Raw genomic sequence first — 115,343 nt, forward strand, 5'->3', positions numbered from 1 at the left:
CTCTTCTTTCAAAGAGTTACCGCTGATTACACGATAGCCGGACGAACCGGCTCAAGTTTCAATTGCGTTGAAAATCTTCTTCCTTGCTACTTGTAAATATCCGGCAATATTGCAGCCTAAATGCGCAAATAGGCATGGCGAAACCAATAAGGTGGTACTATGAGTGTGCCACATGACCCCCAAGAGCCTTGGTTACACATTCACACTTCTAGCCGTTGCCATTTTTGCGGCACAAGATGGCATCTCGAAGTATCTCGGATCACATTACTCGCCCATCTTCATAACGATGGTGCGTTATTGGGCGTTTGCCGTTTTCGTGATTCTACTTGCGATGCGCGCCGGGGGAATTGTACGCGCTGCTTCGACTAAGCGTCCATTTTTGCAGATCTTCCGCGGCGTCTTGCTGGCAACGGAAATCGTTATCTTCGTATTCGGCCTTAGCCGGGTCGGCATGGCCATGGCGCAGTCAATCTTTCAGGTAGGCCCATTACTCGTCACGATGCTCTCAGTGCCCTTCCTTGGCGAAAAAGTAGGCTGGCGTCGCTGGACCGCGATTGTGGTTGGTTTGTTCGGTGTTCTTCTCATCATCAATCCAACTCATGTGAAATTCGACCTGAACTTGCTGTTCCCCATGGCTGCAACAACCATGTTTGCAATTTATGCGATTGCGACACGCGCAGTCAGCAAATCTGATAACTCCATGACCAGCTTCTTCTATACGGGCATTGGCGGCGCTGTTGTACTAACCGCAGTCGGTCTTTTTCATATGGAACCAATTGCGCAGCATGACTGGCCCTGGATGGCGGCGCTTTGCGCCTGTGGCATTGCAAGCCATTATTGCCTCATCCGCGCCTACGACATTCTTGAAGCCGGTGAGGTGCAACCATTATCCTATCTCCAGCTCGTGATTGGAGCGTTCATTGCAGTTCTTGTTTTCAACGAACATCTGACCTGGAATGTAGTGACCGGTGCAAGCATTGTCGTCGCGGCTGGCCTCTTCTCGATGTTTCGGGAGCGAAAGCTCGCAAGCAAGGCACCATAACATTACGAATTATTAATTGGCCTGTTCATATCAGGTTCACCTAAAATGGCTGACATTGCTCACACGCCAATAAATGGCGCCGTGTATAGAGTAATGGAGTCAAATAACCATGAAATCGAAGACCTTGTATATTGCAGTTATCGCTTCTGCATTGCTTTCCACCGCCGCATTCGCACAGGAAAAGGCCAGCGAAAATACAGACAAGTCAGCGACGGATACTTCCATTACACAGAATGATGGATCTAAAGGCAAGCGCGGACCAATCGATCTCGAGAAATTCTCCCGCATGGACGAATTGAAAGCCGCCGACACAAATGGCGACGGCGTCCTCTCTCGCGATGAAATTGAAGCACTTGCACTCAAGCGCATGGTCAGCCGCGCAGCAGACCGCATGGAACGTCGCCTTGATGTAAAGGGCGATGGCAAAATCACTCTGGAAGCGATTGAAAAGCAGCGACAGAAGGAATTTGCAGCGCTTGATCGCAACGAAGATGGCAAGCTAGACCGCCACGAGCTACGTGCAGGCAAGAAGTTCCACCACCATGGCCCAAAGGGTCCGCATCACGGTGGCAGAGGCAAAATGGAACACCACCAGCCAAAGCCACAACAGTAAAATAAACATTACGAAAAAGCCCGGGCTTTTTTGTTTCCATTATGAGCGAATAACGCCCTTCTTGAAAATGATATTGCCATAGAGACGCTTTTCGCCAGAGCGGATGACTGCATAGGCAGAACTCGCCCGATCGTAGAACGCAAAGCGATCAATCGGATCAACAGCTATCTTGCGGCCTTCTGCCTTCTCAATGATAGCTTCAAACTCACCAAAAATCGCAGGCGTCTCGCTAGGGCACTCCATCACAGCCGCTGGCTTATCAACAAAGTCGTCGAGCGGCAGCAGAGAAAGCACAGCGTCTGCAATATCTGTCGCACTGATCCCCGGAAAGTCCAGAACCTGCACACCGGAAGCATGTGCTGGATAATTGGCATCAACGATAACAAGATCGTCGCCATGGCCCATATCCGCAAGCACTTCAAGAAGCGAACCGGTCAGCAGTGGGTTTAGATTTTTAAGCATTGGGTAAATCCGAATGGTGGAGTTTGAATGCACGCACCCTATAGCATCACCGTAATAACCGATATCGGTTTCTGGAGACACCGGGCAAAGATAAAAGAAGCGAAAGTGTCGTGTCCACACTCATTATGGTGATCACAAGCAACAAAAACGCCGGCTGATTAAAGCCGGCGTTTCCAGTTGATCACTTAAAAAGGGAAAGTACCGTTATTCGGCTTTCGCTTCAATATTGACCTTATCGAGCAGCGCTAGCGGGTTCTGCGATGCCGCAACCATTTCCAGCGCACCAATACCCTTGTCAGACTTGGACTTGACCGTCACCTCAAAGATATTTGGCTTAACAAGGAATGTCGAAAAAGCAGTGATCGCATCTTGAAGCTGCGGTTGGTCGGCAGCAAGTTCCTGCAGAACTGCATTAGCAATCATGGTCAAAGCGCTGCGGGCATCTTCGACAGTCATGTTGTTTTCGTCTGCGTAGAACTTGAGACCCTTTTCAATCAGACCCTGTTCTTCAATCTTGAGCTTTACCTCACGAGCCTTGAGGCCGAGAAGTGCAACCTGTGCCAAAACTTTATCACCGGAGAAGAACTCTTTGGTGAAGCCGCCCAGTAGACCAGACATGGAAATTTTTCCCATGTCCTGACCGCTGACCGACAGATCCTTGATGACGAGGCTCTGGCTGGCTTCATCCCAATTTGCTTCCAGATTGGATGAAACGTTTACACGGTCATAACCGAGCTTGCGCAGCTGCTGATACATTTCTTCACGGCTGTTCGCAGGAACAGGCAAAGACATATCCTCATAGGCAACACGAATATCAGTCGGAATACCGTTGAACGGCTTGTTCAATGCCAGCTCGTAGCTCTTCATGCTGAACTTGATGCGCTCAGGCAAACCGGTTGCTGGCGGCGTTGCAGTGGTGTCCTGATCTTCCTCAACATCAACATCAACATCGTCATTGGCGTTGCTGTCGCCCGGCAGGTCAGCATCAACACCTTTGACGACCATCGTGCCGAATTCAGGCAGCATGGTCGTGAACGGGAAATTCTCCATTTCCTGGTCGCTCAGACCTGCAAACTTTGTCACGGCCTCTGCCGACGGCGCCCAGTTGAAGCCTTTAAGCGAGAATTCGTCCAGCTTCACGAAGTCGGTGCCATTACCAGCCGAGAAGCCATTAAGCGACATGTCGAGCTTCTTATTGTCGAAGGACATCGCCATCTTGTCGATTTTGCCTTCGCCCTTTTCTGGATCACCCGGCTGGATTTTCATCCCGAGTAACTCGACGTCGCCCTTACCAATCGTGTCGAAGAGACCGATCAGGCGCATGAAGAACTCTTTACGTTCTTCCTGCGAAAGAGATTCGATGTCCTTGGCTGCTTCCAGTTTCTGTAGTGTTTCGGTAAATGGCTCTGCAGGCAGGCGCATGGTAAAGCCGTTGCTGCGAACTTCATCATAGCTGAAGCTCGACTTCGTGCCCTTTACGGCGATATTCTTCGCAGAAAACGGTCCATAAACTGGCTTCGCTTCGGTATCGTTCGGGCCAGCCTTCTCAGTATAAAGACGTGCTATGAAAACGCCGTCGATATCCTTGCCTTCCGATGCGCCAATCGTACCAGCCATACGTTCTTCATTAATCGTGCCGTTCTCATCGGGCAGCGAAAGATCAAGATCGAATGTCGCGCCACTTGAAGTGTAGCGTGCGACATGGCCATGAACTATGTCTTCCAGCGCGACATCTTTATAAGAAGTCTTCTGTTCCTTATCGTTCAACATCTGAACGATGTTGATTTCAGGCACCGACATGCGCTTGGCAGAAACACGCCCAACGCGTTCAGCAAGGCTCAACTCGCCATTACCGAATGTATCGCGCAGCATCTGGATATCGAAATTCGCATCGTCGATAAGAACACTCGGCATCTCAATCTTAAACTGAGCGATTTCCGTCTTGATACCCTTGGCATCAAGCATGCCATTCAGAAACAGTACTTTTGGACGACCTTCGATCGAAGCGATGGTGACGTTCGTGCCGTTTTTCAAAGGCAGGACCACATCGGTCAGCTTTATTTGGCCGAGAAAATCTGCCGAAACAGAGGCAGCCTTGCCGCCACGCCGCTCAAGCTGGGCGTTAATCGTCTTTTCGAGTGTGATCTTGTATCCGACTGCACCTGCAGCCGCGATAGCTATGACTGCGACAGCTGCCCAAAGCGCTTTGCGTCCGCCCTTGCGTTTTCCGCTCGTTGCCTGCTCCACGATTTCTCATCCTTTCAGCGCAATTTCAACGGGATCTGATAGATGATTGGTTAATCACAAGAAATTGTAAGAGCAAGCAGGATCGGTAAAGATTAAGATTTTTCGGCCGACAGATGTAAAAAATCCTGCACATTCTGGAAGGATTTTGCACAAGTTGGTGCAGAAGAGCCTCAGAGCGGGTTTGCTGGATGCGGCGACGAATCGTATGCACCCCAGATCGACTGGTCGAAATTAACGATTGCACCAGTCATCATTCCGGATTCATCCGACGCTAAAAACGCAATCGCGCGCGCAACTTCCTTGGGAACGATCAGACGTCCAAATGGCTGGGCCTTGACCGCTTCATCCAACCAATTGGCGGGTGCGCCGTGGAATTCGCGCTGGATACGATCTTCGCCATCCGATGCCATCCAGCCGATATTGAGGCTGTTGACGCGGATGCGATTACGCAGCACCGAATAGGCAATATTGCGCGTGAGCGTATCAAGCGCACCCTTGGACGCACAATAAGCAGCGATGAATGGTTGGCCGCCCATGGAGGACATGGACGAAATATTGACAATCGCTCCTTCAACCTTTTCACGCCGGAAAAGCTTGATCGCTTCCTGAATAAGAAAGAAAGGTGCACGCGTATTGACTGCAAAAAGCCGGTCGAACAGTTCAGGCGACGTATCAAGTATATCACCACGGTCCGTCAATCCGGCTGCATTGACGAGAATATCAAGCCGTCCAAAAGCCCTATCCGCTTCCGAAATCACCTGACGGCAATCTTCGACCTTTTCCAGATCGGCCTGAACAAAGACGGCCTTTGCACCAAGCTGCTCCAGCGCGTTGGCCTGCGCCTTGCCTTTTTCAGCTGAGCGACCGCAAATCACTATGCCCTTCGCGCCACGTTCGGCAAAAAGTCGTGCTGTAGCCGCACCAAGACCTTGGGTGCCGCCAGTGATGACCGCAACCTTGCCATTCAATTGTCCGCTCATTTCTGGCTCCAAATATAAGTTAAACCCGTCCACCCAACGCAGATGAGAGATCAGCCAGTTCCTGGCCGCCTGCCATGAGGCTCTGCAGCTCATCCATGTCCACATCGCTTCTGGTGCGAGTTCCAAGGGTGGCACCGCGATTAAGCACGGTAAACTTGTCGCCTACGGCATGAGCGTGGCGCACATTATGCGTGATGAAGATCACACCGAGCCCTCGCTCACGCACAAGGTTGATATACTTCAGCACCATAGCTGTCTGACGAACGCCAAGCGCCGAGGTTGGCTCATCAAGGATCAACACCTTCGCACCAAAATAGACTGCCCGTGCAATCGCTACACATTGTCGTTCGCCACCCGACAACGTGCCAACGGCCTGCTGCGGATCACGGACATCAATTCCGATCTTCTTCATCTCTTCACGGGTCACATCTTCCGCAAACTGCGTATCGAACCAGCGAACTGGCCCAATCCCCTTGGTCGGTTCCCGACCGAGAAAGAAATTTCGCATGACCGACATAAGAGGGATCATCGCAAGATCCTGATAGACCGTCGCAATGCCGTGATCGAGCGCATCGCGCGGACTGTTGAAGACAACCTGTTTGCCTTCAACAAAAAACTCTCCGCTTGTTGGTTTGTGCACGCCGGACAGTGTTTTAATCAGTGTCGACTTACCGGCACCGTTGTCACCAAGCAGACAGTGTACCTGCCCCGGTTCCACACTGAGTGAAACGCCGTTCAGTGCAATAACCGGGCCGAAGTGTTTGACAAGATTGCGAACCTCAATGATCGGGGTTGTCATAGTGCATACTCCCTATCAACGCAGTTTCGGGAAAGTTAGGAAGCGGTTTCCCTGAAACTGCGTAAATGCTGAAACCTATCGCTCGCCGGTGGCGCGCTTACGGATAAAGTTGTTGAAGAGAACTGCGATCAGCAGCATTCCACCAAGGAATACCAAGTACCAGTCCTGATCAATCGTCGTGTAAGTCAGGCCAATCAGCACCATACCGAAGATGATCGAGCCGAAGAATGCCCCAATGGCCGAACCATAGCCGCCGGTAAGCAGACAGCCCCCGATAACAGCTGCAATGATCGCTTCGAATTCCTTCTGGAAGCCGCGCCGCGCATCCGTCGACCCCGCATCAAGAACAGTAAGAATGGCAACAAGTGCTGCTGCCATTGCCGTACACATGAAAAGAATTGTCTTAACACGACGCACAGGCACACCCGAATTGCGCGCAGCCAGCGCATCACCACCGGACGCGAAAATCCAGTTACCGAAGCGGGTTCGCACCAGAACGTAGGTCGCCACGAGAGCGATGCCGATGAACCAGAGAACTTCGACCGGCACACCCTTCACCGTCGGTTGGCCATTTGGGAACTTCGCGATGAGGTCTTTTTCCGCAAGCCATTCAAATAACCCTTGAAAAGCATCACCAGAAAACAATCCCGCAAGATAGCTCGTGCCGACCGCTTCCTTCACGCCACGCAATTGCGTTGCACCGCCCGTCGCCCATTTGAGGCCGACCAGCGAAAGCCCACGCAGGATGAACAGAAACGCCAGCGTAACAATGAAAGAGGGCAAGCCGGTTTTAAGCACAATCTGCGCGTTCACAGCCCCCACAAGCGCCGCGAAAACCAGTGTCAGAATGATGGCAACGATGAGCGGTACCTGCCAAACGACGAGGGCAGCAGCGAATATTAGGCCAGCGAACGCTATCATTGAGCCGATAGAAAGATCAAACTCGCCACCGATCATGAGCAATGCTGCAGCCACAGCAAGAATGCCAAGCTGCGATGCAGGCGCCATAAAATTCATAATACCGGCGGCGGTGAACATTGCCGGATTGGCTGTCGACAGGAAGAAGATCGTGATGAGCACGAGACCTGAAACCGCACCCAGTTCAGGCCGACTAAGCATCCGCTGAAGTGCACTGGCGTTCTTCAGCCGCTCATCCCGTTGCGCAGCTGCGATCGCCGGATCATTTGCTGCGGTCTGAGCGGGCTGCTCTGATGAAGTTGGCTCACTCATGCTTTCCTCCTTCAAGCGTATCCGCGAAAATACGCATTAAAACAATTCCCTAGAGCACCATTTTGATTCAATTTGAGAGAAACGCGCTCTAGACAACGCGACATGAAGGTCGCGAACTTATGGGTATGGATACTCGATCCCGCCCATTTTCATGGGCGGGGTGAGATATTCAAAAGTTATGCGTTGCTGCTTAGCGGATGCCCTTGGCAGACAGTTCAACCACCTGCTTGGCTTTGTCCTTGGTAATCAGGTTCGGGCCTGACGGCACATTGCCGCCCGGCATCAGGCCGTACTTCGCATTGAGCGCCAGAAACGCAACTGGCAGATAGCCCTGCAGAAACTGTTGCTGATCAATCGCGAAATCCGCTTTTCCGTTTTCAACCGCCTCAAGGAAGCCAGCCGACATATCGAAAGTGGCAATATGAATGCCTTCGCGACCACTTTCTGAAGCTGCCTTTACCGCGGGCTCACCGGCCAGCGTTGCGTTAAGCGTCAGAATTGTATCGACCGCCGTATCAGATGCGAGTGCTGCACGCACCTTGGATTCATTTTCAGTCGGATCTGCCGAAGTAGGCAGAACCGTTACATCGCCAAAACCTTCCTTGAAGCCCGCGCAACGCTGATCAAGTGAGACGTTACCGACTTCCTGATTGACGCAGATGCCTTTCTTGCCACCAGCCTTTTTAAGTGCTTCACCGGCAACCTTGCCAGCATCGAACTCATCCTGACCGACATGCAGCAACGCACCAAGCTTTTTGGAAGCATCCGAACCAGCATTCATCGAAATAACAGGAATACCGGCTGCAACAGCACGTTCAATCGACGGCCCGAGCGCGTCGGCATCTGGAATCGAAACAACGATGCCCTGCGGGTTCTGGTTGATTGCAGCATCAATCAGCTGCGCCATCTGCACCATGTCGAATGTTTCAGGTGCGCGATAATCAACCTTTGCACCTGTATCCTTGGCTGCTTCCGCAACACCATTCTTCACAACCGACCAGAAAGGATCGGATGCCTGGCCGTGGCTGACAACAACAATGCTGACATCCTGTGCCTGCGCCGCAAATGACGCAGCCATCAGCGCAACGCCAGCAACTGCCGATTTCAATAGAGATTTCATGTTCACTCCTCCCTGCCCGGCACTCCCCGCCGGTTTGTTAATTTATCTGCACCTCGTTCAGAGCTAATTCCGGGGCTGCCTCCACGCATTTGATCCCAGCAATTTCGCTGCAATCTTTGTCATTTAATAGAATGAAACATTCATTAGAAAATTCTCGTGGAATTATAATTCCATTTCTGTTAGCTCATGTCAATCACATAAGCAGCAGTCAAAATGCACATGCAATTTAGCTCTGGGAGGAGAGAATGGCAGTTGTAGCAGGCCTGATCGGCTCGGGTTTCATGGGCAAAACTCATGCTCTCGCCCTTGCGAATGTAAAACGGATTTTCGACCTGCCGATGACGGTCGAGCTTCACACATTGGCCGATGTGGACGAGAAAACCGCCTCACGCGCAGCGTGTCAGCTTGGCTTTGCTCATTCCACAGGCAGTTGGCGTGACCTGATCGCCAATCCGGCTATCAATCTGATCGATATCACCACCCCAAATCGCTTTCATAAAGAAATGGCGCTTGCTGCCATTGATGCAGGCAAGCACGTCTACTGTGAAAAGCCATTAGCTCCAACTGCCGCCGAATGCCTTGAAATGACACTCGCTGCCGAACGGAAGGGCATTCAAACCGCCGTCGGATTCAATTACCTCAAGAACCCGATGATCAAGCTCGCTAGAGACATTATCGAGAGCGGCGAAATTGGCAAAGTCAGAAATTTTCGCGGCATCCATGCCGAGGACTTCATGGCCGATCATCGAATTCCTTGGTCATGGCGACTTGATCCGGCAGGCGGTGGTGGCGCACTTGCCGATATAGGCAGCCATATCATTGCCGCGGCACGCTATCTGGTTGGTCCGGTTGCCGAGGTGATGGGCAAAAGCGTGACAGCAATTGCAGAGCGTCCCGACCACAACAACCCATCGCAGATGAAAGCAGTCGAAGTGGATGATATCTGCCATGCTTTTCTATCGTTCGAGAATGGCGCAACCGGCACTATCGAAGCGAACTGGCTCGCCAGTGGTCGCAAAATGCAACATGATTTTGAGATATCAGGCTCAAAGGGCTCGATCTTTTTCTCGCAAGAGCGCTTCAACGAACTCGACCTATTCCTTTTCTCTGACAAGAAAGGGCAACAGGGTTTCCGCAAGATTTTCGCAGGCCCAGACCACGAGCCTTATGGCGCGTTTTGCGTGGCGGGCGGGCATCAGATTGGCTTCAATGATCTGAAAACGATTGAGGTGCGCGACTTCCTGTTAAGTATTGCAGGACAGAATACAGGTCACGCCGATTTCCGCGAAGGCTATGAGGTGCAAAAAACTATCGAAGCCATCTACGCATCCAGCCGCGAGCGGCAGTGGAAACCAATTTAATCTACCGAAAGCGCTTACGCGTGTGCAGGATGAATTCGTCCTCGATCTTCATCAGCTGCGCGTCGATGCCATAGACCTCTTTCAGGAGCGCTGGATTGAGCACCTCTTCCTGCGCACCATCGGCGACGAGCCGACCCTGATTAAGCACAATCAGCCGGGTGCAATATTTCGCGGCCAGACCAAGATCGTGCAGCGAGGCGATCACCGTCTTCTTCTCGGTTGCCAAACCGGCAAAAAGCTCCATCAATTCCAGCTGATGGGCCGGATCAAGCCCAGCTACAGGCTCGTCAGCCATGATGATCGGCGTATTCTGTGCCAATACCCGCGCGATCAAGGCGCGCGCTCTTTCACCGCCCGATAGCTCGTTAGCAGGACGTGACGCAAGTTCAGCCACACCCATGCGCTGCATGGCAGTCTCGATCACAGTTTCATCGTCACGGTCCAGTCCTGCAAACACAGGCTTCAGTGCTGACCGCCCAAGCGATACCAGCATCCTAACTGTTACCGGCCATGCAACATCGCGTTCCTGCGGCAGATAAGCGATGATCTTGGCGCGATCCGCAACATGCATTCTTCGGAGGTCCGAGCCATCCAGCAGAATTTCACCCGTCGAAGACGTAAGGCCCAAAAGCGCACGCAGCAGCGTGGTCTTGCCTGCACCATTTGGACCGATCAGGCCGATAAACTCACCTTCACCTGCCTCGAAACCGACAGCTTCAAGCACCGCCTTGCGCCCCAGCGACACATCAAGATTGTGGACTGAAAGAGTGCTCATACCAGCCGTCTCCGATATTTAAAGACAAGCCACAGGAAGAACGGGGCGCCAATGATTGCCGTTAACACTCCGAGCTTTAATTCGCGCCCCGGCATAATCACTCTCACCAGCACATCGGCAGCCAACAGAAGCGAAGCGCCGCCAAACGCACTGGCAACAAGCAGACGTGACGGGCGCGAACCGACCAGCGGGCGCAACAGATGTGGCACTACAAGCCCTACAAAACCGATTGCTCCCGCAACTGCAGTCGATGCGCCAACGGAAGCAGCAGTGCCAAGGACAGCGAGAATCTGAACGCGAGAGAGATTGACGCCCATGCTGGCCGCGGCATCAGATCCCAAGGTTAGGCTATCAAGCGCACGCCCCAGTGAAAACAACATCGCCCAACCGATCAGAATGAAGGGTGCGGCAAGCCACACATGCGTCATCGACCGATCGGCAAGAGAACCCAGCATCCAGAACACGATTTCCATGGCAGCGAATGGATTAGGCGACAGATTAAGCGCCAGTGCTGTCATCGCCCCGGCGAGACTGGTGACGGCAACACCCGCCAGAATGACAGTCAGTGTTCCGGCGTGACGCCCCGCCAGCGTCCTGACGAGAAAGACCGACACAAACGCGCCGACCAGCGCCAGCAACGGCAAGGCCAACGGGAAAACCTGCGACAGCCCCGTATAAATCGCAATCACCGCACCAAGTGAGGCCGACGAGCTCACGCCAAGCAGCCCTGGCTCGGCCAGCGGATTGCGCAGATAGCCCTGAAGAGCAGCGCCTGAAAGGCCTAGCGAAGCACCAATCAGCAAGGCAAGCAAAGCGCGCGGCAGGCGGATTTCGCGCATAACCAACACGATTACATCCCCTTGCCCGATAAACAGCGCCCGAATGCTCTCACCCACACTGATGGATGCCGGACCAACCAGCAGCGAAAGCGCAAATAGCACCAGAACCATCAAGCCAAGAACAACAAGCAGGAGATAAAAACGGCCAGTTTCAGTCACGCGCAGCCTCCGCGAGCTTCGCAACAGCTTCAACGCTGAACGGCCCGCCACATACTGTCAGATTATCGTTGAGCGCCACGCTTCGTGTATGCCCATCGAGCGCGCGCAATGCCGGATGCTCGAAATTCTCAAAGGCCAGGGCAGGCGGTCGGCCCCGCGATCCGCGCACCAGAATATCAGGCTTTTCCATGACCAGCATTTCCAGCGGCAGCATAGCTGAACCACGAACACCCGCCTTATCGGCGATATTATCAAGCCCGGCCAGACGGATTGCTTCATCAATCAGTGTACCGCGTCCCGACGTATAACTATTTGCATAATAGAGAGCGACGGTCTGTTTATGGTCAGGCTTTTGGATTGCTGAAAGAGCCATATCCATGTCTGCAATCTGCCGAGTTGCTTCGCTTTCACGGCCGAGCAATCCGCCCATGCGCTTCATATGCGCCTTGATATCCTCAAAAGAGCGTGCAGGCGCGAATTCCTCTACCTGCACACCCAAATCCCGCAACAACCCAACCGTGGCACGCGAAGAAAACGTGCCCGCCAGCACCAGATCAGGCTTCATGAGGAACACTTCTTCAGCCTGCCCATGGTTGATGGGCAGCTGTTTTGCTCTCTCGGTCATCACAGACAGAAGCGGGTCACGCGAGAGATACGACACCGACCGCAGCTGAGTGGCATCTGCCAGCAGCATTGCCAGCTGATCTGTACAGACATTGATCGACACGACGTGCTTGGGCAATCCATCCGCATGAGCGGGATGAAACGCAGTCAGAAACAGGCCGGCAAAAAGGCCAAACCTGATTTTCCATAACCCGGACTGCGTTTTCATGTTGCGCATCTCGTCAGAAATTCCGCGTCAGCCCGATATTAAAGCTGCGCCCCGATGCATTATAGCCGGACGTTGTCTGGTAATCCTTGTCGAAAATATTCTCTACCGAAAGCTTCAACTGCGATTGTATGTCGATGTTATACAGCGCGATGAAATCAGCCGTCACATAAGGATCAAGCTTCTTGGTATTCGCGGCAGTTGTGTAGCGCGAACCGCCATAAAGCAACCGAGCCGTTAGATCGAGCTTGTCGATAGGCTTGAAATTCACTTCAGCTGTCGCCTTCACCCGCTCGCGATATGGCAGATCGTTGTCAGTATCCTCATCAATCGGCTTCTTGAGATCTAGCGATCCTTTCACCGCCCAAGTTTCGTTGAAGCGATGAGACAGCGCCGCTTCGAAACCCGTCACTTCTGCACGCGCAATATTGTAAGGCAGATAGGAAGGTGCCGTACTCATGATCGCATCACGTAGCCATGTATTATAGAAAGCCAAATCGAGACTTGTATCGGCTGTTGCTTGCCAGTTCAGACCAATCTCATACGAGCGGGATTTTTCCGGCTGCAGATCGGCATTCGCAAAGCCGGGATAGTAAAGCTCATTAAAGGTCGGCGCACGAAAGCCAGTGCCAAACGAAGAACGCAGCACGAGATCAGGCAGAATTTCGTAGCTCGCGCCGAGATTATAGGTGACCACGTCACCAAACTGCTCATTATAATCGTAGCGCACACCGCCATCAAAGCGCAGCGCATCATATTCGAGCGAGTATTGCCCGAATACCGCAGCCAAATCACGACTGGTTTTGGCATATTCGGTCGTAGCGCTGACTTCCTCGCGGTAAGCTTCAACGCCACCGGTCACCACATGCGAAACATTGCCCGTTTCAAACTGCTTTTCCGTCGAGGCAAAGATGCCATAGCGCTTGGTTTCAAACAGATCAGATCCGCTAACCCCCTTACGGAAATTTCGGCTGTGATCTAGACCAGAGCTGAACTCGATCGACGAAGACCAATCAGCGGTGTGATCGATACGCGCACCCAACTTGCCGCTAAATGCTGTTGTGTACGCTTCATTAGCAGACGGTGCTTTGGCATCATATTGATTGCGGCCGCGGCTCAGGAGGCCATCAGTATAAATCTTCCCCCAGTCAAAATCCTTCGACAGCGAGAAGTTAAACGAACCCTGCAGAAAACCATCACGATCAGGCTCATAACCAAAAGAATCCGGTGTCGTAAAATTATATCCCTGTGTGCCTGTGACAGCGGCACCAAAGGCATAATCAATGCCGTCCTTGCTGCGTCCCTGAAGCGAACCGGACGCATAACCGCCCCATGGATGCGTAACCCCCGTTGTCAGACTTCCGCAGTAGGAGCGCTCCCCGCAGGCTCCACCCTGCTTTGTGATGATATTAATCACACCCCCCATCGCATCCGCACCATATTGCGAGGAATGCGCGCCTTTCGCGATTTCAGTACGATCAATTGAACTCAGCGGAATATTGGCAAGCGAAGTCGCGCCGGTCGTTGCCGATGCGGTTCGCACGCCATTAACGAGCACAACCGTCTGTTTTGACGACATGCCGCGAATGTAGAGATTGGAAGACGATCCCTGCCCGCCATTGGTGGTAATCGAAATTCCCGGATAGTATTGAAGAAGCGATTGTAGATCTGGCGCTGCTGATCGGTCGATTTCCTCCCGATCAATGACCGTGACGGACGATGTGGAGCGCTGCAAAGACGTTGCACGCCTCAACGGTGTGACGACAATCGTATCAAGCACAACGCCATCCTGCACGCTTGCCTTCGTCTGAGCGAATACGTCGAGCGGCGTAACCACCAGAACGGTGGATGCGAGATATGCCGATAGTTTGAGAAAATGCATTATTTCTACTTCCTGCGTGCAAGCCTTGCTTCACCGCAGGTGTCAGAAATCAGGGCGGAAGCGCCTTGTCTTTGTCCCACGGCAACATTTCACAATGTCACCGCTACGGACGGCCGCGACTGGACACCCCTCGTGTCAGCCATGGGTGACTGGATACGGCAGGTCTCCTGACTTCCGGGTCTTCATCGGTCCTCCGCCTTCCCGAACGTGAATATTCAGTGGCTATGATCGCAACTTACGATCATGGGAGGATGACTCGCCGGTCACAGTTGCGGGGGCAGTCTCGGTCTCAGCTCTTCAAATGAGCCTCACCGTGTTCCCTTTTCATCCATCCTTGCGGATAGAACCGTTTCCTGTGGCGAGCGATAGCAAGGGGATGGCAGATTATCAACTGCAACAATGTGCCCCATCTGAATCACATTCAGAGCCAAGTGATTCAGATGGTTGAATTGTATGGATTTTTCATCTCAGGAAGTCGCGGAAACGACGCAGTGCAAAGAAGAAAAGAACACTTCCGATTACAATCATGGCCAGCAATTGTGGCCACACGACACTCAATCCCGCACCGCGGAACAGCACCGATTGCGCGAGCATCACGAAATGCGTGTTGGGTGCAGCCAGCATGATATTCTGAATAATTTCCGGCATACTTTCGCGCGGCGTTGTACCGCCCGAGAGAACCTGTAACGGAAGCAGAACCAGCATCAGGAGAAGTCCGAACTGAGGCATAGAACCAGCAATCGTTGCTAGGAAGATGCCAAGGCTCGTTGTCGCGAAAAGCTGTAATGCAGCACCCGCCAAAAACAGCGTCAGCGAACCATTGATCGGCACCGCGAGAATGCCCTGCACAACAACAACCAGTGAAAAGGCAGTCGCCACCAGCACCACCATCCCCATGGACCAGACCTTGGAGACCATGATCTCAAGTGGCGTCACCGGCATGACCAGCAGATGTTCGATTGTGCCATGTTCGCGCTCGCGGATGAGAGCTGCACCCGTCAGAATGATCGAAAGCATAGTTACCGATGAAATGACATTGGTGATCGCACCGAACCAGCCTTTGTTCAGATCCTGATTGAAGCGCGCACGTAGGTTAAGTCCAACCGGTGTTTGCGTATCCCCGCGATAGCGATTGAGAAACTCATTCACTTCGCTGGAAACTATCGACTGAACATAACCGCCGCCGGTAAAGGCCTGACTCATGCGCGTTGCATCGACATTCAGCTGGATCGTTGGCGAACGCCCGGCAAGCAGATCGCGCTGAAAATTCGGCGGGATATTGAGCGCAAAGGTATCGAGGCCAGAATCCATCCGCTTATCCATCTCATGAGATGAAATGAGCTTTGGCGGCACAAAATACGGCGGATAAAACGCAGTCGTGATGCGACCCGAAACCGGTGACTGATCCTCATCAACGATTGCGATTGCCGCATTGTTGAGATTTTCCGGCATAGCCTTTGCAGCGGTATAGATCGCAAGTGTGAAGGCATAGACGATAAGCAGCAGAAGCATCGGATCACGCGCCAGTCCGCGCAGTTCCTTGACGCCAAGCTGGAATATATTGGAAATCCGCATCTCAGCCCGCCTGCTTCTTGAGAAGTACAATGCCGAGAACGGTCAGAACCGGTATGGCAATCAGCAGCGGCAGGAATGATCCGGCGAGATCGGAGAAATCGAGCGCCTTTGAGAAAGTCCCGCGCGAGATCGTCACGAAATAGGTCGTCGGATAAATCTTGCCGATAAACGCACCTGCCCCCTGCAAAGACGAGACCGGATCGATAATGCCAGAATATTGCACTGCGGGAATGAGTGTCAGCAATGCAGTGCCGAAGATCGCCGCAATCTGGCTATTGATGAAAGTCGAGATCACCAGCCCCATGCCGGTCGTAATGATGACATAGAGAAGCGCTGCCGTGGCATAGGTCAAGAAACTGCCTGTGAATGGCACACGGAATATGAAAACAGCAAAGGCCGTCAGCATCAGGAAGTTGAGAAAGGCGAGCGCGATATAAGGCAGCTGTTTGCCTAACAAAAACTCGAACTTGGTCACCGGCGTCACATAGAAATTAATGATGGAGCCAAGTTCTTTTTCACGTACAACACTCAGAACCGCCAACATTGCAGGGATCATCAGCAGAAGCAACGGGATAACTGCTGGCACCATGGCCACAAGGCTCTGGACGTCCGGATTATAGCGATAACGAATTTCCAGATTGAAGTTACCAACAGTGGCGTTGCTTCCATAAAGCTCGCGCGCTTTTTGTGTCAGCCAATTGGCATGCATTCCCTGCACATAACCGCGCACGGTTTCCGCTCGCGTTGGCATGGCGCCGTCGATCCAGGCACCAACTTCGACGGGACGACCACGCGCGACATTGCTGCCGAAATTCGGCGGGATTTCAATTGCCAGGCTGATTTCACCTTCGCGCATACGCCGATCAAGGTCGTCATAATCGGTTATGGGTGCTTTTTCAGTGAAATACCGAGAACCAGCAAGTTGCTGCGTGTAATCACGGCTGATCGTCGTATCGTCGCGATCCAAAACCGCAAACGTCAAGTCCTCGACATCGAGATTGATACCGTATCCGATCACGAACATCAGGATCACAGTGCCCAGAATGGCCAATGTCGCCCGGATCGGATCGCGTTTCAACTCCAGCGCTTCGCGGCGTGAGAAAGCCAACATTCGCCGAGGATTTGGCAACCAACCCGCGCGGGCCGTCGTGCTTTTCTCAACCTTTTCAGGCTGAATCTTCACCGCCTCTTGAACGTCTTTCTCAGGCGCTGTTTCGCCAATTGCTTCTTCGAGATATGCGATGAAAGCATCTTCAAGTGTTGCTGCATTGCGGCTTGCGGTAATGGCTTTTGGCGTGTCGCTGATCAACACCTTACCAGCATGCATCAAGGAAATGCGATCACACAGTTCCGCTTCATTCATGAAATGGGTTGAGACGAAAATCGTGACATTGTCGTTGCGTGAAAGATCGGCAAGGATTTGCCAGAAAGCATCGCGCGCAACCGGATCAACGCCTGAAGTTGGCTCGTCGAGAATAAGAATATCCGGCGAATGGATCAGCGCGACAGCCAGTGACAGGCGCTGGCGGATGCCGAGCGGCATCGAGTCGGGAAGATCATCCATAACGCCCGCCAAATCAAACCTTTGGGCCAGTTCCTTGATTCTGCGCTTGGTATCTTCTTCCGCCATGCCAAACAGCTTAGCGTGAAGCTCCAGATTTTGATGAACTGTCAGTTCGGAATAGAGCGAAAACGCCTGCGACATGTAACCAACATGACGGCGTATATCGATATCTTTTGGATCGACTTCGCGCCCAAACAGCCTTGCCGTGCCTTCGCTTGCAGGCAACAAGCCGGTCAAAACCTTCATCGTCGTGGATTTGCCGCAACCGTTAGAGCCGAGGAAGCCGAAAATCTCGCCGCGCGGAATACGGAAACTTACATTGTCAACGGCAGTGAAATTGCCAAATCGCACCGTTACATGCTCGGCTTCGATAGCGATGTCGCTATCAGCCTGCTCATTGCGCGGTGGCATTACTACTTCGCTGTGCCCTTGCCGAAGCTCTTCTGGCAAAAGCGCGATGAAGGCTGCATCAAGATTAGGCGTCTGGGTTTTCTCAAGCAGTTTCTGAGGGCTGCCGGTTGCAAGAATCTGGCCGTCATTCATCGCAACCAGCCAGTCGAAGCGTTCGGCTTCCTCCATATAGGCCGTGGCAACAATAACGCTCATCCCCGGGCGATCTTTGCGGATATCGTCGATCAGTTCCCAAAACTGACGCCGCGATAAAGGATCAACGCCCGTTGTCGGCTCATCAAGGATAAGCAAATCGGGATCATGGATCAGTGAGCAACAAAGACTTGTCTTCTGCTTCATGCCACCCGAAAGCTTACCAGCCTGGCGATCCGCAAAAGGCGACATCCCTGTCCGCGCCAGAAGGTCTGCAATGCGGCGTTCGCGCTCATGCTTGTCATGGCCAAATAGCCGTCCGAAAAATTCGATATTCTCGAAAACGGAGAGCGTCGGATACAGGTTTTTCCCCAACCCTTGCGGCATATAGGCAATGCGTGGGAATGCCGACTGGCGATGACGCTTGTCGGCAATATCGCCGCCGAGCACTTCAATCCTGCCCTTCTGCATAACGCGAGCGCCAGCAATCAGCGACAGAAGGCTCGACTTTCCAACGCCGTCAGGCCCAATCAGCCCGACCATGCAGCCGGCAGGTACCTCGAGCGAAACATCACGCAACGCTTCAGTCGATCCATAGGACAGCTTCACGCCGTCGGCCCGAACGACAAAGCTGTCGCCGTCCACGCCAGCCTTTATCGAAGCCGCACTCATTTTACTGTTTCCGCGAGATTCTTCGGCCATTCAGCATTTTGATCAAGTTTCACGTAAGCCATACCCGGAAGCCCGGTTTTGACCTGCTGAATATATTTCTGAAGCAATTCCTGCGGGATTTTTGCCTTAACGCGGAACATGAGCTTTTGACGCTCTTCCTCCGTCTCAACCGACTTTGGCGTGAACTGCGCAACATCGGCTACGAAACTAATCGTAGCAGGGATCACATATTGAGGTGCGGCATCGAGCACAATACGAGCATCCGCGCCAATGGCCACGCGACCAGCCTGCGAAGTCGGCAGGAAGAAAGTCATATAGACGTCGCTGACATCCACCAGATTCAGCACGCGACCGCCAGCAGACAATACTTCACCCGGTTGCGCAACACGATATTGCACGCGGCCCGGCTTTGGCGAACGCAATGTGGCATCACTGATATCTGTATCGATAGTGGCAATCGCGGCCTTTGCAGCTTCAACCGCAGCTTCTGCATCAACAACTTGTGCCTTTGCAGCACTGATCGCGGCCGCTGTCGCGGCGAACTGCGCCTTTGCAGCACCCACGGCTGCCTCAGCTCCCTGCGCGGTTGCGCGGTCATCATCCAGCACCTGTTGAGAAACTGTGCGCGATTCTGAAAGCTGTTGCGAACGAGCCAGACGACGATTTGCAGCGTCCAGTTGCGCTTCGCGCTGTGCGACCGTAGCCTGAGCAGCAGTTTGCTCGGCTTCACGCTGGGCAACCAAACTTTTCGCTGTCTCAATGCTTATTTCAGCGCGACGAAGCTGCGCTTCTGCCTGTTTGCGCTGGCTCTCGAGCTGGGCAGTATCCATGCGCGCCAGAACCGCGTTTGCCTCAACAAACTGTCCTTCGTCGGCAAGAATTTCGCGGATACGTCCGGGGCTTTTGGTGGATACATCGATCTCTACGGCTTCGATTCGCCCATTTCCGCCAGCAATGCCTTCCGGCAGTCCGGGGTCGCTCAGTGCTTTCCAGGCATAGTAGCCTCCGGCTACCAAAGCCACGACTACACCAGTTGCGATCCACTGCTTGCGATTAAACCCCATGCCGAAACATCCTCTGCGTCATCATCTTGCGGGCCCGCAAAGCAAAGCTATGCGGCAAACGATACTACTCAGTCAGATTGAATTCTGTATTTTCACTTGGGAGTGCGTGCCTTGATTAAAATCAACTATACTCAAATGCACCGCAATTTCATGCGTTAAATAATAAATATAAGAAAATTCGCGGGTGCCGATTTAGTGAGATGGAGGGCAATGCTGACAGCACCCGCTGGCTGTCGACAGTACAACATTGCAAAAAGATCGCGCTGGTGCGCTCGACAGATCCTTGAATTGTTTAAAATTAGCCGGGGCGTCGCTTTGGTTGGGCCTCGACGCCCCGGAGATTGCCGACTCTGGTGGAACTCGGCAACAAGCGATCATTAGCATCCGCTGGCGGAGGCTTTCTTTGATTTAAATCAACCAGATAATAAATAACCTGAATGTGCCGCTATTTTTTAGGTCGACACTTGCCCCAGGTCTTTTTCAAGTATGCCGATACGCTCTTGAGCTTCGGATCAGACAAGAAACCTTGTCGAAAAAGAATACTGCCTTTGACCTCCGGTATAGCGTTGTTGAGGTCAAGCTGGCGCTTGATTTCATCGACGCCATTTCCCGCAAGCCATTCAGGCTCAGCTTTACTCGAGGTGCCAGCGCGATAAAGTGCCATCCCGATATAAAGGTCAGTGTTTGTACCTTTAACTGTATCCGCCCACCATTTGACGATAGGGCCATAAGGCACATCCTTGCGGCCTGACGACCAATAGACCTGCGGCGCGATATAATCGATCAGCCCATCTTTCACCCAAGCACGCGTATTAGCAAAGTCTCCATCATAATTGGTCTTACCCGCCCGCGTTGGCGAACCAAGCGGATCGTCAATCTGATTGCGCCAGACGCCGCCAGGGCTGATACCAAAGCGAACATGCGGCTTGATGGCTTTGATCTTGTGCGAGATTTCCTGCACCAGCGTATAGGTATTGTGACGCCGCCAGTCATGCTTGCTTGAGAAACTTGTCCCGAAACGTTTGAATGTCTTGTCGTCCTTGAGCGGCGAGCCCTGCGTTTCGTAATAAAAATAGTCATCGAACTGGATTCCATCGACATCATATTTCTGGACAACTTCAGCCGTGATGTTAGTGACCCACTGGCGCACTGCCGGAATACCGGGGTCAAGCACATAGCGATCCGCAGATATGCCTACCCAACCCGGATTGGTTTTATAAACACTGGGTGGAGAATCGCTGGAAGAATTATTCAGTTCTTTTCGCGTTGCCGGCCGCACATCCATAGAAACACGGTAAGGATTGAGCCATGCATGTAGCTCGATCCCACGCTTATGCGCTTGCGCGATCGCAAAGCGCAGTGGATCGAAGCCCGGATCTTTTCCGAGTGTACCCGTCAGATAAGATGACCACGGCAGATAGTCGGATTTGTAGAAAGCATCCGCAGCAGGTGAAACCTGAAAGATCACGGCGTTAATGCCATGTTCGGATGCTTCTTCAAACATTCGCACCAGTTCCTGCTTCTGGCGCTTCACGCGTTCGGAATCGTCCTCAATCTGTGTGGAAGCTCTGGACGGCCAATCCAGATTAAGAACAGTCGCAACCCAGCTCGCATGAAAAGTATCGCAATCAAGAGGCATGGATTATCGCAGTCCCGTTCTATTCTAATATTAACGCCATATCTGGTTTGATATGATCAACTGGGTAACTACTTTAAAGATGCATAAAGTCAAAGCGAGGGCACGATGTATAAGAATATCCTAGTCACCACAGATGGTTCAGAATTTGCAGAGCGCGGTCTCACTCATGGATTTGACACCGCGAAAGCCATGGGTAGCAAGGTGACTGTCCTCACCGTGACCGCCCCCTATTCGCTTTCCGGCCTGCCTGGTGGCTTTACTGACAGTCCGGCCTTTATCGAGCGTTATGAAGAAGAATGGAACGATTACGCCGATGCTGCACTTGCCCGCGCCCGTGAACTGGCAAGTCAGGCTGGCGTTGAAATCCATACATTGCATGTCGTGGCGCAGCATCCAGCCACCTCAATCATTGAAACCGCAAAAGAATTGCGCAACGACCTGATTGTGATGGCGTCGCATGGTCGCCGTGGACTGAAAGGCATGTTGCTCGGTAGTCAGACCTATGAAGTCGTTACGCGAAGCACTGTTCCGGTGCTGGTGGTTCGCTAGATTCAACCGGCCTGATGACCAGTGGCGCTTTCAATATCAACGCGAAAGAAAACAGGTTCCAGTTTGCGTTGCTCGCCGCCACTGGTGATGGTCTTGGTATAAGCAGGCTCCCACCATGTCGGCTCGTTTGAGAGCATATTGACGATCGCAGCCTTTTCTTCCTCGCGCGTGATCTCGCGATAATGACCGTTCACCACAACGCTACGCCATTCCGTTTTTGAAATGATGTGATCGAACAAAATGCAGACCGCATCATTTTTCCGCATAGCCTCAGTCTTCTGACCATCGGTAGTGAAGGAATAAAGCGCCCCACCGCTGAATCGAAAACCGAGCGGCACCACAAATGGTCGATCACCAAGAATATAACCCAACCGCCCGATCTGGGTATGCTGGATCATATCACGGACATCAATTTCAGACATTTCCTTGATTATCATGGCAAGCGTCCCTCGTTCAGCTAATCTGTTGTTAGATTACTATAGGGCGGCGATTGCGCTTTGACCGCAATCAAAACATGAAAATCAGACGAACAGGCGCCCTTCAGCAATCTTGACTGCCGTACCGCCAATACGAGCACCGGTGAGTGTCTGGTTTGACACATCAAGTTCAAGGCGAATACGCGAGGGGCGCCCCATCTCCATGCCCTGCTCGATCCACCATTGTGAACTTCCATCCACCGGCTGGTCTTTGGCCAGAATCATGCCTGCAAAAGCCGCCGCTGCAGACCCCGTCGCGGGATCTTCATACACATTCGAGCCTGTCACAAACATGCGTGCGTGATAATTACTGTCGAACAGAATTGTTTCGCGGCAATAGACATAAATCGGCAATGGTCGATCGCCCACATGCGGCAGACTTTCGCTCACATAGACAGGATCGATGGAGACTTTGGCTGCAGCGATTAGGTTATGAACCGGCACAAGAAGATAAGGTGTGCCTGCGCTCCAGACAGCAGGAATATGGTTTTCAAAGCCGATCTCATGCGTGCCTAGCCCAATTGCGGCGGCGGCCTCTTCCTTCTCGATCTTGATATCGAGCTTTTCCGGCAAACGCGGCAGATCAAATTCGGCAAAGGCGCTGTTTTCACCTAAGATGACACCACAGCGAACGATACCTACCTTCTCTTCAAGCGTCACCAGCCGATCCGACTCGTCGCCTGTTCTGCGATGACGTGCCAGCGATACCGCAGCGCCAACAGTCGGATGACCGGCAAATGGCAACTCGTAGTCCGGGGTAAAAATGCGGACGGCTGCCTCATGCATCGGATTTTCAGGCGGAAAGATAAAGACCGTTTCGGACAGATTGAATTCGCGCGCGATGGCCTGCATACGCGCGTCAGTCAGCCCTTCACTCTCGTGCACAACAGCCAGCGGATTCCCAGCCAGAGCCTTATCGGCGAAAACGTCGAAAATCTCGTAATACCGGCCAGCACTGGCAGCTTCGGTCATCGTTCACCTCTCCCTCACTTCAGTAAGGCCATAAGCCTTGCTTTGCGAGCATAGTCAATTTCGTGGCGCTGTCATCTGCAAGAACTGATCGTTACTGTTGATTTTCGAAATGCCAATCGGCAAATGCGCGCACATAGGATGGCGTCGCCTGCCCCATGGCTCCTGCCTGCTTAACCGGAATGATTTCCGACAATTCCGGCTCTGCTTGAGCCGCGAGATTTGCCTCTATTCGTTTCAACAATTCCGTCGTCGAAAGATCAAAGTAATGTCGGCGGAAAAGGGCAATGCTTCCATCGGCAGTTACCAGATGGGTCTTTGCTTCCGCCTTGGCATCACCAAGATTGATTCCGGTTTCTTCAAAAACTTCTCGGGCCATATTGGTTTCATAATCGGCGCGACCATCAACGACATCATTGTCATCAATGGAACCTGCCGGAAAATAGACACGTCCTGCGACCGCATTATGCGCGCTCATACGGGCTGCTATCAAATGCCCTTCAGCGGACACCATGATGCCGACGCCAAAAATATGCCACGGCCGTAAAGGCTGTGCATCTTTGCGCCAATACATAAGCGTTGCAAAGCTCGTGCGATGGAAACCGGCGGAAAAAGACTGGCCTTCCAGTTTCGCGTCTGGTGCAAGATAAATTTCACCATCAAACAAAGTCGGATTAGCCTGACACTCGCGCTGCCAGTTTTCAGCGATTGCGGTTTTATTGGCTTGCGCATAATCGAGCGGTCCCGGCAAAATCCGGACATCGACACGATCAATTTCATAAACCGTGTTTTCTTTCACATGCTGCATTAGCCGTCCCATTCTCAAACAATGTTCAGCGTGACAGCCACGGGGCAATGGTCACTGGCCTTAGGACGATCCCATCCAGTCCGTGGATAACGATCAACTTCTTGTCCTGGCGGGAAAACCGTGCGCCAGGGCTGGCCCCGACGGATAATCTTCGGAATCGCACCACCGTTTTTGTCAGCCAGAGTTGGCGACGCAAGAATGTAATCAAGCTGGCAAAGATGGCGTTCCTGCGGTCCGCGGGTGTGATAGAGCGTCCAGCGGTCCATTTCAGGGCGGCGCTCCACAAGATTGATGGCGAAGCCATCGCTCAGCAGCGTATCCAGAGCACTGGCAGCTTCCTTCACAGGCGAGAATTGATAACCGTTCCACTCATCGCCTTCGATGATGACGCGTTCACGGTAGTCGTTGAAATCACCGCAAATGAGCCAGCGCTTACCCGAAGTGTGCCCTGCGCCAAACTTCTCTTCGATAATGTGACGGATCGCCCGCGTTTCTGCCTGTCTGACCGGCAAGGATGCAGTGCGACCATCAAGCCCGTTACGGGCACCGCCCATTGATTTCAGGTGAACAACAAAAAGCGTCAATGGCTTGCCGTCGATACGCATATCGAGACAAAGACAATCGCGCTTAAAAATGCGATCATGCGGTTCAAGTCCCAGCTCAGCAAGCACCGGCTGATAAAGATCAAGATCCTTATAGGTCAGATGCGCGTGGCTGGTGACTTCCAGCACTTCAATCCGCTGGCCATCACGCGTCGTATCGCGTGCCATCACGGCAACGTCGATGCCTCGGCTATCATTGCCGTCAATCAGATACTTATTGCGATAGCCCTGCCCGACCATCTTGAAAAGATAGCCATATTCAAACGCATTGAGGGCAGCGAGATTATCGACTTCTTGCAGGCAAAGCACATCGGTCCGTGTTTCGGCTATTGCCAGCGCCGTCATCTGCCGTGTGTCATCGGTATGGGCAATCGCCCGCGCCTGCTCCAGCAGACGGTATTGCGTTTCATCGCCGATCTCGAAGAGCTTGAGCGAGCGATCCTGATGCAATTCATTGCGAAAGCCGGAAAAATCAAACCGGCGCATCAGATTTTCGACATTGAAGGTTGCTATCGTAAACATGCCCGCGCAATCTCACCACTTGCGCTATGATTGGCAAGTGGTTCTTTTCAAAATTGCACAGCCGCGCTGGTTTTGATCAGAAAAGCCACCATATAAAGTCTGGAAATCAGGACACCGAAAATGCTTGATAAGATACGGTACATCGCACTTTGCTCAGGTCTCTTTGCAGCAAACCTTGTTGGCAGAGCTGCAGCGGTTGACCTAAATACGCCCTACGTGCCGTCTTTGCGTCCAAGCACGCCCCCTATCGCTGGCGGGCTGCCGCGGACTTATCAGCCACAAGCAGGATCAAGTAAGTGTTACGGCGTGGGGTGCCGCGACAGTGGCAATTACATCTCGCGCGAAGGCATCCCGATCTACAAGAATGGCGACCCGCTTCAAGTTCGCCCATCCAATCGCAAGCCTGTCACCACCTTCGGTCCAAGCAGCAACCATATTTCATGGTGCTCAAATCGTTACCGCAGTTATCGTACGTCGGACAACACATACCAGCCCTTGGCAGGGCCGCGTACCGGCTGTAATTCGCCTTTTCAATAAAAAAGCCGGGCAATGCCCGGCTCGTTTATTTCTTATGCTGCTTCCGATTTGGAATACGCGCGGATCAAGCGTCCCAGACGCATGATACCTTCATCAATCATTTCATCATTAGCGCATGAATAGCTCAGACGCAGCGTATTGGCACCCGTGCCATCCGCAAAGAAGGCCTTGCCCGGCACAAATGCCACTTTCTCGCTTTCAATCGATGCGGCAAGCAATGCAGCACCGTCCATGCCCTTTGGAAGCGTGACCCAGATGAACATGCCGCCTTCCGGCTTGGTCCAGTCAGTGCCTTCCGGCATATATTTAGCAAGTGCTTCCAGCATCTTATCGCGGCGATGCTTGTAAACGCTATGCAGCTTAGCGACTTGGCTGTCAAAACCAGTCGAAGCAACACGATGGATGGCAATCTGGTTGATCGTCGAAGAATGAAGATCAGCCGCCTGCTTCATCAGAACCAGCTTGCGGATAACCGACTGCGAAGCAACCACGTAACCGACGCGCAGGCCAGGTGCGAGGGTCTTCGAGAATGAGCCGCAATAGATCGTGCGGGTCTTTTCGATATCACCGCCGTGACGCGCAATATCCATCGACAGGATCGGCGCAATCGCTTCGCCGTTGTAACGCAGATACTGATAAGCAGCGTCTTCGATAATCGGCACATTCAGCTCATCAGCATCGGCCAGCAACTTCTCACGACCTGCACGATCAACTGTTTCGCCGGTCGGGTTGCTGAAATCTGCCGAAAGATAGGCAAACTTAACCTGACCGCCGGCATTTTCCGCTGCCTGCTTATAGGAATCCGGTGTGCGATTGCCATTCAGCGAGAGAATGTCATAGGTCGGCTCGTAGGCGTTAAACGCCTGCAACGCGCCAAGATAGGTCGGTGCCGTCACCAGTGCCGTGTCATTTGGCGAGATGAAAAGCTTGCCTAGATAGTCAAGTGCTTGCTGCGAACCGGACGTGATAAAGACGTTGTCTTCGGTACAAGGAATACCGATCTTGGCGAGTTCACTCACCAACCAGGTGCGGAGCGGCTTGTAACCTTCAGATACCGAATATTGCAGAGCTGCATTGGCTTCAGGGCCACCAAAGATGTCCTGATAAGCGCTCTGGAATTCAGCATGTGGAAACAGCGCCGGATCGGGAATACCGCCAGCAAAGGAAATAATATCCGGACGTTCCAGCAGTTTTAGAAGTTCACGGATTTCCGAAGCGCGCATACGTTTCGAGCGCGTTGCAAATACAGTTTCCCAGTCCAACACGGGAAATCTCCTCAATACGGTGGAGGCAAAGCCTCCTCAAACCTTGCCAGATAAAGTTCTAGCGATAGCGCAATTTATTGCTAACGAGAACACTTTCTTCCATGCTGAGACGGAATAAAGATATTCTGAATTGTTTTGGCCAAATGACGCACAAAACACAAATTCCAAAAGCATCCGACGATCTTTTCGTGCGCTACATTTCACACGACCAAATCCCTATGCATGAAAGGGGCGTAAGAAACGCCCCCTTTTTGTCTGATCATCGAGCACCTAAAATCTGATGAGATTCTGACTTATGGCCGACGCATCGTCCCAAAAATCGTTTTCGACTTTTGGACAGATCGATGCGTCTATCTTAAAATTAGAGCGACCTTTGTGCGCCCATTCGGGCGCACGGCGCTCTACTCGAAAATGGCGTTTTGTGAGAACCGGAGCGGAGCGTACATAAAGTACGTGAGCCTAGGTAAGCGAAACAAAGCGCCATTTGCAGACGGCCAGAGTCTGAATATCGCAGATTTTTAGTTGCGTGCCTTGTCGACGAGCTTGTTCGCTGCGATCCATGGCATCATGCCGCGGAGCTTTTCGCCAACTTCTTCGATCTGGTGGCTGTCGTTGTTACGACGGATACCCTTGAAGCGAGCTGCACCTGCACGGTATTCCTGCATCCAATCGGAGGTGAACTTGCCGGTCTGAATGTCCTTCAGAACGCGCTTCATTTCTTCCTTGGTTTCTGCAGTGATGATGCGTGGACCAGTGACGTATTCGCCCCATTCAGCGGTGTTGGAGATCGAGTAGTTCATGTTCGCAATGCCGCCTTCGTAGATCAGGTCTACGATGAGCTTCATTTCGTGCAGGCACTCGAAGTAAGCCATTTCTGGTGCATAGCCAGCTTCTACGAGAACTTCAAAGCCGGTGCGGATGAGTTCAACAACGCCGCCGCAAAGAACAGCCTGCTCACCGAACAGATCGGTTTCGCACTCTTCCTTGAAGGTGGTTTCGATAACGCCCGAACGGCCGCCGCCAACGCCCGAAGCGTAAGACAGAGCGAGATCATGTGCGTTGCCCGAAGCATCCTGATGGATAGCGATGAGGCAAGGAACGCCGCCGCCTTTCTGGTATTCGCCGCGAACCGTGTGGCCTGGGCCCTTTGGTGCGATCATGACAACGTCAACCGACTTCTTTGGCTCAATCAGGCCGAAGTGAACATTAAGGCCATGAGCGAAAGCAATTGCTGCGCCGTCACGGATGTTATCCTGAATGTGGTCTTTGTAGATGTCAGCCTGAAGTTCATCAGGGGTTGCCATCATGAGGACATCGCCCCACTTGGCAGCATCAGCAACGTTCATCACTTCGAAGCCATCAGCTTCGGCCTTCTTGACCGTTGCCGAACCTTCACGAAGAGCGATGCGCACGTTGGCAGCGCCGGAGTCCTTGAGGTTCAGTGCATGGGCACGGCCCTGGCTACCGTAACCGACGATAACAACCTTCTTCGACTTGATCAGATTAACGTCTGCATCACGATCGTAATAAACGCGCATTTTCGTATTCCCTTCATTCAGATTATTTTTCAGATTGCTCTGCGGCTTCCTCGCGTTGGCCGTTGGTTATGCCCCGTAAAGAGCGAAAAACTGCTTTGTGGCACGCCGGGCGTCCCGGATGACCACTTCGTCAGTCAGTTCCAGCCGGTCGCCAAGCAGCAACCGGATCTGCATGTCCCGAACGACAAGTCCGAAAAATGCACGAAAAGCTTCGTCGATATCGTCAAAAGCCAAAAGCTTTGCTTCCTGACCCATTTCAAGGATCGGCTTGAGACGCTTTGCCATCGCCACCGGACCATTGGCGAGAACGATGTCACCAAGTGCCGATTTGCCCGATGCCGTGTGGCTGACAGCCAGACGGTTCAATGCAATCGATGTTGGACCAGACAGCACCAGCAGCCAGTCACGCGCAAAATGTTCAAGGCTTGAGAAAAGCGATTCCGCGTCAAGCTTCTCGCGAGCTACCGGCACGACACGAACCTTCGATGCCTGCCAGCGAACCATTGCGGTTAGCAGACCATCGCGATCGCCAAACCATTTATAAAGGCTTTCCTTGGAGCAATTGGCAGCACGCGCAATGCTCGCCGTCGTCAAAGCGCGGTCCCCGCCTTCGACAAGAAGGCGCAACGCCTGCTCCAGAACATCGTTCTGACGCGGCGAAAAAGACGGCTGCTTCTGAGCCTGCAATTCGTCGCTTTTATCAGTCACGGATCAATCCCTCCACCTTGTACCGTACGGTACGGTTCCGTTTATTAATCTGTGCTTGTGAGACCGTCAAGCAGGATTTTTCAACAAGATGGAAGATTTTAGAATTGCGATCCGAGCACCGCTTGGAGCTTCGTTTCGACAACTGGAAAGAAGCAAACAAATTCAAAAAGAAGGGGCGCCTTCCGGAATCAACTTCTCAGAAGGCGCCCTTTAAAAACATGGATATCTGGCTTCATGCCTTAGAGATTAACTTGCGTGCCTATTTCCACAACACGACCTGTTGGGATCTGGAAATATTCCGTCGCATCAGAGGCCGTACGAGCAAGCAGGATGAAAAGCTTATCCTGCCAGAGCGGCAAACCGGAATGTGCGGAAGCCTTGAGCCAGCGACGTGACAGGAAGAAAGACGTCGTCATGATGTCGAACTTCCAGCCGAGTTTTCGGCAAAGTCCCAGCGCTCGCGGAATATTCGGTTGCTGCATATAGCCAAATGTCAGCGTGACCTGCATGAAGCGTTCATTGAACTGCGAAACACGCGCACGGTCAGCACTCGACACCCAAGGCTTGGAAGCCGTTACAACAGTCAGAATAACATTGTTCTGGTGCAGAACCTTATAGTGCTTGAGACTATGCATGAGTGCCGTCGGCGCGCTCTTGGGATCACCTGTCAGAAACACAGCCGTTCCCGGAACAATTGTCGGCGGACGCTTGTTCATCTGCTCGACGATGAGATCGAGCGGCACCTCCGCCTTGCGTGTCTTTTGGAACAGGTGGCGCGTGCCGCGCACCCATGTCCACATGATGACCACAAGAATAAGCGCAAAGGTTATCGACGCCCAGCCGCCATCATGCACCTTGATGATATTGGCGCTGAAGAACATCACATCAATGACCAGAAAGCCTGCGATCAAGGGAGCAGCGCGGCTGACACGCCAGTTCCAGATGCGAGTCATGACAAAATAAAGAAGACCGGTCGTGACCAGCATATTGCCCGTCACGGCGATACCGTAAGCAGATGCCAGATTGTTCGACTTCTCAAACCCGAGAACGAGAATGATGACCGTAAGACCAAGCAGCAGATTGACGCGCGGAATGTAGATTTGTCCGTGCAGTTTTTCCGACGTGTGCTGGATTTCAAGACGCGGCAGAATGTTAAGCTGAACCGCCTGACGCGCCACAGAAAACGCGCCGCTGATGACGGCCTGACTGGCAATCACAGTGGCAGCTGTCGCCAGAAGCACCATCGGCCAGAGCGCAAAATCCGGCATCATCTGGAAGAAAGGCAACGCCGCCGCTTCACCATGGGACAACACGAATGCCGCCTGTCCGAAATAGTTAAGTAGAAGGCACGGAAACACAATCCAAAGCCAAGCTCGAACGATTGGCTTACGGCCAAAATGACCGAGATCAGCGTAAAGCGCTTCAGCGCCTGTCATGGCAAGAAAGACTGCGCCTACAGTAATGAAGGCGACACCGGGGCTCACGACAAGAAAACGCAGGGCATAATAAGGATTAAGCGCTGCCATTACTGTCGGATCGTCAAAAATATGCCAAAGACCGGACGCACCGAGGGCCAGAAACCACACCGCCATGATCGGCCCGAAAACAATCGCAACCTTGCCCGTTCCGTACTTCTGGATTGAGAAAAGAACCACGAGAATAACCACGGTAATGGGCACCACAAAGGGCGTCATATGGGGCGCAACAATCTGCACCCCTTCCACCGCAGACAACACCGAAATCGCAGGCGTAATGACCGCATCGCCAAAGAACAGCGCCGCTCCGCAAATACCAGCTGCCAGAACGATGTCGGGCCGCCCTTTAAGGGCAGCCCTTACCAAAGCCATCAAAGAGAGAATGCCGCCTTCGCCATTATTGTCGGCACGCAGCACGAAGATCACATATTTCACCGTCACAACGAGCAGAAGCGCCCAGAAGATCAGAGAAACGACACCCAGAATATCACTTCTGGAAAGAAACCCATCCGAAGTTGCCGCGTGCAATGCTTCGCGGAAGGCGTAGATCGGGCTCGTACCAATATCACCATAAACGACGCCGAGAGCACCGAGCACCAGCATCTTCATACTGTCATGGGAATGGTCGTTTTCTTCCGAAGCAATCGAGTTCTCTGGAGAAACGCCAGCAGGCAGCGTATTTTGAGAACCCGCCTGCGCATCTCCTGCGACTGGCGTGTTCTTATCTGGTTGCTCGCTGCTCATATGCAGACACCTCGTGAGGTCGTAAGTATCGGGATTGGATATCAGAGCGCCTGGGAGTTAAACAAACCGTCAACAGCTAGGGAATACATGATCGCTGCAAAGGTTCCCATGCAAGTTCGGTATCAGTCAAATGCCTGAAGTGTCAAAGTTAAACTCTTTAAAGAAAAGTAGGCTAACTCACCGCTGAAGCGTGAAGCTCGGACTGCGGAAAACTTCATGTATGCTTCCCTCAAATGACCCAGCGCACCTCGGAGCGTGGTTATTCTGTGGCGGGCGGTCTATATCTTGTCACGCCCGCGCACAAATGCAGATTTCGCAAAGCTCCATTGTCAGCCATGCATTTTCGTAAAGCCTATCCAGCCAAGGCTGCAATGTATCGGCTAACGGTCACCGGCATACCATACATTAAAGCATCTGCGGTCAGACCGTGCCCAATCGACACTTCGCTTAACTGCGGTACACGTTTCACCAAAGCTGGGAGATTTTCAACTGTCAGATCGTGCCCTGCATTGATTGCGAGCCCGAGCGCCGTTGCTGCATCTGCAGCTTTGCCGAGACGGCTCAGTTCCTGTGTAGCGGCAGCCGGATCATCATAAGTCGCTCCATATGGGCCCGTATAGAGCTCAATGCGGTCTGCGCCAATTGCCTTGGCCTTTTCGTAACCAAGCGGATCAGGGTCAGCAAATAACGATACACGCATTCCCTTTGATTTCAGCCGCTGAACGATCGGTTCCAGGAAATCGGATTTGGTTTCAAAGTCCCAACCGTGATCGGAAGTTGCCTGCATCGGATCATCAGGAACCAACGTCACCTGCTCAGGTTGATGCTTTTCAACCAGTTCCAGAAAGGCTTCTGTTGGAAAGCCTTCAATGTTGAACTCAGCCTGCGGGTATTCATCATCGATCAATGCGCGGATATCGCCAAGATCGGTAAAACGAATATGACGCTGATCAGGACGCGGATGCACCGTCAAGCCAGCCGCTCCTGCTGCAAGCGCCGCTCGTCCTAGACCGGTCACACTCGGCCAAGGAAGATCTCGCCGATTACGCAACATGGCTATAGCGTTGAGATTGACGGACAATTTTGCAGGCATAGAGCTTCGCTCCTTCAATTCGATATGAGGCTTTATATCGTCAGCCATTGAAAAGTGTGAGTGTTTTCCTGTCACACCTCGAACCAATATAGGGATTGCTAATTTTGAAGGCCTGCCGCAACCTTTATCCCCTGAGAGGCGTTTTAGTGAAATAACACGACGTTCTAAGAACCGGAGGTCAACGATGCGCAACGAGGACATTCCTGTCATCCGTCGCATTCCAACCAATCGTGAAGATGTCTTTGCTTTTGCTATCGAGGGCCATCTCGATGATGCTTCTCTCGAAAATCTTTATGGACTGCTCGATGCAGCCTATGAAGGCCATGATGAAATCGACCTGCTCATCCGCCTGACCGGCTATGACGGCGTGGATTGGGGTTCAGCATTTTCGGAGAGCATGTTGTCGATGCGTGCAAAATCTCTGCGTCACCTTCGACGTTATGCCATTGTTGGCGGCCCGCTATGGATACAGGCAAGCGTCACGCTCATGCAGCCGTTTCTGTCCATCGAAATGAAGACATTCGAATCCGAAGATGAGCCCAAAGCTTGGGAGTGGCTAAGCGCCGAACCAGCGGAACAATGATTATTTTACAATTGTCAGCTGTTCGGCTGCACGCGTGATTGCGGTGTAAAGCCAGCGCTCGCGCGTGTCGCGGAAAGCATAGCTTTCATCGAACAGCACGACATTGTCCCACTGTGAACCCTGCGCCTTGTGAACCGTCAGTGCATAACCGTAATCAAAATCATCGAAACGCTTCTTGGTCTGCCAAGGAATTTCAGCATCCGGGTCCTCAAACTGCGCTTTGAGCAGTTTGATCTTGGCGACGCCTCGGTCTTCGTCTTCGGGCGAGACCAGCAAATTAATTCCCGGTTTCACTGTTTCCTTGGACGAGGTCATTACCTTCCAGAGAGAGCCGTTCAGAAGCCCCTTGGCCGGATCGTTGCGCAGGCAAACCAGCTTATCGCCGGCCTGGGGGTATTCCGCAGTAAAACCCTTCAACTCGCGCAGCCGCTGATTATAGCGCTTGCGTGTACGGTTGGTGCCAACGAGAACCTGATCGGCAGAAAGAACCAGATCCTGATTGACCTCAGATTTGGAAATAACTTTCGCTCTTCCCTCATCGCCATAAGCAAGCTCACGACCCTCACGCACGTCAAGCGCCATACGGATGATCGGGTTATCGCGTGCCTGACGATGAATTTCCGTCAGCAGATAATCCGGTTCGTGCTCAGTAAAAAAACCGCCGCCCGAAATCGGCGGCAACTGTCCCGGATCACCCAGCACCAGAATAGGTGTGCCAAATGTCATCAGATCGCGACCGAGCTGCTCATCAACCATGGAACATTCGTCCACAACAATCAGAGCCGCCTTGGCCACCGGGCTTTGACGGTTAAGCGAAAATGTCGGGGCGATAGACGTCTTACCGGTTGTTTCGTCTTCAATCGCTTCTTCACCGCGCGGCCGATAGATCAGTGAATGCAGCGTGCGCGCATTGTTTGCGCCCTTGGAGCGTAGCACCTGCGCGGCCTTGCCGGTGAAGGCTGCAAACTGCACATCACCATCCACATGCTCGGCAAAATAACGCGCAAGCGTGGTTTTGCCTGTGCCAGCATAACCAAACAGCCTGAAGATAGGGGAACGCCCTTCCTTCAGCCACTTGCCAACGGCTTTTAAAGCCTGATCCTGTTCCGGTGAAAACTGCATACCCTGTTCAGACAGGATTCGGCACTTAAAGACAAGTGAATAGGAGAACAAAACAGCATCAAAGCTATGAGGCCACACAAAACAAACCATCAATGTTAGCTAATAAACGAGGCGATTATATTGAAGAATTAATTAGTAATGCAAATAATTATAAGTACCTTTAATCGTATTCATCATAACTTAATAAATCATATTCAGTATAAACTTATAGAAGGAGTTCAATCATGATGCTTCTTGTTTTTACAGTTTTGGCACTTTCATTAGTTTTCGCATGGTTCGGGCGTCAGTCCGTTGCAATATTTCTTGCCGTTCTCTGCCTTGCATTGGGCGTAAAACAGTTTCTTTGGGAAATATATAGTTCTGAATACGGCTATCGGATGCCTTGGATTCAAACAGAAGTGGTCGATCAGCCTAAGCCGCAACAGTTCGCTTCTGCTTTCACGCCGAGTTTAAAATCTGATGGAGCAGCAGCATGATTGATTTAGCCTCAGATCATGACACCAACAAGCAGCAGACATTAGCCACTCTTCTCTCGATTTATCTTCTGGGAATGATGGCCGTCATCGCAGCAATTTTGACCGCAGCAATGGTGCTGCAATATGCCAATGGCGAAATACCTTGCCCGCTTTGTCTTTTACAACGCGTTGCGATGTTTGGTGTTTGCTTCGGAATCATTTTGCAGTTTCGACATGGTTTTTCATACCGCAACACTGGCATGAGTATGATTTTCTCGCTTTTTCTGCTGATCGTATCCGTGCGGCAGACATTGCTGGATATCTACCCTCGCCCTGGGCATGAATATATCGGCACCTCAGTCTTTGGCCTTCATATGCCCGTCTGGTCGATTCTCATTGCTGTGGCGTTGTTGATTGCCTTCGCTTTTCAACTCATCGTATGGGGCGGCAGCACGCAATTGCAGCACAAATCTCTGACGCATCAATCGCTGCTTCGCGTGTTGGCAACTGCTCTCAGTCTGTATGTGATTGCGATTGGTGTGATTAATTTCGTCTCGGTCGGCGTTCAGTGCGGCATCGATGAGTGCCACACCTTTGGCTACGCCCTTCTCAAATGAAAAATAGCGGCTGGAGTAACTCTCCGGCCGCTTTCCCAACTTAGCTGCCAACCAGCGCTGCAAATCTTTCCAGATCGACATTGCCACCACTGACGATCACGCCAATACGCTTGCCTTTGAGTCCTGGCGCCATCTGCAAAGCGCCAGCGAACGCCAGGCAGCCGGTTGGTTCGACCACCATCTTCATTCGGCTGGCAAAAAACTTCATGCCTTGCACCAGATCATTGTCACTGACTGCCAAAATATCGTGAACGCTGTTCTGAATGACAGCAAATGTCATATCGCCAAGTGCCTGTGTCTGCGCGCCATCGGCTAAGGTTTTTGGAACGTCAATATGAACGATCTTGCCAGAACGGAATGATTGTTGGCCGTCATTGCCTGCTTCCGGCTCAACCCCATAGACATCGCATGAAGGTGAAAGCGCTTTGGCCGCAAGAGCAGAACCCGCCAGCAAACCGCCTCCACCAAGGCATACAAACAGCGCGTCAAGCTGGCCAACCTCTTCAATCAGCTCTTTGGTTGCCGTGCCCTGCCCCGCAATGATATGCGGATGATTAAACGGCGGAATAAGTGTTAAACCGCCCTCCTCCGCAAGCTGCTTTGAAAGCGCATCTCGGTCTTCAGTATAACGGTTATAGGTCACAACCTTTGCACCATAGCCTCGCGTTGCGTCCAGTTTTGCAGCGGGCGCGTCTTCAGGCATAATAATCGTGGCAGCTATGCCGAGCAATTTCGCCGAAAGAGCTATCGCTTGCGCATGGTTTCCAGACGAAAAGGCAAGGACACCGCGCTTCTTCTGCTCATCGTTAAAGCGCGACAAGGCATTGTATGCCCCACGAAACTTGAACGCTCCGATACGCTGAAAGTTCTCGCATTTGAAAAAGATTTGCGCGCCTGTATCGCGATCAATGGTCGATGAGGTCAAGATGGGCGTGCGATGCGCGTGCCCTTCAATCAGTTCAGCTGCAGATACCACATCGTCATAGGTAGGAAGTGCAGACATCATTCACCTGTTCAACTCGTTATTTTAACATCGGCCACAAGCTCAAAACGAGCAGCAAGGCCATGGTCAGATTGAACCACTTCAACCGGGTGGGATCGGCAAGCCAGTTGCGCAACAATGTGCCAAAACCCGCCCAGACCGACACGCTCGGCAGGTTCACAATCGCAAAGGCGGAACTCACCAACAGCACTGCCACGTAGTAGTTGTCGTGGTTGGCATAGGTCGCAATGCCGGTGATCGCCATCACCCAAGCTTTGGGATTAACCCATTGAAAGGCAGCAGCCTGAAAAAATGTCATCGGCACGCCGCTATCACTGGCCTTGGATTCCCCGATGGAGCGCGAGGTAGCAATTTTCCATGCTAGATAAAGCATATAGGCCCCGCCCGCGAATTTGAGCGATGTATAGAATGACGGCACCGTTTCGATCAGCGCGCCAAGGCCAAAGCCAACCGCTAGCAGCAGCACGAAAAAGCCCACGCCAATGCCCAACATATGCGGGACTGTGCGCCGAAAACCGAAGTTCACCCCCGATGCAAGCAGCATCAGATTATTGGGGCCAGGGGTAACGGAAGAAACAAAGGCGAATACGAGAAGCGCTAAGAAAATTTCAAAAGACATTGGATTGATCCAGCTAACAAGGACAAATTAGCCCAATAAAAAACCGGCACAATCGAAACATTGTGCCGGTTTCAACCGATATTGTCTCGATTTACGTAACTTAGAGTCCCTGAGGACCGCGGTTCATTGCAGCCACGCCGGTCCGGCAAATCTCCACGAGACCAAGCGGCTTCATCAGCGAAATGAACTGGTCGATCTTGGCCGTCTTACCGGTAATCTCAACAATGAAATGTTCGGTCGTGGCGTCAACAATCTTAGCATTAAAAGCATCGGTCAGACGCAGAGTTTCAGCGCGTGCTTCGCCTTTGCCTGCTACTTTAATCAGTGCTAGTTCGCGCTCGATCGGGCGCTCGTGGCCAAGCTCGACAGCGCGATGCGTCATGTCGACCACGCGATGCACCGGAACAATACGCTCAAGCTGATGGCGGATCTGATCAAGCACATTCGGCGTGCCGCGCGTTACAATAGTAATGCGCGACAGATGCTGTTCATGCTCGGTTTCAGAAACCGTCAGGCTTTCAATATTGTAGCCACGACCCGAAAACAGACCAATGACGCGGGCTAGAACACCCGGTTCATTGTCTACAAGAACCGATAACGTATGGGTTTCTGGTGTCTGGGTATCCGCTGCAATGAAATATGCCGAGCCGGATGCTAGATTTTGTGCGTTCATGTTCTTTACTCCGGATCAGACTAGGGCGCGGCCCTTGGCATCGATAGCATTAGCAACAGCTTCGTCAGTCGCTTCATCTGGCAACAGCATTTCATTATGCGCTTTGCCAGACGGGATCATCGGGAAGCAATTGGCGAGATTAGCAACGCGGCAATCGAAGATAACCGGCTTCTTGATCTCAATCATTTCCATGATCGCATCGTCGAGTTTCTCTGGCTTGTCACAACGAATGCCATGCGCGCCATAAGCTTCTGCAAGCTTCACAAAATCAGGCATTGCTTCGGTGTAGGAATGCGACAGGCGATTGCCATGCAACAGCTGCTGCCATTGACGAACCATGCCCATATACTGATTGTTCAAGATGAAAATCTTGATCGGCGCTTCATATTGGATCGCAGCCGACATTTCCTGAATGCACATCTGGATAGACGCATCACCGGCGATATCAATAACCAGCGCATCAGGATGAGCAATTTGCACGCCCAGAGCAGCAGGCAGACCATAACCCATCGTGCCGAGGCCGCCCGATGTCATCCAGCGATTTGGCGCGTCGAAATCCATGAACTGCGCAGCCCACATCTGATGCTGGCCGACTTCAGTGGTGATGTATGTATTACGGTCCTTGGTCAGCTCGTTCAGACGCTGCAACGCATATTGCGGCATGATGACGTCTTTGTTTGGCGCATATGCCAGCGAATTGCGAGCACGCCAGCGGTCGATCTGCTCCCACCAGGCAGCAATCGCATTCTTCTCAGGCTTCTTTGCTGAAGCGCGGAACTGGCGAACGATATCTTCCAGAACATGTGCAACATCACCGATGATCGGAACATCAACGCGAACGTTTTTGTTGATCGACGATGGATCAATATCGATGTGAATCTTGCGCGAATGCGGAGCGAATGCATTCAGACGGCCCGTGATACGGTCGTCAAAGCGCGCTCCAACGCACAGCATGACATCACAATCATGCATGGTCATGTTGGCTTCGTATGTGCCATGCATACCGAGCATGCCGAGCCAGTTCTTGCCCGATGCAGGATAAGCACCCAACCCCATCAAAGTCGAGGTGATTGGGAAATTGCTGATCTCAACCAGTTCGCGCAGCAGCTTCGTTGCAGCAGGACCAGAATTGATAACACCGCCACCCGAATAGATGACAGGTTTCTTCGCAGTCAGCAGCATTTCAACAGCCTGCGCGATAGCTGACTTGTCACCTTCAATGGTTGGACGATAGCTGGTGCGCGGCGATGTCTGCGGTGGCGTGTAGATGCCGGTCGCAAACTGGATATCCTTTGGAATATCAACCAGAACCGGACCCGGACGACCTGTCGAAGCAATGTGGAACGCTTCGTGCAGAATGCGCGAGAGGTCATTAACGTCACGAACCAGCCAGTTGTGCTTCGTGCAAGGACGGGTGATACCAACCGTATCCGCTTCCTGAAAGCCGTCGGAACCGATGAGTGATGTTGGAACCTGACCGGAAATGCAGACCAGCGGGATCGAATCCATCAGCGCGTCCTGCAAAGGCGTAACCGCATTGGTCGCACCTGGGCCGGATGTCACCAACATAACGCCAACCTTGCCGGTCGAACGTGCATAGCCTTCAGCCGCATGGCCAGCGCCCTGCTCGTGACGAACCAGAATATGTTGAACTTTGTCCTGCTGGAAAAGTTCGTCATAGATCGGCAGCACTGCACCACCCGGATAACCAAAAAGATGCTCCACGCCATGATCGATCATAGCCTGAACCACCATTTCCGCGCCGGTCATTTCGCGTTGCCCCGCGGAGATCGTCGCCGCCTCGCTTGTTGCTGCCGTCATCGTCGTCACTTCCCGTCTGCTTTACATATTCAATTTCGTTGATGTTTAGATAACAAAAAAGGCCCCCGAGGGAGCCTGTCTTTCGCGCATGGGAGCTTTCGCCGGATGGTTACACCATCCTGCCCATGCGCGTACGTACCACAAGAATAAGAGCTGTTCTGTTCATGGCGGCGAGACTAATCAGCGAAAATCGTGTCGTCAACGCATAAATGTATGAAGCGCGATATTTTCTTCTGTCAAACTGCGCCTCTCGATAAGATTATTGCCCTGACAGGGCATCTTCACCAGAGGAGAACACCTTCCAGCTCTCGTCAAGCTGGTTGCGAAACCATGTTGATTGCCGCTTGGCATATTGGCGGGTGGCGATAATCGATCGTTCGATAGCGTCTTCACGCGTCATCTCACCCGCAAAAAATGCTGAAATCTCGCGCACGCCGATCGCCTTCATCGCTGGCAATGCCGGATCGAGGTGAAGCACGTTCAACGCGCGCACTTCATCAAGCGCCCCATGGTCCCACATGAGATTGAAACGTTGAGCAATCCGCTCGCCCAACCATTTGCGTTCGGGCAGCAACACGATCTTTGTTGCGCTTGCATCATCAACGAGAGCCGTTCCGGTATTCTTCTGCCAATGCAGCAGCGACTTGCCCGTTCCTTCAAACACCTCCAGCGCACGCACAATACGCTGACTGTCAGTCGGGCGCAGTGTGGCGGCAATTTCCGGATCAAGTTCTGTAAGATGAGTGTGGAGCGCTTCTGCCCCTTCTTCACTCATTCTATTGCGCCAGTACTCGCGCACATCTGCGGGCACTTCCGGCATCTGCGAAAGACCGCCTAAAAGCGCACGGAAATAAAGCCCGGTGCCGCCAACAAAGATCGGTGTGCGGGTTCTGAGATCCGCACGCAATAAAATGGCTTCGACATCTGCAAACCATTTTCCTGTCGAATAGGATACTGATGGAGCGACATGGCCGTACAGAAAATGCTCGACTTCGCGTAGCTCGTCAGCTTGAGGGCGAGCGCTCAGAAGGTCGAGCACATCATAAACCTGCATTGAATCGGTGTTTACAATGAAGCCGCCGGTCTTCTTTGCCAAATGAAGGGCAAGAGCCGACTTGCCGCTGGCCGTCGGGCCAGCTATCAGGATTGCATCCTTCGCCGCTTCACTCATCGCAGGAAATGCTCCTCATGTCCCGATCCGCTTCCCTCGTTGCTACACTGATTGCCAATCCGGCCAAAGCGTCGCTTATTCCGTCCTTGGGGATTAAAGCCTCGGCAGCAGTGAATGCAAGCGGGCTTTACTGGCTCGCCGATGGCATCGCCTGCGATATACCGCTTGCTTCCGGTTTAAGCCATGAAGAAGCAGACCAGGCGTTGCGCTCTTCCCTTGATGGCGCTCCAGTTGATGTCGTGGTGCAGGAACAGGAAAGCCGGCGCAAGAAAATTCTGATTGCAGACATGGATTCCACTATGATCCAGCAGGAATGCATTGATGAACTGGCGGAAGAAGCTGGTCTTCGTGAACATGTTGCGGCGATCACCGCCCGTGCCATGAATGGCGAAATCGAGTTCGAACCAGCACTTCGTGAACGCGTAGCACTTCTCAAAGGTCTGCCACTGTCGGTGATCGACAAGGTTATCTCGACCCGCATTTCGCTGATGCCGGGTGGTGTCGAATTGGTGCGCACCATGCGCAAGCACGGCGCCTATACAGCACTTGTGTCTGGTGGCTTCACATCCTTCACACGCCGTGTTGCAGAAATGATTGGCTTTAACGAAGATCGCGCCAACACACTTCTTCATGATGGCGCGCATCTCAGCGGCGCCGTTTCCGATCCGATCCTCGGCCGCGAAGCAAAAGTTGAAAAGCTGGTCGAAATCGCTGACCGTCTTGGCCTCACCCCGCAGGATGCAATTGCCGTGGGTGACGGTGCCAACGATCTTGGCATGATTCAGCTCGCGGGCACCGGTGTGGCTCTTCATGCAAAACCAGCTGTAGCAGCGCAGGCAAAAGTGCGTATCGATCATGGTGATCTGACCTCCCTTCTCTATATTCAGGGCTATCGCAAATCGGATTTCGTTGAATGATTATTCTGGAAACGCCTCGCCTCATTATTCGTAACTGGGAAGATCGAGATCGTGAATTAATGCACGAGATCAACTCCGATGCTGACGTGATGCGTTTCTTTCCATTTCGGCGCAATCGCGCGGAATCGGATGATCTGTTTGAGCGTCTGCAGAAAATGATTACTGAAACTGGATTTGGCTTCTACGCACTCGAAGAAAAGCTGAGTGGACAATGCATCGGATTTGCAGGCCTTGCCCGCACTGATCTTGAACCGCATTTTCCAAAGGGTACTGTTGAAATCGGCTGGCGACTAGCTCATCGTTTCTGGGGCAAAGGCTATGTGACGGAAGCTGGCAACGCGCTTCTGACTTATGCCTTCCAAACACTGAACTTGCCCGAGGTCGTATCCTTTGCAGTGTTTAACAACGACCGTTCAACATCTGTTATGCAGCGTATAGGCATGGCTCGTGATGAGACTGGCGATTTCGATCATCCGAATGTGCCCGACGAAACGCCGCACCTCAAACATCACGTCGTCTACCGCTTAGCAAACCACACGAAGAACTGAATCACATTCAGAGCTAACCCGCCTAAATGATTCAAACGACAATGAAAAAAGGCGCCGCAAAATGTTGCGACGCCTTTTTTGTTTAAGAGAAGAACGTTTAGTCGATGCGGATTGTCACAAAACGCAGTTCGCCAGAACGCGACGCAAGCATCAGGAGTGCATTCTTACGGCCTTCACGACGCAGAGCATCAATTCGCTTCTTCACGTCAGCCGGTGACTTCACAGTAACCTGTCCGATATCGACAATCACGTCGCCGGTTTCGATACGCTTTTCACCGGCAGCAGAACCGGGAGCAACATAAAGCACAGCCACCCCTTCAACATCTTCGGCAATGCCAAATTCGCCACGCACATCGTCGTTAATTTCCGAAAGCTTCATACCGAGCACCGACGTGCCAGCCTGTTCCTTTTGCTCCTTCTTAGGAGCGTTTGGAACTTCTTCACCCTCTTCGCCTTCTTCCATATCTGGCGGAGGTGCCTGATCTTCGGTCGCTTCCTCGGTACTTTTATCGTCTTCGACCAAACGGCCAAGCTTGACCTTTACAGTTTTTTCTTCGCCGTCGCGGACAACAACAACTTCGACTTCATCCCCGACAGCGCTTTCGGCAACAAGGCGCGGCAGGTCACGCGCACGCTCTACCGGCTTACCGTCATAACGGATCACAACGTCACCCGCCTTGATCTCTTTATTGTCGACACCTGAATTTTCGATAAGACCCGCGATCAATGCGCCTTTAGATTCTTTCAAGCCGAGGCTCTGGGCAATATCATCACTGACTGGCTGGATACGAACACCGAGCCAGCCTCGGCGCACTTCGCCAAACTCTTTAAGCTGGTCGATAACACCAACAGCCATTTCAGCCGGAATGGCAAAACCGATACCAATCGAACCACCTGATGGTGAATAGATCGCCGTATTGATGCCGATCACCTTGCCGTCCATATCAAACAGCGGACCTCCGGAATTACCGCGATTGATTGCGGCATCCGTCTGGATGAAATCATCATAAGGGCCAGACTGGATATCGCGCTTGCGTGCGGAAATAATACCGGCAGTCACTGTGCCGCCAAGGCCAAACGGATTACCGATTGCCAGCACCCAATCGCCAATGCGCGCCTTGTCCGAATTACCAAACTGCACGGATTTAAGCTTATGCTTCGTTGGATCAACTTTCAGCACGGCAAGATCGGTCTTTGTGTCCTTCCCCACCAGCTCCGCTTTCAGCTTGGAACCGTCAACGAAATTCACTTCAATCTCATCTGCATCGGCAATGACGTGGTTGTTTGTAACGATAAAGCCTTTTTCGGCATCAATCACAAAGCCCGAACCCAGCGATTGCACTTTGCGCGAATCGTTTTTCTTTGCGCCGTCCTTATCGTTGAAGAAGTCGTTGAAATACTCCTGAAACGGAGAACCTTCCGGCACCTGTGGCATAGGCACACCGCCGTCTTCTTCACCATCTTCCTTGACGGTCTGCGATGTCGAAATATTCACGACCGCATCCAGAAGGCCTTCGGCCAGATCAGCTACAGAACCCGGCCCCTGCCTGATTGGCGCTGTTTGCTGGGCGAACGAAGGTGCGGCGCCAATTGCAACTGTCCCTGTAAAACTCATCGCTCCAAGAGCTACGGTTGCTAGAAGGGTGCGAGCAAATCTCGCCTTGGGTGCAATTGCCATGAAGCTCTGCTCCGTTTCTGTCTGCGATAAGAAATCCAGAAGTTTAGATCGCTGCAAAATACGGCCTGTTTACGGCCCCGCATAGAGCGGTGAGCAGAAATATAATGAATGAACTGGCTTATCCCCTGACAAGCCAGACAATGAAGACGCCAATTGCCAGTGCCGAAAGCCCTGCAATCCGCAACATGCTTTCGGGCGCTTCTGATGCATCGCGCGCAAGCTTTTTGGCAAAAAAAGGAAAGCCGCCGTAGAGCAGCCCTTCGAAGACGAAGAGAAGACCTACGGCGGCTAGAAAATCGCTCATTTGCGATAATTTCTCTTACTGAGACGGCGTTGTCAGTTTCCCACCAGCATCACGGAAGAACTTGAAGAACTCCGAATCCGGCGAGAGAACAAGCGTTGTGTCTGGCGTCTGGAGAGCTTCGCGATACGCTGCCATCGAACGATAGAAGGCAAAGAAGCCAGGGTCCTTAGACGCAGACTGAGCGAAGATATCACTGCGCTGTGCTTCGCCTTCACCGCGAAGGATTTCAGATTCCTTATGTGCTTCAGCAAGCGTTTCCACAACCTGACGATCAGCAATAGCGCGGATACGCTGTGCTGCTTCACGACCACGCGCACGCAGACGTTCTGCTTCCGCAAGACGTTCTGCCTTCATGCGGTCGTAGGTCTGCTGCGAAACTTCAGCTGTCAGATCCGTACGACGAATACGAACATCTTCAATGGTCAGACCAAGAGAAGTCGCGTCAGCGCGCATCTGGTTTGCCACTTCACGCATCATGTCGCCGCGTTCTTCGGAGAGTGCAGCTTCAAAGCCACGCTGACCGTAAACGCCACGCAATGCAGCATCAAGACGCGTACGCAGGCGCTGTTCGGCGAGCAAAGTGCTACCCGAAACTGTCTCGCGGAACTTGCGGGCATCAGTAATACGATAAACGAGGAACGCGTCCACGTCGTAGAACTTACCACCCGAAACCTGAACGCGGATATCGTCAAGATCGAAGCGCAGAAGACGATCATCGATCAACTGCACGGTATCTGCATCAAGAAAGCCGAAAGGCATTTTGAAATAGATGCCTGGTTCAGTCTTCACAGCAACAATCTGACCAAAGCGCAGAACGATTGCCTGCTGACGTTCGTTAACAATGAACGTCGCCGAGTATGCCAGGAAAAGGATGACGGCGATGATACCGCCAATAATCGGAAGCCTGTTCTGAGACATTACTGTGCACCTCCGCCGGTCGTGGTTGCGTTTGCACCGGGACGCGGCTGCTGACGCATAAGTTCATTCAGAGGCAGATAAGGCACGACTTCTTTTCCGGGCTCCACGATGACTTTTTTCGTGCTCTTTAGTACCTGTTCCATCGTTTCTAGGAAAAGACGATTACGGGTAACTTCCGGCGACTTCTGATATTCGCCAAGCACCGAGCTGAAACGCTGCGCTTCACCTTCAGCTTCCTGGACAACACGGTTCTTATAAGCTGCTGCCTCTTCACGAAGCTGTGCCGCTTCACCGCGCGCCTGACCGAGACGCTGGTTGGAGTACTGGTTGGACTCTTCTACGAAGCGGTCTTCATCCTGTTCAGCACGCTGTACTTCATCGAACGCATCGGCCACTTCACGCGGCGGCGCTGCATCTTCGATGGAAACGGCGTTGACCTGAATACCGGCATTATAGCGATCAAGCGTTGCCTGAACGATGTCGCGAACGCTCTGCGCAATGGCAGCACGGTTATCACGGAACACGTCCTGAGCTGGTCGGCGGCCGACGATCTCGCGGATCGCACTTTCCGAAACCTGCTGGACCATCGAGTCCGGATTATCGACATTGAACAAATATGCACGCGGATCGGATACACGGTAAAGCACCGAGAACTGAACATTGACGATGTTCTGATCGCCCGTCAGCATCAGGCCCTGCGTGGCGTTACGCGAGCCCTGCCCACCGATATTGATCTGCTTTTCGACGATCTGAGCCTTTTCATAGGTCTCTATCGGCCAGAAATGGAAATGCAGGCCCGGCTCGGACACTTCAGCCTTTGGTTTACCAAAGCGAAGTTCCACGGCGAGTTCATCAGGCTGAACAGTATAGACCGACTGAAAAAGCCAGAAACCCAACACCGCTGCGCCGATGAGGAAAAATACGCCGCGATTGCTGCCGCCCTTGCCGCCACTGCCACCTGGAAAAACTTTTTTCAGACGGTCCTGGCCCTTACGGAGAATGTCTTCAAGATCCGGCGGTGTGTTTGGTCCGCCACCGCGCGGTCCCTTCGGTCCCTGCCCCCATGGGCCACCGTTGCCACCATTATTATTGTTATTGCCGTTATTATTATCGCCGCCGCCACCCCATGGGCCGCCGCCGCCATTCTGATTACTCCAGGGCATCCTCACCTCTCGTCCGGGAGACGGGAAAGCAAGCGCCACCTCCCGTCATCAACTAATGTTACCGTTTTATAGGCATCGCGAGGGCCGCTTTCAACGTGAGGCGGCAAATTTCCTGCGTTATAATTTACGCAACACGCCGTTCGTACTGAATATAGCGTGTTGGATGACTGTCTTTTTCGCCTGCAGGCACGTCTTCACTCGAAATTGCCTGCCAGATATCCGAATCGATTTCTGGGAAATACGTGTCACCATCAATCGTGGCCAGAACCCGCGTCAGATGCACCTTATCGGCCAATGGTAGCGCCTGCGCATAGATCTTGCCACCACCAATAATGCAGACTTCATCGACACCCAGCTCTATTGCAAGCTTGCGGCCGAGATAGATTGCATCTTCGAGCGAAGCTGTAATCTGAGCACCGTCGGCTGCAAAATTCGCATCTCTCGTTATCACGATATTTGGGCGCCCCGGCAAAGGCCGGCCAATAGATTCCCATGTCTTCCGCCCCATAATCACCGGCTTACCAAGTGTGAGTGCCTTAAAGCGCTTGAGATCGGTAGACAGTTTCCAAGGCATGTCATTGTCGCGGCCAATGACACCATTTTCCGCGGCAGCCACAATGATCGATACAATCGGATTTCGAGCAGTCATATCTTACACCGCGATCGGAGCTTTGATCGTCGGATCAGCTTCGTAACCCACCAGTTCGAAGTCTTCGAATTGGAAGGCAAACAGATCGTTGACATCCGGATTGATCCGCATGGTCGGCAATGCTTTTGGCGTGCGGGTCAGCTGTAAACGCGCCTGCTCGAAATGATTGGAATAGATATGCGCATCACCAAGAGTATGCACAAAGTCTCCCGGCTCAAGGCCCGCAACCTGCGCAATCATCATCGTCAGCAACGCATAGGATGCGATGTTGAAAGGAACCCCAAGGAAAATATCTGCCGAACGCTGATAGAGCTGGCAGGAAAGCTTGCCATCAGACACGTAGAACTGGAACAGGCAATGGCATGGCGGCAGTGCCATTTCATCAACCAGCGCCGGATTCCATGCAGATACGATCAGACGTCGTGAATTAGGATTTTCACGCAACATCTTGAGAAGATTCGCAATCTGATCAATGTGGCGGCCATCCGGTGCTGGCCATGAGCGCCACTGATAGCCATAGACAGGGCCGAGATCGCCATTCTCATCGGCCCATTCATCCCAGATCGAAACGCCGTTTTCCTTGAGATAGGCAATATTGGTATCGCCTTTGAGAAACCACAGCAGCTCATGGATGATTGAGCGCAGATGCAGCTTTTTGGTCGTCAGAACCGGAAACCCTTCGGCCAGATTGAATCGCATCTGATAACCGAAAACCGAACGCGTGCCCGTTCCGGTACGGTCGCCACGGTCAACGCCATTGTCGAGCACATGCTGGAGAAGGTCGAGATAGGTACGCATAGGGAAACTTTCCGAGTCCGATTCGCTTTAGGACCACTATAAAGAAAAACCTCGGCGCGACGAGGCACCGAGGTTTCAAACTCCACAAGGGAGTGAATGGATCAGAGGTCGCCGAGCTTACCAAGCTGCTTTGCGACGAGATAATAGAAGGTGACGCGGTGCTTGTTGCGGTCGCCCTTCATCACTTCAGCTACATGGTTGACCACTTCTTCAGCCTTGGCAGCGTCGGCAACACCGAGCTTCTTCGCTACCCAGCTATCGCGCACGCGCTTGAGTTCTTCCGGATCGGTTGCTGAAACTAGAGAGGAATCGCGATTGCGCAGCGCAATGCCGAGATGCTTTACGATCTTCTCGACAGCGGCTTCATCAGCGCCAGCATCATAACGACGGACATCCGCGAGATAGTCACTCATATATCCACTCTCCTTAGATTGGGTATCTGCCCCGATTAAACCTCCGCCACAGCTGGATATTTCTGTTTCTATCCAGCATGCACCGGTAGTGGAGTGAGGATTGACCAGCCTGCGCTGACTGTCAATAAAAATGAACGCTAAAAGCGAAGAGCAAGATCGGCGAACAACCTGTTAAATCATAACTACCCCCTTCCAATCGAAGGGAAGGACGCCTATATACGGCGTGTCAGCGCAAGCTGACTATGGTGATAAATGGACGATGTAATAAACCTATTGGACCCGGGGGCGGTACCCGGCGCCTCCACCACAACGCAAGAAGCATTAATAGCGAGTTGCGCTGCGGCGGGGGCGAAATAGGATCGACAAGGGTGTAAAGATCGCTCTTTTGCTCGGCATGATACCACCGTTATCGGGTCAATTGAGTAGTTGCAAATGACAACAAAGCTCAGGGTTACGCTCTCGCTGCCTAATGGCGGTGCGGGAAACCCACTCTAAAGCCCTTAGGGTTAGCACCTTAAGGCGGGGTTCGGAGGCACCTGGCAACAGAAGCCTCCACTTCTCTACAAAATTACAGCGACTTAAATGCAAACTGCTCCAGAAAATCTGAAGCCGTTCTGTTTTAGACTATTGCTGCTTCTGTATCCGGCTCTGTCTTGCGCGAGAAAACAATCAGCGCAAGCAGGAAAGCCGTCACGGCACAGGCGGCGATTCCGCCTATCATCGGCAGTGCCGAACCATCGAAGAAAGCACCTGTGATACCAATTGCGATACCGCCAATCACAAAGTGCAGTGTTCCCAAAAGTGCTGAGGCAGTTCCCGCAATTTCACCATGGTCTTCCAGTGCAAGCACTGCAGTTGTAGGGATAACCAGACCAAGGAAGCCGTAACCGACAAACAGGAAGCTGGCGATTAGCCAAAGCGAATGATGACCCATTAGCACGGCAGCGAACATCGCAAGCATAACAGCTGCAAATCCCGATACCGCCACGCGCATCACGCGGCGCAACCCAAAACGGGCACCCAAAACACCATTGAGCTGCGACACACTAAAGAACGAGACCGCGTTCACCGAGAATGCCACAGCATATTGGCTTCTGGTCAGGCCGTAATGGTCGATCAAAATGAACGACGAGTTAGCCAGATAGACAAAGAAAGAAGCGATACCGAACCCACCAATGGCAGCCAGTCCCATGAAGTAACGATCTTTGAGCAGGCGTCCATAGCCGCGCAATGCGCTGCTGAGATTACTTTCAAGACGAGCTTCGGCCCCTCTCGTTTCTTTCAGAGCTGTTGCAACCAGCACGATGCCGATAAGAGCTGCGACAAGCACCGCCCAGAACACGCCGCGCCAACCAAAGAAATCGATAAGCACCGAGCCGCTCAAAGGCGCGAGGATCGGTGAAATCGAGAACACAAGCATGAGCAGCGACATTAATCGTGCAGCATCCACGCCTGTATGGAGATCACGCACCACAGCACGCGGGATCACCGTACCGGCAGCAGCTCCAAGACCCTGAAGGAAGCGGAACATCACAAGGACATCAATATTGGTCGCCAAAGCCGACCCGACGCTGCCGATCGCAAACAAAATAAGTCCGCCATAAAGAGGCACCTTGCGCCCCACCATGTCAGACAACGGGCCACAAAATAGCTGTGCAATCGCCAAAGCGATAAAAAATGCCAAAAGGCTCATCTGTACTGCACCGGTTTCGGCGCGCAGATCAGTCGCAATCGTCGGCAATGCTGGCAGATACATATCAATTGCAAACGGGCCTATTGCTGACAAAAGACCCAGAATAATTGCGTTGCGCACGAGACCGGAAGTAGCAGAGCCAGATGAGGATCCTAAACGGGTGCCTGAACTCATGGGGGGAGCACTTTCATCAATGTTTCGTGAGTCGCCCGTTACGATTTCGGCCCCAGGTCATCGCTTGGGAGGATGGCAGGTCAGGGTCGAAATATCGCAACCGGATATCTATCCACATGTTATTGCTGAATATTTTCAATTACATCTGTGACAAACCGGCCCCCAACCGGATATCGCAGCCTTTAAAAACAGTGTAGCAATCCGCATAATGGACGAGATGTCAAAACCGTTTTGACACGAGTGTAAAATTAGACACTATTGTCCAAACCGTCAAGTCGTCTTATGTTATGAATATGAAACCTACTGACATGCTCGATATAGCCGTTCTGCCGGACAGACGTGCCACCCTTTCGAAAGGGATGAATTCTGCGGCAGTGAAACCGGGGCAATGCATGAAGCGCGACTTCATTCTTTGCGCTGCAGCCCGCGTCTTTTACCGCGATGGGTTTCAAGGTGCGAGCATAGATCTCATTGCCAGCGAAGCCGGAGTATCCCGTCAGACGATCTATAATCATTATCGCGACAAGGAAGCACTACTTGCTGCTGTCGTTGATGATGCCTTTGACCGGATGACTGCTAGCCTTTTTGCTGTTTTAGCCACTTTTCCGCAGTCGGGCGAAAATCTGGAAAAGGCTCTGATCTCATTTTCCATTAGGATGAGTCGTAGCTGCGTTTATGACTCTTCTACTGTTTTCCTTCGCAAACTTTTTCAATCCGACGAAGATGCTCTGCCGTTGAAAAGCGATATTTGCAGTAATCGCGGCCCTGCACAAGCCGTGCCAGCAATTGCCGCTCATCTGGCTCGCCTTGCGCTTGCAGGCGATTTGCAGATTGAGGATCCGGACCTCGCCGCTCGCCATTATCTGGCACTTATCAATGCTGACATTCACTACCACCTCCTGACAGGTCAAAGTGTGGATGATAGCATTATCGAGAAAAGCTCGATCAATGGTGTCCGGACGTTTCTGATGGCATTTGGCAAACGCGCTTAGGTCTTCCTCCCCCCTCACATTCGCACCTTGATTGCTTTTACAGTCCCACCCTCGTGGGAGTTGAGCTTTTTCACGATATAATTTTCAATTCAATTGAGAACAAACTTGACATCAACCCGCGAATCCGTGGGATAAGCAAATCATGGTACAGGATTTGATCCGTTACGATATTTTGGCTCAGGAAGCCCTCCGCGGCGTCATTCGCAAGGTTCTTGCGGAGGTCGCGTCAACTGGCTTGCCTGGAAACCACCACTTCTTCATCACGTTCCTGACCGGAGCGCCTGGTGTGCGTATTTCATCGCGCCTCAAGGAAAAATACCCTGAGCAGATGACGATCGTGTTACAGCACCAGTTCTGGGACATGGTAGTGACAGACCAGCTTTTTGAGATCGGTCTGTCCTTCGGGGATGTCCCTGAAAAGCTCACAGTTCCGTTCTCGGCTATCCGCGGTTTTTACGATCCTTCCGTGAACTTCGAGCTGGAATTCGACGTGTCCGTCGTCCAGCCGACCAGTGACAATGACGAAGGCAGTAATATTTCTTCGATTGAGCTGATTTCTTCTGAAGAGACCCCGGCCAAAAAGCCGAAGTCAAAACCGCGCAAAACTGCTGCGGAAAAGGAAGATGCAGTCGCCAAGGAAAACGAAGCGTCAGAAGGCGATGATGCAGAATCCAAGCCATCTGCGGATGTCGTTTCGCTTGATTCTTTCCGCAAGAAGTAAGCTTAAACCTTCTTTATGAGATCAGTGCCAGAGCAGGTTTTCCTCTCTGGCGTTTTCATTTGCGCGCTCAAAAGCGACCTTCCCATAAGCCAGATTTTTTGCCCAATTGACTTTAATCAAGGCATACGGACAATTAGGCGATAATTATACAAATTTTGGCAACGATTTGGATGGTGGTTTTATGCTGCGTTTAATTGCACAGGCAGTCTTGTGGCTCAGCGGGCTTATTGCTGCGGTATTCGTTGCAAAGGATGAGCCGAATTTTCCGCTCTGGCAAATGACGTTCGGCTTGCTTATGCTTGTTGTGCTGTCATTGGCCATCTGGTGGTTTACAAACCCCAGAACGCCAAGAAAATAACAGGGGCGGTTACAAACCTAACCCACTAATCGAATAACAGGCTTTCATGAGCGATATCGTCAATCTGCGCCAGTTCAAGAAACAGAAGGCTCGCCAGTCGAAAGAACAGCAGGCCGAGCAGAACCGTATTCTTCATGGACGCACGAAAGCCGAGAAAGAATTCGCGCGAGAAGAAACGCGAAAAGCTGAAAAATTCCTCTCCCTCAATCGGCTGGAGCCGAGCAAGAAACCGGATGATGGAGAGTGAGTGTCTCTGCCCGGCTTCGCAAGCATTCCGTCAGCATTCGTGGACATGCCACCAGCTACACGCTGGAGGACCCTTTCTATGAAATCATAGAAGAGATAGCTCAAGAACGTGAGATGGCCGTTGCCGCTCTCATCGCGGAAATCGACAGTCAACGCGACCGAATGATAAATCTTTCATCAGCTTTGCGTCTTCATGCGCTTGAATGGCTTAAAGCCAAACTGCCAGTAACAAATTAACCTAATTTAAGGCTGAGTTTGTGGGCTGGGCTGCGTATCTGGCGAAGGCTCTAGACTCTTCAGGAAATCATTAAGCGACTGGCCATTCTGGCCATTGAGAGGTGCTCCGCCGCCACTTGGCACAGGTATGGTAGCGCCATCATTTTGCATTTGCTCAGCCCTGCGTTGGGCCTCAGCCCGTGCATCGGCTTCAGCTTTTTTGCGCGCCTCCTCTTCCTGCATCACACGCTCGCGTTCCTGTTCATCGGAAGTAAGCAAATCAAGTTGGCGACGCAGCTGCTGTTTTTCAACGATGCTTGCCTGCATCGCTTCAACGCGCTCCTGCTCACGCTCAAGCGCACGCTGTGTGAGGAATTGCACCAGCGGCTGACGGTCAAACTGAGCCGAAGGCGCGTCATAAGTGCCGCCGATTGAATAACGCAAATTGGCAGCGCCATCAGCTTCCGCATTATCTGTGTTTTTGAAAGACAAGCTGCCAGTACCACCCAAAGCAAGCGTGGAAAGATCAAACTGCAAGTCACCAGAAAGCACCGTATCGCCGGCGTTCAAACTAAATGGCGAAAGTCGTGCGATGCCACCGGCGACGGTGAAATCAAATCTGGTCATGCCTGCAATAAACTGCCCTTGGCCAACTGCTTTATCGGCAATTGCCACAAACTGCTTCGCATCAATCTGCGTGGCACCTGTAGGCTGATCTGCCAGTGTATCAGCTGCTGTCAACATCGCAGGGAAACTAGCAGCATCAAGCCCGTTGATGGCGAAGTTTTCAACATCTGCACTTCCCGTGCCCGCAAGTGATGACACGAGCTCCGCGACACTTGTGCCGCTACCGTTCAGCGACAATGCGGCCTTCACTGTCCCGGCAAGCGGGATGCCACCATCTGGCAGATGGTAGAAGTCCTGAAGTGCTGCGCCACTCCATTTGAGGTCAGAGGCCAACAGCGCAGTCTTGTCGTTATTGCGCAGCGAAACGTTACCAACCAGATAGCCACCAGCCCAATTTCCAGTCAGTTCACCAAGCGTGAGCCCATCAATGCTTTTTTGCAGCCGCGTGGAAAAATCACTGACTGTTCCAAATCCATCCATATGCGCCTGCGCTGCGGTCAGTTTCATGTCCATGAGCAAAGGCAATGACGGTCGAACAGCAAAAGTATTTTTCGGCCACACAGACCCTTTACCCGCTTTTGTCGGTTCTATCGCATCCTGCCCAAGCATGATCCCAGCAAGGCTCGCCAGCTCAATTGATGCAAGCTTTGCTTCACCCTTGATCTGCGGCAGACCACTGTCAGAAAAATTCGCCTCTATGCGTGCAGAGATGTCATCGCCGCCAAGTTTTCCTGCGAAATTTGGGAAGCGCAGCAAACCTTTTGCGAACTGAAAATCACTCGAGAGGTCGGCAGAAAGCCCTTCCCCAAAACCAGGAAGCGTGTAACCGGCCGTCGCAATGAAGGGCTGCAAATCGGCCGATTTTAACTGAGCCTTGCCGCTCGCAGCAATATCGCCGCCAACCAATGAAAGAATACCATCGGCGACCGCGTTACCGTCAGGCGCGGTAAGCTTGAGTTGAGTACGCATACCAGCGCTTGGTGCACCCTGCATCGTCAGATCAGCGGTCAATTCACCAGCAAGGCCAAGTGGCAAAGATGGAACTCCCAGCAATGCAAGCACTGTCTCGCCATTCGGCGACGATGCTGTACCATTAAGCTGCATTTGCATCGGATCACTGTCGGAGCTGCCACCACTCGTTGTTCCGGATAGATCAAGCTTCATCCCGCCCGCTTTACCAGTCACACTGAACGAGGCTTCTCCACCCTTGGCTGGTGTCTTTGTGTTCGCTTCTTTGGTGCGCGCGCTTTTATCCTTGCCCGCATTTTTGCTCGCGGCGGTTGCCGATGCGGCAACGTTGCTGGGCGGTGCAACGGCATTTGCGATGATGTTGATTTCAGTGTCTTCGAACAGGCCCGGATAGTTATCCGCGCGCGCTGAAAGCGAGCGGAAGAACGGAACCTGCGGATGGCGATGCGCAGCCAAAGTCAGGAATTGCGAAAGATCGGAAGACAACAAGGTCGCATCCAGCGAGCCAGATGGCGCAGTCGCAAAAGGCTCATAAGTTCCCGTTGCAGTGAGCGTTGTGCCCGCTACGTCATTGATCATCAAGCGATCAAAATCAAAACGGCCACCATGCACGCGTACAGCAAGATCGACGCTGCCTGCTTCCATATCCTCATATTGGACTGGGCCTGCTTTAAAGCCGATATCAAGCGCCTGTCCATCAAGCGAGGCCATGCCGTGGCCGTCCGAGAAAAAGCCAGTAAACGCCCGTAAAGCATTGCTATCGACAGAACCACCCTGTAGGAGCAAAGTGATAGCAGGTTCAGCTGAACCTGCTATCTGACGCAGGAAACTGCCCTTGAGTGTCGTTTTGCCAAGTCCGATTTCGAGATTATCGATGCTTTGCATTCCGTCGCGTAGATCGACTTTGCCTGAAAAACCGACGCCATCGAGTTTGCGGATCGATTCATCGACTGTTTCATTGAGCCACGAAGCAAGACCGGATGGCTGACGTGAGGCTACAAGCATATCACCCGCGAACCCGAAATCGCGTCCCACTGAAAGCCTGCCCTTGGCTTCAACCTTGGTGCGACCTGGAAGGTCGGCTGCGAACTGGCGGATATTCCAGCCATTGCCATCAGGCTCGGCACTGACGGTTACGGAACGAATTGTGGTACCACCTGCAATTACCGCAGGCAGACGCAAATCGACATTGCCAGGCATACCGGGTATCGGCAATTGCTCCAGTATTCGCCGGGCAATCGCGACTCGATCGGCAATCGGAATGGTCTGCACTTCCGCTTGGCTCTCTTGCGTATCGACCGGACCCCAGAAAATCTGCTGGCCATCAGCGCTGATCTCAAAGCGCGGCGTATCACCGTAATCAATCAGCGCCTTGCCGTTCACAACATAAGGGTTGTCGGCAGGCCCCTGCTCCATGCGAAACTCACTCGCATCGAAACGGCTCTTGTTTGCATCGAATTTTCCACTAACGCGAAGATCGCTGAAGAATGGCTTCTCGATTGGAGCCTTCTGGTTTTTGGCAGCAGGTGCCATCGCATCAGCAGAGCGCAGTGAGAAATTACCGGCATAATTCAACCGGCCATCATCAAGCGTGATGTCACCGTCGGTTTCAAACGATGCAGGTACAGCTTCGGGCGAAATACGCGCGCGCAGACGCAATGAACCATCTGGCTTTGCTTCGCCACTGTTAAGATCGAGCGCGAGCTTTTGCCCTTCGATGTTGAGCGTACCGTTGGCATTCCACGGACCTGCAAGACTATTGGCCGACATAACAGCATTAATCGCTGTCGCTTCATGCGAACGGCCACTGGCTCTGTCGACCAGTGTCGCCTTGCCATCTGTGATCGAAAGACGTTCAACTTTGATCTTCGCCGGATCGAGCGGCGTTGACGGGCGAATTGCCCAATCAACCTTGCCATCCTTATCAAGCGAAATTGTTGCCTGCGGACGCTCCACGCGCATATCGAAAATCAGCAACTGGCCGCGCAGAAACGGCATCAGTTCGGCATCCATCGAGAAGGTATCGACAGTCATTACCGGATGTTCGGCATCCGCCCCCACCCGCACATCGGAGAAAGCCACCGAAGGAAACGGCAGCAATCGAGCACTGACATCGCCTGTCACGTGAACCGGCCGGCCAAGGATCTGGCTTGCCTCACGTTCGAACTCGGCCCGATAGCCGCTCCAGTCGACAAATGGCGGCACGACGAGCGCTGCAGTCAAAAGCAGCACCAGCAATCCACCCACGATGACGAATATGCGGCCCAAAAGAAGCTCCGATAAAATGCTTAATGCTCGCCGAATGAAACAAAGGGTGAATCACGCGGTCTTTATCGGTGCAACATAACGGCATCGTTCCGGCGATAACAAGGCAAATTGCCTTTCACCGAAACGATTCATGGCTGTTTCATGGGTGATATTGAATCGCCTTATCAAAAAGACGATTCAAAACGCTGATTTGAATCAGGAAATCAGGATTTTCCCGGGGTTCATAATGTTATCCGGGTCGATCGCTTTCTTGATCATCCGCATATAATCAGTCGCCTCACCAAGCTCCATGGGAAGGTATTTCATCTTGCCCTGCCCGATGCCGTGCTCGCCCGTGCAGGTACCTTCCATAGCAATTGCACGCCGGACCAGACGATCCATGAAATCTTCGGCGCGCTCCATCTCCGATGCATCATCGGTATCGAGCAGAAGCAGAAGATGGAAATTACCATCACCAACATGGCCAACGATTGGAGCAATCAGAGCGCTTTCAGCCAAATCTTTTTCTGTCTCGGCAATGCAGTCGGCAAGCCGCGAAATCGGCACGCAGACGTCAGTTGAGACGCCCTTGGCGCCCGTGCGCAGAAGGAAGGACGCAAGATAGGCATCATGCCGTGCACGCCAGAGCCGGTCGCGTTCTTCTGGATCATTGGTCCAGCGGAATTCTCCGCCACCATTTTCAGCGGCAATCTCGCCAAAGATTTCGGCCTGTTCGGCGACGCCGGTTTCCGTGCCGTGGAACTCGACAAACAGATATGGCTGGGCCTCATAGGGCAGTTTGGAATGCAGGATCAGAGCTTCCATCTGAAGCTTGTTGACCAGCTCAATGCGCGCAACCGGAATACCCATCTGGATGGTTTCAATCACCGCGCGGCAAGCCGATTCAACATCAGGAAACGGGCAAATCCCGCCTGAAACAGCTTGCGGGATACCTTGGAGCTTCAAGGTAAGTTCGGTGATGATACCGAGCGTTCCTTCCGAACCGATCAACAGGCGTGTCAGATCATAGCCAGCGGCTGTCTTTTTCACGCGCTTGGACGTTTCGATAAGACGGCCATCCGGCATAACAGCTTTGAGCGCCAGCACGTTTTCGCGCATGGTGCCATAGCGCACCGCATTGGTGCCGGAAGCACGCGTCGAGGCCATACCGCCGAGTGTTGCGTTCGCACCCGGATCAATCGGGAAGAAAAGCCCGGTATCGCGCAGATACTCGTTGAGTTCGCGACGTGTGATCCCCGGTTCAATAACGCAATCCAGGTCTTCCGCATGAACAGCCAGAACGCGGTTCATCTGTGTTAGATCAATCGAAACACCACCCGCAGGCGCATTCACCTGACCTTCAAGCGAGGAACCAGCACCAAAGGCAATCACCGGAACCTTATGCTCAGCACAGATGCGGACGACTTCCTGCACGTCCTGCGTATTATGTGCAAAAATGACAATGTCAGGGGCCTGCGTCGGCACATAGGTCGTCGTGTGGCCATGCTGCTCGCGGATTGCCTGACCGGTCTGGGCGCGTTCGCCAAAACGCTGTTTCAGGATTTCAACTGCGGCAGCAATACCCTCCTCATTACGCTGAAGGGCAACCACATTCTGAAGCGACATTGTTCATTCTCCGTATTTCAAATTAGAGCGCCAGGCGCCCTAACACTTTAAAATCAGAGCATAATTTTACGCTAAACTGATTCAAGTTTAAGGAATTATGCTCTATGCTGCGGGCAAAGCCAGAGCGACGGGGTCTTGGCCGAGATGCTCCGCAATAGCCCGCACAACCAAGTTGTGATCCTCACGCTGCGGCAGACCTGAAACAATTGCTGTTCCAATCACCCCTGCACCCGCCACATTGATCGGGAAACCGCCACCCGCGAGAGCATAATCGGCAACATCAAGCGCCTTGTGGGCCGCAAACATCTTGTCGTCGCGGTTCTGTTCAAGAACAAGGCGATAGCTCGAAGCATGAAACCTGCGCACGACATTGAATTTTCGGCGCAGCCATTCGCTGTTGTCCACAGTCGTTCCGGCAGTAGATGCAAAGAACAGACGGCGATCCCAAAGCGAAATATCGATAGCAACTGAAAGCTTTTGCTTCACGGCCAGATCACGAATGCGATGGCCAAGAGAAAACGCATCATTTTCGTTGAAAGACGTGAAAATCAACGCCTGTTCCTGTCGGATAATCTGCTTGATATCGTCGCTCTGAGCCATGTTGCATTATCTCCCCAAAATTCAGTGTGAGTTCTTTTGCGCCCTCAATCACATGAATGCAACCGCTTACCCGCACCATCAAACTTGATTGATCGTGCGTGAACCGCTAGTGGAGCCTTATGGCTCAGAAACCGAATATTGATGTACCCGCAAAAGGCGACCGCATACCGGAGTTTGTGGAAACCGCCGTATTCAAGCGCGATGTTTTTTCCGAAACCCGCGCAGGCTATTTTGCAGGCGATCCGGAAACCCGCATCATTCGCCGCGTGGTCAGCGCAGCTCCATGGTGGTCGAAGCCGCTGGCATGGATTTTGGCGCGGCGTGAAATCCGCGGACTGAAAACAGTCCGTGGCATCGAAGGTGTTCCACAGCTTCTTTTTACTGATCGCGACGGCCTCTATCGTTCATGGACGGATGGCACACCGCTGCATCTTGCGCGGCCTTCCGATCCCAAATGGTATCGCACAGCGCATCGCATTCTGCGCGACATGCGCCGCATGGGCGTTACGCATAACGATCTTGCCAAGCCACAAAACTGGCTGATGACGCCGGAAGGCGAAGCAGCCGTCATCGATTTCCAATTGGCAAGCGTACATCGTCGTCGTGGCGCTTTCTATCGCCTGCTGGCCTATGAAGACTTCCGTCACCTTATCAAGCAGAAACGCGCCTTTGCTGCCGATCTGATGACACCGACCGAAAAGCGTATTCTCGCGCGGCGCTCGCTGCCATCGCGCATCTGGCTCGCGACCGGCAAAAAAGTCTACAACTTCATCACCCGCGGCATTTTCAACTGGTCGGATGGTGAAGGCACGGGCGACCGTATCGACAATGAAGGCCCAGCCATCATGGCGGCCCTCAAGTCTGATCCGCGTGTGAAAGACGTGGCGCTTGCGCTATATTCGCTGCCCGCCAAGGGCGTTGGTCTTTATGCCTTCGTTGAAACGTTGGATGCAGACGAAAAAAGTCTGCGTGCGCGGCTCAAGGGAACGAAGCTTGAACTCATCCAGCCGGTTGCACATCTGCCTCGACGTGATGACGGCACAATCCGTGACGACATCCTGCGCCTGATCGCCATGAACCAGATGACAGAGCTCGATGATTTGCTGAGCCGCGAGCCGGAAATGCGCGGATTGGTGGAAGCCCTTGCTTCGCACCGCCTCAATTTCACGGACCGGCGCGTCACTCAGCTTGAGTAATTTACTGGTCTTTCTTCCAAGAATCACTACATTCGGTGCAAATGTCCGATTTCCCCGACGATATGCCGTTTTTCGGCGATGACGTACCGGCTGACCGCGCGCCTGCGGCAGGCTCAATTGCCGCACGCGCCATGGCAGCGCGCAACCAACAACGTGGCGAACCCGATTATCTACAAGGGCTGAACCCTGAACAGCGTCAAGCCGTTCTGACCACAGAAGGTCCGGTTCTGGTTCTCGCAGGTGCAGGCACGGGCAAGACTCGCGTTCTCACTACGCGTATTGCGCATATCCTAACAACCGGCCGCGCCTATCCAAGCCAGATTCTCGCCGTGACCTTTACCAACAAAGCCGCGCGCGAAATGAAAGAGCGTATCGGCCATCTGGTTGGCGGCGCTGTTGAAGGTATGCCCTGGCTCGGCACGTTCCACTCCATCGGGGTGAAATTGCTGCGTAAACACGCTGAGCTGGTAAACCTCACTTCTGACTTCACAATTCTGGATACGGATGATGTGATCCGGCTGATCAAGCAGCTTATTCAGGCCGAAGGTCTGGATGACAAGCGCTGGCCTGCCCGTACATTCGCCAACATGATTGATGGCTGGAAGAACAAAGCCTTTGGTCCTGCCGATATCCCGGAAGGCGATGCACGTTCGTTCGGCAACGGCAAAGGCCGTGAACTTTATCACGCCTATCAGGAACGCTTGCGCACGCTGAACGCCTGCGACTTCGGTGATCTGCTGCTGCATCCGATCCGCATTTTCCGCAATCATCCGGATATCCTGCGCGAGTATCACGCCAAGTTCCGATACATTCTGGTGGACGAGTATCAGGACACCAACACCGCGCAATATATGTGGCTACGTCTTCTGGCTCAGAGGCCTAAATCAAAATCAACAGCGCCCGTCGCCACAGAAAACACGCCGATACAGCCCGCTAGGGCGTCCGAGCCAATGCGAGGCCCCCGCGGAGCCGGTGAGCATAGCGAACTCGGCGTGAGCGAAAACAAAGTCAATCTCTGTTGCGTAGGCGATGACGATCAGTCGATTTATGGCTGGCGCGGCGCAGAAGTGGATAACATCCTCCGCTTTGAGAAGGATTTTCCGGGCGCAGTCGTCATCAAGCTTGAGCGCAATTATCGCTCGACGGCGCATATTCTCGGTACTGCAGCGCATCTGATTGCACATAATGAAGGTCGTCTCGGCAAAACGCTTTTCACCGAAGCGCCAAACCCTGATGATCCAAAAGTCAAAATCCACGCCGCATGGGATTCAGAAGAAGAAGCCCGTGCCGTTGGAGAAGCGATTGAACAGGCGCAGCGTCAGGGCCATCTGCTCAACAATATGGCGATCCTCGTGCGTGCATCCTTCCAGATGCGTGAGTTCGAAGATCGCTTCGTGACGCTCGGCCTCAATTACCGGGTCATCGGTGGTCCGCGCTTCTATGAACGCCTCGAAATTCGGGATGCCATGGCCTATATGCGCGTTGTTGCGCAACCGGCCGACGATCTGGCACTTGAGCGCATCATCAACACGCCGAAGCGTGGGCTTGGTGAAGCGGCCATTCGTCAGGTTCATGATTATGCCCGCGCACGCGATATTTCGATGTTTGCTGCGGCCTGCGATCTGGTTGAAACCGAAGAGCTGAAGCCAAAGCCGCGTTCGGCACTGCGTGAAGTGGTCGATAATTTCCGCCGCTGGCAGTCACTTCTCGACAATACCCCACACACAGAACTCGCCGAAACCATTCTCGACGAGTCTGGCTACACAGCCATGTGGCAGAATGACAAATCGGCAGAAGCGCCGGGCCGACTAGAAAACCTCAAGGAACTTATCCGTTCCATGGAGGAGTATGAGAGCCTGCGCGGCTTCCTTGAGCATGTTGCGCTCGTCATGGATGCCGAGAAGAACGAGGATATGGATGCCGTCAACATCATGACGCTCCATTCCGCAAAGGGCCTGGAATTTGAAACCGTCTTCCTGCCCGGCTGGGAAGAAGGCCTGTTTCCGCATCAGCGTGCGCTCGATGAAGGCGGACGCTCTGGTCTGGAAGAAGAACGCCGCCTCGCCTATGTCGGCGTGACGCGCGCCAAAAAGAACCTGCATATCTGGTTCGTTTCCAATCGCCGCATTCATGGCATGTGGCAGTCGACCATTCCGTCTCGCTTTCTGGAAGAACTTCCTGAAACGCATGTCGAAGTAGCGGAGATGGAAGGCAATTACGGCGGTTACGGTAATAGTGGCTATGGACAATCGCGCTTCGACAAGGCTGATCCTTTCCAGAACTCCTATTCGACGCCCGGCTGGCAGCGCGCGCAGCAGAACCGCTCGGATGCCACTCGCAACAATTGGGGCTCACGCTCCGGTGCCAATGTTGAACGCATTGGCTATGGCGAAACGGATTCAGGCTTTGGTGCTGGTCGTGGTTCCATCAAGGGGCGCACGATTGACGGTGAACTGGTTGCAAAGTCGGTTGCTGACAAACCATCAGACTTCTTCGTCGGCGACCGCGTGTTCCATATCAAGTTTGGCAATGGAACAATCGCGACGATCGATGGAAACAAGCTGACCATCGACTTCGATAAGGCCGGACAAAAGCGCGTTCTCGACAGCTTCGTCCAGCGCGCATAGATTATGAAAACTAAATAAGCCGGAAATTATTCCGGCTTTCCTTTCTCCCACGTCACATCGCCTTTAAAGAGTGGAACGGTCGACAGCGATGTCTTGGCTGAACCATCCTGAACCTGTGTCGCATGAGCAAGATAGAGCAGCGTATTGTTCTTCTGGTCATAAATGCGCGTGATGACCAGCTTCTTCCAGATCAGGCTTGTGCGTTCTGAGAAGACCCGCTCTCCGCCTTTGCCAAGCTTGATGTCGCCAATGGTAATCGGACCAGACTGCTCACAGGAAATCGAAGCGTTGGACGGGTTTTCGAACCAGTTGCCTTTTTGCAACCGGTCAATCATGCCGCGAGAAAACGAAGCCAAATAACAGGTAACGCCCTGCACCTTCGGGTCCTGCACAGCATCAACCACAATATCATTGCCCAGCCAGTCCACACCGACTTGACCGACTTCCTCAGCCGATACGGCAGCCGATGCGCCGACCAGCAACATTGGGGCAACAAGCAATGCGGCGAGCTTATTCAAATTGGACATAGAAAATCTCCAGCAACTTTGATGGAAAAATGGAGAAGCAAATCGGGCTTTGCAAGATTGGGATGCCTAAACACCCCATTTTTCCAGAAAGGCTTCGATTTCAAGCGTCTGGATGTCGGGAACAGCTTCATAAAGCTTTTCCATTGGCCAGTCCCACCAGTTGAGTGCGAGCAGTCTTTCAATGATTTTGTCGTCAAAGCGCTTGCGAATGATCCGCGCCGGAACGCCGCCCACGACATGATATGGCGCTACGTCTTTCGTCACCACCGCATTGGCACCGATCACCGCGCCATGGCCGATGGTCACACCCGGTGTAATCACCGCGCCATGACCGATCCATACATCATTACCGATGGTGACACGCTTTGCCTGACGTCGCGCGCGAAACTCGCCATCCACACCTAAATAGCGGAAATATTCATTGGGCCGGTAGCTCACCTTATGGGTCGTCAACCGTTCCATCGGATGCTCAAGCGCGTTTATCCGCACATTAGCAGCAATAGAGCAGAACTTGCCGATCTCAGCATAAATGCCTTCGCCATTACGCTCAAAATAGGTGAAGTCGCCCACCGTGACTTCACGCAAGATTACACGCTCACCAATGTCGACATACCGGCCCAGCCTGCTGGATTTGAGCTGCGCGGTCGAATGAATGCGCGGTTCGCTATTCTGGAAACGAAGGTCTTCACCCTGCGTCATTTCAAAACTTTCTGAAATCTTTGCACTCTGCTAGACTGACATTGCAGTTCCAACATCGCCTGCGGCAGTTCGTCAGCGCTTGCATATAAGCGCTTTCCTGTCGCAGATCGATGTAAATTCAGAATAGCGTGCTTATTTGCGATAAATACAAAACAAAATTCAAGGCTGACTGGACATGAAAAAATTCCTGCCCATCTTCATCTTCGCTTTCATCATCGTGATTGTCGGTGCTGCTGGCTTTAATCTGATCCGTGACCGCAATTCAGCTGACCAGCCATTCGGCGGTTCGTTCAATCTGGTGTCGATGGATGGGAAACCATTTACCGAGAAAGACCTGCGCGAAACCCCTTCCCTTGTCTTCTTCGGCTTCACCCATTGTCCTGATGTTTGCCCGACCACGCTTTATGAACTGGACGGTTATCTGAAACAGCTTGGCCCTGAAGCTGATGATATTAAAGCTTATTTCATTTCAGTTGATCCTGAGCGCGATACGCAGGACATCATGAAAACCTATGTCAGCAACGTATCCGACCGCATTATTGGCGTCACCGGCACACCTGAAAGTGTAGCTGACGTGGTAAAGTCCTATCACATCTATGCCAAGAAAGTTCCAACTGAAGACGGCGAGTACACAGTCGACCACACGGCTTCTGTTTTCCTTCTCGATAAGGGCGGTCGCTTCCGCGGAACAATCGCCTACCAGGAGAACCCAGATACTGCTCTGGAAAAGTTGAAGAATCTGGCCAAAGGTCGCGCAAACGGGTAAACAAAGCTTCCAATTCGATTTGAGAGCTTATTATCCATGCCCCAATCACGACTCTTCTTTTCGGCTGACAAGACGGAAGCCGAACGAATCTATGACATCATCGAACAAGCATTCGAGGATGAAGCCTTCCCGATTGCGATTACCGAAATCGATGAAGACCGTCAGATTTTCGAAGTTTCCGTCTATACCGAAGATGGAGCCGAGGAACTTGCAGCGCGCATAGACGCGCTGGTGGGTGCAGGCAAGTTTGAAACAGAGGAACTGCCAGATATTGACTGGGTCACGCACTCGCTTTCAGTCCTGAAGCCAGTTCGAGCCGGACGTTTCTTCGTGCATGGCTCGCATGATAGCGACAAGCTTCAAGCTGACGACATTCCGATTTTGATCGATGCGGGCCTTGCTTTCGGCACCGGCCATCATGGCACTACGTCCGGCTGCCTTGAAATGATCGAGGAAGTGGTTGAGCGCGAACATCCAACCAACGCGCTCGATCTCGGCACCGGCTCCGCAGTTCTGGCAATCGCCATTGCCAAGCTTGCACCGATTCCAGTCCTAGCCACCGATATCGACCCGATTGCTGTCACTGTTGCCGCTGAAAATACCGTTCTCAACGGCGTGAGTGAGCATGTCATCACAGCGACTGCCGAAGGCTTTGACCATCCTATCTTCCGTTCCTATACGCCGTTTGATCTGATCGTCGCCAATATTCTCGCCAATCCACTGATGGAACTCGCACCTGCGCTCAAATCGCATCTGGCTTCAAGCGGCTCGATCATCTTGTCCGGTATTCTCGACAGCCAGCATGACATGGTGCTTGCCGCCTATCAGGCGCAGGGTTTGACGCATATCAAAACGCTGCACCGCGAAGGCTGGGTCACAATTCATCTGAAATAACGCGGTTTTCCTTATTCATTGCGAGTTACGCTCATGGCTTTTCAGACTTTTGATGTAACCACCGATCCGGCCAATGGCGCATCTCGGGTAGCTTTGCTGCGCGAGAAGCTTGCCGAACAGGGGCTGGACGGCTTTCTCGTCCCGCGTGCCGATGAGCATCAGGGTGAATATGTGCCGCCGCGTGCCCAGCGCCTCGGCTGGCTCACAGGCTTTACGGGATCGGCTGGTGCAGCCCTTATCCTAAAGAAGCAGGCCTATATTTTCATCGATGGCCGATATGAATTGCAGGTCCGAAATCAAACCGATGGCAACGTGTTTTCTTATGAAAGCCTTGTCACCAATCCGCCTGCGAGCTGGCTTGCAGAGAACGGCAAGGGCCTGACGATTGGCTTCGATCCATGGCTGCACACGATTTCCGAAGCCAACGCATTGCGAGAAGCTCTTGAAAATCAGGGCGGCAAGCTGGTGCCGGTTGCACATAATCTTGTTGATCTCGTATGGGACGATCAGCCAGAAGCACCTCTTGCGCCGGTCACTATTCAGCCTGCCCGTTTCTCGGGCCACGAGGCTGAAGACAAGATCAAGGAAATGCAAAAGGCAGTGGCAGTAGCGGGCGCAAGCGCAACCGTTCTGACCGACCCTTCATCGGTTGCCTGGGTGTTTAACATTCGCGGCAAGGACGTCTCCAACACGCCGCTGCCATTGAGTTTTGCAATCATTCCCGCAGAGGGTGAACCGGAACTCTTCATTGACGAGCGTAAGCTTGCCATTGAACCACGCGCCTATCTCACACAGCTCTCCAAACTGTGTGAACCAGCCAAACTTGAAGGCCATTTGAGCGCGCGTGCGGCAAGAGGTGAAACCATTCTGCTCGATCCGGCACTCGCTGCCGAAAAGCTTCGTCTTGCGGTGGAAGCTGCTGGTGGTCACGTCATTCATGGCAAAGACCCCGCCCGCCTGCCCCGCGCCATCAAAAACAAGGCAGAGCTTGACGGCTCACGCGCAGCACATGAACGTGACGGCGTGGCTATGGTCAATTTCCTGTCCTGGCTCGACGTTCAAAAGCCCGGAACGGTAGATGAAATCTTAGCTGCGCAAAAGCTGGAGGAGAGCCGTGACAAGGCTGGTCGCGATTTCCAGATGCCGCTCGAAGACATCTCGTTTGATTCAATTTCCGGCGCAGGTCCAGACGGCGCGATCATCCACTACCGCGTCAACACCGATACCAATCGTAAGCTCAACGACGGGGAGCTTTACCTGATCGATTCCGGCGCTCAATATCGCGATGGCACGACAGATATCACACGTACAGTTGCCGTCGGTAAAATTACGCCGGAAACGGTTCGCTCTTTCACACTCGTGCTGAAGGGTATGATCGCCATCACCACCGCACGCTTCCCAAAAGGCACACGTGGACAGGACATCGATGTGCTGGCACGCATCGCGCTGTGGAAACAAGGTTTCGACTATGCACATGGCACCGGCCATGGCGTCGGCAGCTATCTTTCGGTCCATGAAGGCCCGCAGAGCATTTCCAAAAAAGGCGTGCAGGAACTTTTGCCCGGCATGATCCTTTCCAACGAACCGGGCTATTACAAGCCGGGTGCTTACGGCATCCGCATTGAAAACCTGATCATCGTCAAGGAAGCGGAAGTGCCAGCAGGCGGCGAGTTGCCGATGATGAGCTTTGAAACGCTTACCTTCTGCCCGATCGACCGGCGCCTGATCGATAAATCACTTCTCACGCAGGAAGAGCTTGATTGGCTCAATGCCTATCATGACCGAGTGCGTGATAAGCTTATCGGCCATCTTGATGGCAAACAGGCTGAATGGCTCACAACAGCAACCGCGCCGCTCTGAAATCAGGCCGGAAAGAAATGGCGCAGCGCGATTAACAGTGCTGCGCCCGCAAAAAACATCGTCATCATGCCCACGCGCAGCGAGAGCAGCACGCAGAAGACGAGCACAAGCAGTTCACGCCAGCCGTGATCCGAAGCAGGTGCAGCAACAATTGCAGTAAGAACAGCCGCAGGCACGGCATTGAGCGCTGCTTCAACACGATAATGCACCCGCTCAAATCGCGACAAAATAAGATGTCCGCCGACACGGGTGAGATAAGTGCAAACAGCGCCTGCTATGATGATCCAGATCGTCGTGGACATGGCCCTATGCCTCCCCTGTTTGCGGCTTTGCGCGAATGGCTGCAAGCACAACGCCACCTATAGCACCCAGCGTCACATGCCACGGCGAGGCGACCAGCTTATAAGCAACGACTGCGCAGATCGCGCTTACGATCACCACCGGCCACCAATGCTCGCGATGGCGAAAGCTCATCACCATGCCAAGAAAATAGATCGGCAGCAGGAAGTCGATACCAAGCGCATAGGGATCGGAAATCAGGTTGCCGAACAGCGCTCCGATAAGCGTCTCGAGAAGCCAGCAGATATAGATGGTGAGACCCACCCCCATATACCAGGCAAAGCTGATTTTCCGGCCTGCTTCGGCGCGAATTTCAACTTCGGCATATTGTGGATCAACGAGCAGAAAAAAGGAGGCAGCTTTCTGCATGAAGGTGAAATGGCGGATGCGTCGGCCAACGGTCGCCGAATAAAGCACATGGCGGAAATTGACTGCGAAAATCGACAGAACAATCATCCATGGCGCGATGTTCTGGCCGAAAAGATCAAGCCCGACCATCTGGCTCGCTCCTGCATAGAGCATTGCACTCATAAAGACGGCTTCACTGATCGACAGGCCGTTATCGAGTGCCACAGCACCAAATAGCAGCCCGAACGGCGCGCCAGCCGCAACAATGGGAACGCCGCGTTTGACGCCCGCCCAGAAATCGTTCCGCGCTGAAACCGGTGCTGGTCGAAAACCCTGATCCACGAAAATCACTCCTCAGTCAGGGAGTGCTTAAGAAATTTTGGGCCAAGTTGAAATCAGTTTTCGATAAAAATCATACTATTAGAAAGCACGCGCAGCATTTCAGCATCACCTATCATAATGTGTGATGCATCAATGCATTATTCTGATGTTTGAGGAACAGTGCCTTCGATCTTCTTGATCCAATCGATCAACGGGCGCGCCTGTTCGGTAAACTTCACCAGCCGATCTGCGAGGTCGGCGCGGGTTATGGTCTCTGGATCAATTTCCAGACGAACAGCAAAATGGCGATTGCGAATGGCTTCCAGAAGGTCGGCATCGGTTACGGTTTCAAAACCACGCGGCGTACGCTTCAAACGATCATTATCGCTGATCTTCAAACCACTTTTCTTGAGCTTTACAACAACGGCACGATACTCATCCGGCTTTTCAACAATCGATTCGCGTATGGCCTGCAGAAGCTCTTTCTTCGGCCCCCACCACGCCACACCTGCATAGCAATCACGCACGCCCGGCAAACCAATACAGACATAAAAGCAGCCGCTTTCGTCCCATTTGGTGCCAGAGTTGGACAAAAGCGCGGACAGATGCCGGTTATAAGGCGCTTTGTCGTGCGAAAACCGCGTGTCGCGCTTGATGCGGAACTGCGACTTCACCCGATCACCCTTGAAAGGCAATCCGGCTTTCTCAAAGCGCGCAGTCAGCTCTTCAACCAGATCACCAAGCGGTTCTTTCAGATGCTCTTCAAACAAGTCCTTGTTTTCAACAAACCACTCGCGGTTCTGATGAAAATCAAGTGCCTTCAAGAAAGGAATAGCCTTGTCGCCAAAACCTTTGAACGGAGCCATCAGCCTTCTCCAACCAAGGTCAGCCAAGCATCTTCGTCGATCACTTCGATGCCGAGTTCCGATGCTTTCGCAAGCTTTGACCCTGCTCCCGGACCGGCCACCACAAGATCAGTTTTCTTGGAAACAGAACCCGCAGTCTTGGCACCATGACGCTCGGCCATTGCCTTGGCTTCATCGCGCGACATGCGTTCAAGACTTCCCGTGAACACCACTGTCTTGCCTTCAACCGGCGAGCCGGTTGGCACGCGTGCAACTTCATCAAGCGGTGTCACCTCATCAAGCAGTTCTTTCAGAACTTCCCGATTATGCGGTTCGGCATAAAAATCGACCACGGCTTCTGCCACAATCCCGCCAATGCCCTCAACCGCAATCAGATCCTGCCAGGCTTCGTTGCCCTTGTCGCTACGGTCGCCCTCTTTTGGCGGGACAGCCGTTGTCGCTGCTTCGGCAAACTTGTCGTAGCTGAGATAAGCCTTGGCAAATCGCTTGGCGTTCACTTCACCAACATGGCGGATACCAAGACCGAACAGGAAGCGATGCAAAGCAATCTCGCGCCGGTCATTGATTGCGTCATAGAGCTTCTTCACAGAAATCGCACCAAAGCCCTCGATATTCTCAAGCTTCTTGAGCGGCGAATTCGCCTGTCTCTTCTGCAACGTGAAAATATCCGCAGGTGATTTGATTTTCAGGTTGTCATCTTCCGCATGGAAGAAAAACTCAACCTGCTTTTCGCCGAGACCTTCAATGTCGAACGCGTTACGCGATACGAAATGACGGATGCGCTCGACTGCCTGTGCGGCACAGGTCAAACCACCTGTGCAACGATAGACTGCCTCGCCTTCTTCGCGCACGGCATGACTGCCACAAACCGGGCATTCATGCGGGAAATGAAACGGCACAGCATCAGCAGGACGCTTTTCCAACACCACATCTACAATCTGCGGAATGACATCGCCTGCACGCTGCACGATCACCGTATCGCCAATACGAATGTCGTGATCCTCCTGACGGATACGTTCGCCCTTGAGGCCTATGCCCTTGATGTAATCTTCATTGTGCAGCGTGGCATTGGTGACAACCACGCCGCCAACAGTAATCGGCTCAAGGCGTGCAACCGGCGTCAGCGCGCCTGTACGTCCAACCTGAATGTCTATGCCGTGCAGAATCGTGGTTGCCTGCTCTGCCGGGAACTTGTGTGCGATAGCCCAGCGCGGGCTACGCGAGCGGAATCCAAGCCGTGTTTGCAGGTCCAGTCGGTCCACTTTGTATACAACGCCGTCGATATCGTAATCGAGCTTGGCACGCTCAAGCCCAATCGCCCGATAATGCGCAATAAGCTCATCTGCGCTCTGCAATCGTTGCGTCAGCGGGTTGACCGGGAAGCCCCATTCGCGGAACACCTTGACCATGCCATGCTGTGTATCAGACGGCATTTCAGACATCTCACCCCAGGCATAGGCGAAGAACCTGAGCTTGCGGCTGGCCGTCACTTTCGCATCAAGCTGTCTCAGCGAGCCTGCTGCGGTGTTGCGCGGGTTGACATATGTTTGCTTGCCTTCTGCCACCATCTGCTCGTTGAGCGCGAGGAAGTCGCTCTTGGCCATATAGACCTCGCCGCGCACTTCGACGACCGCTGGAACACCTGCTGGAAGCTTATTTGGAATCTCACTGATGGTTCGGATATTGGCGGTTACATTTTCGCCGGTCGTGCCATCACCACGCGTAGCGGCACTAACGAGAACGCCGTTTTCATAACGGATCGACATCGATAGCCCGTCGATCTTCGGTTCAGCTGTGAAAGCAATGGAATTATCCGGCAGTTGCCCGAGAAAGCGATATACGCTGCCGACGAAATCCTGCACATCTTCATCCGAAAACGCGTTGCCGAGCGAAAGCATCGGACGCGCATGGACAACCTGTGCGAATTTGGAAACTGGTGCCGTGCCAACGCGCACAGAAGGACTGTCGGCCCGTACGAGATGGGGGAAACGCTCTTCAATGGCATCATTACGCCGCTTCAGCGCATCATAGTCTGCGTCCGAAATCTCCGGCCGGTCATTGGCATGATACAACTCATCATGATGAGCAATTTCACGCGCTAGCCGCTCCAGTTCTGCAGCGGCTTCAAGGTCGGTCAGTTTTTCAACGGAAATATCGGACATATGCGTGGCAAAACCTGCTGATTCAATTTTGCTCAACATAACCAAGAAATGAGGCCGCGCCTACAGCCGCGCGCAGTTACGAACATATGGTCACACTGACAGCGTTCTGTCAGGAGACGAGCGCGCTATTCTCTGCCAGCAAACGCTCAGCTGCTGCACGCGCTTCATCGGTGATTCTGGCACCGGCCAACATACGCGCAATTTCTTCCTGCCGCTCATCGACACCAATCGAACGGATCGATGTCGACATGCGGTCTTCATTGGTTGCTGACTTCGCAATCAGGAAATGGGTGGCTGCGCGTGCTGCAACCTGCGGCGCATGGGTCACCGAAAGAACCTGTACGCGAGATGAGAGACGCGCCAGACGCTGTCCGATCGCATCAGCGACTGCACCACCAACACCTGTATCGATCTCGTCGAAAACAAGCGTCGGCGCCGAACCGCGGTCGGCAAGCGCCACTTTGAGTGCCAGCAGGAAACGAGAAAGCTCGCCACCAGAAGCAACCTTCATCATCGGGCCAGCACGCGTTCCTGGATTGGTGCAAACCCAATATTCGACCGTATCAATGCCTTCAGCAGCGCGCGCATTAGTATCCGTCGTCATTTCAACGATAAACTCGGCGCGCTCCAGCTTCAGTGCTGGCAGCTCCGCCATAACCGCAGCCTTCAGATGCTCGGCAGTGTCCCTACGGCGCTCTGACAAGACTTTCGCAGCAGCATCGTAAGCTGCACGCGTTTCGGTTGCCTGCGCTTCAAGCTGGATCAGCTTTTCTGCACCGGCATCCAGATCAGCAAGATCGGCGTCCATCTTGTCACGCAGTGCAGGCAAGCCTTCAACTGCAACAGAATATTTGCGGGCAGCAGCTCTAAGCGCGAACAGCCGCTCTTCAACCTGCTCCAGCACACGCGGATCAAAATCGATCTCTCGCATGGCGTGGTCGATGCCATCCTGCGCCAGTGCCAAACTATTGAGTGCTTCGTCAATCGCCTTGCAGACAGGCTCGAGCAGATGCGGCGCTTCCGGAATTTTACGCTCCAGACGACGCACAAGGCTTGCAAGTGTCGGCACTGGTGAACCATTGCCCGACAGAAGCTCACCTGCTTCGTTCACATCACCCGCAATCTTCTCCGACTTCATCATGACAGCGCGGCGTTCAGCGAGTTCGTCTTCCTCGCCCGACTGCGGATCCAGCTTGGTTAGTTCTTCCACCGAAGAGCGCAGATAATCGCCTTCACGCTCGGCCTGTTCAACCCGCGCCCGATGCTTCGACAATGCACTTTCAGCATCACGCCACGCTTTATAGCGCTCGCGAACAGTCGTGGCCTCAGCATCGAGAACGCCAAACGCATCCAGCAATGTACGATGAAGATCGGTATCGATCAGCGCGCGATCGTCATGTTGACCATGGATTTCGACCAGCCGTTTCCCCAGTTCGCGCAGCAGCGCAACGCTTGCCGCCTGGTCATTGATGAACACGCGCGTGCGCCCGTCACCCATCTGGAGACGGCGCAGGATGACGTCGCCGTCATCGTCAAAACCATTTTCGCTCAGAAATTTACGGGCGGGGTGTCCACCCGGCACATCAAAGACTGCCGTCACCTGCCCCTGATCCGCCCCATGGCGAACCAGAGAAGCGTCGCCGCGCGCACCAAGCGCCAGCGACAACGAATCAAGCAGGATGGATTTACCGGCACCCGTCTCGCCCGTAAGCACGGACAAGCCGGTCTTGAACTCGATGTCGAGCCGTTCAATCAGGACAATATCGCGGATCGACAGGTGCGACAGCATGCGGGTATCGGCTTAAGCGCCGCCACCCGTGATCATTGCCGAAGCCTTGGCCAGCCACGAACCGCCGTTTTCACGCGGCTCAAGACCACCGCTCTGCAAGAGCTTGTAGCTATCCTTGTACCAGCGGCTGTCCGGGAAGTTCTTACCGAGCACCGAAGCTGCCATCTGAGCTTCGGAAGTCAGACCAAGCGCATAATAGGCTTCGACCAGACGGGCGAGTGCTTCTTCAACCTGGCGGGTGTTAGAATACTCTTCGACCACACCACGGAAGCGCTTGATCGCAGCCAGATATTCCTTGCGCTCAAGATAATAACGACCGACCTGCATTTCCTTGCCAGCGAGCTGGTCGCGGGCGACACGGATCTTGGTCTTGGCGTCGTCGGTATATTCTGAATCCGGGAAGCGATCGACCACTTCCTGCATCGCAGCGATTGCACGGCGGCTGGCCGCCTGATCACGGGTCACGTCAGGAATCTGACGGAAGTAGCTCAGACCGATGATGTAATAGGCATAAGCCGATTCAGGCGATGTCGGATAAAGCGTGTTATAACGCTTTGCCATGCTGACCGCTTCTTCGTAATTGCCTTGACGGTAATTGGTGAAAGCAGCCATGACGAGCGACTTGCGTGCCCATTCGGTGTAAGGGTGCTGACGGTCAACCGCTGCAAACTTCTTGGCAGCTTCACCGAGGCGGCCCGCATCAAGATTCGCGAGGCCTTCGTTGTAAAGCTTATCCGCCGGATCGATCGTCTCAACATATTTGGTCAGATCGATATCGTCGTTTTTGCTGGCACATCCCGCAAGCGGAACAAAAACGGCAAGAGCGCTGGCAATCAACGCGGTTTTCGTCTTCACCGGGAATTTCGAACTCGTCATGCGGTCTCCGGCCATTTGGCAACGTCTTTTCTGTCTGGAGTAAAATGAACCCTGTAGTTCACTCTTTCCCCATTCTTCCCAATACATCAGCATCAGCACTTAGGTAAACATAGCCGAGGCTGTTTTGGCCGTCCATAAACCACATGCTGGCGAAATCGGCAATCGTCTAGCTGATCAATCGTCCGAATTTGGCACGCATAAGGCATCAATGGCTCGGCCTGAAGCTATATCTATGCAAACCAATGGCTTTTTCCTCACCAAATGCGGAGGCTTGGCTCTCAGTCCACAATGAATACGCCGACTCATGCGAAGAAGACCCGGCGATCACGGCCCAATTATGGCCATAAACACCGGACTTCCAATAGAAAGTTCAAAGCGCCCAGGGCGCCGAGATATTTGGACGGACTGTAACAAAGTCCAAATTGTCTGCATTCCGGCGCACGCCACTTGCTTCGACGATGTCGTAATTCGACTTATCAGCCAAAAGTGCCTTCACCGTTTCAGCATTAAGCCGGTGGCCACCGCGATAGGAACGGAAACAACCGATGAAAGGCAGCCCGGCCAGAGCTATATCGCCAACAGCGTCAAGCGTCTTGTGACGCACGAATTCATCCTTGAAGCGCAGACCGCCGGGATTGATCACCGAATTATCGTCACCGATGACAAGCGAATTGTCGAGTGATGAACCGAGCGCCAAACCCGCGGCCCACAGGCGTTCAACGTCTTTCATGAAGCCGAAAGTTCGCGCAGTTGATAGTTCTTTGCGGAAAGTATCCTCGGACATATCGGAGCCAAACTTCTGCCGACCGATGAGCGGGCACTCGAAGTCGATTTCCACTTCAAAGCGCGTACCCGAATAAGGCTGAAACTCGCCCCAGGAACCACCCGCTTCTACACGCACTGTCTTCAAAATACGGATGAAACGGCGCTTCGACTCCTGAACAACGATTCCAGCATCATCAAATGCATCAATAAAGCGCGCAGATGTCCCGTCGAGAATAGGAACTTCCGGCCCTTCCACTTCAACAACCAAGTTGTCTATAGCCAATGCGGAAATCGCCGCCATCAAATGCTCGACCGTGTTGATACGCGAATCCTGCGGACCGAGCGCGGTACAAAGGTCTGTTGCACCAATCTGCGAAACATGGGCACGAATATCGGCGTTGGCACTGAGGTCTGAGCGCTTGAATACAATTCCCGTATCCGCATCGGCTGGCAGAAACGTCACCGAGGCTGCAGCGCCACCGTGGACGCCGACGCCGGAAAGAGTAACCGCACGCCCGATTGTTTTTTGGTAAGCGCTCAAAATCAGTCCAATCTATCGTATGGGGCAAGATGCAGCTGCATCCCGCAAGAGATTTGCCAAGCATATAATGCCCGCAACTGACAATCGCCAGTTTCCATCGTATTCTTCTATAATAAGACAGTTATGTCGAAAATAGTGATGAGCGACAGCTGTTCAAAATCACGCTTTCTTACAAACCATAACGATAATTATCATAACAAGATGCCGTGGAGCGTTAACTCCACGGCATCTGTATTTTCAATGTCGTATCAGATGATTAGTTCGACTGACGGCGCAGGAATGCCGGAATTTCGAGCTGATCTTCTTCCGAAGCAGCGCGCGGCTGCGGACGGCCCTGATCATCAAGCTGGCCACGACGTGGAGCATAGATCGAGCTGTCCTGCTGCATTGGGCGACGCTGTTCTGGCTGACGCATAGCAGGTTCACGATGCGCTGGTTCCAGACGAGCAGCTGGCTGCTCTTCTTCACGGCGCGTCAGACCACGGGTCAGGCGAGAAAGCAGACCCATTGGACCACGTTCTTCCTGAGCAGGCTGCTGAGGCGCTGCACGACGTGCATTGATTTCAGCCTGTGCAACAGGTGGGAAATCCGAAACAGCTGGCATACGCGGAGCAGGACGTGGCTGAGGAGCTGGTTCTGCATGCATCTGCTGTGGCTGCTGGTAAGCCTGTGGCTGCATGGCCTGAGCGGTTGCCTGATTGTTGATCATCTGCGGCTGTGGAGCGGCTGGACGTGCAACTGGTGCGCGTTCAAAGCTATCAGCGGCAGGAGCCTGGAAAATGCGGCTCTGTGGACGAAATTCAGGAGCAGCCGAAGCTGCTGGAGCAGCAGTTGCTGCAGCGATTTCGTTTTCGATCGACTGGGCAACTGGAGCAGGCTGTTCGACCTGACGTGGCTGTTCAACAACCGGAGGACGCAGAGCGCCATGCGGAGCCATCGGCTTGGTCTGTGCAGCAGGCTTTACCGGCTGGCGAAATTCCAGCGGCGCAGGCGCCGCGTCTCCGATCTGCTTGTCGATGCCGGTCGCAACAACGGATACACGGATGACGCCTTCGAGGCCTTCGTCGAAGGTAGCACCGAGGATGATGTTGGCTTCCGGATCAACTTCTTCACGGATACGAGTTGCAGCTTCATCGACTTCGAACAGGGTCATATCGCGACCACCGGTGATCGAAATCAGGAGACCCTTAGCACCGCGCATCGAGGTTTCGTCGAGGAGCGGATTAGCAATCGCAGCTTCTGCAGCAGCCATTGCACGGCCTTCGCCCGAAGCTTCGCCAGTGCCCATCATCGCCTTGCCCATTTCGCGCATAACCGAGCGAACGTCAGCAAAGTCGAGGTTGATGAGGCCTTCCTTGACCATCAGATCGGTGATGCAGGCAACACCCGAATAAAGCACCTGGTCAGCCATTGCGAATGCATCGGCGAAGGTGGTCTTGTCGTTGGCAATGCGGAAGAGGTTCTGGTTTGGAATGACGATAAGCGTATCGACGTTCTTCTGCAGTTCTTCTATGCCAAGCTCAGCCGTCTTCATGCGGCGAGCACCTTCGAAGTGGAAAGGCTTGGTTACGACGCCAACGGTGAGGATACCGCGTTCGCGTGCAGCGCGTGCCACAACAGGAGCAGCACCAGTACCGGTACCACCGCCCATGCCGGCAGTGACGAAGCACATATGCGTGCCGTTGAGGTGATCGACGATTTCGTCGATGCATTCTTCAGCTGCTGCGCGGCCAACTTCTGGCTGCGAACCAGCGCCGAGACCTTCGGTGACAGCAGCACCAAGCTGGATCATGCGTTCAGACTTCGACATGGTCAGAGCCTGAGCGTCAGTGTTTGCAACGACAAAATCCACGCCGCGCAGACCGGCATTGATCATATTGTTTACCGCATTGCCGCCGCCGCCGCCGACACCAAATACGGTGATGCGAGGCTTCAGCTCGGTGATGTCCGGCTTTTGCAGATTAATGGTCATGGTTCTCGTTCCTCTTAAGCCTCTCACCGCTTCGCCGCCGCGGTGCTAATTGGTTATTACGCTGATGGTTACGCCCACATCACGCAATCAAATCACTCAATGTGTACTCAAAAACTCTCTCTCAGCCATTGGCTGACACGTTGAATTCGCCCGCCCGTACCAGTCATAAGACCGGAGGAGGCTGCCTTCACGGACCGTTCTTCAATACCTGCCACCTGAGGGTAGATCAGAAGACCAACGGTCGCGGAGAAAGCCGCACCCTTAGCCGCCTCAGGCAGTCCTGCTATTCCTAGAGGACGCCCGATTCGCACATTTCTTGCAAGAATCCGTCTGGCAGCTTCTGGCATTCCCGGCAGCTGGCTTGCGCCACCCGTCAGAACAACGCGCTTGCCAACGATATGTCCGAGGCCCGACTGATTCAGCCTGTCGCGAACCAGTTCCAATGTCTCTTCCACGCGTGCACGGATGATCCGCGTCAATACTGAGCGCGGATATTGATTGGGTACATCACGCTCGTCATCGCCAATTGGCGGAACCGAGATCAGATCACGATCGTCAGCTGCACTTGGCAGCGCCGAACCGTACATGACCTTCAGACGCTCAGCATCTTCCATACGGGTGGAGAAGCCGCGCGCCACATCCATCGTGACGTGTGTTCCACCGATAGCTACAGCATCAGCGTGAATGAACTTGCCTTCGGAGAAGACGGAAATTGTTGTCGTGCCGCCGCCCATATCGATGCAGGCCGCACCCATTTCGGCTTCATCACCAACGAGAGCTGCGAGGCCGCTCGCATAAGGGGTCGCGACGATTGCTTCGACTGACAGATGACAACGATTGATGCAAAGCTCGAGATTGCGCAGTGGAGCCGCATCAGCCGTCAGAACATGCATATCAACGCCGAGACTGTCACCCAGCATACCAAGCGGATCGCGGATACCGCGCTCACCGTCAAGCGTGTAGCCAACCGGCAGCGAGTGAACGAGGTGACGTTCAGCAGCAAGCGCCTGCTTGGCGCCTGCAGCCAGTACGCGGCGAATATCCGTCTGCTCAACTTCATGACCGCCGAGGTTGACGCTCGCGGTAAAGGTTTCGCTCTTGAGGCGACCAGCAGAAATATTAACAATCAGGCTGTCGACAGTCAGGCCAGCCATGCGCTCTGCAGCATCAACCGCGAGACGGATGGACTGTTCAGCCGCATCGAGATCAATGATGACGCCAGACTTCACACCACGCGAACGCTGATGGCCAATGCCCAGCACTTCCATGCGGTGCGTGCGACCTGGCAGCAAAACGCCGCTTTCATGTGGACGCAGACGTGCGATCACGCAGGAGACCTTGCTTGAACCGACGTCCAGAACTGTGAGCAGGCGCACCTTGCGCCCTGCAGTTCCAACCTGTGATGAACCTTTTCCGCCCAGAATACTCATACGCGCTTCCCCGTGCGGGCTAATTCTTTTTTACGATCAGCCAAGAACTTCTGGCGCTGCTCCATGCCGCTTGCCGTCAGCTGAACCGTGACGCGATCATCAAGACGCATATCGACCGCAGCAATATCGCGGGACAGAAGATGCTTTTCGCTATCCAGGCGCTCGACTTCGGCGAGAGCCTTCATAGGCTCATCTTCCGGCAGCATGATACGAACGCCATTCTCCAGCAGAATATCCCAGCGGCGGTCAGCAACGAGGATATAGGCACGAACCTTGCCAGCAAGCGCCGGATAGGCCGCAACCTCGTCCACGAAGCCCTTAACGCGCTTTTCAGCACCCTCACCCACAACAAGCGGGAGAGCATTGTAACGGCCCGGACGGAATGGGACGATGGTATCGCCTGCAGAATCAATCAAAGAGAGCTCCTGGCCATTCTGCCAGACGGCAAATGCCTTACGCTCTTCCAGAGAAACCAGCAGCGTACCAGGATAAACCTTACGCACTTCAGCACTTTCAACCCAAGGCAGCTTGGCGATAGCCTGACGCGCACCTTCAGCACTCATGCCGACCAGTGACGTCTCGCCATCCAGCTCAAGCTGACCGAGAATATCGATATCCGACGTTTCGTTGTTGCCAACGACCTTCACGTCTTCAATCGCAAAACCAAAAGTGGAAGCGGTTGCCTTGATCATATTTTCGGAATGACCACCGAGCACCATGCCGTAGATGCCGGTTGCTCCGAGAAATCCGAGCATACCAATCGTGCCAGCATAGCGCGGAACATTGATATTGCCCTGAAACATACGGACAGCGAAGCGGAAAGGCTTCCGCAGAAGGCGCGGCAGAACAAAGGCTGCACCCGATGCATCCCGCATCGTGCCCGAACGCCTATATTCCTGAGATCTGCCGTTCAACGCAAACAAGACGCGTCCTCCACCATCCAACTCAACAATTCACCAAAAGAGATACCTGCCGCCTTCGCGATATCAGGTACGAGCGAGGTAGGAGTCATTCCCGGCTGGGTGTTAACTTCCAGCCAAATAACTTCGCCTTCTTCGGAAAAACGATCGTCGAAACGGAAGTCTGATCTGCTTACGCCCCGACACCCGATTGCCCGATGCGCCGTAAGGGCCATTGTTTGTATTTTTTGGTAAATATTTGGTAAAATTTTTGCCGGACACACGTGAGTTGATGCGCCTGCAACATATTTTGAATCATAATCGTAGAACTGATGCCCCACTGGAATGATCTCGCAGACGTCCATCGCGCGATCACCCATCACGGCGCAGGTCAATTCGCGGCCAGCGATGTATTTTTCGACCAGAACCTCGGCACCATAATTCCATTCAGCAGAGCTGATGATTTGCGGCGGGTGAGTCTGATCTTCCTTGACGATTACAACACCGAAGCTCGAACCTTCACGGACCGGCTTGACGACGTAAGGCGGCTTCATCGGATGCTCAGAACCGATTTCGAAACGGTTGAGCAGAAGCGACGGCGCAACAGCTACACCTGCAGCAGACGCAACAGTCTTGGCACGATCCTTATCCATAGCGAGCGCTGAAGCCAGCACACCGGAATGCGTGTAAGGTATTTGAAGATATTCGAGAATGCCTTGGATCGTACCATCTTCGCCGAACGGGCCATGCAGCGCATTGAACGCAACATCAGGTTTCAGCTCAGCAAGAACACTCGCGACATCGCGACCAACATCAATGCGCGTCACGCGATAGCCGCACTCTTCAAGAGTTTGTGCACAGGCAGTTCCGGACGAGAGACTGACTGGACGCTCCGATGAGAAGCCACCCATCAAAACGGCAACATGCTTTCCAGCCTTCTGTCCAGCCATGTCAGTCATCCCCTCTGCGCATCCCCTGCGCTCGAATCAAAAATAGAATCTGGATAGTCCGGCGACACAAGCCGCAGACACCCAAGTCAGGAAAACCCTGACGAATCAAATCACTGTACGGTTAACCATAAAGAATCAGAGAGTTGATTCCGTGGCAAGCCCCTATCAAAAGGGGAGCAACTTACGGAGCGCTCAACAAGCGCAAAAAAGCCCGGAATTTCAGTAGGAAATCCAGGCTTCTTAAAATTAGACTTTTTGCAAGAATTCTTTCACTTCTTCCCCTTCGCGGAACAAGCCAAGCCGCTTGATCTCCCAATGAAGGCGAATACCTGAATTCTCATAAACTTTAGCGCGAACAGTTTCGCCGAGCGTTTCAAGGTCATGGCCGGTCGCATTTCCGGTATTGATCATGAAATTGCAGTGCATCTCAGACATCTGCGCGCCACCAACACGCAGGCCGCGACAGCCCGCCTTGTCGATTTCTTTCCACGCAGATGTGCCTTCAGGATTCTTGAAGGTTGAGCCACCGGTTTTTTCGCGCACAGGCTGAACCGTTTCACGGTGATTCTGCACCTCGTCCATGGCTTTCTGAATTTCTTCACGGTCGCCCGGAATACCTTCAAACAGAGCCGAGGTGAAAATCAGATCAGGCGACGCTGAGGAATGCCGATATGCATAACCCATATCCGCATTGGACAGGACATGCAGTTCACCCTTGCGATCAAGCGCACGCACTTCCACAACGCGCTCACGCGTCTCAACGCCATTGGCACCGGCATTCATGCGCAGAGCGCCGCCAATGCCCCCGGGAATGCCGTGGTAGAAATGAAAGCCACTCAGACCCGCTTCAAGTGCTGCCGCTGCCACGCGCTTATCCGGCGTCGCAGTCCCTGCCCTGAGCCGGGTTTCGGAAACACGTTCGACTTCGCCGAAACCCTTGGCCGATAGCCTGACAATAAAACCTGGAATGCCACCGTCACGCACCAGAAGATTGGAGCCGATACCTACAACCAGAAGCGGAATCTCTTCTGGCACAGCTTTCAGAAATTCCGACAGATCTTCTTCATCAGCAGGCTGAAACAGAACCTGCGCAGGACCACCGGCACGGAACCACGTAATCTTGTCCATGCCGGTATCCGGCATCATCCGGCCGCGAAGACCGGAAAGCCTGCCAGCAAGCTTCTTGAGAAGCGTTTCGCCGCTTTCCATTACTTTGCACCCTGTTCAGCCAATTCTTTTGGCAATGCATAAGCCCACTGTGTAATGTTGCCTGCACCGAGGCAAACCACGAAATCACCAGGCTCTGCAATAGAAGCCACCAACGGCGCCAATGCTTCAGGGCCGCTTGCATAACGTGCATCGCGATGACCAGCAGTCTTGATGCGCGACACGAGCGTTTCCGAGTTCACACCTTCAATCGGGTCTTCGCCAGCTGTGTAAACCGGTGTTACGATAACCGTGTCGGCATCATTGAAGCACGCTGCAAACTCATCAAACAGGCTGTGAAGGCGTGTATAGCGGTGCGGCTGAACAATGCCGATTACTCGACCTTTGGTTGCTTCGCGTGCTGCTTTCAGAACAGCTCGAATTTCAACCGGATGGTGGCCGTAGTCATCGAAAATTTCGACACCATTCCAGGAGCCGGTATGAGTGAAGCGACGCTTGACCCCACCGAATGCACCCAAACCACGACGGATATCGTCGGCTGTTATGCCAAGTTCATTTGCGACTGCAATCGCTGCCGTTGCGTTTGAAACATTGTGCATACCCGGCATCGGCAGGCGGAGATCCTTGATCTCAACCGTATCGCCCTTGCGTGAGCGGATCAGCACGTCAAACAGGCTCGTTGCGCCATCCATGCGATGATTAACAAAGCGGACATCCGCCTGCGGGTTCTGACCATAGGTGATGATGCGACGATCTTCGATGCGGCTTACCAGAGCCTGCACTTCAGGATGGTCAAGACACATCACGCCAAAGCCATAGAACGGCACGTTCTCGACAAACTGCGCAAAAGCTGCACGTACATTGTCGAAATTGCCGTAGTGATCCAGATGTTCAGGATCGATGTTGGTAACAACCGCAATATCGGCTGGCAGTTTCAGGAAGGTGCCATCGCTTTCATCGGCTTCAACAACCATCCAGTCACCATCGCCCATACGAGCATTGGTGCCATAGGCATTGATAATGCCGCCATTGATGACTGTGGGATCGAGATGACCTGCATCGAGCAAAGCTGCAACCATCGATGTGGTCGTGGTTTTGCCATGTGTGCCGCCGATAGCAACCGCACGACGGAAGCGCATCAGCTCGGCCAGCATTTCAGCGCGGCGAACAATCGGCAGAAGCTTTTCGCGGGCGGCAGCCAATTCCGGATTGGTTTTCTTGATGGCAGTCGAAACGACGATGACTTCCGCATCGCCAAGATTCTCGGCCTTATGACCGACAAAGACCTCAATGCCCTTCTCGCGTAGACGCTGCACATTGGCGCTGTCCGACTGATCAGAACCCTGAACCTTATAGCCAAGATTGTGCAGCACTTCCGCGATACCGCTCATGCCAATGCCGCCGATCCCGATAAAATGGACAAGCCCGATGTTGAGCGGCATTTTCATGGCCGAGTTCCTTCTTTCAATTCCTGAACTGATTTTCCTGCTGCAATAGCCTCTGCAAGATCGGCAAGCAACTGCGCGGCATCAGGCTTCCCAACGCTTTTCGCAGCTTTTGCCTGTTGCTCAAGCCTTTCTGGCTGATTAATCGCTGCGCTAATGATGCTGGCCAATCGTTCTGGCGTAAGTTCAGCCTGCCGAACCACATCACAACCGCCTGCCGCAGCAAGAGCCGCCGCATTCGCCGCCTGATCATGATCAAGCGCATGTGGAAACGGCACCAGCATGGCCGGACGGCCAATCGCTGCGATTTCTGAAACGGTAGAAGCTCCCGAACGCGAAATCACAAAATGCGCGTCGGCAATACGGGCTGGCATATCGTTGAAGAACGGCGCGACATCAGCCGGAACGCGCAGATTCTGATATGCGGCACGAACAGCGGCCTCATCCTCTTTACGCGCCTGCTGGGTAATCAGCAGCCTTGCGCGTTCGCTCTCGGGCAAAAGCGCAATTGCTTCTGGGATCGCATTTGAGAAAAACTGTGCGCCCTGACTGCCACCAAATACCAGAAGGCGAAAACGCTGACCCTCTTTGGCCGGCCTATAAGGCGTGTTGGCAGCAGCAAGCACTGGCGGGCGAACCGGATTGCCGGTCGCAACAATCTTGTCAGCGAACGCACCGCTTGTTTCTGGCAGAAACCCGCCAGCAATCGCTTTCACGCGTCCGGCCAGCCCCTTATTGGCACGGCCCATGACAGCGTTCTGCTCATGCACCATTGTCGGGATACCCATACTGCTCGCAGCATAAAGCGGCGGCAATGTTGGGTAGCCACCGAAACCAGCAACCAGCTTCGGTTTCAGACGACGAAATAGTTTGCGGCTGTCGAGATTACCCTGCCACAGCGACCACAATGTGCGTGCCAGCGCAATCGGATTGCGCCCTGCAATGGTTGCTGAACGGATCACATGCACATGGTCTTCTGCAAAGGCACCGGCAAAACGCTGCGCGCGTGCATCCGTTGCCAGATGCACATCCCAGCCGCGAGACTTCAGTTCGTGCGCCAGTGCTTCAGCTGGAAACAGATGGCCGCCTGTTCCCCCGGCGGCCAATACAATTACGCCTTTTCCCATAGTCCCCTCACAAAGCCGGAATGCGCTCGCCCATGCTGACCGTATGCGTCATACGCGCTTCCGGACGACGGCGTGTCAGTGCCAGCAAGATGCCCATTGTGATCGCAATAGCAACGAGCGAAGAGCCGCCATAGGAAATAAACGGCAGGGTCATGCCCTTGGCAGGCATCAGATGCAGATTAACCGCCATGTTGATGATCGACTGGAAGCCGAACAGGATCACGATGCCGGAAACAGCGAGACGTGTGAAAGCATCGCGCTCACGCAGCGCAATCGACAGTCCGCGGATCACAATAAACGCGAAAAGCGCCATGATGATCATGCAGAGAATGATGCCGTATTCTTCTGCGGCAACCGAGAAAATAAAGTCGGTATGGCTATCCGGGATGATACGCTTGACGGTGCCTTCACCTGGTCCCTGACCGAACCAGCCGCCACGCAGAATGGCTTCGCGCCCCGCATCAACCTGGAATGTATCACCTTCACCGGTCATGAAGCGGTTAACACGGCCCGCAACGTGATCGAGCGTCATGTAAGCACCAAAGGCACCGACAACCGCTATCCCGCCAAGGACCAGAATCCAGAACATCGGCAGACCGGCGAGGAAGAACATCGCGCCCCATGTGCCGGTGGTGAGCATTGTCTGACCAAAGTCAGGCTGCAGCATCAACAGACCAGCAGTCACACAGAACAGCATCATCGCCAGAAAATAGCCCGGCATCTCACCGCCGCGTTCGCGCTCGGAGAAAAGCCATGCGCAGATGACCACAAAAGCGGGTTTCATGAACTCGGAGGGCTGAATGGAAATGCCTGCAAGACTGACCCAACGGCGCGCACCCTTGATCTCGATACCGACGAAAAGTGCTGCTGCCATCAGAAACAGCGAGGCGCAGAGCAGGATCAGCGCAAAGCGCCTGATCTGGCGTGGCGACAGGAACGAGACGCCAATCATCACGGCAACAGCCGGGATCATGAAGAAAGTCTGTCGTTCCACGAAATGGAAGCTATTAAGGCCAATGCGCTGCGCAACGGCAGGGCTTGCAGCAAAGGACAACAGCACACCAAGCCCCATCAGGGCCAGACATGCAGCCAGAAAGTAACGGTCGATTGTCCACCACCAATTGGCGACAGCACCACGGTCAACACGACTTACCATCAGCTTTCCCCTCTCATTGGCTCAATACCCGGGAGCGCAAGCACGGCGTTGCGGAATGCATCGCCGCGTTTCTCAAAATTCTGGAACTGGTCGAAGCTCGCACAAGCTGGCGAAAGCAGAACCACAGGTTCGCTTGCTGCATCATTGCCTGCATCGCGTGCAGCATGTTCAACTGCAACAGCCAGAGTGTCGGAAATCTCAAATGTCACCGCGTCGCCCAGCGTCGCAGCAAACTGCGCCGCAGCCTCACCAATCAGATAGGCTTTGGTAATGCGCGGGAAGAACTCCGATAAAGCGCTGATACCGCCAGCCTTGGGTACACCGCCAGCGATCCAGTAAATATGGTTCGCAAAAGACGACAGCGCAGGCGCGGTTGCTTCGGCATTGGTTGCTTTGGAATCATTGACGAACAGAACCTTGCCGCGATGACCAACCTGTTCCATGCGATGCGCAAGACCGGGGAAGCTTTTCAAACCTGCACGAATTTCTTCAATCGAAAGGCCGACCGACAAACAGGCCACGATTGCAGCCAACGCGTTCTGCGCATTATGCGCGCCGCGCAGCGAACCAATTCCGTCCAGTGAAGCGAGTTCTTCAACCTTGCCGCTCAATGTCGAATAGAGCTTTGCACCTTCAGCGAATGCACCGTTCTCAAGGCGCTTATCCTTGGAAATACGTGCGACTTTTACGCCCTTGTTTTCAAGACGATCCGCAATGCTCCCGCAATATTCATCGTCCACACCAACGATTGCCACACCGCTTTTGTCAACAAGCCGCTGCTTAATGGCAGCATAGTTTTCCATGGAGCCATGGCGGTCGAGATGATCAGGCGTAAGATTGAGAAGAATACCAGCAGTAGGATTGAGCGACGGTGCCAGATCAATCTGGTAGGACGAGCACTCGACCACATAGAAACGATCCGGTGCGGGCGCTTCCAATGTAAGGATCGCCGTGCCGATATTGCCGCCGAGCTGCATGTCGCGGCCCGAAGCCTTGATGATATGCGCAATCAGCGCGGTCGTAGTGGATTTGCCGTTCGTGCCGGTGATGGCGATAAACGGACAATCCGGCGCAATATGATTGCGTTCACGCACGAAAAGCTCAACATCGCCGATAATCTCGACACCGGCAGCATGAGCGAGATCAACTGTCCAGTGTGGCTTGGGATGGGTCAGCGGTACGCCGGGGGAAAGCACAAAAGCAGCGAACTGCGACCAGTCCGCTTGCCTCAAATCGCCAGTCGCTATACCCGCGCTCTGTGCGCGGGCAACACTGTCGGGATTATCATCCCAGGCAATGATCTTCGCTCCACCCGCCACAATGGCCTTGGCGGTAGCGATGCCCGACCCACCCAGTCCGAAGAGGGCTACAGTCTTATCTTTAAGGGCGGTGATCGGGATCATTCTGCGTGCCTGTTATCTGAGCTTCAATGTGGAAAGGCCGATCATGGCGAGGATAATTGCCACGATCCAGAAACGGATCACGACCTGGCTCTCCGTCCAGCCTTTCTTTTCAAAATGATGATGAATTGGTGCCATCAGGAAGACGCGCTTGCCGGTGAGTTTGAACGAACCAACCTGAATGATGACCGAGAGTGCTTCAACCACAAACAAACCACCGATGATGGCAAGAACGATTTCGTGCTTGGTTGCAACCGCAACCGTGCCGAGCATCCCGCCGAGCGCCAGCGAACCCGTGTCACCCATGAAGATTGCAGCAGGCGGTGCATTGAACCAGAGGAAGCCAAGGCCTGCGCCGATAACAGCGCCCAGTACAACGGCCAGTTCACCCGTACCCGGAACAAAATGGATTTGCAGGTAATCGGCAAAGATCGCATTACCCGAAAGGTAGGCGATGAAGCCGAACGAGGCCGCAGCAACCATCACAGGCACAATCGCAAGACCATCAAGACCGTCAGTCAGGTTTACCGCATTGCCGGCGCCAACCATGACGAAGGCTGCCAATGGAATGAAGAACCAGCCGAGGTTCAGAACAAACTGCTTTACGAACGGGAACGTCAGCGATGAGGAAAACGGCTCCTGTCCTGCCCGCATGATGATGAAGGCTGCAATCGCCGCAATCAGAAACTCGATGCCCAGACGCGATTTACCGGAAAAGCCTTTATCCGACTGTTTCGTGACCTTGAGATAGTCGTCGTAAAAGCCGATTGCACCAAAACCAACTGTGACCATCAGCACGACCCAGACATAGACGCTGGCGAGATTAGCCCAGAAGAAGCAGGAGACCAGAATACCGGTCATAATCATCAGACCGCCCATGGTGGGCGTACCAGCTTTCTTGAAGTGGGTCTGAGGGCCATCAGCACGGATCGGCTGACCTTTTCCCTGTCGCGCGCGCAGCGAATTGATGATCGCAGGGCCGAACAAGAACACGATCAACGCCGAGGTAATCATCGCCCCGCCAGTGCGGAACGTGATGTAGCGGAACACGTTAAACGGTGTCACATGCTCGGCGAAGATTGAAAGAAGCATCAACATGCTGAGAAAAATCCCTCAAAAACTGCTACTCGGCAGGCACCACTGGCGGAAACTGATTGGTAAGCGCCTTGACGATCTTAGAAAAGCCAATCCCCTTGGATGACTTCACCATGACAACATCGCCGGGACGCACAGCCTTCGTCACCAGCGGCAACAATTCATCGGTGCTCTGCCTGTATTCGACGCTAATTTCAACCGGCAAGGCATTTTTGAGCACCGACATTTCGCGTCCGCCGATATAAAGCACGTTCACTTCCGCATCGACGATGGGGCGTGCAAGATCGGCATGAAGCTTTCCAGACTGACGGCCAAGCTCCAGCATATCGCCCAGAATTGCGATACGACGACCCCGCGGGCCTTCAGGCGGCGTTGCATGAAGCAGCGACAGCGATGCACGCATCGAGGTCGGGTTTGCATTGTAGCTTTCATCGATCAGCGTGAAGGAACCGCCATCCGGATGCTCCAGAACATGACGCGCGCCGCGTCCGCCTTCAGCAGTCAAAGTTGCCATGGCAATGGCAACCTTTGCCATATCTGCACCAACGAGATGGGCCGCGCCAAGTACAGCAAGCATATTCTGCACGATATGGCGTCCCGGCATGCCGACTTTTACAACAGCTTCTTCGTTACCGATCTTGACCGTCATGCATGAGCAGGTAGGATGCATTTTCACTTCGCGCAGGCGATATTGGGAACGCGCATTTTCGCCGAAGGTGACGATATGCTCGACGCCTGCCTTTTCGGCGAGTTCTTCAAGCTGCTTGAAGCGCTTGTCGTCGCGATTGAGAAGCGCATAACCACCCGGCACAACACCTTCAAAAATCTCGGCTTTTGCCACTGCGATTTCTTCGAGATTTGCAAAGTGACCAAGATGTGCCGGTGCGATCAACGTTATGAGCGCCACATGCGGGCGAACCATCTTAACCAGCGGCCGGATTTCGTCGTGGTGGTTCATGCCAATTTCAAACACACCATAATCGGTATCGGCTGGCATACCGGCGAGTGTCAGCGGCACGCCCCAATGATTGTTAAACGACGCAACCGACGCATGGACCTTGCCTGAATCGGCCAGCACATGACGCAGCGCTTCCTTGGTCGTCGTTTTACCGACAGAACCGGTAACAGCAATGATCTGGGCTTTGGAGCGATCACCCGAGGCAATACCGAGCTTGATCAAGGCTTCAAGCACGTCTTCAACCACGATCATCGGAACCTTGAGATTGCCGAGAGCCGGAAGACGGGATTCGTTGACGACCAGAAGACCAGCACCAGCTGCCATGGCAGCCGTTGCAAAATCATGTCCATCAAACAATTCGCCTTTGATTGCAAAGAAAGCTTCGCCCTCTTTCAGCGTACGGCTATCGATAGAAATCCCGGTGATACCCGCAGGCAACGTACCAAAAGGCCGGCCTTCCATGGCCTCCACCATATCGGCAGATGTCCAAAGCCAGTCACTCATCCCTTATGCTCCTCAAGGCGTGCTGCCAGCGCAGCCGCCACTTCCGTATGATCCGAGAACGGCAGCGTGATGTCGCCGACGATCTGGCCTTCTTCGTGTCCCTTACCCGCAACCACCAGCGTGTCACCGGGCATCATCATGGAAACTGCAGTGAAAATTGCCTCGCGACGGTCGCCGATTTCGGTGGCACCGGGGGCTGCAGCCATGATTTCCGAACGTATCTGCGCAGGGACCTCCGAACGTGGATTGTCGTCGGTGACAATGGCAACATCGGCCAGACGTGCAGCAATTTCACCCATGATCGGGCGCTTGCCCTTGTCGCGGTCGCCGCCACAGCCAAACACCACGATCACGCGTCCAGTTGTAAATGGACGCACGGAAGTAAGAACGTTTTCAAGTGCTTCCGGCTTATGTGCGTAGTCCACATAGGCCGGAGCGCCCTCTTCCGTGGCTCCAACCAGATCAAGACGGCCCGGCGCACCCTTGAGGCGCTCAAGCGCACGCATGGCAGCCGCAGCCGGAACACCCGTAACCATCGCAAGACCTGCCGACACAAGCGCATTGGCAACCTGAAAGTCACCGGCCAGCGGCAGTTCGATTTCAAAAATTTCGTCAGCAATGCGCACTTCAATGTGCTGGCGGAAACGTTCATGCTCAACGCGTTTGATGGTGATGAAATCACCTTTGCGACCAACAGTCTTCACATCGCAACCAGCGGCTTTTGCAGCTTCAATCGCCTGTGGCGAGAACTGGTCATCCGCAAAAATGATTGCAGGTGCACCTTTTGGAAGCAGCGTATCGAACAGGCGCATCTTGGCGTGCAGATATTCTTCGATCGTTGCATGATAATCCATGTGATCGCGACCGAGATTGGTGAACGCGCCAGCAGCAAGCTTCACGCCGTCAAGGCGACGCTGATCAAGACCATGGGACGAGGCTTCCATCGCGGCATGGGTCACACCTTCATCGGCAAGCTCTGCGAGCACGCGATGCAGTTCAACCGGATCAGGTGTCGTCAGCGAATTATAATCACTACGGGTTGGCGAGAAAACGCCGGTGGTTCCGATATTAGCCGCAGGAAAACCGGCATAAGCCCAAATCTGTCGGGTAAACGAAGCAACAGAAGTCTTGCCGCTGGTGCCCGTCACGGCAACCATGACTTCAGGCTGCTTGCCATAAAACTGTGCGCTCGCAACGGCCAGTGCATGACGTGGATCTTCAACATGCAGAACAGGCACACCGAGGTTTTCAATGGCTGCATTCTTGCCAGCGATAACGGCAACAGCACCACGCTTGACGGCATCGACTGCATAGGCGGAGCCATCCGCTTTTACACCTTTGAGAGCCGCAAAAAGGAAGCCGCGCTCGACTTTACGAGAATCTGAGGTGACACCAACAATGTCCACTTCGCCCGCAGCGCCGGAGGCCAGTTCCTTAAAGAGTGTAATTTCCTTCAGCTTCATGGTCATACCAAATCCAGGTTCAGTGGTGCAGTTTCCGCTTCCCGCTGCAACTACACAAATCAGTCGTTTATCGAATCAGCAGAAGCGATCTCTGATGCTGCTGGCGCAAATTCCTGTTTAAAATCGGGCTTAACCCCCAAAAATGAGGCTGAGCGCCTAATAATATCGGCAACCATTGGCGCAGCATTAAGACCAGCGGTCGCGCTGTACTTGCCTTCTTCCGGCTTAGGCTCGTCAATAATAGTCAGAACGACATAGGTAGGATCGTCCATCGGGAAGGATGCGAGAAATGCATTGAAGCGCACATCCTTCGAATAGCGGCCATGCACGACCTTTTCAGCCGTACCCGTCTTGCCGCCGACACGGTAGCCCTGAACCGTTGCACGTTTACCCGAACCACCTGGCGCGGTTGAGTTCAGGCGATAAAGATAACGCATGTCCGCTGACACCTGCGGGTGAATAACCTGCTGCGCCACCTGATCGGCCTGGGCCTGCGTGCGTGTAAGGAATGTCGGCTCAATCAGCTTGCCGCCATTCATCAAAGCTGCTGCACCAACAGCGGTCTGCAGCGGCGTGGTCATCATGCCGTGTCCGAACGAAATGGTCATCGAGTGAACCTTCTTCCAGACGCGCGGCTCAACCGGGCGCGCCACTTCAGGCAGCTCAGTCTGCATACGGTCAAGAAGACCCATTTTCTTCAGGAACGCACGATGACCTTCAATTCCGACAACGTTGGCTTCATGACCTGAACCAATGTTGGATGAGAAGATAAAGACTTCAGGCAGCGTCAAAACGCGACCTTTGCCGTGGAAGTCGCGGATTGTCTGACGACCAATAACCAGCGGACGCGACGCATCGATCCTCGAATTGAGATTAAACTTGCCCGAATCGAGCGCCATTGCAGTGGTGAAGCTCTTGATCGTCGAGCCCATTTCGTAGGTACCCGCCGACATGCGGTTCAAGCGATCCTTATCGAGCGCATTAACCGGATTGTTCGGATCAAAATCCGGCACCGAAGCCATAGCAATGACTTCGCCGGTCTTCACGTTGAGAACCACGGCACCCGCAGCAATCGCGCGATAACGTTCCATCGCCTTGACGAGAACGTCGCGCATGATGTGCTGCACGCGGATATCGATCGAGAGCTTGATCGGCTCAAGCGATTGCCCGGTTGCCATACCAACGGCGCGAAGATCGCTCAGTCCCTGACTGTCGATATATTTTTCCATACCCGCAATGCCCTGATTGTCGACATTAACGAGACCAAGAATATGCGAAGCCGTTGGACCACCCGGATAAAAGCGGCGCTTTTCCGTACGGAAGCCGATACCGGGGACACCCAGAGCCATAATCTGGCTCTGCTGGCGTGGCGTCAGACCACGCTTCACCCAGACGAAGCCTGCTCCGCTTTTCAGACGGCGATAGGTCGCTTCCCAGTCGAGATCGGGAATAACGGTCGATAGAAGTTCGATTGTTTCATCCGGATCGACGATCTTGCGTGGCTCAGCAAACAGCGAAGCGGTCTTGATATCAGTCGCAAGGATTTCACCATTGCGATCCAGAATGTCCGGGCGCGATGCGAGCTGATGTACGGCAGGGCCGCCAGAGTCATCACCCTCGCCGCCAATCACACCGAAATAAACCAGCTTACCGCCGATCACGCCATAAATGCCGACGAAGCAGGCAATGGCCATCCAAAGACGATTACGTGCGCGATTGCCGTGCTTTTTACGCGAGCCGACAAAAGCCATATTGCCGGCCAGCTTTTCATTGCCAGCCGGCTCAAAGCCGTCATTGGTGTTCTGTTTGTTCTTCTTGGAAAATCCGAGCTTCAGCCGCATGATTAGTGCCTCGCTCCATTCTTCTTGATGCTGCCAGTGGTTGTCGCGTCTGGCTCCAGAACGCCACTTGCCACCAATTCATCGCTACCTGAAATAAGTTTCTGAATATCATCCAGCTGACGCTCTGGAATGTCTTCGACGCCCATAGCAAGCTGCTCTGCTTCAATTGGCTGGAGCTTCAGCTCTTCCGCGTAAACGCCAACGAGGCTCTGCAGACGACCTGGCTGCGTCATCAATGCCCAATCCGCACGCAACAGCGTAATCGTATCCTTCTCGGAATCGATCTGACGCTTGAGCTTGGCAATAACAGCGATCTGCCTTTCCGCATCATATTTGATGGTATAGGTGATCGTTGCTGCCACCAGCATCGCCGCTATCATGATGAGTTCAAAAGTACGCAGCACTCGTTCAACTCCGGGCCAGTTCATACGTTTCAGGCAGCTTTGGCAGCCCGAAAAGTGAAAGATCATCTTCTAGAGGCGGATTTTCAGTCCTCAGTCCCGCACGCAGTTTTGCAGAGCGAGCACGAGGATTACGCTCTTCTTCTTCGGCGCTCGGTCCAACAGCCCCCTTTACCGCAGCCGTAAAGCTTGGAAGGCGCACATGGGTTTCCGGCAAATGCCGCGATCCAGCGCTACCACCGGCACGATCAGCAAAGTAGCGCTTGACCATACGATCTTCGAGCGAATGGAAAGTCACGACAACAAGGCGACCACCAGGCTTCAAAATACGTTCGGCTGCAAGCAATGCACGCGCCAGTTCACCAAGCTCATCATTCACATAGATGCGCAACGCCTGAAACACGCGCGTTGCAGGATGAATAGGCACTTTTGGATTACGGCCGACCAGCGATTCAATCGAATTGGCTAGATCAAGTGTGCGCGTGAAAGGCTGTGTTTCGCGACGCTTTTCAATCATGCGCGCGATGCGACCTGCATGACGCTCTTCGCCGAGAAAATTAAAGATGCGTGCAAGATCGCCCATCTTCAGGCGGTTAACCACATCGGCAGCGCTTGGACCGTTGCGTGACATGCGCATGTCGAGCGGCCCATCCTTCTGGAAGGAAAAGCCACGCTCGGCTTCATCGATCTGCATCGACGAGACACCGATATCGAGCACAACGCCATCCACCTTCGCGCCTTCTCCCTCGACTGTTTCAACAGCTTCATCCAGCGCCGAAAACCGGCTTTCAACCAGATTGAGCCTGCCTTCGAACTGCTTTTCCATGACACGACCGGCTGCAATGGCAGTCGGGTCGCGATCAATAGCGATTACGCTTGCGCCCTGCTCCAGAATACGTCGGGTATAACCGCCCGCACCGAATGTGCCATCGACGATTACTTTGCCGGTTTCGGGTTTCAGGGCATCAATCACTTCGGAAATAAGCACCGGAACGTGACGGACCTGAGCCCCTTCGGCTTGAGATTGGTCTCCGCCGAGGCTAGCCATCATCCCGATCCTTTCCCGGGATCAAGTCCCGCTATCCTGTGTTTTCTGTATGGATTCCGGCCAATTGTAGACGAGCTTCGATTTGGCGGATTCGTTCAAACAGTTATCGGATATTAAGCTTAATGAACCGTTATCCTTTGCAACGCCCATACAGAAAACCAGGGCTTATACAAAAGTTTTTCTGGCATGATTTCAGCTTGTCCAAAGACCGAAAACTGCGCGCTCAACCGGCAGTCAATTCGTCCAATAACCAGATCCAACGATCACATAGATATGAAAAAAGCCCCCATTTGCTGCCGTTGACGGCAAGCCATGCTGGCGTTATTAATTGCAAATAATTCGCAATTGCATTTTGAAAGCTTAACGCATGGCATTTAAGATGGCCCCTCGGGGAAGCACGCCCCCCGCTCCGCAAGACGTTACATTTGAAGGTTGGCGTCGTGATCGGGGCGAAGCCTCGATGTCCGATGTACACCGGTCTATCCGGGTAAACCGATCCGGTTCAAAACTTCGCCGCGCAATGGCTTTCTTTGGCCCCGGTTATCTTGTCGCCGTAGGCTATATGGACCCCGGCAACTGGGCCACCTCGCTCGCAGGTGGCTCCCGCTTCGGCTATATGCTGCTGTCGGTCGTGTTGATTTCAAATCTCATGGCAGTACTTCTGCAAGCACTATGCACCCGGCTTGCGGTTGCAACCGGTCGCGATCTCGCTCAGGCCTGCCGCGATGCCTATCCGCGCTTTCTCGCCTGGCCTCTGTGGTTTTTGGCAGAACTTGCCATCTGCGCCACCGATCTTGCCGAGGTTATCGGTACGGCAATCGGTCTCAATCTGCTTTTCGGCATTCCGCTGGAAATCGGCGTCATCATTACCGCCGCAGACGTGCTTCTTGTTCTCTATCTCCAGAACAAAGGCTTTCGTCGGGTCGAAGCGCTCATCATCACGCTGCTCGGCGTCATTGCGTTCTGCTTCCTGATCCAGATTTTGATGGCTGAACCCAAATGGGGCGAAGTGATCCGCGGCTTTGCGCCAACCACAGAAATCATCCGCAATCCGGATATGCTCTATATAGCATTGGGCATTATTGGTGCGACCGTGATGCCGCATAATCTCTATCTGCATTCCGGCATCATTCAGACGCGCGATTACGGGCATACTTTGCCGGAAAAGCGCGAAGCAATACGCTTTGCAACACTCGACTCGACGATTGCCCTTACCTTCGCACTGCTGGTCAATGCATCGATCCTGATTTTGGCCGCAGCAAGCTTCAATGCGACAGGCAATACCACCGTCGAAGATCTCGACAAAGCCCACGCCTTGCTCAACCCGTTGCTTGGTTCCGCTCTCGCCCCAACACTGTTTGCAATTGCGCTGCTATGCTGTGGGCTTAACTCGACCATCACGGCGACCATGGCTGGTCAGATCGTGATGGAAGGCTTTATCGATATCAAACTGAAGCCCTGGTTGCGTCGCGCAATCACCCGCTTCGTCGCTATCGTGCCAGCGGCCATAGTCACGATCATGTATGGCTCGCAGGGAACGACGGAACTTCTGATCCTGTCGCAGGTAGTGCTTAGTCTTCAGCTGCCCTTTGCCATTATCCCGCTCGTAATGTTCACAGCAGAAAAGAAAAAGATGGGCGCGCTGGTGGCGCCGCGCTGGGTAACAATCCTTGCGGCAGTTACCGCTGCCATCATCGTCGTGTTGAACATGAAACTCATCTACGACTTCTTCACTGGCGTACCGATTTGAGACGGCACAGCGGCTTTCCAATCCGGAAAGCCGCTGTTTTTTACTTGACCGATGAATTGCCACCATCAGCATAAAGCGCTGAACCGGAAACAAAGCTCGCCATTGGCCCTGCAAGAAAGAGTGCCGCCTGAGCAATTTCTTCCGGCTGTGCAATCCGCTTCATTGCATGAAGGCCCGCCGCCCATTCTTTCTGCGCGTCACTGCCTGCCATCGGCGTATCGACACCGCCCGGCAAAAGCGCGTTGGCTCTGATGCCTTGGGCGCCATAATCTGCAGTGATGCCCTTCACCAATCCCATCAACCCAGCCTTTGCGGCACCATAGAGTGACATTCCAGGAATGCCGACACTGGTGCCAACAAAGGTTGATGTAAAAATGATCGAACCGCCGCCGGACTTGAGCATGAATGGTATCTGCGATTTCGCGCCGAGAAATGCCGATGTCAGATTTCCGGCAATAACCTTGTTCCAATCATCAAGGCTTGCTTCTGTCATCCGTCCGATGGGGCCGACAGTACCAGCATTGTTAAAAGCAATATCAAGACGACCGAACTCATTTTGCGCAACGGCTATGAGTTTCTCATGTGTTTCAGCTCGTGAAGCATCACCAGCCACATAATGTGCTTCGCCGCCAAGCTCTTTGATAGCTTGCGCTACTGGCACCAACCCCGCCTCATTGCGGGCATTTAGAACGATAGCTGCACCTTGCGCAGCAAACAGCATTGCCGTAGCGCGCCCTATTCCCGACGACGCACCGATAATGATTGCGACCTTATCTTTTAAGCTCGACATGGAAACCTCCTTGATTGGGAAGTTCCGCAATAGATGTGCAACAAAAACACAACTATCCGTTTCCTGCGATCAAACAGAAATGGTGAAGGATAAAGTGTCAGTCGGTCTGTAAGCCGGGTTCTGTATGGCCGGACTTGCGTCCAACGTGGCAGCCATTCATCTGGGACGGATGTCGCCACCCGCCTCTTGCAACCCACCCGGACGGCTGATCCGGAAACTGATTGCCAGTCCTTGCGAACCGGCGCGCCGTCCCTATTCGGTTTTGCTCCCAATGGGGTTTACCGTGCCGCCTGTGTTGCCACCGGCGCGGTGGGCTCTTACCCCACCCTTTCACCCTTACCCCGTCATCCCTGCCGCTTGACCAAGCGGTACGGAAGACGGGGCGGTCTACTCTCTGTGGCACTGTCCCTGGGGTCGCCCCCGCCGGGCGTTACCCGGCATCGTGTTTCCATGGAGCCCGGACTTTCCTCACCTGCCGCCTTTCGGCATATGACAAGCGCGGCTGCCCGACCGACTGACGGGCGCGTATATAGCACGATCATGCCAAGTGGGAACCGGGTTTCGAAAAAATCTATGCACAACAGAAAAGCCGGCAGCGAAACCGCTACCGGCTTTTCGTTTACATCATCGGTTTGGAACTCTACGCAACCGACAACATAAATTCAGAGCCTATCCCGAAAAGGGCTAAACGACTTTCAGGATAGGCGTCAGAACAAACATTAGAGGCCAGCCATGTAGGCCTTAACCGAGCTGCAATATTTTGCAGAGGTTGGGTTCATGCGCTTTGCGCCATGACCGGCATTGTACTTGAGGATCGTGCCGCAGGTGCTGCCGCCGCCGAGCTTCTGTGCCATTGCAAGATACTTCATGCCAAACTGGATGTTGGTCGAAGGCTCATAGAGGCCCTTTGCAGAACCGGTATAACCAAGGCCACGAGCCGTCGAGAGCTTGATCTGCATCAGACCGATTTCACCAGCCTTGCCGCGAACATTTGGCTGGAAATTGCTTTCGTGACGAACAACCGCATGGGCGAGCGACGAAGGCACACCGTAGGTCGCTGCATAGCGATTGATAATCTGGGAGTAGCCGGTACCGCTCTTCACGGACTTTGACGTCTCACCATGAGACTTGGACCGCTTCGCGCTCTTTGCCGTTGGTGCGGCACGCTTTGTGATGACCGAAGCCTTCTTTGCGGTTTGCTTGCGTTCTGTCTGGGCTGAGCGTGATGACTGTTCAGACTTGTTGGTTTCAGCAGCCTTGTTCTGGGCGCGAGCCTTCAGAAGATCTGCCAGATTGGTTGGTTCATTGACTGGCGCACTCATTGCAGAATTAAGGCCAAAAGAACTCATGGCGCCAATCAGGGCGCATACAACAACAAATTTTACTTTCATAACCTACCGTCTTGGATCGTTTTTTATGGGGCTTCGCTGGTCTTGGGGGCAGCAGAGCCGTTTGAATTATGATCCCGCATGACTGGCCAAAACCCGCCCGTCGCCGCTGGGAATGCCAGATCATTTGCTGGGGAAATGCAGCCGAAGATTGGTTGGGGAAGTAAATTAGTCTTACAGGTTGTAATAAAGACTGTCACATTTCGTGATACGCGCCATGGTGGAAAAATACCATCGCCAAAAGGTGTAATGGTTCTAATTTAATGAAATTACTACAGAAATATGAAACCTCAAGCTATCACGCATAAGCATGAAATCCCATGCTCATGCGGTAACATTTTGTAGGGAAAAAATAAGCCTGTAGAGGGTATCTATAGTAGATACATCCGCTACGCCGTCCACATTTTGTGTCCGAAAATGCCGCTGAAACGCCTTAATTACGGTCTCGGTGGCCTCATCGAACACACCATTGATCTTGATTTTATATCCGTAAAGCGCCAGCATGGACTGCAAAGCTTCAACCGGTTGCCCTTGCTCGCCACGCGCGAGAAAGCGTCCGCCCCGGACAGCAGTTGGTTCGATCAGATGACCAATCCCTGCGGCATGAAGCTTCTTCCACGGGAAGTTGTGCCCCGGATCTGTTTTACGCTCTGGTGCGATGTCTGAATGCGCGAGTACGTTTTCAGGACGGATTTCATATCGGCTACATATGCTGCGGCAAAGCTCGATTACTGCTTCAATCTGACGGTCCGCAAAGGGCGGATAATTTTCGAGATTGCCCGGATTGACGATTTCGATCCCGATTGATGCCGAATTGATATCGGTCTCGCCCTTCCAGAAGCTCTTTCCTGCGTGCCATGCGCGCGCCTTTTCAGACACCATCTGCACTACACGGCCATCTTCATGAACCAGATAATGTGCCGACACTTCCATCTCAGGCGACTTGAGAATATCAACCGCCTCCTGAGCCGTCGCGAGGCCCGTATAATGCAGGATCAAATAGGTTGGTGTCTTGCCGTCCTTGCGAATGCCGAAATTCGGCGACGCATCAATCGAGGCCGCTGGATAATCGGGCTTATCCAAAACAAGTGCCGCCAAAAGTTCTGCTTCTGATACGTCTGCGCTGCTCATGCGGCTTCCAATTGTTTTTCTACGCTTGCCCAGGCTGCATTGATGGCAGCAAGGCGTGTATTTGCGATCTTTATAAATTCCAGCGGAAGACCTTCCGCAACAAGCCGGTCAGGATGGTGCTCTTTCACCAAAGAGCGATAGCGCTTGCGCGCATCCTCAAACGACACACCGCGAACAAGCCCGAGGATGGCATAAGGATCGCCCTCTCCGCGATTGACATGGCGGAGTGCGATGCGCTCGAAGCCTTCCTCGTCATAACCGAAAATCTCAGCAACGCTCGCAAGGAACGCCATTTCCTTGTCATGCACATAGCCGTCAGCGGTCGCGATATGAAAAAGACCGTCGAGAATATCTTCAAGCAGATGACAATTATCGTCGCCTTCGCGGCAAAGACCTGCCAACTGACGCGCGTAGCTTTCATAGCCCGCCACATCCTGCTGAGCAAGATTATAGAGACGAACCACATGAGCGTGCTCTTCTGGCGGCACTGAAAAAATGCTCTGGAACGCCCGAAACTCATCCTGCGTCACCACACCATCCGCTTTTGCCATTTTTGCAGACAGCGCGATCATGGCAATGGAGAATGCAACGCGACGGCGCGTATCTGCATCGCCCTCAAAAACCGTGCGCACGGCTTCGATAACGCTGGAAATAGCGTTCAGCGTTACAGAGGTGACGAACTCACCGATGCGGACCCAGATCGACATGAATCGTTTCTATATAATTCCGTAAAGGCTGGAAACAACAACCCGTTGCAATCGACGAAAAAACAATAATTTAGAAAAATATCGCTGCCTGTGAAGACGATTATTGCGCGGCCTGACGAGCCTCAAACGACTGTTGTGCAGCACTCGCCGCCGCTTCGCCTGCGGCCTGTGCCTGCTCAACGCTCTGACCCACAGCCTTGGCTGCAGCTTCGGCATTGGTGCGCGCACGCTCAATCGCTGCAGCCTTTTGTGCGGGAGTTATAACGCCAGCATTATCCTGCAAAGCCTTTATTAAATCTGGTCCAGCCTGTGTATCACTGGATGGGGCTGGAGCAGATGTGTTTTGCTCTGGCTGAGCTGGAGCAGCAGCCTGCTCGTCCTCTCCTTTGCCGCAAGCAGCAAGGGCAACCAGAACAACAGCGGAAATCAAAAACAGAAAATGACGGCTCATAACAAAAGCCATAACCGAAGAAAGCCTGCGTTTGAACATGGAAAACGCAGTCATACTGTCTTTATTGACGACTACTGCAGAGTTATCCATCAACTTTGCTCCTTTCGGGGAAAATGGCGGCCTGCAAAACAGACCGCCATTCAGCCGCGAACTGATCGCGGTTCACATAAACCAACTGCAATTTAGTTTGCAGGAGGTGTACCCGTGCCCGGTGTCGATGGTGCCGGTGCTGGGGTCGACGGAGTCGTTGTCGTATCGTTATTTGCCGGCGCTGATGGCGCAGGGGTGGACGGCGCACTATTCGTATCTTTCGAATTGTCGCTGCAGGCAGCAAGTCCGAGGAACGATACGGCAGCTACCGCACTTACCAGAAACTTTTTCATAATGGCTCTCCTTCCCTAAAAATCAGCGCTGCGGGGATTTAGCCAACGCTGCTTTGGTTTTCCGTGTCTGATCGGTTCATCCGATCAATCACCTACGAAGACAGTCGCCACATCGCTCTTTAGTCCCCGGCGATGCTTTACGACGATGCCAACGTCACAACAAAAAACGGCGAGCATGCGGAAAGGTTCTCTCAAATAGTCTTACTGCTCGTAACAAAACGCCATAATAACAAAGTTTTAACCATGATTTTCCCGTAAAACTGCCGTCACGCCCCTGTCACTGGCAGATGTTTAACTTGCGCAAACAAGGTCGGATTCGCCTTTAAAACTTCGCGCATCTTGCCCGAACCAATTCAGAATTCGGGATGCGCTCAATAAACGGGGAGCATGGCATGACAGGACAAGACACCAACGGAACGATCCTTCAACGCGCCGTCACACAAAATCATGCGCTCTCACGACAGGGCTTTTCAGAGCGTCTTTTTGCCTGGTTGTTTAAGGGGCTGGTGTATCCACAAATCTGGGAGGACCCAGAAGTCGACATGGTGGCACTCGCCATTCAGCCCGGCCATCGTATCGTGACCATTGCGTCTGGCGGCTGCAACGCGCTTTCCTATCTGACCGCAGATCCGGCTCGCGTCGAGGCCGTCGATCTTAACCGTGCGCATGTGGCGTTCAATCGCCTGAAGCTTGCAGCACTCAAGCACCTGCCCGATTATGCCACCTTTTATCGCTTCTATGGCAAGGCTGATGACAAGGCCAATCTCGCCGCCTACCAGCGCTTTATCCGCCCGCATCTTGATCAAGAAAGCCGCGCCTACTGGGAAAAACGCAAACTAAGTGGCCGCCAGCGCATCTCAATCTTCTCGCGTGACCTGTATCGTCACGGTCTTCTGGGTGTCTTCATCGGCATGGGGCACCGCGTTGCCCGCCTTTATGGCATTGACCCGCGTGACATTCTCAAGGCACGCACAATGGAAGAGCAGCGGACATTCTTCGATACAACACTCGCACCCTTGTTTGAAAAACGCATGGTACGCTGGGCCACCGCTCGTAAATCATCGTTGTTTGGCCTTGGCATTCCGCCGCAGCAATATGATGCGCTGGCAACCGCCGGCAATGGCGACATGGCTTTCGTCCTTCGTGCACGCCTTGAAAAACTCGCCTGCGCCTTTCCGCTGACTGAAAATTATTTCGCCTGGCAGGCCTTCGGACGTGGCTATAGCGGCAATGAGGAAACCGGCCCCCTTCCGCCCTATCTCTCCCGTGCCAATTTTGAAACCGTGCGCTCCCGCGTGGACCGCATGACGGTTCAAAACGCCAACTACACCGAGTTCCTTGCACAGAAGCCAGCCTCATCCGTGGATCGCTATATTCTGCTCGACGCACAGGACTGGATGAATGACGGCCAGCTCAACGCGCTCTGGAGCGAAATCACACGCACAGCAGCGCCCGGTGCCCGCGTCATCTTCCGCACGGCAGCAGAACCAAGCCTGCTTCCGGGCCGTGTTGATCCGTCAATCCTGGCCCATTGGGATTACCGCGCAGATGAATCGCGCGCGCTACATGATCGCGACCGCTCTTCTATATATGGCGGCTTTCACCTCTACACATTAAAGGACGCTTGATATGGGTGTTAATCCATTGGGCAGTCGCGGACGGGCTCAGGGCATCGACCATGCCAGCCTGATGGACCGGGTTTATAAGCGGCAACGGCATTTTTACGATGCAACCCGCAAATATTATCTCCTTGGCCGCGATACAATGATTGCACGCCTCAATGTTCCGTCCAATGGCCATGTTCTCGAAATCGGTTGCGGCACAGGCCGCAATCTCGTCAAGACCGCCCAAGCCTACCCGGACGCAAAACTGTTTGGCATCGATATTTCAGCAGAGATGCTGGAAACGGCCCACAGCGCGGCTGAACGGGCCGGGATTGCCGAACGCACCAGCCTCGAACGCGCCGACGCCACGCATTTCAACCCCGAAGCGCTTTTTGGTCAAAGCAATTTCGACCGTATCTTCATTTCCTATGCTGTTTCGATGATCCCGCAATGGCAACCTGTCATCCGGGAAAGCATTCGCCACCTCAAACCGGGTGGCGAACTGCACATAGTCGATTTTGGAGATCAGCAAGGTCTGCCAAACTGGTTTAAGAAAGCACTTTTCACCTGGCTTCGCTGGTTCCATGTGACGCCTCGTAGTGATCTCTTCACTGTCGCAGATCACATGGCCGCAGAACAAGGCGCCATATCAAGACACAAAGTGCTCTATCGCGGCTTTGCATGGATCGCGACCATCCGCGCCGAATAAGCCGCAACTGGTGCGACACAATCTATTTCCAGCAAAGTTTTGCCCGCTGACTGATGACGTCAGCATCGGGATCGCGTAACCCTTGTTAAGATTGATTCGCGACACCGGGACCACTGTATGAACCGTATGGCCAACCGCAGCATTCTAGCCCTTGGCATGTTACTTCTGGCCGGCTGCACCACAGTCGACTACGACTTCGCCGACGTTAAAAAGTCAGGCAATTCGATGCAGCAGATGGCGCGCCCGACAGGAGCCGTCAATGCACCGCGGTTCGGTGATCGAAAACCGTTTGAATGGACGGGCCGCACACCATGGCATTATCCAATCCATGGTACGGATGTTTCAAAATATCAGGTCGATGTTGATTGGAGTGCCGTACGCCGCAGCGGCATTTCGTTTGCCTTCATCAAGGCAACAGAAGGCGGCGACCGCTTTGATGACCGTTTCACCGAGCATTGGAACGGCGCGAAGCAGGCTGGCATTCCGCGCAGCGCTTATCATTTCTATTACTTCTGCCGCCCAGCCATCGAGCAGGCACGCTGGTACATTCAGAATGTTCCGCGCGATCCGAACGCACTGCCTCCTGTTCTCGATATGGAATGGAACGCAAGTTCGCCGAGCTGTAAGCTAAGGCCAAATGCGGTCGTGGTGCGCAAGGAAATGAAGATTTTCCTTGATGCCGTCGAAAAGCACTATGGCAAACGACCGATCATCTACACAACGGTCGACTTCTTCGATGAGAATGACCTCAACCAGATGCGGGAATATCCGTTCTGGCTGCGATCCACGGCTGGGCATCCTACAGAGAAATACGGGCCACATCCTTGGACCTTCTGGCAATATACGGGTACGGGAACCATTCCGGGCATCAAGGGTGATGCAGATATCAATGTGTTTGCCGGCAGTGCCAGTGCATGGAAAAAGTGGCTGGAAAGCAACAAGGTCCGTTAACTCGGCATCAAATGAGAACTCACGCTAAGTTTCGCTTCATTTCCATGACGTGATGAGGCAATAGCTTTTGGAAATAAATGGGGAAGTTCTTTCTCTTTTAATTGTGAGTTCTCTCGATGAAACTTATCGCTTCAGTGATGGCTGCCGCTTTACTGGCATCAACTGCAATTTCTCCCGCGCTCGCCTCTCCGGGCCCGGATGCCGCAACCAATGCGACCAATCTGCCTAAGCCGGAATGCGAGATCGATTACGGTCAGTGGATGGATAATCTGACCAAGGAAGCACGCGAAGCAGGCGTGGGTGAAAAGGGCATTGCCGAGCTACACAAGGCTATGCTTGAGCAAAAAGTTCTCGACCGCGACCGCAAACAGACGGTCTTCAACCTGACCTTCACCGAATTCTCCAAGCGCTTGATTTCCGAAGCGCGCCTGAAGAACGGCCAGAGCAACCTCGTCAAATATGCCGATGTGTTCAAGAAGGTCGAAGACACTTATGGCGTGCCGGGTCCGGTTCTTGCAGCCTTCTGGGGTCTTGAAACCGATTACGGCGCCATTCAGGGTGATTTCGATACGCTGAACGCGCTTGTGACGCTTTCCTACGACTGCCGCCGCCCAGAGCTCTTCCGTCCTCAGTTGATCGCCCTTCTCAAGCTTTTCGATACCGGTGTTGTCGATGCGGCAACTACAGGCGCATGGGCTGGCGAAATCGGCATGATGCAGCTTCTGCCGAAGGATTATCTTGAGCGCGGCGTTGACGGCGACGGCGACGGCAAGGTCGATCTGAAGAACAGCGTACCTGATGCGATGATGACGGCAGGCCGCATGATTTCCGAACTCGGCTGGAAACGCGGCGAGCCTTGGCTTGAAGAAGTACGCATCACCAAAGACCTGCCGTGGGAAGAATCCATCCGCACCAATCGCAAGCCGCATTCGTGGTGGGCTGAACAGGGCGTCGTGGGCCTCAAGGGACCGCTTGGCCCTGATGATGGCGATGCATCGCTCCTACTGCCGTTGGGCCGCAAGGGACCAGCATTCCTGTCTTATGCAAACTTCGATGTTTTCGTGGAGTGGAACAAGTCGATTGTTTACGCGACCACGGCTGCTTATTTTGCCACCCGCCTTGCAGGTGCTCCAGCCTTCAATCCGGGCAACCCTGATCAGGGCTTGACGCAGGAACAGATGAAGGAACTGCAGAACAAGCTTCAGGCTCGTGGCTATGATATGGGCAAGATTGATGGTGTCTTCGGCGTATTGACCCGCGATGCAGTGCGCACCGAGCAGCTGCGTCTTGGAATGCCAGCTGATTCCTGGCCAACTCCAGAGCTGCTTGAAAAGCTCTGACTCTGAATAAATCCAAGGCGCGGATAACCCCGCGCCTTTTTAGTTCTAGAGTATTTCCAGCAAAAGCGGGAACCGCTCTATCGTTGCAAGTGATCCCGCCATGCTCTCGACTCTGATCGTCGTCCTGCCCGTATTCGCCCTGATTTTCTCAGGCTGGCTTGCGTTCAAGCTGAAAATATTGGGCCCATATGCAATTGCGGAACTCAATCGCTTTGTCGTTTATCTCGCACTGCCGGCCCTGCTGTTCGACATCATGGCCAACACCCATGGCAGCGATCTTTGGCAGCCGGGCTTTATCGCCGTGTTTCTGCTCAGCAGCGCCATCGCCTTTGCCCTGCCCTTCATTATCCGCCTGCGGGGCAAGCAACCGCTCGCAGACAGCGCCATCGATGGCCTTAATGCAGCCTATCCCAATACGGGCTATATGGGCATTCCGCTTTCGATGATTGCATTTGGTTCAGGCGTACTCGCTGCAACTACGATCACCATCATCATCACCGTTTGTGTGACATTCGCTTTTGCGATTGTTCTGATCGAGATCGGCCTGCAAACCGAGAAGAAGCCGCTGCATCTAGTGTGGAAGGTTACGCGTTCGCTGATCCGCAATCCGCTGCTCGTTGCACCATTCCTCGGAATGCTGGTGCCTGTGACTGGCTTTACCATTCCTGCTCCTGCCGAAACCTTCCTGAAGATGTTGGGCGGCGCTGCCTCTCCTTGCGCGCTGGTTGCGCTTGGACTTTTCCTTGCCCAGCCGCGCAAGATTGAGCGCAAAAGCGTCAATGCCATCGCTTTTCTTGTTTCGGTCAAGCTCATTATCATGCCGCTCGCCACATGGCTGCTTGCAGTCTATGTGTTTAAACTGCCGTCACATCTGGCACAAAGCGCGACTTTGCTCGCCGCACTCCCCGCTGGCACCGGACCCTTCATGCTGGCCGAACATTACCGCCGTGAGGCGGCAATTACGTCGAATGTAATCCTCTATTCGACAACGATTTCAGTCGTGACTCTGTCTGTGTTTCTGGCGTTTATCAGCTGATAACACCCAAAAAATTGTGTCAAAACCACCTTCAAAATTGGCGGTTTCGTGGCATTTTCATGAAATGTGAACAAAATTTTACAGTTAAAAATTTCAATGACTTAGGTGGTAAACAGAAGGTTTTTTCCACGATCACCGCATATTGCAGCAAGAAATCTTCTTTTGTTTGAGGCCTTTTGCGCTTAGATTCAGGTTCTCTACCAGCGCGCATTCGACTTCGTCGGATGCATAGAAGGAGACAGACCAATGGGACTTACGCGATCTTTGAATGTCCTCATGATCTGTGCAGCATTTGCATTTGTTGCAGCGTTGATAGCAGGCGTTATTCCCTGATTGGGAACAGCCTAAGCCATTAGACGGCATCGGTTTTGAGGATGAACCGACCCGTTTCACTTAAAGGAAAAGCCCGGTTTCAGACCGGGCTTTTTTCATTTCAGGCGACTTCCAACTGGGCTTCAGTTTTAGGCCGAATACCGATCATGTGGCAGATCGCGTATGGAAGGTCAGCTCGATTCATCGTGTAGAAATGGAAGTCCTGCACGCCGCGTTCGATCAGATCCATGACCTGTTCGGCAGCAATGGCTGCTGCAACCAGCTGATGGGTCTGCGGGTCATTATCCAGCCCGTCAAAGCGCTCTGCCAGCCATGCCGGGATATGCGTTGCTGACCGTGCGCAGAAATTGCGAACCTGCTTGAAATTATGGACCGGCAGAACACCTGGAACGATCGGGATATAAATGCCCGCACGGCGCACACGCTCGACATACCGCTCATAGAGATCGTTATCGAAGAAGAACTGCGTAATGGCGCGCGTTGCACCATTATCGACCTTGCGCTTGAGCATATCGATATCGGTCGCAAAATCCGGGCTTTCCGGATGCTTTTCAGGATAGGCCGAAACAGAAATGTCGAAGTCAGCAAGCTTGCGCAGACCACCGACGAGCTCAGCGCCATTCTGATAGCCGCCCGGCGTCGGAACATATTTCTCGCCGATACCGGCAGCCGGATCACCACGCAGCGCTACGAAGCGATTGACGCCAAGCGCTGCGAACTCCTGCGCCACGCGATCAACTTCCTCACTGGTCGCATCAACACAGGTGAGATGCGCAGCAGGCTGGACATCTGTTTCTTTCAGAATACGTGCAACCGTGCGTATCGTGCGCTCACGCGTAGAACCACCCGCACCATAGGTCACGGAGACAAATTCCGGCTTTAGCGGCGCAAGCCGCGTTACCGTCTCCCACAGGCGCTGTTCCATTTCTTCCGACTTGGGCGGGAAGAATTCGAACGAAACCCGGGTGGTCTGGCCGATATCTGGTCGGCGGGAAAGACCATAGAAACCCATCAAACTGTCTCCGTCATGCTTTCATTGCGCGAAGCCGGATCAGCAATCAGCACACGCGGATCACGGGCAAGCCAGAGCTTTACCGTCAATCCGTCATCGCCATTGGCAACCTTCGGCCCCAATTCAGTCGTTGTGGCGGGCTCAAGCCCTGTTTCCTTCAACCAGCCAAGCATCTGCTCATCGCTGAAGCCAAGCCTCAAATGCGCGTGTTCTTCGCGCAGAAACTCAAGCTTATGCGGTGCAAAATCGACAATCAGGAGCCGTCCGCCAGGACGCAGCGCACGCGTTGCCTCGCGAATAGCAGCCTGCGGATCATCAAGAAAATGCAGAACCTGATGAATGGTTACGAGATCGAAATTCTCACGTTCGACGGGCAGCGCATAAACATCGCCCTGCCGCACTTGCGCATTGCTCACCGTTGCAAGGTCAAGATTGGCACGCGCCACGGCAAGCATGTCGCGATTGATATCGATGCCAAGGCCGCGAGAATAAAGCGGTGAAAACAGTTCCAGCAACCGACCGGTGCCGGTGCCAACATCAAGCATCGCTTGAAATGGCTTATCACCCACAATGGTCTTGAGCGCCGCTTCCACGGCATTCTCAGACACATGAAGCTTGCGAATTTCGTCCCAGCTTCCGGCATTCGCACTGAAATAGGCCGCAGCCTTTTCCTGACGATTGGATTTGACCTGTGAGAGCCGCTCCAGATCACGCTCAATCAGCGCATCCGTCGCATCGAGCCGGATGAGAAGATTGCGTGCAACCTCGCCGCACAGCGCATTATCGGAAAGCCGGAAATAGGCCCAGGCGCCTTCCTGATAACGGTCGATCAGATCAGCTTCAGCGAGCAGCTTGAGATGGCGCGACACGCGCGGCTGCGACTGGCCAAGAATTGTGGTCAGGTCAGATACCGTCAAATCGCCTTTGGAAAGAAGCGCAAGGATGCGTAAGCGGCTTGGCTCGGCCACCGCTTTTAAAACATCCACCATCTGATCAAGCTGCAAACGCAATCCGCAACCTCCACGCTCTAAAACATATAAAGATATGTTTATGTGAATTACGATAATGACGCAAGCAGTTTTCGCAAACCCATACACAGCAAAACTGTCACCCGGTTCGGGTAGCCGTTTGAGCAGAATGGTAGCTGGGTTATGATTATATCGAATCTTGCTGCAGGCAGGAAAGGAAGACCGCCATGGGTGCAAGCACTGTACGACAGAAGGCAATTGCAAAATCGCTCACGCTTTTGCTTCCCGCGGTTCCTTATTCAGACTCAGAGCCAATCCGAGCCGCAGCGCTTGCGCCTCATATGAAGACGCTTCCACCCTCGGTGGCCGTCTGGCTTGCAACAGTCGCGCATGTTCGCCACGCACATACCGACTATGACACTCTGCGCGATGACGGATATGACAAGGATTCAGCGCGTTTCTTTGTGCTGGATGACATCAACAAAAAACTGACAGAATGGCGCGCCACACGTCTCGTCACCGCTGATGATGACGAGAAGGTAGAAATGTAAACGCCGCCCGAAGGCGGCGTCTAACAGGTTTACATATCAGTGGGTTCCGTGACCCTGCAAATAACCGTGTTTGCGCGGATCAGGCATGACCAGACCGACGATGAACACGATCACCATCATGATGGTTACATACCAGAAGAACCCGCTTTCAAAGCCAACCTTCTTGAACCATAGCGCCACATATTCGGCGGTACCGCCGAAGATTGCATTGGCAATAGCGTAGGAAAAGCCAACACCCAAAGCACGCACTTCGGCTGGAAACAGTTCCGACTTCACGATACCGCCAATCGACGTGTACATGCTCACAATTGCCGAAGCGATGGCGATATAGACAAACGCCATTGTCGGGCTTTGCACAGAGCCAAGCACCGTGAGCAAAGGAATGGTCGTCAACACCGATACGCCACCAAAGGCGATCATCATCGGTTTGCGGCCGACCTTATCGGAGATATAGCCAAACAGCGGCTGCATAAGCATGAATGCAAACAGCGCGACCGTCATAACCTCGCTGGCCGTTTCCTTGTTCATACCGGCGGTATTGACCAGATATTTCTGCATATAGGTCGTGAACGTATAGAAGGTCAGCGAACCGCCAGCCGTGAAGCCCACAACGACCAGAAATGCCCTGCGGTGATGCTTCCAGATCGTCGCAAAACTACCTGCAGCCTTGCTGTTACGTGACTCTTCGGTGGAGGTTTCGTGCAGTGTACGGCGCAGATAAAGCGCAACGATTGCAGCCAGACCGCCAATAGCAAACGGGATACGCCAGCCCCATTCATGCAGCTGTTCCGACGTCAGGAAGAACTGCAGAATTACCAGCACCAGAACAGCAAGAAGCTGACCGCCAATCAGCGTCACATACTGGAACGACGAGAAGAAACCGCGACGCCCGGCAAGAGCCACTTCACTCATGTAAGTGGCAGTGGTGCCATATTCTCCGCCAACCGACAGGCCCTGCAACAGTCGCACCAGCAAAAGAAGAAGCGGTGCCCAAAGGCCGATGGACTCATAGGTCGGAAGGATAGCAATAGCAAAAGAACCAAGACACATCATGCTGACCGAAATCAGCATAGAAGTACGGCGACCGAGCTTGTCCGCGAGCCGACCAAACAGCCAACCGCCAATCGGGCGCATAAGAAAACCGGCTGCGAAAATCGCCGCTGCGTTCAGCAGCTGACTGGTCTGATCTTCAGCCGGGAAAAACTGTGATGCGAAGTAAAGCGCGCCGAAAGAATAGACATAGAAGTCGTACCATTCGACCAGATTGCCGGAGGCGCTCGCAACGATCGCATAAATCCGGCGGCGCGTATCGTGAGCGTCGTGTTTCTCTTCGATCTCACCATTGGCATCGCTGTGCATTTCTGCATTGCTCATTCTGAAACTCCCGATAGCAGCCGAAAACGGGGAAACGACTGCATGATCACTTGCCTTGCTTGGGAGAGAGCAAAACCAGTAATCGTTGATCTCTAAATCAATATATTCGGCAGGTCGGTCGGGCCTCAGATTTCAGTCTGCAAGTCTGCATGGTTCGACCAAAAGCCGCACAGTCTCTGAAGCTAACCTTGACGCAACATCTTTGAAAAACAGATGTCACCACTCCCAATCAAGCGATCCCAGCGGGCATCAAAAATTGTTTGGAATTACCTCCGATATCGCAAAATCATAGGAGCAATATCGTTTGTATGCAATCTATTATCATGCACTACTATTGGATTAGAAACTCTTCAGCAGGCGCATAAGCATTTGAAGTTTAAATATTTTACCGGATAAGCGATTTGCAGACCCGGTAAAATCTTTGTGAAAGACGGTCTCCGCAACAGACGAGAGAAGACTCGCTAAAGCGTTTTGTTATTTTCTGGCAACGATGAAAATTCGTGGGAAGCGCAGCAGAACACGACCATCATTCAGCGTTGGATAGAATTCCAGAAGACGCGATTTGTATGCTTTCAAAAATTCGCGCTGCTCATCATCATCCAATGGATCAAGGAAGGGACGCAGACCGGTGGATTTCACCCACTCAATGATAGCGTCCACATCAGCCAGCTGATGATTGTAAACCACATGCCAGATATCAACACGGGAAGCATGATCAATCAGCGCATTGTAATAATCGGCGACAGGCGGCAGAGGCCCCCTTCCCTTATTGCTAATCTTCGCGGCGAAGGGCTCGGACCTGGCAACTTCACGCATCAATACGTGGGTTGGCTCTGCCATATTATCCGGCATTTGCACCGCGAGATAAGCGCCGTTCTGGAGCTGCGACAAAAGCCTTTTCATCTGCTCTTTATGATCAGGAATCCACTGAAAAACCGCATTGGAAAACAGCACATCCGTCTCAGCGTCTGGCTCAAACTTCGTCAGATCACCCAGAGAAAAATCAACCTGTGGCAAGCGCTGCTTGGCTTTCTCGATCATATCCGGCGATGTGTCGAAACCCGAGACTTTTGCATTCGGCCAACGATTGACGAGAAGCTCGGTCGAGTTTCCGGGACCGCAACCGATATCGACCACCTTGCGCGAACTATCGATCATAATCTGCGCCAGAAGATCAGCTGCCGGGCGGCTACGTTCATCTTCAAACTTCAGATATTGCTTTGCGGACCAGTCTTTCATTTTCCACTCCTCATTACACCCTCACAATTCGTGAGAGTTAAGCACATGCGATCAAACAAAAAGGCCGGTGCGATGCACCGGCCTTTGATTTCTTAGCGCGTCAGCGGCTTGTAGGTTACCCGCTTCGGATTGACGCTTTCAGGTCCAAGACGGCGGACCTTGTCAGCTTCGTAATCCTCGAAGTTGCCTTCGAACCATTCAACATGGCTATCGCCTTCGAAAGCGAGGATGTGCGTTGCCAGACGATCAAGGAACATACGATCGTGGGAGATGATAACAGCGCAGCCAGCATACTTTTCAAGCGCATCTTCGAGCGCTGCCAGCGTTTCCGTATCAAGATCGTTGGTCGGTTCGTCGAGGAGCAGAACGTTGCCGCCTGCCTGCAGCATCTTGGCAAGATGCACGCGGTTACGCTGACCACCGGAGAGATTGCCAACCTTGGCCTGCTGATCGCCGCCCTTGAAGTTGAACGCACCACAATAAGCGCGGGAGTTCATTTCAAACTTGCCGAGCTTGATGATGTCGTTGCCGCCGGAAATTTCTTCCCAGACATTCTTGTTTGGGTCGAGGTGATCGCGGCTCTGATCGACATAACCAAGATGAACGGTGTCACCGATGCGGATCGAACCGGAATCCGGCTTTTCCTGACCGGTAATCATCTTGAAGAGCGTCGACTTACCGGCACCGTTTGGACCGATAACACCAACGATACCGCCCGGAGGCAGCTTGAAGGTAAGGTTTTCAATCAGCATACGGTCGCCAAACGATTTGGTCAGACCTTCTGCTTCAATAACCACCTGACCAAGACGCTCACCAGCCGGGATCAGAATCTGGGCATCACCCGGACGCTGATTATTAGCAGCTTCGACCAGCTGGTCATAGGCCTTGATACGTGCCTTCGACTTGGACTGACGCGCTTTCGGGCTCGCAGCAATCCACTGGCGTTCACGCTCAAGTGCCTTCTGGCGGGAATCGTCTTCACGACCTTCCTGAATCATGCGCTTGGACTTGGCTTCCAGATAGGCAGAATAGTTGCCTTCATAAGGAATGCCGCGACCGCGATCGAGTTCGAGAATCCAGCCGGTGACATTGTCGAGGAAGTAGCGATCGTGCGTGATGAGCAGGACAGCGCCTTCATATTCACGCAGATGCTTTTCCAGCCAAGCGGTGGTTTCAGCGTCAAGGTGGTTGGTCGGTTCGTCGAGCAGCAGCAGATCAGGCTTCGAAAGAAGCAGCTTGCAAAGTGCCACACGACGACGTTCACCACCCGAAAGCTTGGTGACATCAGCATCAGCTGGCGGGCAGCGCAGAGCTTCCATCGCCATTTCAACCTGACTGTCCAGATCCCAGAGGTTCTGGCTGTCGATAACGTCCTGAAGAGCCGCACCTTCGTCTGCGGTTTCATCAGAATAGTTCATCATCAGCTCGTTATAACGGTCGAGAATGGCTGTCTTGTCAGCCACACCTTCCATCACATTGCCGAGTACAGTCTTTTCAGGATCAAGATGCGGTTCCTGAGCAAGATAGCCACAAGTCGCACCTTCAGCGAGCCAGGCCTCGCCGGTATAATCCTTGTCCATACCGGCCATGATCTTGAGGATCGTCGACTTACCGGCGCCGTTTGGACCAAGAATACCGATCTTCGCATCTGGATAGAATGACAGGTGAAGGTTTTCGATAACCTTCTTAGCGCCGTAGGCCTTATTCAGCCCGGACATATGATAGATGAATTGGCGTGCCATAAAGCGCGTCGTCTCCACGAGTTAGTGAGCGTGAACGACTATTCGGTCGAACCGCAGATAAAATTCTGAAGGCTATGTAGGCGAAATAGAACGCGGAAGCAAATATCATCGCGCAAAGTCCAAATGGAAATATGCCTTGATAAAATGAAACCGGGCGCGGATATTTCCGTCACCCGGTTTCCCCTCTGGCCACTATTCGAGAAAGTATCCTCCCTTTCACCGAATAGCCTGCTAGTTATGCCTTAACGACTGGAATTCGACACCCCTGAATTCTCTTCAAAACTCCGTCCATATCCCCTGATAAAGATAGATTTGCCTAGGATTTCGCGGTTTTCAAGCGGAATTTGCTCAAAAATTGCAAATGCCTAAAATTAGTTCATTCAACCTTTGGATGCCTTTTTTAAAGACGCTACCAAAAGACAATTTGACTATTTGCGCAGCATAAATTCAGATGATCCCATGTCATTTGAAACCATCAATCGCTTGCCCCTCTCAGACGGAACCGAACTGCCATACCGACAGTCGTTGTCCGCAGTGCAAGACGCCCCAAAGGCTATCGTGCATATCTGCCATGGGCTTGCCGAACATTCGGCTCGTTATGCGCGCTTCGCAAAGGCGCTTAATCACGCGGGCTACCACGTCTATGCACATGATCACCGTGGTCATGGTGCAAACATAAGTCCTCATGCACCAAGAGGAATGTTTGCACAAAAAGACGGCCATAGAGTGGCCATCGACGATATTCTCGCACTAAACCGCCATATTCATGCAGCCTATCCCGGCGTGCCTGTGGTTTTGTTCGGGCACTCGATGGGTGGACTTATCGCACTGAACTATGCGCTTGCACATTCAGATACCATCGATGCAGCTGCAGTCTGGAATGCCAATTTCAATGGCGGCATCGAAAACAGTGCTGCCATGGCACTTCTGAAGGCGGAGCGGATGTTCAAGGGCTCCGACGTTCCAAGCTCTATTCTGCCGAAGCTCACCTTCCGCGCATGGGGAGCATCCATTCCCGGCCATAAAACGCCTTTCGATTGGCTCTCGCGCGATCCGGCAGAGGTTGAAGCCTATGTGAATGATCCGCTCTGCGGCTTCGACGCGAGTGTTGCCCTCTGGATTGACGTCTTTCGTATGATGAAAGCTGGTGCAACCGACAGCAACTTTGCGGGTATCCGCAAAGATTTGCCTTTCAATCTGGTAGGAGGTAGCGAGGATCCTGCCACAGACAAGGCCAAAGCGACGCGTAAACTTGCGGACAGAATGCAGGCCATGGGCTTCAGCAAGGTCACGTGCACGATTTACCCCGGCACGCGCCACGAAAGCCTCAATGACATCAACCGGGATGAAGTGACGCAGAATTTTCTGGATTGGCTTGCAGAGGTACTTCCGTCTGGACATATGTCGGAGTAAAAGCGGCTGACAAACAACTATCCGGTCCAACTCACGATTTCTTGAAACACTTGGTTTGCCCGGCAATCAATGTTATGGAGCCCGCCTTGCGCGCTACAGGGCACCTGTACTGAGATATTAAGCACACGATTTTACGGCAAATGCGCAAGGAATGAAGGAAGCTCCGCTTGGCAACACCAACGATTTCTGTGGTCATCCCCTGCCGCAATGAGGCCGACAATCTCGCTTTTCTGCTCGACGAAGTCGATAGCGCCATGCTGGGTCGCGCGTATGAAGTGATCGTCGTTGACGATGGCTCGACAGATTCCACCAGCGATGTGCTGGCTGGTCGCATCCACGCAGGCAAGCCGCTGCGCCATATCCGCCACGACCGTTCATCCGGACAGAGCGCTGCATTGCGCTCCGGTGTTTTCGCAGCTCGTGGCCAGATTGTTGTG

103 protein-coding genes, 2 other RNA genes, 1 pseudogene and 1 riboswitch (1 of these 107 only partly in view) are annotated in these 115,343 nt (G+C 53.2%); of the genes and pseudogenes, 30 read left to right on the top strand and 76 right to left on the bottom strand.

Going from position 1 to position 115,343, the window contains the following annotated elements; all coding sequences use genetic code 11:
• Positions 1 to 172: 172 nt before the first annotated feature.
• Together KMS41_06700 and KMS41_06705 are read left to right on the top strand one after the other, a co-directional pair.
• Positions 173 to 1,042 carry a DMT family transporter gene (locus KMS41_06700; GenBank protein ID QWK76812.1) on the top strand — a complete coding sequence of 290 codons (870 nt, stop codon included), beginning with the start codon at positions 173 to 175 and terminating at the stop codon, positions 1,040 to 1,042.
• 109 nt (positions 1,043 to 1,151) lie between these two features.
• Entirely contained in the window at positions 1,152 to 1,655 is a 504-nt protein-coding gene (locus KMS41_06705; GenBank protein ID QWK76813.1) for a calcium-binding protein, read from the top strand.
• Positions 1,656 to 1,694: 39 nt separating this feature from the next.
• Here KMS41_06705 and KMS41_06710 read toward each other — a convergent pair whose 3' ends face one another.
• The 6 genes from KMS41_06710 to KMS41_06735 all read right to left on the bottom strand — a co-directional run bounded on the left by KMS41_06710 (position 1,695) and on the right by KMS41_06735 (position 8,493).
• Complete coding sequence (locus tag KMS41_06710; GenBank protein ID QWK76814.1) at positions 1,695 to 2,117, bottom strand: RbsD/FucU family protein; 423 nt, start codon at positions 2,115 to 2,117, stop codon at positions 1,695 to 1,697.
• Between the two features lie 204 nt (positions 2,118 to 2,321).
• Positions 2,322 to 4,364 (bottom strand): hypothetical protein, encoded by a 2,043-nt coding sequence (locus tag KMS41_06715; GenBank protein ID QWK76815.1) that lies wholly within the window; start codon positions 4,362 to 4,364, stop codon positions 2,322 to 2,324.
• A 170-nt stretch (positions 4,365 to 4,534) separates the two neighbouring features.
• Positions 4,535 to 5,344 carry an SDR family oxidoreductase gene (locus tag KMS41_06720; protein ID QWK76816.1) on the bottom strand — a complete coding sequence of 270 codons (810 nt, stop codon included), beginning with the start codon at positions 5,342 to 5,344 and terminating at the stop codon, positions 4,535 to 4,537.
• Positions 5,345 to 5,363: 19 nt separating this feature from the next.
• Entirely contained in the window at positions 5,364 to 6,143 is a 780-nt protein-coding gene (locus KMS41_06725; GenBank protein QWK76817.1) for an ATP-binding cassette domain-containing protein, read from the bottom strand.
• Positions 6,144 to 6,218: 75 nt separating this feature from the next.
• Positions 6,219 to 7,373: an ABC transporter permease gene (locus KMS41_06730; GenBank protein QWK76818.1), complete on the bottom strand. Its 1,155-nt coding sequence runs from the start codon at positions 7,371 to 7,373 to the stop codon at positions 6,219 to 6,221.
• Between the two features lie 190 nt (positions 7,374 to 7,563).
• Positions 7,564 to 8,493 (bottom strand): sugar ABC transporter substrate-binding protein, encoded by a 930-nt coding sequence (locus KMS41_06735; protein QWK76819.1) that lies wholly within the window; start codon positions 8,491 to 8,493, stop codon positions 7,564 to 7,566.
• 245 nt (positions 8,494 to 8,738) lie between these two features.
• Between KMS41_06735 and KMS41_06740 the strand changes: the two genes are divergently transcribed.
• Positions 8,739 to 9,854, top strand: a complete 1,116-nt coding sequence (locus KMS41_06740) for a Gfo/Idh/MocA family oxidoreductase (GenBank protein QWK76820.1) — start codon at positions 8,739 to 8,741, stop codon at positions 9,852 to 9,854.
• Between the two features lies 1 nt (position 9,855).
• On the opposite strand, the gene KMS41_06745 is transcribed toward KMS41_06740, so the two are convergent.
• The 8 genes from KMS41_06745 to KMS41_06780 form a co-directional block, all read right to left on the bottom strand.
• Positions 9,856 to 10,629 (bottom strand): ABC transporter ATP-binding protein, encoded by a 774-nt coding sequence (locus KMS41_06745; protein ID QWK76821.1) that lies wholly within the window; start codon positions 10,627 to 10,629, stop codon positions 9,856 to 9,858.
• Positions 10,626 to 11,627 carry an iron ABC transporter permease gene (locus tag KMS41_06750; protein ID QWK76822.1) on the bottom strand — a complete coding sequence of 334 codons (1,002 nt, stop codon included), beginning with the start codon at positions 11,625 to 11,627 and terminating at the stop codon, positions 10,626 to 10,628. The genes KMS41_06745 and KMS41_06750 overlap by 4 nt, the downstream gene beginning before the upstream one ends.
• Positions 11,620 to 12,459, bottom strand: a complete 840-nt coding sequence (locus tag KMS41_06755) for an ABC transporter substrate-binding protein (protein QWK76823.1) — start codon at positions 12,457 to 12,459, stop codon at positions 11,620 to 11,622. The genes KMS41_06750 and KMS41_06755 overlap by 8 nt, the downstream gene beginning before the upstream one ends.
• A 13-nt stretch (positions 12,460 to 12,472) precedes the next feature.
• Positions 12,473 to 14,338, bottom strand: a complete 1,866-nt coding sequence (locus KMS41_06760; protein ID QWK76824.1) for a TonB-dependent receptor — start codon at positions 14,336 to 14,338, stop codon at positions 12,473 to 12,475.
• 139 nt (positions 14,339 to 14,477) lie between these two features.
• Positions 14,478 to 14,704: riboswitch (cobalamin riboswitch) on the bottom strand.
• Positions 14,705 to 14,800: 96 nt separating this feature from the next.
• Positions 14,801 to 15,913: an ABC transporter permease gene (locus tag KMS41_06765; GenBank protein QWK76825.1), complete on the bottom strand. Its 1,113-nt coding sequence runs from the start codon at positions 15,911 to 15,913 to the stop codon at positions 14,801 to 14,803.
• 1 nt (position 15,914) lies between these two features.
• Positions 15,915 to 18,692 carry a ribosome-associated ATPase/putative transporter RbbA gene (gene rbbA / locus KMS41_06770; GenBank protein QWK76826.1) on the bottom strand — a complete coding sequence of 926 codons (2,778 nt, stop codon included), beginning with the start codon at positions 18,690 to 18,692 and terminating at the stop codon, positions 15,915 to 15,917.
• Entirely contained in the window at positions 18,689 to 19,756 is a 1,068-nt protein-coding gene (locus tag KMS41_06775) for an HlyD family efflux transporter periplasmic adaptor subunit (GenBank protein ID QWK76827.1), read from the bottom strand. The genes rbbA and KMS41_06775 overlap by 4 nt, the downstream gene beginning before the upstream one ends.
• A gap of 445 nt (positions 19,757 to 20,201) precedes the next feature.
• The gene (locus KMS41_06780) at positions 20,202 to 21,395 is read right to left on the bottom strand and encodes a glycoside hydrolase family 10 protein (protein QWK76828.1); all 1,194 of its coding nucleotides are present in this window, start codon (positions 21,393 to 21,395) and stop codon (positions 20,202 to 20,204) included.
• Positions 21,396 to 21,500: 105 nt separating this feature from the next.
• On the opposite strand from KMS41_06780, the gene KMS41_06785 reads away from it, so the two are divergent.
• The gene (locus KMS41_06785) at positions 21,501 to 21,944 is read left to right on the top strand and encodes a universal stress protein (GenBank protein QWK76829.1); all 444 of its coding nucleotides are present in this window, start codon (positions 21,501 to 21,503) and stop codon (positions 21,942 to 21,944) included.
• Between the two features lie 2 nt (positions 21,945 to 21,946).
• Here KMS41_06785 and KMS41_06790 read toward each other — a convergent pair whose 3' ends face one another.
• The 4 genes from KMS41_06790 to KMS41_06805 form a co-directional block, all read right to left on the bottom strand.
• Complete coding sequence (locus tag KMS41_06790) at positions 21,947 to 22,381, bottom strand: pyridoxamine 5'-phosphate oxidase family protein (protein QWK76830.1); 435 nt, start codon at positions 22,379 to 22,381, stop codon at positions 21,947 to 21,949.
• Positions 22,382 to 22,465: 84 nt separating this feature from the next.
• The gene (locus KMS41_06795; GenBank protein ID QWK76831.1) at positions 22,466 to 23,392 is read right to left on the bottom strand and encodes a PhzF family phenazine biosynthesis protein; all 927 of its coding nucleotides are present in this window, start codon (positions 23,390 to 23,392) and stop codon (positions 22,466 to 22,468) included.
• 91 nt (positions 23,393 to 23,483) lie between these two features.
• Positions 23,484 to 24,197 carry an NUDIX hydrolase gene (locus tag KMS41_06800; GenBank protein QWK76832.1) on the bottom strand — a complete coding sequence of 238 codons (714 nt, stop codon included), beginning with the start codon at positions 24,195 to 24,197 and terminating at the stop codon, positions 23,484 to 23,486.
• Between the two features lie 14 nt (positions 24,198 to 24,211).
• On the bottom strand, positions 24,212 to 25,321 hold the full coding sequence (locus KMS41_06805; protein ID QWK76833.1) for an endonuclease/exonuclease/phosphatase family protein: 1,110 nt from the start codon (positions 25,319 to 25,321) through the stop codon (positions 24,212 to 24,214).
• 120 nt (positions 25,322 to 25,441) lie between these two features.
• Between KMS41_06805 and KMS41_06810 the strand changes: the two genes are divergently transcribed.
• Positions 25,442 to 25,858, top strand: coding sequence for a BA14K family protein (locus KMS41_06810; protein ID QWK76834.1), 417 nt, complete (start codon positions 25,442 to 25,444; stop codon positions 25,856 to 25,858).
• 32 nt (positions 25,859 to 25,890) lie between these two features.
• On the opposite strand, the gene KMS41_06815 is transcribed toward KMS41_06810, so the two are convergent.
• The 5 genes from KMS41_06815 to KMS41_06835 all read right to left on the bottom strand — a co-directional run bounded on the left by KMS41_06815 (position 25,891) and on the right by KMS41_06835 (position 32,681).
• On the bottom strand, positions 25,891 to 27,123 hold the full coding sequence (locus KMS41_06815; GenBank protein ID QWK76835.1) for a PLP-dependent aminotransferase family protein: 1,233 nt from the start codon (positions 27,121 to 27,123) through the stop codon (positions 25,891 to 25,893).
• A 518-nt stretch (positions 27,124 to 27,641) separates the two neighbouring features.
• Positions 27,642 to 28,661 carry a ketol-acid reductoisomerase gene (gene ilvC, locus KMS41_06820; GenBank protein ID QWK76836.1) on the bottom strand — a complete coding sequence of 340 codons (1,020 nt, stop codon included), beginning with the start codon at positions 28,659 to 28,661 and terminating at the stop codon, positions 27,642 to 27,644.
• Positions 28,662 to 28,727: 66 nt separating this feature from the next.
• Complete coding sequence (locus KMS41_06825; protein ID QWK76837.1) at positions 28,728 to 29,369, bottom strand: TetR/AcrR family transcriptional regulator; 642 nt, start codon at positions 29,367 to 29,369, stop codon at positions 28,728 to 28,730.
• A gap of 239 nt (positions 29,370 to 29,608) precedes the next feature.
• Positions 29,609 to 31,588 carry a potassium transporter Kup gene (locus tag KMS41_06830; protein QWK76838.1) on the bottom strand — a complete coding sequence of 660 codons (1,980 nt, stop codon included), beginning with the start codon at positions 31,586 to 31,588 and terminating at the stop codon, positions 29,609 to 29,611.
• Between the two features lie 352 nt (positions 31,589 to 31,940).
• On the bottom strand, positions 31,941 to 32,681 hold the full coding sequence (locus tag KMS41_06835) for a pyridoxine 5'-phosphate synthase (protein QWK76839.1): 741 nt from the start codon (positions 32,679 to 32,681) through the stop codon (positions 31,941 to 31,943).
• Between the two features lie 184 nt (positions 32,682 to 32,865).
• Here KMS41_06835 and KMS41_06840 point away from each other — a divergent pair, with 184 nt between their 5' ends.
• Positions 32,866 to 33,264, top strand: coding sequence for an STAS/SEC14 domain-containing protein (locus KMS41_06840; protein QWK76840.1), 399 nt, complete (start codon positions 32,866 to 32,868; stop codon positions 33,262 to 33,264).
• On the opposite strand, the gene KMS41_06845 is transcribed toward KMS41_06840, so the two are convergent.
• Complete coding sequence (locus KMS41_06845; protein QWK76841.1) at positions 33,265 to 34,386, bottom strand: ATP-dependent RecD-like DNA helicase; 1,122 nt, start codon at positions 34,384 to 34,386, stop codon at positions 33,265 to 33,267. It abuts the gene before it with no gap.
• Positions 34,387 to 34,610: 224 nt separating this feature from the next.
• On the opposite strand from KMS41_06845, the gene KMS41_06850 reads away from it, so the two are divergent.
• Together KMS41_06850 and KMS41_06855 are read left to right on the top strand one after the other, a co-directional pair.
• A complete protein-coding gene (locus KMS41_06850) occupies positions 34,611 to 34,862 on the top strand; it encodes a hypothetical protein (GenBank protein ID QWK78863.1) in 252 nt (83 codons plus the stop codon).
• Positions 34,863 to 34,936: 74 nt separating this feature from the next.
• Positions 34,937 to 35,458: a disulfide bond formation protein B gene (locus KMS41_06855; GenBank protein ID QWK78800.1), complete on the top strand. Its 522-nt coding sequence runs from the start codon at positions 34,937 to 34,939 to the stop codon at positions 35,456 to 35,458.
• Positions 35,459 to 35,498: 40 nt separating this feature from the next.
• Here the strand turns inward: KMS41_06855 and KMS41_06860 are convergent, their stop codons facing one another.
• The 5 genes from KMS41_06860 to miaA form a co-directional block, all read right to left on the bottom strand.
• Positions 35,499 to 36,461 (bottom strand): threo-3-hydroxy-L-aspartate ammonia-lyase, encoded by a 963-nt coding sequence (locus tag KMS41_06860; protein QWK78801.1) that lies wholly within the window; start codon positions 36,459 to 36,461, stop codon positions 35,499 to 35,501.
• Between the two features lie 19 nt (positions 36,462 to 36,480).
• Positions 36,481 to 37,080 carry a LysE family translocator gene (locus KMS41_06865; protein QWK76842.1) on the bottom strand — a complete coding sequence of 200 codons (600 nt, stop codon included), beginning with the start codon at positions 37,078 to 37,080 and terminating at the stop codon, positions 36,481 to 36,483.
• A 100-nt stretch (positions 37,081 to 37,180) separates the two neighbouring features.
• Positions 37,181 to 37,753: an acetolactate synthase small subunit gene (gene ilvN, locus KMS41_06870; GenBank protein QWK76843.1), complete on the bottom strand. Its 573-nt coding sequence runs from the start codon at positions 37,751 to 37,753 to the stop codon at positions 37,181 to 37,183.
• Positions 37,754 to 37,768: 15 nt separating this feature from the next.
• Positions 37,769 to 39,523, bottom strand: a complete 1,755-nt coding sequence (locus KMS41_06875) for an acetolactate synthase 3 large subunit (GenBank protein QWK78802.1) — start codon at positions 39,521 to 39,523, stop codon at positions 37,769 to 37,771.
• 310 nt (positions 39,524 to 39,833) lie between these two features.
• Positions 39,834 to 40,745, bottom strand: coding sequence for a tRNA (adenosine(37)-N6)-dimethylallyltransferase MiaA (gene miaA / locus KMS41_06880; protein ID QWK76844.1), 912 nt, complete (start codon positions 40,743 to 40,745; stop codon positions 39,834 to 39,836).
• Between the two features lie 17 nt (positions 40,746 to 40,762).
• Here miaA and serB point away from each other — a divergent pair, with 17 nt between their 5' ends.
• Together serB and KMS41_06890 are read left to right on the top strand one after the other, a co-directional pair.
• Positions 40,763 to 41,662, top strand: a complete 900-nt coding sequence (gene serB, locus KMS41_06885; GenBank protein QWK76845.1) for a phosphoserine phosphatase SerB — start codon at positions 40,763 to 40,765, stop codon at positions 41,660 to 41,662.
• Positions 41,659 to 42,210 carry a GNAT family N-acetyltransferase gene (locus tag KMS41_06890; protein QWK76846.1) on the top strand — a complete coding sequence of 184 codons (552 nt, stop codon included), beginning with the start codon at positions 41,659 to 41,661 and terminating at the stop codon, positions 42,208 to 42,210. The genes serB and KMS41_06890 overlap by 4 nt, the downstream gene beginning before the upstream one ends.
• Before the next feature lie 97 nt (positions 42,211 to 42,307).
• On the opposite strand, the gene KMS41_06895 is transcribed toward KMS41_06890, so the two are convergent.
• The 7 genes from KMS41_06895 to KMS41_06925 all read right to left on the bottom strand — a co-directional run bounded on the left by KMS41_06895 (position 42,308) and on the right by KMS41_06925 (position 48,133).
• The gene (locus tag KMS41_06895; protein ID QWK76847.1) at positions 42,308 to 43,888 is read right to left on the bottom strand and encodes a Do family serine endopeptidase; all 1,581 of its coding nucleotides are present in this window, start codon (positions 43,886 to 43,888) and stop codon (positions 42,308 to 42,310) included.
• 118 nt (positions 43,889 to 44,006) lie between these two features.
• On the bottom strand, positions 44,007 to 44,192 hold the full coding sequence (locus tag KMS41_06900; protein ID QWK76848.1) for a DUF2065 family protein: 186 nt from the start codon (positions 44,190 to 44,192) through the stop codon (positions 44,007 to 44,009).
• Between the two features lie 15 nt (positions 44,193 to 44,207).
• Complete coding sequence (locus KMS41_06905; GenBank protein QWK76849.1) at positions 44,208 to 45,110, bottom strand: protease modulator HflC; 903 nt, start codon at positions 45,108 to 45,110, stop codon at positions 44,208 to 44,210.
• Positions 45,110 to 46,273 carry an FtsH protease activity modulator HflK gene (gene hflK / locus KMS41_06910; GenBank protein ID QWK76850.1) on the bottom strand — a complete coding sequence of 388 codons (1,164 nt, stop codon included), beginning with the start codon at positions 46,271 to 46,273 and terminating at the stop codon, positions 45,110 to 45,112. The genes KMS41_06905 and hflK overlap by 1 nt, the downstream gene beginning before the upstream one ends.
• Positions 46,274 to 46,397: 124 nt before the next feature.
• Positions 46,398 to 46,922: a dihydrofolate reductase gene (locus KMS41_06915; protein QWK76851.1), complete on the bottom strand. Its 525-nt coding sequence runs from the start codon at positions 46,920 to 46,922 to the stop codon at positions 46,398 to 46,400.
• Between the two features lie 3 nt (positions 46,923 to 46,925).
• Entirely contained in the window at positions 46,926 to 47,720 is a 795-nt protein-coding gene (locus KMS41_06920) for a thymidylate synthase (GenBank protein ID QWK76852.1), read from the bottom strand.
• Between the two features lie 101 nt (positions 47,721 to 47,821).
• A complete protein-coding gene (locus KMS41_06925) occupies positions 47,822 to 48,133 on the bottom strand; it encodes a DUF2853 family protein (protein QWK76853.1) in 312 nt (103 codons plus the stop codon).
• A 186-nt stretch (positions 48,134 to 48,319) separates the two neighbouring features.
• Between KMS41_06925 and ssrA the strand changes: the two genes are divergently transcribed.
• Positions 48,320 to 48,690: a transfer-messenger RNA gene (gene ssrA, locus KMS41_06930) on the top strand.
• A gap of 21 nt (positions 48,691 to 48,711) precedes the next feature.
• On the opposite strand, the pseudogene KMS41_06935 reads toward ssrA, so the two are convergent.
• Positions 48,712 to 50,000 (bottom strand): annotated as a pseudogene (locus KMS41_06935) (multidrug effflux MFS transporter).
• Positions 50,001 to 50,293: 293 nt separating this feature from the next.
• Here KMS41_06935 and KMS41_06940 point away from each other — a divergent pair.
• From KMS41_06940 to KMS41_06960, 5 genes are all read left to right on the top strand, one after another.
• Positions 50,294 to 50,992 (top strand): TetR/AcrR family transcriptional regulator, encoded by a 699-nt coding sequence (locus KMS41_06940; protein ID QWK76854.1) that lies wholly within the window; start codon positions 50,294 to 50,296, stop codon positions 50,990 to 50,992.
• 142 nt (positions 50,993 to 51,134) lie between these two features.
• Positions 51,135 to 51,713, top strand: a complete 579-nt coding sequence (locus KMS41_06945) for an SspB family protein (protein QWK76855.1) — start codon at positions 51,135 to 51,137, stop codon at positions 51,711 to 51,713.
• A gap of 106 nt (positions 51,714 to 51,819) precedes the next feature.
• Positions 51,820 to 52,071 (top strand): hypothetical protein, encoded by a 252-nt coding sequence (locus KMS41_06950; protein QWK78864.1) that lies wholly within the window; start codon positions 51,820 to 51,822, stop codon positions 52,069 to 52,071.
• A gap of 46 nt (positions 52,072 to 52,117) precedes the next feature.
• Positions 52,118 to 52,318 (top strand): DUF4169 family protein, encoded by a 201-nt coding sequence (locus KMS41_06955; protein ID QWK76856.1) that lies wholly within the window; start codon positions 52,118 to 52,120, stop codon positions 52,316 to 52,318.
• On the top strand, positions 52,315 to 52,554 hold the full coding sequence (locus KMS41_06960) for a ribbon-helix-helix domain-containing protein (protein ID QWK76857.1): 240 nt from the start codon (positions 52,315 to 52,317) through the stop codon (positions 52,552 to 52,554). Before KMS41_06955 ends, KMS41_06960 begins: the two co-directional genes overlap by 4 nt.
• A 6-nt stretch (positions 52,555 to 52,560) precedes the next feature.
• Here the strand turns inward: KMS41_06960 and KMS41_06965 are convergent, their stop codons facing one another.
• The 3 genes from KMS41_06965 to KMS41_06975 form a co-directional block, all read right to left on the bottom strand.
• Positions 52,561 to 56,397 carry an AsmA family protein gene (locus KMS41_06965; GenBank protein QWK76858.1) on the bottom strand — a complete coding sequence of 1,279 codons (3,837 nt, stop codon included), beginning with the start codon at positions 56,395 to 56,397 and terminating at the stop codon, positions 52,561 to 52,563.
• Positions 56,398 to 56,592: 195 nt separating this feature from the next.
• Positions 56,593 to 58,002, bottom strand: a complete 1,410-nt coding sequence (locus KMS41_06970; protein ID QWK76859.1) for an FAD-binding protein — start codon at positions 58,000 to 58,002, stop codon at positions 56,593 to 56,595.
• Between the two features lie 102 nt (positions 58,003 to 58,104).
• Positions 58,105 to 58,602: a heme-degrading domain-containing protein gene (locus tag KMS41_06975; GenBank protein ID QWK76860.1), complete on the bottom strand. Its 498-nt coding sequence runs from the start codon at positions 58,600 to 58,602 to the stop codon at positions 58,105 to 58,107.
• Positions 58,603 to 58,721: 119 nt separating this feature from the next.
• On the opposite strand from KMS41_06975, the gene KMS41_06980 reads away from it, so the two are divergent.
• Positions 58,722 to 59,798: a serine/threonine protein kinase gene (locus tag KMS41_06980; protein ID QWK76861.1), complete on the top strand. Its 1,077-nt coding sequence runs from the start codon at positions 58,722 to 58,724 to the stop codon at positions 59,796 to 59,798.
• A 41-nt stretch (positions 59,799 to 59,839) separates the two neighbouring features.
• Positions 59,840 to 62,425 carry a UvrD-helicase domain-containing protein gene (locus KMS41_06985; protein ID QWK76862.1) on the top strand — a complete coding sequence of 862 codons (2,586 nt, stop codon included), beginning with the start codon at positions 59,840 to 59,842 and terminating at the stop codon, positions 62,423 to 62,425.
• 26 nt (positions 62,426 to 62,451) lie between these two features.
• Here the strand turns inward: KMS41_06985 and KMS41_06990 are convergent, their stop codons facing one another.
• Both KMS41_06990 and KMS41_06995 read right to left on the bottom strand, forming a co-directional pair.
• Entirely contained in the window at positions 62,452 to 62,952 is a 501-nt protein-coding gene (locus KMS41_06990; GenBank protein ID QWK76863.1) for a CreA family protein, read from the bottom strand.
• A gap of 66 nt (positions 62,953 to 63,018) precedes the next feature.
• Positions 63,019 to 63,651, bottom strand: coding sequence for an antibiotic acetyltransferase (locus KMS41_06995; GenBank protein ID QWK76864.1), 633 nt, complete (start codon positions 63,649 to 63,651; stop codon positions 63,019 to 63,021).
• A 175-nt stretch (positions 63,652 to 63,826) separates the two neighbouring features.
• Here KMS41_06995 and KMS41_07000 point away from each other — a divergent pair, with 175 nt between their 5' ends.
• Genes KMS41_07000 through KMS41_07010 form a run of 3 tightly spaced genes read left to right on the top strand, consistent with a single transcriptional unit; the run spans position 63,827 to position 67,171 of the window.
• Positions 63,827 to 64,417, top strand: coding sequence for an SCO family protein (locus tag KMS41_07000; GenBank protein ID QWK76865.1), 591 nt, complete (start codon positions 63,827 to 63,829; stop codon positions 64,415 to 64,417).
• Between the two features lie 36 nt (positions 64,418 to 64,453).
• Positions 64,454 to 65,311, top strand: coding sequence for a 50S ribosomal protein L11 methyltransferase (locus KMS41_07005; protein ID QWK76866.1), 858 nt, complete (start codon positions 64,454 to 64,456; stop codon positions 65,309 to 65,311).
• A gap of 33 nt (positions 65,312 to 65,344) precedes the next feature.
• Positions 65,345 to 67,171 (top strand): aminopeptidase P family protein, encoded by a 1,827-nt coding sequence (locus KMS41_07010; protein QWK76867.1) that lies wholly within the window; start codon positions 65,345 to 65,347, stop codon positions 67,169 to 67,171.
• Between the two features lie 2 nt (positions 67,172 to 67,173).
• On the opposite strand, the gene KMS41_07015 is transcribed toward KMS41_07010, so the two are convergent.
• The 22 genes from KMS41_07015 to rsmH form a co-directional block, all read right to left on the bottom strand.
• Positions 67,174 to 67,473, bottom strand: coding sequence for an AzlD domain-containing protein (locus KMS41_07015; protein ID QWK76868.1), 300 nt, complete (start codon positions 67,471 to 67,473; stop codon positions 67,174 to 67,176).
• Between the two features lie 4 nt (positions 67,474 to 67,477).
• The gene (locus KMS41_07020) at positions 67,478 to 68,200 is read right to left on the bottom strand and encodes an AzlC family ABC transporter permease (protein QWK76869.1); all 723 of its coding nucleotides are present in this window, start codon (positions 68,198 to 68,200) and stop codon (positions 67,478 to 67,480) included.
• A 137-nt stretch (positions 68,201 to 68,337) separates the two neighbouring features.
• A complete protein-coding gene (locus KMS41_07025; GenBank protein ID QWK76870.1) occupies positions 68,338 to 69,045 on the bottom strand; it encodes a TIGR02453 family protein in 708 nt (235 codons plus the stop codon).
• Entirely contained in the window at positions 69,045 to 71,207 is a 2,163-nt protein-coding gene (ligA, locus tag KMS41_07030; protein ID QWK76871.1) for an NAD-dependent DNA ligase LigA, read from the bottom strand. The genes KMS41_07025 and ligA overlap by 1 nt, the downstream gene beginning before the upstream one ends.
• A 109-nt stretch (positions 71,208 to 71,316) precedes the next feature.
• Positions 71,317 to 72,996, bottom strand: coding sequence for a DNA repair protein RecN (gene recN / locus KMS41_07035; protein QWK76872.1), 1,680 nt, complete (start codon positions 72,994 to 72,996; stop codon positions 71,317 to 71,319).
• Positions 72,997 to 73,008: 12 nt separating this feature from the next.
• Entirely contained in the window at positions 73,009 to 73,872 is an 864-nt protein-coding gene (locus KMS41_07040) for an outer membrane protein assembly factor BamD (protein ID QWK76873.1), read from the bottom strand.
• A gap of 370 nt (positions 73,873 to 74,242) precedes the next feature.
• Positions 74,243 to 75,178, bottom strand: a complete 936-nt coding sequence (gene lpxC, locus KMS41_07045) for a UDP-3-O-acyl-N-acetylglucosamine deacetylase (GenBank protein ID QWK76874.1) — start codon at positions 75,176 to 75,178, stop codon at positions 74,243 to 74,245.
• Positions 75,179 to 75,434: 256 nt separating this feature from the next.
• Positions 75,435 to 77,150, bottom strand: coding sequence for a cell division protein FtsZ (ftsZ, locus tag KMS41_07050; GenBank protein QWK76875.1), 1,716 nt, complete (start codon positions 77,148 to 77,150; stop codon positions 75,435 to 75,437).
• Positions 77,151 to 77,257: 107 nt separating this feature from the next.
• Entirely contained in the window at positions 77,258 to 78,580 is a 1,323-nt protein-coding gene (gene ftsA, locus KMS41_07055; GenBank protein ID QWK76876.1) for a cell division protein FtsA, read from the bottom strand.
• Positions 78,577 to 79,503, bottom strand: coding sequence for a cell division protein FtsQ/DivIB (locus tag KMS41_07060; GenBank protein QWK76877.1), 927 nt, complete (start codon positions 79,501 to 79,503; stop codon positions 78,577 to 78,579). The genes ftsA and KMS41_07060 overlap by 4 nt, the downstream gene beginning before the upstream one ends.
• Positions 79,491 to 80,429 carry a D-alanine--D-alanine ligase gene (locus tag KMS41_07065; protein ID QWK76878.1) on the bottom strand — a complete coding sequence of 313 codons (939 nt, stop codon included), beginning with the start codon at positions 80,427 to 80,429 and terminating at the stop codon, positions 79,491 to 79,493. The genes KMS41_07060 and KMS41_07065 overlap by 13 nt, the downstream gene beginning before the upstream one ends.
• Before the next feature lie 246 nt (positions 80,430 to 80,675).
• A complete protein-coding gene (gene murB / locus KMS41_07070) occupies positions 80,676 to 81,638 on the bottom strand; it encodes a UDP-N-acetylmuramate dehydrogenase (GenBank protein QWK76879.1) in 963 nt (320 codons plus the stop codon).
• A complete protein-coding gene (locus tag KMS41_07075; GenBank protein QWK76880.1) occupies positions 81,638 to 83,044 on the bottom strand; it encodes a UDP-N-acetylmuramate--L-alanine ligase in 1,407 nt (468 codons plus the stop codon). The genes murB and KMS41_07075 overlap by 1 nt, the downstream gene beginning before the upstream one ends.
• Entirely contained in the window at positions 83,041 to 84,168 is a 1,128-nt protein-coding gene (murG, locus tag KMS41_07080; GenBank protein ID QWK76881.1) for an undecaprenyldiphospho-muramoylpentapeptide beta-N-acetylglucosaminyltransferase, read from the bottom strand. The genes KMS41_07075 and murG overlap by 4 nt, the downstream gene beginning before the upstream one ends.
• Positions 84,169 to 84,175: 7 nt before the next feature.
• Positions 84,176 to 85,324 carry a putative lipid II flippase FtsW gene (gene ftsW, locus KMS41_07085; GenBank protein ID QWK76882.1) on the bottom strand — a complete coding sequence of 383 codons (1,149 nt, stop codon included), beginning with the start codon at positions 85,322 to 85,324 and terminating at the stop codon, positions 84,176 to 84,178.
• Entirely contained in the window at positions 85,324 to 86,727 is a 1,404-nt protein-coding gene (locus KMS41_07090; GenBank protein QWK76883.1) for a UDP-N-acetylmuramoyl-L-alanine--D-glutamate ligase, read from the bottom strand. The genes ftsW and KMS41_07090 overlap by 1 nt, the downstream gene beginning before the upstream one ends.
• Positions 86,728 to 86,739: 12 nt before the next feature.
• Positions 86,740 to 87,822 carry a phospho-N-acetylmuramoyl-pentapeptide-transferase gene (mraY, locus tag KMS41_07095; protein ID QWK76884.1) on the bottom strand — a complete coding sequence of 361 codons (1,083 nt, stop codon included), beginning with the start codon at positions 87,820 to 87,822 and terminating at the stop codon, positions 86,740 to 86,742.
• Positions 87,823 to 87,847: 25 nt separating this feature from the next.
• Positions 87,848 to 89,281, bottom strand: coding sequence for a UDP-N-acetylmuramoylalanyl-D-glutamyl-2,6-diaminopimelate--D-alanyl-D-alanine ligase (locus KMS41_07100; GenBank protein QWK76885.1), 1,434 nt, complete (start codon positions 89,279 to 89,281; stop codon positions 87,848 to 87,850).
• Positions 89,278 to 90,750: a UDP-N-acetylmuramoyl-L-alanyl-D-glutamate--2,6-diaminopimelate ligase gene (locus tag KMS41_07105; protein ID QWK76886.1), complete on the bottom strand. Its 1,473-nt coding sequence runs from the start codon at positions 90,748 to 90,750 to the stop codon at positions 89,278 to 89,280. The genes KMS41_07100 and KMS41_07105 overlap by 4 nt, the downstream gene beginning before the upstream one ends.
• Positions 90,751 to 90,803: 53 nt before the next feature.
• Positions 90,804 to 92,585 (bottom strand): penicillin-binding protein 2, encoded by a 1,782-nt coding sequence (locus KMS41_07110; GenBank protein ID QWK76887.1) that lies wholly within the window; start codon positions 92,583 to 92,585, stop codon positions 90,804 to 90,806.
• A 2-nt stretch (positions 92,586 to 92,587) separates the two neighbouring features.
• Positions 92,588 to 92,989 carry a hypothetical protein gene (locus tag KMS41_07115; protein QWK76888.1) on the bottom strand — a complete coding sequence of 134 codons (402 nt, stop codon included), beginning with the start codon at positions 92,987 to 92,989 and terminating at the stop codon, positions 92,588 to 92,590.
• Between the two features lie 4 nt (positions 92,990 to 92,993).
• Positions 92,994 to 94,037, bottom strand: a complete 1,044-nt coding sequence (gene rsmH / locus KMS41_07120) for a 16S rRNA (cytosine(1402)-N(4))-methyltransferase RsmH (protein ID QWK76889.1) — start codon at positions 94,035 to 94,037, stop codon at positions 92,994 to 92,996.
• 376 nt (positions 94,038 to 94,413) lie between these two features.
• Here rsmH and KMS41_07125 point away from each other — a divergent pair, with 376 nt between their 5' ends.
• Positions 94,414 to 95,784, top strand: a complete 1,371-nt coding sequence (locus KMS41_07125; GenBank protein QWK78803.1) for an Nramp family divalent metal transporter — start codon at positions 94,414 to 94,416, stop codon at positions 95,782 to 95,784.
• A gap of 40 nt (positions 95,785 to 95,824) precedes the next feature.
• Here the strand turns inward: KMS41_07125 and KMS41_07130 are convergent, their stop codons facing one another.
• The 7 genes from KMS41_07130 to KMS41_07160 form a co-directional block, all read right to left on the bottom strand.
• Complete coding sequence (locus KMS41_07130; GenBank protein QWK76890.1) at positions 95,825 to 96,574, bottom strand: SDR family oxidoreductase; 750 nt, start codon at positions 96,572 to 96,574, stop codon at positions 95,825 to 95,827.
• Positions 96,575 to 96,667: 93 nt separating this feature from the next.
• Positions 96,668 to 97,092: RNase P RNA component class A (rnpB, locus tag KMS41_07135), an RNA gene on the bottom strand.
• A gap of 201 nt (positions 97,093 to 97,293) precedes the next feature.
• Complete coding sequence (locus KMS41_07140; GenBank protein ID QWK76891.1) at positions 97,294 to 97,965, bottom strand: transglycosylase SLT domain-containing protein; 672 nt, start codon at positions 97,963 to 97,965, stop codon at positions 97,294 to 97,296.
• A gap of 321 nt (positions 97,966 to 98,286) precedes the next feature.
• A complete protein-coding gene (locus KMS41_07145; GenBank protein QWK76892.1) occupies positions 98,287 to 99,093 on the bottom strand; it encodes an N-acetylmuramoyl-L-alanine amidase in 807 nt (268 codons plus the stop codon).
• On the bottom strand, positions 99,090 to 99,800 hold the full coding sequence (locus KMS41_07150; protein QWK76893.1) for a DnaJ family molecular chaperone: 711 nt from the start codon (positions 99,798 to 99,800) through the stop codon (positions 99,090 to 99,092). Before KMS41_07150 ends, KMS41_07145 begins: the two co-directional genes overlap by 4 nt.
• 100 nt (positions 99,801 to 99,900) lie before the next feature.
• Entirely contained in the window at positions 99,901 to 100,341 is a 441-nt protein-coding gene (locus KMS41_07155) for a hypothetical protein (protein ID QWK76894.1), read from the bottom strand.
• A gap of 92 nt (positions 100,342 to 100,433) precedes the next feature.
• Positions 100,434 to 100,634, bottom strand: coding sequence for a YgdI/YgdR family lipoprotein (locus KMS41_07160; GenBank protein ID QWK76895.1), 201 nt, complete (start codon positions 100,632 to 100,634; stop codon positions 100,434 to 100,436).
• Between the two features lie 392 nt (positions 100,635 to 101,026).
• Here KMS41_07160 and KMS41_07165 point away from each other — a divergent pair, with 392 nt between their 5' ends.
• The 5 genes from KMS41_07165 to KMS41_07185 all read left to right on the top strand — a co-directional run bounded on the left by KMS41_07165 (position 101,027) and on the right by KMS41_07185 (position 106,274).
• Positions 101,027 to 102,262, top strand: a complete 1,236-nt coding sequence (locus KMS41_07165) for a DUF3419 family protein (GenBank protein QWK76896.1) — start codon at positions 101,027 to 101,029, stop codon at positions 102,260 to 102,262.
• A 1-nt stretch (position 102,263) separates the two neighbouring features.
• A complete protein-coding gene (locus tag KMS41_07170; GenBank protein QWK76897.1) occupies positions 102,264 to 102,947 on the top strand; it encodes a class I SAM-dependent methyltransferase in 684 nt (227 codons plus the stop codon).
• 117 nt (positions 102,948 to 103,064) lie between these two features.
• The gene (locus KMS41_07175) at positions 103,065 to 103,898 is read left to right on the top strand and encodes a glycoside hydrolase family 25 protein (GenBank protein QWK76898.1); all 834 of its coding nucleotides are present in this window, start codon (positions 103,065 to 103,067) and stop codon (positions 103,896 to 103,898) included.
• A 116-nt stretch (positions 103,899 to 104,014) separates the two neighbouring features.
• Positions 104,015 to 105,238, top strand: a complete 1,224-nt coding sequence (locus KMS41_07180; protein QWK76899.1) for a lytic murein transglycosylase — start codon at positions 104,015 to 104,017, stop codon at positions 105,236 to 105,238.
• A 100-nt stretch (positions 105,239 to 105,338) separates the two neighbouring features.
• Positions 105,339 to 106,274 carry an AEC family transporter gene (locus tag KMS41_07185; protein QWK76900.1) on the top strand — a complete coding sequence of 312 codons (936 nt, stop codon included), beginning with the start codon at positions 105,339 to 105,341 and terminating at the stop codon, positions 106,272 to 106,274.
• Positions 106,275 to 106,707: 433 nt separating this feature from the next.
• Here the strand turns inward: KMS41_07185 and metF are convergent, their stop codons facing one another.
• Complete coding sequence (metF, locus tag KMS41_07190) at positions 106,708 to 107,619, bottom strand: methylenetetrahydrofolate reductase [NAD(P)H] (GenBank protein QWK76901.1); 912 nt, start codon at positions 107,617 to 107,619, stop codon at positions 106,708 to 106,710.
• Positions 107,619 to 108,608 (bottom strand): metalloregulator ArsR/SmtB family transcription factor, encoded by a 990-nt coding sequence (locus tag KMS41_07195; protein ID QWK78804.1) that lies wholly within the window; start codon positions 108,606 to 108,608, stop codon positions 107,619 to 107,621. The genes metF and KMS41_07195 overlap by 1 nt, the downstream gene beginning before the upstream one ends.
• 206 nt (positions 108,609 to 108,814) lie before the next feature.
• Here KMS41_07195 and KMS41_07200 point away from each other — a divergent pair, with 206 nt between their 5' ends.
• Positions 108,815 to 109,138 carry a DUF2293 domain-containing protein gene (locus KMS41_07200; protein QWK76902.1) on the top strand — a complete coding sequence of 108 codons (324 nt, stop codon included), beginning with the start codon at positions 108,815 to 108,817 and terminating at the stop codon, positions 109,136 to 109,138.
• A 36-nt stretch (positions 109,139 to 109,174) separates the two neighbouring features.
• Here the strand turns inward: KMS41_07200 and KMS41_07205 are convergent, their stop codons facing one another.
• From KMS41_07205 to ettA, 3 genes are all read right to left on the bottom strand, one after another.
• Positions 109,175 to 110,512, bottom strand: a complete 1,338-nt coding sequence (locus KMS41_07205) for a metabolite/H+ symporter (GenBank protein ID QWK76903.1) — start codon at positions 110,510 to 110,512, stop codon at positions 109,175 to 109,177.
• Positions 110,513 to 110,986: 474 nt separating this feature from the next.
• Positions 110,987 to 111,751 (bottom strand): trans-aconitate 2-methyltransferase, encoded by a 765-nt coding sequence (tam, locus tag KMS41_07210; GenBank protein QWK76904.1) that lies wholly within the window; start codon positions 111,749 to 111,751, stop codon positions 110,987 to 110,989.
• Between the two features lie 92 nt (positions 111,752 to 111,843).
• Positions 111,844 to 113,493 (bottom strand): energy-dependent translational throttle protein EttA, encoded by a 1,650-nt coding sequence (ettA, locus tag KMS41_07215; protein ID QWK76905.1) that lies wholly within the window; start codon positions 113,491 to 113,493, stop codon positions 111,844 to 111,846.
• 459 nt (positions 113,494 to 113,952) lie between these two features.
• On the opposite strand from ettA, the gene KMS41_07220 reads away from it, so the two are divergent.
• Both KMS41_07220 and KMS41_07225 read left to right on the top strand, forming a co-directional pair.
• A complete protein-coding gene (locus KMS41_07220; protein QWK76906.1) occupies positions 113,953 to 114,906 on the top strand; it encodes an alpha/beta hydrolase in 954 nt (317 codons plus the stop codon).
• 167 nt (positions 114,907 to 115,073) lie between these two features.
• Positions 115,074 to 115,343, top strand: partial view of a glycosyltransferase family 2 protein gene (locus tag KMS41_07225; protein QWK76907.1) — the beginning only. 462 nt of this gene lie beyond the right edge of the window; 270 of the gene's 732 nt are visible here — the first part of the coding sequence; it begins with the start codon at positions 115,074 to 115,076; its stop codon lies off the right edge, out of view.

Source organism: Ochrobactrum sp. BTU1, from assembly GCA_018798825.1.
Classification (GTDB): Bacteria; Pseudomonadota; Alphaproteobacteria; order Rhizobiales; family Rhizobiaceae; genus Brucella.

Bases quoted from the DNA above. Each gene is read 5' to 3' on its own strand.
- KMS41_06700 (QWK76812.1), top strand. From the start codon at position 173: ATGACCCCCAAGAGCCTTGGTTACACATTCACACTTCTAGCCGTTGCC.
- KMS41_06705 (QWK76813.1), top strand. From the start codon at position 1,152: ATGAAATCGAAGACCTTGTATATTGCAGTTATCGCTTCTGCATTGCTT.
- KMS41_06710 (QWK76814.1), bottom strand. From the start codon at position 2,117: ATGCTTAAAAATCTAAACCCACTGCTGACCGGTTCGCTTCTTGAAGTG.
- KMS41_06720 (QWK76816.1), bottom strand. From the start codon at position 5,344: ATGAGCGGACAATTGAATGGCAAGGTTGCGGTCATCACTGGCGGCACC.
- KMS41_06725 (QWK76817.1), bottom strand. From the start codon at position 6,143: ATGACAACCCCGATCATTGAGGTTCGCAATCTTGTCAAACACTTCGGC.
- KMS41_06730 (QWK76818.1), bottom strand. From the start codon at position 7,373: ATGAGTGAGCCAACTTCATCAGAGCAGCCCGCTCAGACCGCAGCAAAT.
- KMS41_06735 (QWK76819.1), bottom strand. From the start codon at position 8,493: ATGAAATCTCTATTGAAATCGGCAGTTGCTGGCGTTGCGCTGATGGCT.
- KMS41_06740 (QWK76820.1), top strand. From the start codon at position 8,739: ATGGCAGTTGTAGCAGGCCTGATCGGCTCGGGTTTCATGGGCAAAACT.
- KMS41_06745 (QWK76821.1), bottom strand. From the start codon at position 10,629: ATGAGCACTCTTTCAGTCCACAATCTTGATGTGTCGCTGGGGCGCAAG.
- KMS41_06755 (QWK76823.1), bottom strand. From the start codon at position 12,459: ATGAAAACGCAGTCCGGGTTATGGAAAATCAGGTTTGGCCTTTTTGCC.
- KMS41_06760 (QWK76824.1), bottom strand. From the start codon at position 14,338: ATGCATTTTCTCAAACTATCGGCATATCTCGCATCCACCGTTCTGGTG.
- KMS41_06765 (QWK76825.1), bottom strand. From the start codon at position 15,913: ATGCGGATTTCCAATATATTCCAGCTTGGCGTCAAGGAACTGCGCGGA.
- rbbA (QWK76826.1), bottom strand. From the start codon at position 18,692: ATGAGTGCGGCTTCGATAAAGGCTGGCGTGGACGGCGACAGCTTTGTC.
- KMS41_06775 (QWK76827.1), bottom strand. From the start codon at position 19,756: ATGGGGTTTAATCGCAAGCAGTGGATCGCAACTGGTGTAGTCGTGGCT.
- KMS41_06780 (QWK76828.1), bottom strand. From the start codon at position 21,395: ATGCCTCTTGATTGCGATACTTTTCATGCGAGCTGGGTTGCGACTGTT.
- KMS41_06785 (QWK76829.1), top strand. From the start codon at position 21,501: ATGTATAAGAATATCCTAGTCACCACAGATGGTTCAGAATTTGCAGAG.
- KMS41_06790 (QWK76830.1), bottom strand. From the start codon at position 22,381: ATGATAATCAAGGAAATGTCTGAAATTGATGTCCGTGATATGATCCAG.
- KMS41_06795 (QWK76831.1), bottom strand. From the start codon at position 23,392: ATGACCGAAGCTGCCAGTGCTGGCCGGTATTACGAGATTTTCGACGTT.
- KMS41_06800 (QWK76832.1), bottom strand. From the start codon at position 24,197: ATGCAGCATGTGAAAGAAAACACGGTTTATGAAATTGATCGTGTCGAT.
- KMS41_06805 (QWK76833.1), bottom strand. From the start codon at position 25,321: ATGTTTACGATAGCAACCTTCAATGTCGAAAATCTGATGCGCCGGTTT.
- KMS41_06810 (QWK76834.1), top strand. From the start codon at position 25,442: ATGCTTGATAAGATACGGTACATCGCACTTTGCTCAGGTCTCTTTGCA.
- ilvC (QWK76836.1), bottom strand. From the start codon at position 28,661: ATGCGCGTTTATTACGATCGTGATGCAGACGTTAATCTGATCAAGTCG.
- KMS41_06830 (QWK76838.1), bottom strand. From the start codon at position 31,588: ATGAGCAGCGAGCAACCAGATAAGAACACGCCAGTCGCAGGAGATGCG.
- KMS41_06835 (QWK76839.1), bottom strand. From the start codon at position 32,681: ATGCCTGCAAAATTGTCCGTCAATCTCAACGCTATAGCCATGTTGCGT.
- KMS41_06840 (QWK76840.1), top strand. From the start codon at position 32,866: ATGCGCAACGAGGACATTCCTGTCATCCGTCGCATTCCAACCAATCGT.
- KMS41_06845 (QWK76841.1), bottom strand. From the start codon at position 34,386: ATGCAGTTTTCACCGGAACAGGATCAGGCTTTAAAAGCCGTTGGCAAG.
- KMS41_06850 (QWK78863.1), top strand. From the start codon at position 34,611: ATGATGCTTCTTGTTTTTACAGTTTTGGCACTTTCATTAGTTTTCGCA.
- KMS41_06855 (QWK78800.1), top strand. From the start codon at position 34,937: ATGATGGCCGTCATCGCAGCAATTTTGACCGCAGCAATGGTGCTGCAA.
- KMS41_06860 (QWK78801.1), bottom strand. From the start codon at position 36,461: ATGTCTGCACTTCCTACCTATGACGATGTGGTATCTGCAGCTGAACTG.
- KMS41_06865 (QWK76842.1), bottom strand. From the start codon at position 37,080: ATGTCTTTTGAAATTTTCTTAGCGCTTCTCGTATTCGCCTTTGTTTCT.
- ilvN (QWK76843.1), bottom strand. From the start codon at position 37,753: ATGAACGCACAAAATCTAGCATCCGGCTCGGCATATTTCATTGCAGCG.
- KMS41_06875 (QWK78802.1), bottom strand. From the start codon at position 39,523: ATGACCGGCGCGGAAATGGTGGTTCAGGCTATGATCGATCATGGCGTG.
- miaA (QWK76844.1), bottom strand. From the start codon at position 40,745: ATGAGTGAAGCGGCGAAGGATGCAATCCTGATAGCTGGCCCGACGGCC.
- serB (QWK76845.1), top strand. From the start codon at position 40,763: ATGTCCCGATCCGCTTCCCTCGTTGCTACACTGATTGCCAATCCGGCC.
- KMS41_06890 (QWK76846.1), top strand. From the start codon at position 41,659: ATGATTATTCTGGAAACGCCTCGCCTCATTATTCGTAACTGGGAAGAT.
- KMS41_06895 (QWK76847.1), bottom strand. From the start codon at position 43,888: ATGGCAATTGCACCCAAGGCGAGATTTGCTCGCACCCTTCTAGCAACC.
- KMS41_06900 (QWK76848.1), bottom strand. From the start codon at position 44,192: ATGAGCGATTTTCTAGCCGCCGTAGGTCTTCTCTTCGTCTTCGAAGGG.
- KMS41_06905 (QWK76849.1), bottom strand. From the start codon at position 45,110: ATGTCTCAGAACAGGCTTCCGATTATTGGCGGTATCATCGCCGTCATC.
- hflK (QWK76850.1), bottom strand. From the start codon at position 46,273: ATGCCCTGGAGTAATCAGAATGGCGGCGGCGGCCCATGGGGTGGCGGC.
- KMS41_06915 (QWK76851.1), bottom strand. From the start codon at position 46,922: ATGACTGCTCGAAATCCGATTGTATCGATCATTGTGGCTGCCGCGGAA.
- KMS41_06920 (QWK76852.1), bottom strand. From the start codon at position 47,720: ATGCGTACCTATCTCGACCTTCTCCAGCATGTGCTCGACAATGGCGTT.
- KMS41_06925 (QWK76853.1), bottom strand. From the start codon at position 48,133: ATGAGTGACTATCTCGCGGATGTCCGTCGTTATGATGCTGGCGCTGAT.
- KMS41_06940 (QWK76854.1), top strand. From the start codon at position 50,294: ATGAAACCTACTGACATGCTCGATATAGCCGTTCTGCCGGACAGACGT.
- KMS41_06945 (QWK76855.1), top strand. From the start codon at position 51,135: ATGGTACAGGATTTGATCCGTTACGATATTTTGGCTCAGGAAGCCCTC.
- KMS41_06955 (QWK76856.1), top strand. From the start codon at position 52,118: ATGAGCGATATCGTCAATCTGCGCCAGTTCAAGAAACAGAAGGCTCGC.
- KMS41_06970 (QWK76859.1), bottom strand. From the start codon at position 58,002: ATGTCGCTTCAGAATGTGGTTGCCCTTCAGCGTAATGAGGAGGGTATT.
- KMS41_06975 (QWK76860.1), bottom strand. From the start codon at position 58,602: ATGGCTCAGAGCGACGATATCAAGCAGATTATCCGACAGGAACAGGCG.
- KMS41_06980 (QWK76861.1), top strand. From the start codon at position 58,722: ATGGCTCAGAAACCGAATATTGATGTACCCGCAAAAGGCGACCGCATA.
- KMS41_06985 (QWK76862.1), top strand. From the start codon at position 59,840: ATGTCCGATTTCCCCGACGATATGCCGTTTTTCGGCGATGACGTACCG.
- KMS41_06990 (QWK76863.1), bottom strand. From the start codon at position 62,952: ATGTCCAATTTGAATAAGCTCGCCGCATTGCTTGTTGCCCCAATGTTG.
- KMS41_06995 (QWK76864.1), bottom strand. From the start codon at position 63,651: ATGACGCAGGGTGAAGACCTTCGTTTCCAGAATAGCGAACCGCGCATT.
- KMS41_07000 (QWK76865.1), top strand. From the start codon at position 63,827: ATGAAAAAATTCCTGCCCATCTTCATCTTCGCTTTCATCATCGTGATT.
- KMS41_07005 (QWK76866.1), top strand. From the start codon at position 64,454: ATGCCCCAATCACGACTCTTCTTTTCGGCTGACAAGACGGAAGCCGAA.
- KMS41_07010 (QWK76867.1), top strand. From the start codon at position 65,345: ATGGCTTTTCAGACTTTTGATGTAACCACCGATCCGGCCAATGGCGCA.
- KMS41_07015 (QWK76868.1), bottom strand. From the start codon at position 67,473: ATGTCCACGACGATCTGGATCATCATAGCAGGCGCTGTTTGCACTTAT.
- KMS41_07025 (QWK76870.1), bottom strand. From the start codon at position 69,045: ATGGCTCCGTTCAAAGGTTTTGGCGACAAGGCTATTCCTTTCTTGAAG.
- ligA (QWK76871.1), bottom strand. From the start codon at position 71,207: ATGTCCGATATTTCCGTTGAAAAACTGACCGACCTTGAAGCCGCTGCA.
- recN (QWK76872.1), bottom strand. From the start codon at position 72,996: ATGCTGTCGCACCTGTCGATCCGCGATATTGTCCTGATTGAACGGCTC.
- KMS41_07040 (QWK76873.1), bottom strand. From the start codon at position 73,872: ATGACGAGTTCGAAATTCCCGGTGAAGACGAAAACCGCGTTGATTGCC.
- ftsZ (QWK76875.1), bottom strand. From the start codon at position 77,150: ATGACCATTAATCTGCAAAAGCCGGACATCACCGAGCTGAAGCCTCGC.
- ftsA (QWK76876.1), bottom strand. From the start codon at position 78,580: ATGAGTATTCTGGGCGGAAAAGGTTCATCACAGGTTGGAACTGCAGGG.
- KMS41_07065 (QWK76878.1), bottom strand. From the start codon at position 80,429: ATGGCTGGACAGAAGGCTGGAAAGCATGTTGCCGTTTTGATGGGTGGC.
- murB (QWK76879.1), bottom strand. From the start codon at position 81,638: ATGGAAAGCGGCGAAACGCTTCTCAAGAAGCTTGCTGGCAGGCTTTCC.
- KMS41_07075 (QWK76880.1), bottom strand. From the start codon at position 83,044: ATGAAAATGCCGCTCAACATCGGGCTTGTCCATTTTATCGGGATCGGC.
- murG (QWK76881.1), bottom strand. From the start codon at position 84,168: ATGGGAAAAGGCGTAATTGTATTGGCCGCCGGGGGAACAGGCGGCCAT.
- ftsW (QWK76882.1), bottom strand. From the start codon at position 85,324: ATGGTAAGTCGTGTTGACCGTGGTGCTGTCGCCAATTGGTGGTGGACA.
- KMS41_07090 (QWK76883.1), bottom strand. From the start codon at position 86,727: ATGATCCCGATCACCGCCCTTAAAGATAAGACTGTAGCCCTCTTCGGA.
- mraY (QWK76884.1), bottom strand. From the start codon at position 87,822: ATGTTGATGCTTCTTTCAATCTTCGCCGAGCATGTGACACCGTTTAAC.
- KMS41_07100 (QWK76885.1), bottom strand. From the start codon at position 89,281: ATGAGTGACTGGCTTTGGACATCTGCCGATATGGTGGAGGCCATGGAA.
- KMS41_07105 (QWK76886.1), bottom strand. From the start codon at position 90,750: ATGACCATGAAGCTGAAGGAAATTACACTCTTTAAGGAACTGGCCTCC.
- KMS41_07110 (QWK76887.1), bottom strand. From the start codon at position 92,585: ATGCGGCTGAAGCTCGGATTTTCCAAGAAGAACAAACAGAACACCAAT.
- rsmH (QWK76889.1), bottom strand. From the start codon at position 94,037: ATGATGGCTAGCCTCGGCGGAGACCAATCTCAAGCCGAAGGGGCTCAG.
- KMS41_07125 (QWK78803.1), top strand. From the start codon at position 94,414: ATGGCCCCTCGGGGAAGCACGCCCCCCGCTCCGCAAGACGTTACATTT.
- KMS41_07130 (QWK76890.1), bottom strand. From the start codon at position 96,574: ATGTCGAGCTTAAAAGATAAGGTCGCAATCATTATCGGTGCGTCGTCG.
- KMS41_07140 (QWK76891.1), bottom strand. From the start codon at position 97,965: ATGAAAGTAAAATTTGTTGTTGTATGCGCCCTGATTGGCGCCATGAGT.
- KMS41_07145 (QWK76892.1), bottom strand. From the start codon at position 99,093: ATGAGCAGCGCAGACGTATCAGAAGCAGAACTTTTGGCGGCACTTGTT.
- KMS41_07150 (QWK76893.1), bottom strand. From the start codon at position 99,800: ATGTCGATCTGGGTCCGCATCGGTGAGTTCGTCACCTCTGTAACGCTG.
- KMS41_07155 (QWK76894.1), bottom strand. From the start codon at position 100,341: ATGGATAACTCTGCAGTAGTCGTCAATAAAGACAGTATGACTGCGTTT.
- KMS41_07160 (QWK76895.1), bottom strand. From the start codon at position 100,634: ATGAAAAAGTTTCTGGTAAGTGCGGTAGCTGCCGTATCGTTCCTCGGA.
- KMS41_07165 (QWK76896.1), top strand. From the start codon at position 101,027: ATGACAGGACAAGACACCAACGGAACGATCCTTCAACGCGCCGTCACA.
- KMS41_07170 (QWK76897.1), top strand. From the start codon at position 102,264: ATGGGTGTTAATCCATTGGGCAGTCGCGGACGGGCTCAGGGCATCGAC.
- KMS41_07175 (QWK76898.1), top strand. From the start codon at position 103,065: ATGAACCGTATGGCCAACCGCAGCATTCTAGCCCTTGGCATGTTACTT.
- KMS41_07180 (QWK76899.1), top strand. From the start codon at position 104,015: ATGAAACTTATCGCTTCAGTGATGGCTGCCGCTTTACTGGCATCAACT.
- KMS41_07185 (QWK76900.1), top strand. From the start codon at position 105,339: ATGCTCTCGACTCTGATCGTCGTCCTGCCCGTATTCGCCCTGATTTTC.
- metF (QWK76901.1), bottom strand. From the start codon at position 107,619: ATGGGTTTCTATGGTCTTTCCCGCCGACCAGATATCGGCCAGACCACC.
- KMS41_07195 (QWK78804.1), bottom strand. From the start codon at position 108,608: ATGGTGGATGTTTTAAAAGCGGTGGCCGAGCCAAGCCGCTTACGCATC.
- KMS41_07200 (QWK76902.1), top strand. From the start codon at position 108,815: ATGGGTGCAAGCACTGTACGACAGAAGGCAATTGCAAAATCGCTCACG.
- KMS41_07205 (QWK76903.1), bottom strand. From the start codon at position 110,512: ATGAGCAATGCAGAAATGCACAGCGATGCCAATGGTGAGATCGAAGAG.
- tam (QWK76904.1), bottom strand. From the start codon at position 111,751: ATGAAAGACTGGTCCGCAAAGCAATATCTGAAGTTTGAAGATGAACGT.
- ettA (QWK76905.1), bottom strand. From the start codon at position 113,493: ATGGCACGCCAATTCATCTATCATATGTCCGGGCTGAATAAGGCCTAC.
- KMS41_07220 (QWK76906.1), top strand. From the start codon at position 113,953: ATGTCATTTGAAACCATCAATCGCTTGCCCCTCTCAGACGGAACCGAA.